We start from the raw sequence: 86,061 nt of genomic DNA on the forward strand, positions 1-86,061 counted from the left end.
TGCTCACGAATGTCAAATTCGCTCCGCGCCAGTACTCGTCCTTCCTAGACTGCAAAGGTTTTCTATCACGCTGAAATGAAGACAAAGGGCTAAAATCAAGATCATTTTATCCCTTTGTCAACAATCTGAGCCTGCTTAAAAGCAGGCTATTTTTTATTTTTGCAAAAAGGTAAAATTTAAAGAAAATTTGTATTGCTTTTCATTTGTGTCAGATATACATTAAGGGGAGAGTGTTAGATGATCAGACAATGGTAAGGAGATAAGCGGAAAATGGCATGGGAAGTGTTAAGTATTATTGGCATTGTGGCATTCGCCATTAGTGGTGCGATTGTCGCAATGGAAGAAGAGTACGATATTCTTGGTGTGTACATTTTAGGGATTGTCACAGCATTTGGCGGTGGAGCGATTCGGAATCTATTAATTGGTCTTCCGGTGTCTGCTTTATGGTCGCAGGGCAAAATGTTTACCATTGCCCTTGTATCCATTACGATCGTGTTTCTATTTCCAAAGCTTTTGCTCAAGCACTGGAGCACGTGGGGGAATTTCTCGGATGCGATCGGTTTAGCAGCCTTTGCGATTCAAGGTGCATTATTTGCTGTACAAAGAGAGCTCCCGCTCAGTGCGGTCATTGTGGCAGCCATTTTGACTGGAAGCGGCGGCGGCATTGTGCGAGATTTATTAGCAGGACGAAAGCCACTTGTGCTAAAAGCAGAGATTTACGCAGTATGGGCAGCCCTAGGCGGCTTACTCGTCGGACTCGGCTTAGCGCAAGGAGAGCTTGCTTTATATCTGCTGTTTGTCATCCTCGTCATATGCAGGGTTTGTTCCTACTTATTCAAATGGCGGCTTCCCGCTAGGTCTTATTTTTTAAATAAAGGGTAAAACGAAAAGAGGGCGATGTGTCGCTCTTTTTTTTATGTGTTATTCGAGCTTGATGTCAGCAGGTCAAGCTGTTTTCGTGTAAAATAAAAGTAGGTTCTTTATTCATCATTGGAACAATACATGAGATGAAAATGTTGTCATTTGACTGAATATGTAGATTCAGTCTTTTTTTGCCTAGATGGATTGTTATGTGTTGGTTTCGCTTTTTGCGGGATACTAAAGAAACGCTCATGACCGAACGGATGGATCAGAAAGAAATGAACACATCTTTGCATGTAAGCAAAACATGACGGAAAAAATGAAATGGGAGGGACATGTACTAGTGGAGATATTTTTGGCAGTGCTCGTACTACTAGCACTCATTGCATCATCTAATATTATCAATCGTTTTCTGCCCTTTATTCCAGTTCCATTAATCCAAGTGGGTTTAGGGATATTGGTCGCAGCTTTTCCTTCAGGTTTACATATTTCTTTAAATCCTGAGCTATTCTTCGTTTTATTCATTGCACCGCTGTTATTTAATGATGGGAAGCGTACCCCAAGGGACGAGCTGTGGAAATTAAGAGCACCCATTCTTCTATTAGCTTTAGGGCTCGTATTTGCGACAGTTATTGTCGCAGGATATACCATCCATTGGATGATTCCAAGCATACCACTTCCAGCTGCATTTGCGCTTGCAGCGATTTTATCACCGACAGATGTCGTTGCTGTAAGTGCCCTTTCCAGCCGTGTGAATATGCCGAAGGGGATCATGAGACTGCTGGAAGGCGAAGGCCTGATGAACGATGCGTCAGGACTTGTTGCCTTTAAATTTGCTATTGCTGCAACGGTTACAGGGGCATTTTCCATTGCAGAGGCATCCTTTAGTTTTGTTCTTATTGCTGCTGGCGGATTATTGACCGGATTTATTCTGTCGTTTTTTATCATTCGTTTCCGCTATTTTCTCCGCCGTTTAGGCATGGACGATGTCACAATGCACATCATCCTGCAAATCCTCACGCCGTTTGTGATTTATTTAGCAGCGGAAGAAATTGGCGTATCCGGCATTTTAGCCGTTGTTGCCGGTGGTGTGACACATGCCATCGAGCAAGACCGAATGGAAGCGAATTTAGCAAAACTGCAAATTGCTTCTTCAAACACTTGGAATATTATTTTATTTATTTTAAATGGCCTTGTTTTCGTTTTACTTGGGTTACAAATTCCTGATGTATCGACTGTCATTTTCCAAGATGAAGCCTTTAATAATATGCAGGTCATCAGTTACATTTTAATCATTACATTCTGTCTGATGATTCTCAGATTCCTATGGGTATGGCTGTTCTGGGCAGGGAACTGGAGTGTATCGAAAAAGAAGAACGCGAAAAAACCGAAGCTGCGTGCTTCTATGCTGATGACATTCTCTGGTGTTCGTGGTGCTGTTACATTAGCAGGTGCTTTCTCCATCCCATTTACGCTTGCAGACGGCTCACCATTCCCTGAGCGCCATTTAATTATTTTCCTCGCAGCAGGCGTCATTTTATGTACACTCATTTTAGCGAGTGTCTTGCTGCCTATTTTATCGGAGAAAAAAGATAAGCAAGTGGATGTGGACTTAGATACAAAGATTCAGCACGCAAAACGGAAGCTGCTGAGAAGTGCCATTAAAACCCTAAAAGAAGGAATGAATGAGGACAATCGAGAAGTCTCCCTTGCACTCATCAATGATTTCCGAATGAAGCTACGAAATATTCAGCGGGAACCGTACCAGTTTGGTATGAGAAAACAAGAGAGAAAAATTAGACTGCATGGTATTAAAGCAGAACAGATGAAACTTCAGCAGTTGATTGAGGAAGAAAAAATCGACAAAGAAGAAGCATATGAGCTGCAGGAGAGATTTCATGAGCTGGAAATGCTCTATTCCAACTCCTTTAAAATTCGTTTCTCAAAAGTGAAGTTTCTACGCTTACTACAATGGCTTCAATTGTGGCGTCCGCATCAGCGTATTTCAAGCGGCATATTAGAAAACGAGGAATCGTATAAACAAATCCGCAAGGAAACGGCTGAAGCGGCGGTGGATTCTATTAAGCACCATATGACCGAAGACAATCAACAAACGTGTCATCAAGTCATTGGGTTTTACAATCAAGTGATTTTCCGCTGTGAACATGGTCCTTCTTTCTTCCAGCAAAAGGATCGTACGTTTGACCGGAAGAAGAAAGAGCTTAACTTCCAAGCTGTACAGACGATTCGTAATGAAATCCAAACCTTATATGAAAATGGCGAAATCAATCGTGATATTGCCCATCATTTAAGGGAGTATATCAATGACATGGAAGCAGTCTTACTGACCAATACATGATGTTGTCATCTTCTCCCCTATGTTTTATGATGAAAAAAAGAGACGAGCAGGGGGAGATGCAGGATGACATATTACGGAGCGATTGAAGCTGGGGGGACAAAGTTCTGCTGTGCCATTGGCAATGAGCATGGGGATATCATAGAGGAATTAACCATTCCAACAGAGCACCCGGGAAAAACCATCCAATCACTTATTCCATTTTTTCAGCAACATGAAATTGCAGCATTAGGGGTCGGTTCCTTTGGACCGATTTGTGTCCAGAAAGACGATCCTTCTTACGGTTACATCATGAATACGCCGAAGGTTGAATGGAAGCATTACCCGTTGATACCTGAGCTGGAGAAACAATTAGGCGTACCGGTGTCCTTTACGACAGATGTCAATGCCGCAGCATTAGGTGAACTGACAAAAGGTGCCGCCAAAGGGCTAAGCAGCTGTCTCTATATCACGGTCGGTACGGGGATCGGTGCAGGGGCTGTTGTGAAACATGAGCTTCTCCACGGTCACTCACATCCAGAAATGGGACACATCCTGGTCAGGCAGCATGAATCAGATCAGTTTGCAGGTGTCTGCCCAGCGCATGGTACTTGCTTAGAAGGACTGGCGGCAGGACCAGCTATTGAGGCAAGGTGGGGAAAGCCGGCTAAAGAGCTTACCGAAGAAGAAGCAGTTTGGTCTCTTGAAGCAGATTATTTAGCACAGGCATTAATGCAATACACGCTGATATTAAGCCCAGAACGCATCATAATGGGTGGAGGCGTCATGAAGCAAAAACAGCTATTTCCGCTCATTCGAGAGAAGCTGGCTGCGTATGTCAATGATTATGTCGACATGCCGCCGCTTGATACATACATTGTCTCTCCTGGACTTGAGGACAAGGCAGGTATGACAGGTGCTTTGCTACTAGCGATTGAAGCGAAGAGAAACGCCTGATAATAGAGTTTTCAAACGCAACATGAGATAATGAAAAAGATGGAATCTATGAAAAGGTGGTTGTTAACATGGTCAAAAGCTTGAATGATACCGTAACACTAAATAACGGAGTAGAAATGCCATGGTTTGGTTTAGGTGTATTCAAAGTGGAGGACGGCAACCAAGTGGTTGATGCCGTCAAAGCAGCCATACGAAACGGTTATCGCAGCATTGATACGGCTGCCGTTTATAAAAACGAGACAGGCGTAGGGAAAGCCATTAAAGAATCTGGCGTCAAAAGAGAAGAATTGTTCATTACGTCAAAAGTATGGAACACAGATCAAGGATATGACAAAGCACTCGCTGCATTCGATGCAAGCTTAAACCGGCTCGGTCTTGATTACTTAGACCTCTATTTGATTCATTGGCCTGGACCAAATGCAGATACATTTAAAGAGACATGGCGTGCGCTTGAGAAGCTTTATAAAGATGGAAAAGTAAGAGCGATTGGTGTCAGCAACTTCTACGTGCAGCATTTAGAAGAGCTGTTAAAAGATGCAGAGGTTGTTCCAGCGGTGAACCAAGTAGAGTTTCATCCAAAACTGACACTTGTCGAATTACGACAATATGCGAAAGAAAAAGGCATTCAAATTGAAGCATGGTCTCCGCTGATGCAAGGAAAGCTTTTGGATCATGACGTATTAAAGGAAATTGCAGCACAATACAACAAATCTGTGGCTCAAGTGATCTTGCGTTGGGATCTGCAAAGCGGCGTTGTCACTATTCCAAAATCAATCAATGAAGAACGCATTAAACAAAATGCCGACATTTTTGACTTCGAGCTTTCACAAGAAGACATGGAAAAAATCAATGCACTTAATAATAACGAACGTGTCGGGTCTAATCCAGAAACGATGACGGTTGGGTTTGAATAAATATAAAATCCCCTTTGCGTGTAGACAAACCCTCGCATATTTTGTCAGTGAGTACTGGTGCTTCCTAGACTAGCAAAGGTTTTCTATCACGCTGAAAAAAGACAAAGGGCTAAAATCAAGTTCATTTTAGCCCTTTGTCAACAATCTGAATCCCCTTTCTCTCTTTGAGAAGGGGATTTTTTAATTCATGCTTCGGCGCACAGCCAACAGCATGAGAAAAGACAGGATCACAATACAAATGGTCCAAGCCCACGCAAGTTCCATTCGTCCAGAATCAATCGCCACATAGATGGCTGTTGGGAGGGTTTGCGTTTTCCCAGGAATGTTGCCAGCGAACATTAAAGTCGCTCCAAATTCTCCTAAGGCCCTTGCAAAACTTAGAACCGCACCAGAGAGAAGAGATGGCAGTGCGAGTGGGACGGTAATATAGGCAAAGACCTGGAAAGAATGCGCACCATCAACTTTTGCAGCACCTTCAATGTCTGACTCAATCGTAGAAAAACCAGCTTTCGCTGATTGATACATGAGTGGGAATGCGACAACCGTCGATGCAATGACCGCTGCCCAATAAGTGAAGATGACAGGCTGATGGAAGATCCATTCAATGGCTTGTCCAATCACACTGTGCTTCCCGAACACGACGAGCAGCAGAAATCCTACGACCGTTGGCGGCAGGACAAGCGGCATCATGAGGAGCGTTTCCACGATCATTTTCCCTTTGAAAGATGTACGCGCCATCCAAAAACCAATGGACGTTCCTAAAACGACAGCCAATAACCCGCTGAAAGCAGCCACTTGTACGGACAGCCAGATAGGTGAAAGAAAATCTTCGGTCAGCATCGGCATTATTTCACTTGAAAGCCGTACTTTTTAAAAATCGCTGCGGCTGGATCTGATTGGAGATATTGAAAAAATGCTTTCACTTCCTTCATATGTTCGGTCTGTTTGACAATGCCAACTGGATAAATGATGGGGGAATGCATGTCCTGATTTGCCTCATCTACTATATTTACTTTGCGAGAAACGAGCGCGTCCGTCTTATACACGACACCAGCTTCCACATTTCCTGTTTCGACATAGTTTAATACTTGACGAACATCCTTGCCATAGACAGCGTTTTGTTTCACTTGGTCCCATATATTCAGTTTTGTGAAAATCTCTTTTGCATATGTACCAGCAGGAACAGATTCAGGTGTGCCAAGCGCTATCTTTCCTTTTATGTGCTGAACATCGCGAAAGGTTTTGATAGAAGAGGAACCTTCTTTTGGCACGATGAGAACAAGCTCATTTTGTATGGCATCCTTTGTATGATCCTGATCGATGTCGCCAGATTGAACAAGGTCATCAAAAGGCTCTTCAGCTGCTGAGAAGAAGAGATCCGCTTTTGCTCCTTGAGCGATTTGCTGCTTCAATGCACCTGATGACCCGAAATTATTCGTGAGTTTCACGTTTGGATGATCATCTTCATAGGCAGATTCAATCTCTTTCAAAGCATCCTGCAGGCTTGCCGCCGCTGAAATCACAAGTTCTGTTTTTTTGCTTTGATCTGATGACGTCGACTCCGTTTGACACCCAGTCAGGAGCAAACAGATGGTGACGTAGGTTAAGAATAAATATTTCATGATCACACCTCTTTATCATTCAACATCATGTGTATCCTTTATTATAATCAAACTTATTTGACCATTCATAGGTTTTCAGGAAAAGAGAAAAGAAAAAGCCGCCAGAGGGCAGCTTTTAATGCTGATAAAAACGTAGTAAGTTCCCGTTGATCACTTTATCTGATAGAGACAGCTCTTTATTGGCTTTTTCTATATAAGGCTGGCATACTTCATCTTCTTCAACAGGTTGTTTTGTTTTTTGATCATAGCACGTGTTCTTTGTATAAAGATAATCATCCGTAATAAAGTTTCCATTTCTTAGCACAGCAAACGGTGTACGCTCATTGGAGAAAAGGTCATTTCCAAATTGAATGGCATCTTTTGATTCAATGCCGAGTAAATGAAGAAGTGTCGGTTTGACATCCATTTGACCGGCTGTTTCAGAAATGGTTTGAGGGGCCTCGTCTGTCACCCCAGGAATGTAAATCAAAAAAGGGACCCGCTGCAGTTTAACCGCATCAAACGGTGTGATTTCATCCTGCTTCAGTAGCTCTGCCATTGCCTCATGATGTGCTTCTGAAATGCCATAGTGGTCTCCCATCAGGACAAACATTGTATTTTCATATAGTCCTTCTTCTTTCATTCGTTCAAAGAACCTTTTGATGGCTTCATCTTGATAGCGGACGGTGGTCACATAGCGGTTTAAAATGGTGCTAGTCGAATCGTATTCATCAATGAACTGATCCTTTGGATCAATTTCAAATGGGAAGTGATTGGTTAAGGTAATAAACGTGCTGTAATAAGGCGCCTTCAGCTTTTTTAAATAATCAATGGATTGGTCAAAAAAGTCGATATCCTTTAAGCCCCAGCCAGTCGAATTCTGTTCATTGACATCAAATGAATCGACATCATAAAAGCGGTCAATCCCAAGAGATTCATACATCACATCACGATTCCAGAACGTTTTATTATTCGCATGAAATTGGACGGATTGATAATTCTCTTTTTTCAATTGCTTGTACAGTGTGTCATATTCGTTGTCACTCGCTGTGAAAAAGACAGCGCCACTGCTAGATGGATAAAGGGAGTTTGCGACGATAAACTCTGAGTCCGACGTTTTGCCTTGCTCTGTCTGCTGATAAAATTCATCAAAATAGAAGCTTTTTTTGGCAAGTTGATTTAAAAATGGTGTGATATATTGTCCATTCACCTTTTGATTCATGACAAATTGCTGCGTTGATTCAAGTGAAATGAACACGACATTTTTGCCTTTAGCAAGTCCAAAGTAGTCTTCATTCGGAGCACTGTAATCAGCTTTTGTGTAGTTTGCCACTGTTGAAAGTGTATCTTCGTCAGCAAAGGCTTTTTGACCAATACGTGCTGTTTGAGCGGCACCGTCATACAAATGGAATTGAAACAGCCCAAGGTTGCGTACAATGACTTCTCGATCATATGAGCTTGTCAAAAATCGAGGGTGATCCATCATGGCTGAGCTGACATGGAACAATAGAAAACTGCAGCAAACCACATAGTATGTTTTGATCGTCTTAAAAGACGCTTTTGGTGATAACGGTTTCCGTTTTAAGAGCCATGCCAGCACAACAAAATCAATCAGCATGAGTATAAATAGCGGATGAAACAATTCAGTCATACTGCTGCCCATATCTCCCATGTTCTTTGCTTGAAATAAGACAGGAATGGTAATGAAATCAATATAAAAACCGTAAAAGATCGTATTCGATATCAAAATGGCTGTCAAAATAAAATTTGTGGTCAATAAAAAGACCTTTTGTTTCGTTTCATTTAAGAAAAGAGCAATCCCAAACAAAGGGAGCAAAAAGCTAAGTGGATTGATCAAAAGCAGCCACTCGTGAAACAGATTGGCCGTTCGTATATGAAATCCGAATTGATAAATGATGTATGTTTTCATCCACATAAAGAGGATGGAGTACACTAAAAACCAGTGATTTTTGAAAAACGCTTTCATTTATGTAGCTCCTCACCATTCTGTATTCAGCTGCAAGGCAAAAACACTTATCTTAAAACTACTAAAAAAATGAGGAATGATCAATTCATATCCTGCTTTTTTGCAAAACTCTTTTTTCTTTTTCTAAAACGGCAATGGGATGGATATTCCGCAAATGACAGCCATGTAATAGCAGGTGACAATGGTCAGAGCAGCTAGTACGACTTGTTCTCCTGTGCTGCCTGTTTTGACATAAAAGGGGAGACGTACTTTTATGGTTGCGGGGAACAAAAACTTAATACCGTTCACTGTGCCTGCATCAAGGATGAGGTGGCTTGCCATCCCAACTAGTAACCCGGTACTGAGGCTGTCATTTGGAATGTATGTTGTCGCAATAAAATAAATGATCAGCAGAAATAATAAACTATGTGTAAAGGTGCGGTGCCCGAACACACTACTGATCAGTGTGGAAAGGAGCGGGAATTTCCTGCCGATTTTGCTTTTTGTATGACATAGATCTGGGATGAGGGCACCTACTGATCCTGCAGCAGCCATCGTCACTGGTTCGAATCCGTAATAATAGGCGACGGCTGTGGAGGCGGCAATTCCGCCCATAATATGTGTTTTTCCTGTCATGATGCGTACTCCTGTTCTGTTTTTTGTTCAAGTACTCACTATATCAAGGGTGAATCCATTCAGCAAGGCTTATTTCTAAAGAAAAATGGGATAAAATAGTTGGCTGTTTGGAAAAACATTCTATAATAAGAAGGAAGTCATGTTGACACTAACGATAAGGATGCGATTCGGATGAGTAATGCAGACATTTTAAAAGAAATTGTTCTTGTACATTATGAAGTCAGCCGTAAATTAAACCGCAAGTTACTTGAGTTAGAAAAAGACATCACGCCTCCACAGATATATGCTCTTTCTATATTGATACAAGGAAAAGTATCACATGCTGAAGAGCTCAAACAAAGACTCTCTCTCAACCCAGGTGCCGCTTCTATTGCCCTCAATAAATTATGTGAGCAAGGCTACATTCAGAGAGAAAGGGACAAGGACGATCATTCCCTTGTCCGGCTAGAAGCCACGGAAAAAGGGCTGGCTATTTACGAAAAGCATACACGTCTTTTTGGAAAGGTAATTCAGCATATGATGTCAGACTTCACAGAGGAAGACTTAAAAACCTTTCTAACATATTTGCAAAAAATGAGACAGACCTTTCACGATGAATGAACCGCTCCTCTTTGTATAATGCTGAGCGCTGTAGCACAAATTAAACAGGCAAAGGCATTTTAAGAAAAGGGGGTAAATAGCGATGTCATTTTTCCAAAAGGATAAAAAGGCGAAAAGCGAGAAAGACCATCAGCAGGTAGATCAGCTGTTAGAAGAAGCAAGTAAAGAACTAGCAGGCGATCCGCTTCAGGAAGCTGTCCAAAAGAAGAAAAACAACCATCAATAAGCTGACAGAAAGGCGGAGAATCATTTCTCTGCCTTTTTTCTATGTTTTTCCCTTTGACAGATATGAGAATGTTTGATAATCTTCGTGTAGTAAAAATGAATAGAAATCCTCACGCTATGTCTCAGTGAGGTAGAGGTTGCGCGGATGATGAGTCACTCATGGGAGAGATGGAATCGTTGATCATGAGAAAAAAGGCATCAGCGCCGAAGTGTAGAGAGAGCTCCAACTTTCTTTATGCTGGGTCTGCATTGAACAAATGCAGGACTGCCACGTCTTTGAAGCGTGGAGGGCTATCCGGAGATCAAGGTGTATGTTTTGAAAAGCATGGACTTTTGTTCAGGCTTTTTTTTATGTTCTGATTGCCTAAGAAAAGGGTATGCTGGTAAGAAAGTGACCCAACATGAACATAAAGAATGCAAGTCATTGCTTCACAAATATATCAATGAAGATACTGCCGGGTCTGGTCCAAAGTGAATATAACGGAGGTACGAAAATGGAACAGACAAAAAAATGGGGTTTTTGGTTATTGACGGCTTTTGTCGTCGGAAATATGGTAGGTTCAGGCATCTTTATGCTGCCTAGTACACTTGCCCAGCATGCAAGTCCTTTAGGTGTGACGATGGCATGGCTTGTCACAGGTGGCGGCGTACTGATGATTGCCTTTGTGTTTGGACATTTGTCCATTCATAAACCGCAGCTGACAGCTGGACCACAAAGCTATGCAAGAGCGCTTTTTAAGGATCCGAAAAAAGGAAAAGCAGCCGGTTTTACAATGGTTTGGGGATATTGGGTGGCAAGCTGGATTAGTAATGTCGCCATTATCACAAGCCTAGCCGGTTATTTAACAACCTTTTTCCCAATTTTAACCGTGAAAACGGAGGTCTTTACTTTTGGAAAAGAATCGATCACACTTGGTCAGCTCACAACGTTTATCGTATGTACAATCCTTCTATGGGGGACTCATACGATTTTAATTACAAGCTTAAGCGCAGCAAGTAAGCTGAATTTTATTACGACCTTTTCAAAGGTGCTTGGATTCGTCCTTTTTATTGTCGCAGGCTTATTTGCATTCCAAACAGCATTATTTGAACATTATTACTTCCCTGTTGAAGCAGCAAGTGGTGAAGGAGTGCTCGGACTTGGAGGCCAAATTCATCATGCGGCCATTTCCACACTATGGGCATTTATCGGCATTGAATCTGCTGTCATTTTATCAGGAAGAGCCTCCTCGCAACGTGATGTCAAACGTGCGACGATTACAGGACTTTTAATTGCACTGTCTATTTATATGATTATTACCTTGATTACAATGGGCGTTCTGCCGCATGATCAATTGCAAGGTTCTGATAAACCATTCGTAGACGTGCTTCAGCTGATTATCGGACCGGCTGGCGGAATTGTCATGGCACTTCTTGCGATCATTTGTTTATTTGGTTCGATGCTTGGCTGGATTTTGCTTGGTTCTGAAGTCCCTTATCAAGCAGCAAAAGCTGGCGATTTCCCAGCAGTGTTTGCGAAAACAAACAAAAAGGGGAGCCCTGTTTTTGCTTTGACTGTCACAAATATCATGTCTCAGCTGTTTATTTTCTCAGTCATGTCACGTACGATTAATGAAGCCTTTACTTTCTTAACAACATCAGCGACACTTGCGTATCTCATTCCGTATATCGTGTCGTCGATCTACAGCTTTAAGGTCATCATGCAAGGTGACACATATGAGCTCCAAAAAGGAAACCGGACAAGAGACGGGATCATTGCGCTTGTGGCTATGGGGTATTCTGCTTGGGTCATTATTTCAGGCACAGCTGATCTAAAAACATTTGGTCTTGGTATTGGATTGTTTTTAGTTGGCATTTTACTATACCCATTCATGTCCAAAAAATTTGCCAAAGGTACAGTATAAGAAATACGTTTCTCCAGCATTGGAGAAACGTATTTTTTTATGAGGCAGATGTTAATTGATCCACAATAAATTCGAGCTGACCTTCTAGTGACACAGGGTCATTAAAGAAGTAACCGACTGTATCTGTTTCAAATACGCGTTTGTTTTGGACAGCAGGAAGTGATGCCCAGATGCTGCTTTTATACACTTGATCGCCATTACTTTTTGAACCACTCCATGGGCTTGTGAAAATATAATCACCTGCAAATTCTGGAAGCTTTTCAAGAGAAATGTTTGCATAACCGACACCACTGTCAATGGCTTCTTTTTGGACGGCCTTCGGAGCTTTTAATTTCAGCTCGTCATAAATGATTTCACCACCGCGTGCAAAAGTGTTACCGAAAATGTAAATGCCCTTATCGAATGGTGATACGATCGAAACGGTTTTGTTTCCTACAGCTTTTGTTACTTTTGGTTTCACTTCAGCAATTTTGGCATCCCATTTTGTGATCCAATCCGTTGCTTTTTTTGATGTGCCTGTCATTTTACCGAATTCTTTTAGCTGGTCTTTAAAGGAATATTGATTGTATTGAATAGCAACTGTAGGTGCAATTTTTTTGTATTGATCAAATTTCTCATCTTCTCCCCAAGCAATGATCATATCTGGCTTCAAAGAGGCTACTTTCTCAACAGAGGGAGATTTTCCGAGATTTTTCACTCCATCTGTTTTCCCTTTATAGAAAGGGTTTTTAAAGATGGGCGCAGTGGCAGCAATTGGGGTTTTGCCGAGTGTGACGAGATCCCCGTAATAGCTTTCCGCCAGAAGCACAATTCGTTGTGGGTTTTGAGGCAGTTTCACTTCACCCTTTACATCTTGATAGGTGATCGTGTCATTTTTTTTGGCTCCCGATTCTTTATTGGAAGTGCTGCCGCAAGCAGCAGTAAAAATCATAAGGGTCATGAAGGAAATCAAAAGAAGTCCAGTTCGTTTTTTCACAAAAGTTCGCTCCTATTCAATTGTTTATGATAATGATTCTCATTCGCGATTATATCTTAACATGATAGAAGAAAAAATGCATCGGCTATTTTATGACCAAAATGAAAATGGTGAAATTCTCCCGGTTTTTTGATGAAAATAAAGAAATTTATCAGAACAAGGATTTCAAAACGTGAAGAAAGTGATATACTAGACTCCGAGATTGATAATCATTATCACTAATAACGAATAGATATGAACGGAAAGGAAGAGACTGGTTTTGGGCTCACAATCGAATAAACAGCTGTCAGCTAAAGATGATGCGATAGATATTGTGACAAAGCCTTTTGGTACAGCAGCTGTTGTCATCATAGGAATCATTGCTTTAGCATTCGGTCTTTTTTTATCAGTATCGCTAGGAGCGGCAAACATTCATTTACACACGGTATGGGAAGCCGTCTTTCATTTTGACTCACAACAAACCTCACATCAAATCATTAGGGAACTGAGGCTGCCGCGTACAGTTGGTGCCGCACTTGTCGGTGCCTTTTTAGCAGTATCGGGTGCCATTATGCAAGGCATGACAAGAAATGCGCTTGCGTCTCCTGAAATCATGGGTGTGACAAATGGCTCTGCATTTGCGATTGCCATTGCGTTTGCTTTTTTCCCAGGCCAATCTTCTTTTACATTAATTCTTTGGTCATTTTTGGGTGCAGCACTTGGCGCCTCTATTGTATTTGGGGTTGGAACCCTTTCAAAAGGGGGACTTACTCCTGTGAAGCTCGCATTAGCCGGTACGGCTGTTGGCGCACTTTTAAGCTCTATCTCCTCAGCGATTGCCATTCGATTTGATGTTGCGCAAGATATGAGTTTTTGGTACGCAGGCGGTGTGGCTGGTGTGAATTGGAGTAATATTAAGATCATCATTCCAGTTGCGGCTGTAGGACTGATCATCGCAATGATTCTTGCCCGCTCCATCACGGTTTTAAGCTTAGGTGATGAATTAGCAAAAGGGCTTGGACAATATACACGAACAGTCAAGGTACTTGGCATATTGGTCGTGATCCTTTTAACAGGTGCAGCCGTGTCAGTTGCAGGTTCTATTGGCTTTATCGGGCTTGTGATTCCTCATGTTACGCGTTTCTTGGTCGGCGTTGACTATCGCTGGATTATCCCTTGCTCAGCTATTTTAGGGGCTATTTTGCTCATTTATGCAGACATTGCGGCAAGGCTTGTCAATGCGCCGTTTGAAACGCCAGTTGGTGCCATTACAGCCATTATAGGCGTTCCTTTCTTCTTATATTTAGCGAGACGTGAAAGGAGCGGAATTTAAATGGAAATGGTGCAGCAGGCAAAGAAAAAGAAATACAAACGAACGATGGTCATGATCTTTTTAGCCATCGTGGCTGTGTTCCTGATTAGTTTAAATACCGGAGAGATAAGGATTTCTCCGATGGATACATTCAAAACATTTTTTGGACTCGGAAGTGAAATGGATGAGCTTGTATTATTCGAGTTCAGACTACCAAGGATGGTCATCGCTTTACTTGTTGGCGCTTCTATCGCTGTATCAGGTGCCATTTGGCAAGGTGTTTCTCAAAATGGTTTAGCTGATCCCGGCATTCTAGGTGTAAATGCGGGTGCAGGTTTTGCGGTTGTTTTGTTTATCTTTGCCTTTCAGGGTTCGATGTCGAACTTAGGTGATTTTACGATATTTGTACTGCCGCTTTTCGCTTTCGCAGGGGCAGCCTTTGCTGCATTTCTCATTTATGTGCTAGCGTGGAAAAAGGGCATTACGCCTGTTCGATTGATTTTAACTGGTATTGGGATCAATGCTGCATTTTCGGCAGCAATTGTGGTCATTCAATTAAAGATGAGCCCAAATGATTTTAACCAAGCCATTGTGTGGCTGTCAGGAAGTATTTGGGGCTCAAGCTGGACATATGTCTTATCAGTCGTGCCGTGGATGCTGATTTTTCTTGTATTAGCGATGGTGAGGGCACGCTACTTAAATATCATGAATTTGGGTGATCAGATATCTTATGGCTTAGGGATTTCAGTTCATAAAGAAAGAAGTTTTCTCATGCTGATTGCAGTTGCATTAGCCGGTGCAAGTGTCGCTGTTGCAGGGAGTATATCGTTCCTAGGGTTAGCGGCACCACACCTCGCAAGAAAGCTAGTTGGACCCAAACATCAAGGAATGATCCCGGCGTCCGCTATGATTGGTGCACTGCTGTTATTGCTTGCAGATACACTTGGGCGTGTCATACTTGCTCCATCAGAGGTGCCCGTTGGACTTGTCGTTTCTGCTTTAGGCGCACCTTACTTCATTTACTTATTGATGAAAACGAACTAATGAGGAAGGAGAGTATAACAGATGAAATCACTTGAAACAGAAAAGCTTTGTATCGGCTATCATGACCGTTTGATTGTAGACGATTTAAATATCAGCATCCCAAAAGGCAAGGTGACCACATTAATTGGGCCGAATGGGTGCGGGAAGTCAACGATTTTAAAAACAATGTCTCGTATTATGAAGTCCCATCAAGGTGCTGTTTATTTAAATGGCCAGGCGATCCATCAAACACCAACAAAAGAAATTTCAAAACAAATGGCCATCTTACCACAGACGCCTGAGGCACCAAGTGGTCTGACCGTTTATGAGCTTGTGTCATATGGACGTTTCCCGCATCAAAATGGATTTGGCCGTTTATCAAATGAGGACAAACGAATCATCAGATGGGCACTTGAGGAGACGGGAATGATTGCATTTCATGACCGGCCAATTGAAGCACTCTCCGGTGGACAGCGTCAGCGGGTATGGATTGCGATGGCACTCGCTCAGGAAACAGAGCTGCTTTTATTAGACGAACCAACGACGTATTTAGATCTTGCTCATCAGCTGGAGATCCTTCAGCTATTAGAACGCTTAAACAGAGAACAGGGCAGAACGGTGCTGATGGTAATTCATGACCTCAATCATGCTGCACGCTTTTCGCATTACATGATTGCCCTCAATCAAGGGAAAGTCATTAAAGAGGGTACACCTCATGAGGTCATGACAAAAGAGGTACTCAGTCAGGTGTTCCACATCGATGCAGAAATTGTGCTTGATCCGAGAACGAATAACCCGATCTGTTTAACATATGACTTAATGAATCATGAAAGAAAGCTTGAAGCTGTGAACGGATAATAGATGGACAAAAACTCGGTATATATGACCGAGTTTTTTTGCATCTTCTGGTATTACCTATTGATGCCATTTTCTCCAGTTGATCTTTTTTCGCTTTTATGCAGAAAAGAGGTACTTTTTTACTTTGGACAATGGTAATATACGGTTAGAGATCATAGCTAGAAAGGAAAGAGATGCGTGGAAACAGCAAAAATATTGATTGCAGATGACGAAGAAGCAATTGTAAAAATGGTTGAACGCGTATTAAAAAAAGAAGGGTTTCAACATATTTATAAAGCCTATCATGCAGATGAAGCATTAGATATTGTCAAAAACGAGGACATCCACCTCTTACTTCTAGATGTGATGATGCCCGGTAAGTCAGGCTTTGATGTTCTGCCTGACATCAGGAAAATGACGAAGGCACCGATTTTCTATTTAACAGCAAGAACGTCTGATGTAGACAAATTGACTGGATTTGCACAAGGTGCAGACGATTACATCACAAAGCCATTTAATCCGTTAGAGCTAGTAGCTAGAATTAAGGCGCACTTAAACCGAACTTATATCTCCTTACAGGAGGAGCAGGAAGAAGCGCACAGTCAATATGAATATGCTCATTTCTCGTACCATCCTCATGCAGCCGAGTTAAAAGTAAGGGGAAAGGTGACGGCTTGCTCAGCTCAGCTTTTGTCCTTGCTGAAGTATTTTTGTGACCATCCGAATGTGGTACTTTCAAAAGATCAAATCTATGAGAAAGTATGGGGTGTTCCGTCATATGGTGACAACAACACCGTCATGGTTCATATCCGAAAGCTGAGAGAAAAGATAGAGTTAGATCCAAGTCAGCCTGAATATATTGTGACGATCCGTGGTATGGGCTATAAGTTCATTCCCCAACCTGTGAAGGTTCTTCAATAGTTTATGAATTTACGAACAAAACTTTTCTTTCACTTTGTGGGACAAATGTTTATTGTCATCGTCATTCTAACGATCGGGCAAACATTCTCTGAAAATCTTTATTTTCAAAAGCGCTATGAGAATATGACTGAAACTGGTTTAACGAAGGCAGATGGAGATACACTCATGAGCTGGCTTTATTTTAACGAGGATGGAAAAATGGAAGCCGATGATCAGCTCAAACAAGCAGTGGAAAAACGTGATGGCTGGCTACAAGTGATTGATTCCAAAAAACGCAACGTCTATAGCTATCAACTCCCTAAAAACATTCCAACATCCTATCAAAAGGATGAAATGATCAAGATCTTTGAAAAAAGACAATTTAAAGATTACAAGATGTACTTCTGGCCAATTGAGATTGATCAAGAAAGCTTTATCGTCTTATATGGATTTAAAACGAACAGCACAAAGGTAGCCAATTATCTCAAGCAGCATGAAAAAAATCTGGCTGCATTGTCTCAATATTCAGTTGAAACAAAAGAATTTTTGAAAAGAATGAATGGATCGGTGCATCTGTTTAATGAAGAAGGAAAATACTTAAAAGGTATCCGAGCCAAAAATAATTTGAAAAATAACGTAACGGATGTTGAACTGCTCAAGTATCAATCAAAGCCTTGGGAGTTTAGAAGTGACTTGTCTTATATCAGAGTGAATAAAGATCTGTATATGATTGTTTCGGTGCCAAACAAAGTATACAGTCCAGACGAGCTTTATGATAAAGAGACAGAGGCTTTAAACCAATATACAACGCTTTTGATTGCAGGTCTTGCGCTTACGATTATTATCGTTATGACATTATGGTACTCGTATCGCTATGGGCTACCGATCTATCACATTATCCGCTGGCTGATTTTCTTATCAAGAAATAAATTGCAGGAGCCAACAAATAGAAAAGGTATCCCTGTAAGTAAAAATAAAAAGGGCCGTATTAAGCGGGAGTACCGGCTGTTTGAGGACATCCTTAAAACAATGGATCAGCTCACCAATACGTTAAAAGAGAATGAAGCAAACCGAAGAAAAATTCAAACCACAAGGGAAGAATGGATCGCAGGGCTGTCTCATGATCTAAAAACGCCTCTTAGCACGATTTACGGCTATGGATTAATGCTAGAATCAGATCAATACCAATGGTCCAAGGAAGAAGTCATGGAAATGGGACAAGTCATTCGTGAGAAATCAGAATACATGTCGACCTTGATTGAGGATTTAAACCTCACGTATCGATTGAAAAATGGTGCATTGCCTATTAATCGAAAACCTGTTGAGCTTGGTGAATTTTTAGCCTCCATTATGGACGAGTTTTCAAGAAGCACGCTTTCTGAAGATTATATGTCATCCTTTGAAGATCAAACAGAGGGTGTCATATTTGAGATCGATAAAGCCTGGTTTAGACGAGTCATTGAGAACCTGCTGGCAAACGCAGTGAAGCATAACCAGAAAGGTACTCTTATTCAAGCTGTTCTATCTGAAACAAATGATGAAGTTCGGATCGAAATGAAAGATAACGGACGCGGAATGGCGCAAGAAACGGTAGATCATTTATTTAATCGTTACTATAGAGGGACAAATACGAATGATCCAACAAATGGAACAGGATTAGGACTGGCGATTGCAAAAGAGCTTGTCTTGCTGCACGATGGCGATATTCAAGTAGAAAGTGAATTAGGTCAAGGAACAACTATTGCGATTATCCTAAAGAAAACACCATCTGTAAAATAGCCAAAAAACGATTTTCTTTTCTAAAGGAGATCGTTTTTTCTTGTTTTAGGATTGAAATCGATTTTGTAAACGATTACAATAAAATTGTTAACGTGAACAAATTGATTTTCATCATTATAAGAGATGGGGGAGTTTGATGAAAGCCTTTTTAGATGAGCAGTTTTTATTAAATAGTCAAACGGCGGAAAAGCTATACCATGAGTTTGCAAAGAACCTTCCGATTATTGATTACCATTGTCATTTAAGTCCAAAAGAAATCTATGAAAATAAAACGTTCCAAAATATAACCGAAGCATGGCTTTACGGGGATCATTACAAATGGCGCGCCATGAGAGCAAATGGGATACCTGAAACACATATCACAGGAGATGCCTCAGATTATGAGAAATTTTTAGCATGGGCGAAAACCGTTCCGATGACGATTGGAAATCCTCTCTATCACTGGACCCATCTAGAGCTAAGACGATATTTTGATGTCGAAGAACTGTTGAATGAAGAAAGCGCAGACATCATCTGGAAAAAAGTAAATGAAAGGTTGCAAGGAGACGGATTTGGTGCGAGAGATTTCATTGTGAAATCAAATGTTGAAACGGTTGTGACGACAGACGATCCGGTTGATTCGTTGATTTATCACCAACAACTGCGGGAAGAAGGCTTTTCTGTGCAAGTGCTGCCAGGGTTTCGGCCAGATAAGGCATTAGATATCACAAATGACTTGTTTATCGAGTATGTTCATCAGCTGGCGGAGGTTTCATCTATCCAGATCGAATCCTATCAAGACTTCATAAAAGCACTTCATATGCGAATCGATTTCTTTCATGAACAGGGCTGTTTGATTTCAGATCATGCCATCAACGAAATGACGTACGAAGACACGACGGAAGAAGAAGCTACGATCATTTTTCATAAAAGAATGTCTGGACATCCATTGACGGAAAAGGAGAAGGTTCAATTTAAAACGCACACATTCATTGAACTCGGTCAGGCTTATGCTCAGCGGGGATGGGCGATGCAGCTTCATATCAATGCGCTCAGAAACAACAATTCCAAAATGTTTGAGCGGCTTGGACCAGATACCGGATATGATGCAATGAATGATGAAGACATTGCAAAACCCCTTTGCCGCGTATTAGATCGGTTAGAACAAGCACATGCATTACCAAAAACCATCCTCTATTCCTTGAATCCAAGGGACAATGTGGTGATTTCAACAATAGCTGGAAGTTTTCAAGATGGAAAAACTCCTGGGAAAATGCAACATGGAACAGCCTGGTGGTTTAATGATACAAAGCAGGGAATGACAGAGCAGATGATGGCACTTTCCAGTATCGGACTGATCAGCCGATTTATTGGGATGCTGACAGATTCACGAAGCTTCCTGTCTTACACAAGACATGAATATTTCCGTAGACTGTTATGTGACATCATTGGAGATTGGGTGGAAAAAGGTGAAGCCCCTAATGATCTCAATTTGCTAGGGGGAATGGTAAAAGGAATCAGCTATGAAAATGCAAAGCAGTATTTTCAATTTGAACGGGCAAATGAGCTTCCGCATAAAAGCAAGATGATATGAACAAAAAGCAAGAATATGAAAGCGTTTTTATGATAAGATGATAAAAAATCATAAAAGGCGGAATAGCATGACAGTCACAATCAAAGATATAGCAAAATTGGCAAACGTTTCTCATACCACAGTATCAAGGGCTTTGAATAATAGTCCTTTTATTAAAGAGAAAACAAAACAAAACATCTTGTCGATTGCAAAACAGCTGAATTACTCACCGAATGTCCATGCCAGAGGCCTTGTCTCACAAAAATCATTTACAATTGGTCTGTTTTTTACGAGTTTAACAGAAGGCACATCCTCAAGTTTCTTTGTTGATGCATTAAAAGGCGTCAACAGTGTGATAACAGAAAACTATCATTTGGTTGTAAGAGGAATTGACGATTTTCACGATTACACAACCATTCATAAACAGCGGTATGATGGTATTTTGCTCATGAGCCAAAGCGAGCATGATGAAGCGTTTATCCATCATGTGAAAAAGCAGGGCATTCCCATTATTGTACTGAATCGCCGTGTAGAAAGTAATCAAGTGATGAATATATTAGCGGATGATGGTGAAGGGGCATATCAAGCTGCACACTATTTCATTCAGCAGGGGCATAAACAAATTGCCATTATTGAAGGGAAAGAAGGGTTTAAATCCACACAGGAAAGAAAAGCTGGTTTTCTGCAAGCACTCATTGACCATCATGTACCCATGAAGAAGGAATACATGATCACAGGCGACTATCATATGAAGAGCGGCTATGAATCAATGGAAGCCTTACTCACTCTTGATGATCCGCCAACTGCCCTTTTTTGCTCAAACGATGACATGGCGATTGGTGCGATGAATGCATTGTTTGCAAAAGGTAAAAGGTGTCCTGATGATCTCTCTATTATCGGTTTTGATGATATTTCATTTTCATCTTATACAACGCCTGCCCTCACAACAGTCAAAAAGCCAATTGAAAAAATGTGTGCGCTTGGAGCAGAAGCCATTCTTTCAGTCATCAACGGTGAAAAGCAAGAAGACGATCATCTGGAAAAAGTGTATGTCCACACAGAGCTGATGATTAGAGATTCAGTAAAAAAGGTGCAGTAATCAGCATCTTTTAAATGAAAATGTTCACGTGTGCAAAAAATGCGGGGAGGAAAAGCGTTTGAGACGATTATCCAAAGATGTGTACCCAGTGGCTGAATATCCTGAAACCATTCTACAAATTGGCGAAGGGAACTTTATGCGGGGATTTATGAATTGGCAGATCCAGAAGCTAAACGACTGTACAGATTTTAAAGGAAGAGCAGTGGTTGTTCCTCCTCGAAAAGGATCAGTGACCGCTCTAAATGAACAAGATGGTTTGTACACTTTATGTATTCAAGGATTTCATGACCAAAAAGAAATGAACGAACGGATCGTCATTCAATCCATCAGCAGGGGAATCAGCACATATACAGATTATGAAGCCTTTTTACATGTAGCGGAAAGTCCTGATGTGCGCTTTGTCTTTTCTAATACAACAGAGGCAGGACTTGTGTTAAGAAAAGAGGACCGATTAGAAGATCGGCCGCAAGCAAGTTTTCCAGGAAAGCTGACAGCCTTCTTGTATCACCGCTTCAAAGCTTTTTCTGGAGATGAGAAAAAGGGCTTGATCATTTTACCTTGTGAATTGATTGAACAAAACGGTGATCGATTAAGAGAATATGTGATCACAATGGCAGCTGAGTGGAATCTTCCGCCTGATTTTGTGGCTTGGGTGAAGGAAGCCAACACGTTCTGTAATACGTTAGTTGATCGGATTGTCCCAGGATTTTCTCAGAAAGCAGCGGAGACTGTTCAAAAAGAAGAGGGGTATATCGATGAATTGCTTGTCACGGCAGAATATTATCACCTGTTTGTCATTGAAGCACCTGCGTTTGTTCAAAAAGAGCTTCCTTTTCAAGAAGCAGGGTTAAACGTACTTTTTGTGGAAGATATCGATCCCTATCGTATGAGCAAGGTTCGCATTTTAAACGGTGCGCATACAGCGATGGTGCCGATTGCATATTCATGTGGCTTGGATACTGTCAAAAAAGCGGTGGATGATGAGCATGTTGGTGTGTTCATTCGCCGCATGCTTGAGGAGGAAGTGCTGCCAAGTTTGCCACTTCCTGAAGAAGAGCTTCTTCTTTATACACAATCCGTGTGGGATCGATTCTGCAACCCTTTTGTCAAACATCAATTACTCGATATTGCCTTAAACGGTGTATCGAAGTTTCGGGCGCGTATTCTCCCGTCTCTTCTAGATTATATAGAGCTAAAAAAACAGTTGCCTACGAAGCTTATGTTCTCACTGAGCAGTTTGATTTATTTTTATCAAGTCCATGCAGATCAAATAAAGGATGATGAGTCTGTGATGACATTCATGAAGGAAGCATGGGAGGAAGTGGACCATTCCTATGAATTAATGGTCGATCAACTTCTTTCAAACGAAGTTTTATGGGGGATGGATTTGACGAAGATCGCAGGGCTGAAGGATGCAGTAGCCGAGCAGCTCACCTTCATACATGAAAATGGCATGAGAGCTGCTGTTCACCAAATACTTCAATATGAAAGTCAGGGGGAGAAGGCATGAGGGACTTTGTTGTGATTCATCCTTCAGATAATGTTGGTATCGCTTTAAAAGTGCTTGAGCAAGGCGAAGAGCTTCAGCACCAAGGTCATACAATCATTTTAAAAGAAACCGTTGCTAAAGGTCATAAATTTGCATTGGCTGAGATCAAAGAAAAAGAGAATATCATCAAATATGGCTATCCCATTGGTCATACATCCACTGCGATTTCGACTGGAGAATGGGTGCATACGCACAATATCAAAACGAATCTATCAGGTAAGCTCGATTATGAATACCGCCCTTCTTTAACAGAAAACCCCTATGAAAAAACGAATCTGACATTTAAAGGGTATAAACGAAAAAATGGCGCAAGTGGTATACGAAATGAGCTTTGGATTGTCCCAACAGTTGGGTGTGTCAATGGCATTGCCGATCAAATCATTCAAATATTTACCGCTGAAATGGGGGGGAGCATCCATCCTTTTGAAACGGCTCTCGTATTAAAGCACAATTATGGGTGCTCACAGCTTGGGGATGATCATGAAAACACAAAAACCATTCTTCAAAATGCCGTAAAGCACCCAAATGCTGGAGGGGTTCTCGTTCTAGGTCTTGGCTGTGAAAACAATGACATTGAGGATTTTCAGGCAACATTAGGGGAGTATGACCAGACGAGGGTGAAATTTTTAAGAAGCCAAGAAGTAGGGGATGAGATTGAGACAGGTGTCGCTTTGCTCAAGGAAATTTATGACGCAGCGAAAGAAGATCAGCGAGAAGACATTCCGTTATCTGAGCTGAGTATTGGCTTGAAATGCGGAGGATCAGATGGGTTTTCAGGCATTACCGCAAATCCACTTTTAGGCAGACTGTCCGATTTTATTGTGGCTCAAGGAGGGACCACCGTCTTAACAGAAGTACCGGAAATGTTCGGGGCTGAAACGATCTTAATGGAGAGAGCGGAATCAAAAGCGACATTCGACAATATTGTGCAGATGATCAATGATTTTAAACAATACTTTATGGATCATCGACAGCCAGTATATGAAAATCCTTCCCCGGGAAATAAAGCAGGAGGAATTTCGACATTAGAAGATAAATCTCTCGGCTGCACACAAAAAGCGGGTACTTCCGTTATAAAGGATGTTTTAACATACGGGGAGCTGCTAAAACGAAAAGGATTGAATTTATTAAGTGCGCCTGGGAATGATTTGGTTGCTTCATCTGCTCTCGCAGCGTCTGGCTGTCAGCTCGTCCTCTTTACAACAGGCAGAGGCACACCGTTTGGCACATTTGTTCCAACGATGAAGGTATCGACCAATACCGCTTTATATGAAACAAAAAAACATTGGATCGACTTTAATGCGGGGGAATTGCTTGAAGATGTACCAGAAGATGTGGTGCTAGAGAAATTCATTGCCACGTTGATTGATGTGGCGAGTGGAAAGCTGTTAAATCATGAAAAAAACAATTTTAGAGAGCTGGCCATTTTTAAAACAGGTGTGACACTTTAAGGCGTCTGGGGGATGAGAAAATGTCTAAAAAACGGAATTTGATGTATGTGACAGCAGGAACAGTACTAACAGGAATTGGACTCGCACGTTTAGCAAAGCAAGGGAAAAAAGACAAGGAAACAAATGGCATAGATCAGGTGTTAAAGCAAATAAAAGCGCCAAAGTTCCCAGATCGTGAATTCAATGTCATTCATTATGGTGCAGATAACAAAGGGATAGAGCTTTCGACAAATGCTATTCAGTCTGCCATCGATGATGCACATCGTTTGAAAGGAGGGCGTGTGCTGATTCCTGAAGGGACATTTTTGACAGGCGCTCTAGAATTGAAAAGCAATGTAGAGCTTCATCTTCATGAAGACGCCTATGTGACCTTCAGCCAAGATACACGTGATTATCTCCCGCTTGTTCTAACAAGATATGAAGGAATTGAGCTTTATAATTATTCACCACTTATTTATGCCCATCATGCAGAAAACATCGCGATTACAGGAGCAGGCACGCTGGACGGGAGAGGGGATGAACACCACTGGTGGCCTTGGAAGTATGGAACAAATGGTCAACCCTCTCAGGACCGGGATCGTCAGCTTCTTTTTGAAATGGCTGAAAAAAGAATACCAGTGGAAGAAAGAGTGTTTGGTGAAGGACATTATTTAAGATCAAGCTTTATCCAGCCATACAATTGCCAAAACATTCTCATTGAAGGAGTAACCGTAAAGGATTCACCGATGTGGCAAGTCCATCCGGTGTTAAGTGAAAACGTCATCGTCCGCGGGGTGAATATCATCGGTCATGGCCCAAATACAGATGGTGTGAATCCAGAGTCGTGCCGACATGTGCTCATTGAAGATTGTTATTTTGATAATGGCGATGATTGTATTGCCATTAAATCGGGCAGAAATGAGGACGGCCGGAGAATCGGTGTTCCATCTGAAAACATCGTCATTCGTAGAAATACGATGCGTGATGGTCATGGCGGAGTAACGATCGGGAGTGAAATCTCTGGAGGCGTCAAGTATGTATATGCAGAGGATAATGTCATGGACAGTCCGAACCTCGACAGGGCATTGCGCATTAAGACCAACTCTGTCAGGGGCGGTACCATTGAACACATCTATTTTAAAAACAATCTAGTGAAAAGCTTAAAGCATGAGGTGGTCTGTATCGACATGATGTATGAGGAAGGGGATGCCGGTCCGCATAGGCCTGTAGTCCGTCATATTGAAGTAGAAGGGTTAAAAAGCAGCGGAGGGCGATATGGTGTCAAGATCGCCGCATACTCACATTCCCCGGTCACACACTTTAAAATGAAAGACTGTGTCATTGACGATGTCACGTACCCTCTTTCATTGGAACATGCAGTATCTCCTTCATTTCAGAAAGTTGTCATTAATGGTGAACATATCAACCAATAGCGAAGTGAAAACAGCCACGTCAAAGGCTGTTTTTCTTTTATAAGGGCAAAAAAACGTATTGGCCGTCACATATACAACCTATCTGCTCTGTAGTATAATATTCCCGAAATTAGAAAAGAATTGACGAAAGAGATGACGTCAAGCAGTACATAAAGCAGGGGGTTTATTGATGAAGAAGTTAACTGGTATTTGGCTATCATTGTTATTTGTGATCGGTGTTTTAGCAGGGTGTGCAGGTGCGGAAACGGACCAAAAAACAAACAGTTCAAAGCCTAAAGAGACAGCGGCTGCCGCATTTCCTGTATCCATCAAAGATGCAGCTGGTAAAACAGTTGAAATCAAAGAACAGCCTAAACGAATTGTTTCGTTAATTCCAAGTAATACAGAGGTTGCCTATGCCCTTGGCCTTGGAGATAAAATCGTGGGTAGATCAGATTTTGACAACTATCCAAAGGAAGTAGAAAAGGTCGAGAAGATTGGCGGTCTTGATTTCAATGTAGAGAAGGTTATTTCCTTAAAGCCTGATCTTGTCTTAGCACATGCATCACAAATGAGCTCAAAAGACGGATTTAAACAGCTTGAAGATGCAGGTATTCAAGTGCTGACTGTCAATGATGCGGCTTCCTTCAAAGATGTTTATAAGTCTATCCATATGATTGGTGAAGCAACCGGCGTAAAAGAGGCATCAACGAAGCTTGTAGATGAGATGAAATCAAAACTGAATGACATCAAAAAACAAGCAGAATCCATCTCCAAAGACAAACAAAAAACAGTTTTTGTCGAAGTATCAGGTGCGCCTGAAATTTATACAACAGGTAAACAAACGTTTATGGACGAAATGTTGTCTGTCATTCATGCAAAAAATGCTGCTGGCGACCAAACAGGCTGGGTGCAAATGACGGAAGAATCAATTATTAAACGAAATCCTGATGCTATTGTTACGATTGATGGCGCAAGCTTAGCTGATCTGAAAAAAAGAGACGGCTGGAAGGCGATCAAAGCAGTCAAAGAAAAACAAGTCTTTCAATTGAATACGGATCTGGCATCACGACCGGGACCGCGATTGGTTGAAGGAGTGGAGGCTCTTGCGAAAAGTATCTATCCTGACACGTTCAAATAAAATCATCATCGCATACACAGCAAGTGTTTTACTTCTTGTGGTGAGCATTGGAATGGGAATCTCATTTGGCAGTTTAGGGATTCCCATTCCTTCTATACTTCGGATCTTTGTTCATGAAGTATTTGGAATTCAGGCCGGAACCATTGATGCAATTGACCGCAATATTATGATGAATATCCGGCTGCCGAGAGTGATATTAGCGGCGTTAGTCGGAGCAGCTCTGGCGTTATCTGGTGCAGCCTTTCAAGGTTTATTAAAAAATCCTCTCGCTGACCCTTATACACTTGGGGTATCTCAAGGGGCATCTGTGGGGGCTGTAGCCACATTGTTTTTCAGTTTGCAGTTTCCTTTGCTCGGCAGTTTTACACTGCCTTTTTTGAGTATGACAACAGCGCTTGTCACACTATGTCTCGTCCTCTTTTTTGCCCGTCTGGTTCACCGAGGAATGAGCATTTCTTCTTTAATTTTGACGGGGGTCATCTTCAGCTCTTTTTTAGGAGCGCTCATTTCATTAATGATTGCGTTAACAGGTGATGATTTAAAAGAGATTATTCATTGGCTTCTAGGCAGTGTGTCTATGAGAGGCTGGCGATATATTGCTCTTTTCCTTCCTTTTTTCCTCATTGGTACATTTGCACTGATCTTGATGGGAAGAGATTTAAATGTGATGACATATGGCGAAGAAAAGGCAAAACTGTTAGGGGTTCATGTGAAACGGAGCAAATATGTGGTGTTGCTTGCTGGTTCGATTCTGACTGGAAGTGCGGTGGCTGTGTCAGGAACGATCGGATTTGTAGGACTGGTGATTCCGCATTTTATCCGTCTTTTATCCATTACGGATCATCGTCATTTGCTGCCTTTGTCGATGCTGAATGGTGCTTCCTTTCTCGTTTTAGCAGATGTGCTCTCTCGTACGATCATTGAACCGACTGAATTGCCTATTGGCATCATTACGGCGTTAATTGGTGCTCCTGTCTTTGGCATCATCCTCATCCGCAGATATAGAGGAGGGACGCATCTATGATTCAAGTGAAGGAAGTTAGAGGAGGATATGGTGAAAAAGAGGTCATTCATGGCGTGAGTTTTGAAGTGGAGCAAGGGGAATTCCTCGGCATCCTTGGTCCGAATGGGAGCGGTAAGACAACGCTACTTAAAATGATCGCAGGTATTTTAGCACCTGAGAGCGGCCAAGTAACACTAAGTGGTCATCCAGTTCAATCCTACCGGCCAAAGGCACTTGCGCAAAAATTGGCGGTTCTTCCCCAGAAGACCGATCAAGCCTTTTCATTTACAGTGGAAGAAACGGTCCAGTTTGGGCGTTATCCTTATCAGAAAGGGTGGCTGCAATCTGTTACGAAAGAAGATATCGAGATTGTCAGCAAGGTGATGGACCAAACAGATATTGCTCAATTTAAGGATCAATCCATCCATGAGTTAAGCGGTGGAGAACAGCAGCGGGTTTACTTAGCTCAAGCGCTGGCTCAGTGCCCTGACTATTTATTGCTGGATGAGCCAACCAGTTTTCTTGATTTAGCTTATCAAAAAGAGTTACTCGATTTGATTAAACAAGAGACGGTTTCCTCTAACTTAACGGTGATCGGTGTGTTTCATGATGTGAACATTGCCAGTTTGTATTGTGACCGTCTGCTTTTGCTGAATGAAGGAAAGACGGACATGCTGGGAGAACCGCATCATGTGTTGACCACCGAACGGGTGAACCGGGTGTATGAAACAGATGTAACACCTCTCCAACATCCACTGCGGGCAAACCCTCAGCTGGTAATTGAACCTGCGTCCATCTCTGAACATTCAAGACTGAACTTAGCGGATGGGTGGAAAACATATGGCGCAAACGGAATGACATTTTCTACTCATCAGCCATTGCGCATCCTTTCATCACATGAGAAAAGCGGGGGTTTCTTTTGGACACGGTCCCTTGGAACGGGAACTGAAGCACTCCAAGACATGCTGGATGATGAGGAAGGGTACTTATTTCTTGGTCAATCTGATGGGCCGAAGCAATACGCCGCTGAAGATGATGATGAAGATGTCCTTCTTTATGGGATGCATCAAGAAGGAGAGCTGTCCGTTTGGCTTGTGTTGAAAGGAACGATATCAGATGGTGCGTCTGTCCAGCTGATGGGCGAGCTGACGCACTTCATTAAACAAGAGACAAGTATCCAGGTACATCATCTTTGTATCGCTGCTGCCAATGCAGAAGAAAAGGAGCATACTGCTCATTTACATGAAAGAGTCAGACTGAAAGTGAAGCATCTTCTTCATACATTGAATGCTATGAAAAAGTGAACCGGCTGGTTCACTTTTTTTGTTGAAAACATCAACATCTACTTATGTCACCCACTGAATATTTGAAAAAAACGAAAAATATGTTGCTAAATAAATCATATTGCTTTTATAATAAGAATCATGAAAGCGTTTTAATAATTAGTTGTTTAAAAATGCAACAAACGGAAGGGGAGGATCATTTGAACATTCAGGGAATCATTCCAGCAATTTTGACACCGCTTACAGAAGAAGAGCATTTTCATCCAGAAGTGACAAAGCAACTCATTGATCATTTAATCGACTCAGGTGTGCACGGCATCTTTGCTTTAGGGACAAACGGCGAATTTCATTTGTTTTCAGAGGAAGAAAAGCTTCAAATTGCTGAAACTGTTGTAAAGGCTGCGGGCGGCAGGGTGCCTGTATACATGGGAGCAGGTGAGAATAGCACTGATGCAACCATTAAGCTGTCAAACAAGTTCGCAGATTTAGGCGTAGATGTCTTGTCGGTTATCACCCCTTATTTTGTTGCGCCATCACAAGAGGAGCTGTATGAGCATTTTCGTCATATTTCAGAGAATGTGACCATCCCCATCTTACTTTATAACATTCCATCAAGAACAGGTGTGTCACTTGCGCCAGAGACGGTTGCAAGGCTCAGCGTCCTACCGAATGTGTTAGGTATTAAAGACAGTAGTGGAGATATTGCCAATATCAAAGCGTATCTTGATGTCACAAAGGATGAAGAGTTTGTCGTGCTTGCAGGAACGGATTCCCTCATTTTAGAGACATTGAAGTTAGGCGGAACAGGTGCAGTGGCGGCAACGGCAAATGTGCTTCCCAAAACCGTCGTTGGCATTTATGAATCGTTTCAGCAAGGAAATCTTGACCAAAGTGAGCAATGTCAGCAGCAGCTGCAGCCGTTAAGAGCGACATTCACATTAGGAACGTTACCAGCACCTTTGAAAAAAGCAGCTGAACTTTCAGGGATTCCTGTAGGTCCGCCAAAAAGCCCGGTCAAAGCATTATCTGGCGAGGCTTTAGAAGCTGTGGTGAACATGATGGAGAATTATCGGATACAAGCAAAAGCAGCAAAGGAGTCGTGAAGAGATGACGATATCACATTATCACTTTCAAACGGCATCACACATTGTTTCTGGCGCCCACTCTCTAGAGCTCCTTGGGGAGAAACTAGAGCTATTAGGACTTAGCAAGTTGAGATCGATTTTTATTTTAACGCAGCCATCCATCGTATCTCTTGGTTACGCAGATCAAATCAAAACAGAACTTGCGAAAAAAGGGATTGCGAGTGAGATCAGCACAGAGATTAAGCCTGAACCAACGGAAGAAAATATCGAGGACGTATTCCAGACATTTTTAAAAGGGGAGCATGAAGCCATTATTGGGATTGGTGGCGGGAGTGTGCTGGATGCGGCCAAAATATTAGCTGTTCTAAAGACGAATGATCAGCCAATTTCTGATCTCGTTGGCACGAACCTTGTTAAAAAAAGAGGAGTTCCAACGTTTCTCATTCCAACAACCTCAGGTACGGGATCAGAAGTGACACCAAACGCGATTGTTACCTTTCCGGAAAAAGAATTAAAAATTGGCATGGTCAGCCCATACCTTTTGCCTGATCTTGTGATCTTAGATCCCGCACTGACACTCAAATTGCCAAAAGCCATTACCGCAGCTACAGGGATGGATGCGTTTACGCATGCGCTTGAATCGTATATTTCAAATAAAGCCAATCCATTTAGTGATATGTTTGCACTCGAATCGATGAGGCTCATTTCAGGAAGTATTCAGGAGGCCTATCATCACGGGGATAACATGACAGCAAGGGAAGATATGCTGGTTGGTGCCATGTATGGCGGGATGGCGCTCACAAGTGCTGGAACCGCTGCTGTTCATGCAATGGCTTATCCGTTAGGGGGGAAATACAAGATTTCACACGGTGTCGCTAATTCCATGCTGCTTCCTCATGTTACGGCGTTTAATGCAGACCATATCAAAGATCGTCTTGAAGATATTGCTAGAGTGATAGGGATCGAAGAGAAAGGCTCAAAGAATACGCTTGCAGAGCAAGTGATTCGTCAAATTGAAGAGTGGACAGCGGATTTACACATTCCTCAACAACTCAAAGCCTTCGGTGTGTCAAAAGAAGATGTGCCGGCACTTGCTGAAGCTGCTTCGGAGGTGAAGAGATTAATGGATAACAACCCGAAGCCGATGTCTGTCTCTGATATTGAACAGGTCTACATGAAACTGCTCCACGTTTAACACTTCATACGTCACTGGGATGGGACATGAGAAGTTGCTTCATACGGCTTGCACACAAAGGGGGATTTTAAGTGAATGTCTTAAGCAGTTCTGTCATCACATTTATTTTAATCGTCATTATTCTCTATATTCTGTTTACGACCTGGCTGACGATGCGTTTCCGTAGTAAGTCTAACTCAGAATTTAACAATGCCGCTAAGTCACTTCCAGCTATTGTGGTCGGTATTTTGTTAATGAGTGAATTCATTGGGACGAAGTCAACCGTCGGAACAGCTGAATCTGCTTTTACACACGGGCTTTCCGCTTCATGGTCTGTTATCACAGTTGCTATTGCCTTTTTTATTTTTTCCTTTTTCTTAGTGGGAAAGTTTTATCGAACAGGACAATACACGATTTCAGGTATTATTGATCAAAAATTTGGAAAATCAACAAAGCTTGTTGTCTCTGTCATTATGATTGCAGCCCTGCTCTTAGTGAATCTAGGAAACTATTTAAGTGGTTCAGCTGCCATTGCATCTATTCTTGGCCTTCCTTTAATGACCTGTGCCATCATCACGGCGGTTGTGAGTACATTTTATTTTACTTTCGGAGGAATGAAGGGGGTTGCATGGGTGACGATCCTTCATTCAATTGTGAAGTATGCGGGGATTTTAATTACACTAGGGGTAGCCCTTTATTTAACAAAAGGCTTTGAGCCAATGAAACAAACATTACCCGACCATTTCTTTACATGGGATGGGACCATCGGTTGGGGAACGATTGGAGCTTGGTTTATAGGAAACATGGGGGCCATTTTTGCGACGCAGTTTATCATTCAAGCGATCACCTCGTCGAAAAGTGAGCGAGAAGCGAAAAAATCGACCCTGTATGCAGCACTCCTTTGTTTGCCGCTTGCCATTGCGATCGGGATCATCGGTGTCTCAGCCCGTTATTTGTATCCAGACATTGACCCTATTTATGCTTTCCCTGTCTTTTTACAGCATATGAATCCGATTTTGAGCGCTATTGTGGCAACATCGCTTGTCGCATCCATTTTTGTTGGTGTCTCGACGGTTGCACTTGCTACAACCACGTTGATTATTGATGACTTTTATGTACCGAAAAAGAAACCATCACCAGAGCAGCGTATGAAGGTGACTCGGTATGTAGCTGTCATGGTTGGGATTGTGCCGCTTGTGGGGGTCGCACTTGCACCAGAGTTGCTGTCACTTTCCTTTTTTACACGAGCACTTCGAACATCGATTGCAGTTGTAGCAGCAATGGGCTTTTACTTGCCATACTTTAATTCAAATAGAGGAGCAACCATTGGTCTTGCCGCTTCAGGCATCGCCACGACGGTGTGGTATTTACTCGATAATCCATTTGGAATCGATAATATGTATGTGGCCATTATCATTCCTTTCCTAGTTCTGGTGATGGATCGATGGATCAGCCCGCCAGCTAAAAAGGATCAATCACTGAAAGGAGAATTATGATGACAAATGAAGACATCATGATCAAAATAGATGGAAAATTGCGACAAAATGAACAAGACGCAGCAAGAAAAGAAGCCTTTCTACCAACAGATTGCGTGCAAAACCATGCGGCTAATCTCATCGAGCTGGATAATGGAGATTTGCTGTGTGTATGGTTTGGCGGTACGCAAGAAGGAATTCCTGATATCTCTATCTATATGTCAAGGCTCAAGCAAGGAAGTAATCAATGGACGAAGGCTGTGAAGCTGTCTGATGATTCTACACGATCTGAACAAAATCCAGTTCTTTTTCAAGAGAAAGATGGCAGGCTGTGGCTGCTTTATACAGCACAACTTTCTGGCAATCAAGATACAGCTCTTGTGAGATATCGTTTATCGGAGGATAGAGGAGAGACTTGGGGAGAGATTGGTACTTTATTTGATCAGCCGGGGACGTTTATACGACAGCCTATTGTTGTATTGGATAATGATGATTGGCTCCTTCCGGTGTTCTATTGTAAAACGATTCCTGGCGTAAAATGGACAGGAAACCGTGATGTCAGTGCTGTGAAGATTTCCTCAGATCAAGGGAAGACCTGGGAAGAGGTCACTGTGCCAAACAGTACTGGCTGTGTTCATATGAATATCGGAAAATGTGCGGATGGTTCCCTGCTTGCCCTCTTTAGAAGCCGGTTTGCTGATTCGATTTATATGAGCCGTTCAGTGGATCATGGACGGACATGGTCTGAGCCAAGAGCAACAGAGCTGCCAAACAATAACTCATCCATTCAATTTACGGTGCTCCATAATGGTCATCTTGCCCTCGTTTATAACCATATCAATGCGGATGATCAAACAGAAAGAAGAGCGTCCTTGTATGATGAGATTGAGGATGAAGGCGATACACGAACGGCTGTTGATACAGAGGCGCGTCCAGCCTTTTGGGGAACACCGCGTGCGCCAATGACACTTGCCATCTCGACGGATGACGGTGCGACATGGCCCGTCAGACGTAACCTTGAAATTGGCGATGGATATGCCATGACAAACAACTCAAAGGACAAATTGAATCGAGAGTATTCCTATCCATCCATCACAGAAGGAAAAGATGGTAGTCTGCACATTGCGTTTACTTTTTACCGGCAGGCCATCAAGTATGTGTGTGTGAAAGAAGAATGGACTCATCACACGTCGTAACCGCAAGGGATCAGTGTTTCCGTGAATTGTAACCCTCATTTTCTTCATTTATAATTGATGTTTGGAGGGTTGTCTCAATTTGCTAACATTTGGACTCCCTCAACGCATGTCTCACGATGAAGAGATAAAAAATGGGGGGTCCTTTTCATGAATATAAAAGTATTAGGTATTGCGCCGTATAAAGGATTAGGCGATGTATTAATCGACCTTGCCAAAGACGAAAAAAGCATCACATTCCAGCTTGAAGTCGGAGATCTTAGGTCAGGTGTTGCACTGGCAGAACAGGCCGAGGCTCAAGGAATGGATATTATTATGAGCCGCGGGGGGACAGCTGCGCTTATTCAAAAACACGTCAACATTCCAGTGGTGGATATCCCTGTGTCAGGCTACGACTTGCTTCGTGCCCTCACGCTGATTAAAGATTACCAAGGGAAAAAAGCAGTAGTTGGATTTGAAAATATTACACAAGGTGTACGCACTATTGGAGAGTTATACGGGATCAAAATTGATATTTATACGATACAGCAAGAGGAAGAAGTGTGGGATCTATTACAGCAGTTACAGGAGCAAGGGACACAGGTTGTACTGGGTGATGTGATTACAGATAAAGCGGCCAAGGAGTTGGGGATGCAAAGCATGCTCATTACTTCAGGACGTGAATCTGTCAAAGAAGCGTTTCATCAAGCAAAACAAATGTACCGTTTATATAAAGAGGCGACAGCTGAGCAGCGCCTCTTTCGTGAAATGATTGACCAAGAGTCAAAAGGGATGCTGATCATTGATCAGCACAATCAGCTTTATTTTATCAATCAACAAATGAAAGAATGGACAGAAAAAGGGTTATTTGCACCGTTTACGTCTCATATTGATGTGATGGCTTGGTGCCCGGCGCTTGAACCAGCAGTAAAAGCGGTTCGAGAAGGAAAACAAAGTGGATATTCTCAAATCTCCTTTCAGCAGCAAGTGTGGCATGTCAAAGGAAGCTTATTATCTAAAGGTGAGCTGCTTTTGACGATTGAGAAGCCTTCTGCTGTGATTAATAGGGAGGGGCAGCGTATATGGACGCTGGCTGCACCTGTTCATTCAGCACATCCATTTGCTCTTTTTACTGAGCAGAGTTCAAATATGAAAGATGTGATTAAAAGGGCAAAGGCGTTCAGCCAAACAGATCGATCGATTTGTCTCTATGGTGAACAAGGAACTGGTAAATCCAGCCTTGCTTTTGCTATTCACCAAATGAGCGAGAGGAAAAATGAGAGCTTTATGACGGTGCATTGCAGCCGTTTGACTGAATTAGATGATGTAAACATAATTCCGGTGCATCAAAAAGGGACGATCTTTCTGAAGGATATTGATCGTGTCCCAATGGCTATGCAGCCCCTCATGGCCGAGCAGCTTATTCATCATCAGCAGAACATTCGCTGGATGGCTGCATCTACAGTTGATTTGTTCAAATTGATGCAATCTGGGGCGTTTCATGAAGAACTATATACGTGTTTGCAGGAGCTCGTCATTCATGTCCCGCCGTTATCTGAACGGGCAGAAGATATTGAGGATATGAGCCGGTTATTTATAGCTGAATTAAATTCTCTTTATGGGACGCAGGTTGTTGGGCTGTCAGCAGAAGTGATTGCCGCCTTTCAAAACGAGCGATTTAGAGAAAATGTCAGGCAGTTCAAGCGGATCATGGAGGAACTGGTGCTGACAACAAAAAGTGGATATATCACGTTGAGTAAAGCAAAGCCGGCAATTGAGCAACTTGCTTCTGAGAATGAAGAAAAACAGCTGTCCAGCTATTTACATGGCACGCTTGACGAGATTGAAAGACGAATCATTCGGACGGTGCTGGAAGAAGAAAATATGAATCAATCAAAAGCAGCAAAGCGGCTAAATATTAACCGCACGACGCTGTGGAGAAAGCTAAAGGAATAATATGCAATGAGACCGAGGTGTCTAAATGACAAACGATCTATTAAAAAAAGGAGCGAACTTAGAGCAAAAGGTGATCATTGTGGCTGATGATTTAACAGGCGCAAGTGATACAGGTGTTCAATTTGTGAAGGCCGGTTTAAAAGCCTCTGTGCTGTTCCAGCCGACATTTGAGGATATGAGCCGGTACAAGGAGGAAGATGTACTGATTGTCGATACAGATTCACGAAGTATGTCTTCTGAAAGAGCGTATAATGAGGTCAGTCAAGTGGTTCAGCCGTTTCTACAAGGGGATTCGCACCTTTTCTTTAAAAAAATAGATTCAACGTTAAGAGGAAATATAGGAGTAGAGCTTCAGGCACTAATGGATCTTGGCCGGTTTGATGCGGCAGTCATTGCCCCCGCTTACCCCGATGCGAATAGATCTACGGCCTATGGCATTCATTATGTGGAGGGTGTGCCTGTTCATCTATCAGAAGCAGCGAAGGACCCAAAAACGCCTGTCCTGACATCCAGTATTTCAGACTTAATTGACGAGCAGACAAACATCAAGCCAAAACATCTTTCGCAGCAAGCGGTCTATTCAGAGCTAAACGAAACGAGTCATGACGTTTCATCTTTATTAAAACATGGTCATCAATGGTTTGTGTGTGATGCAGAAACGAACCATGATTTAACACAGATCGTTGATTTGTTTATGAAGATCAATCAAAGAGTGCTTTGGGTCGGGTCAGCCGGACTCGCTGGCGCATTATCATCCTATGTCGCGAAACACCGCAATCTTTCTCATGCAAAAAAGCATGAATCTGTTCTCATCGTTTCAGGAAGTGCTTCTCAAAAAACAAATGAGCAGTTTGCTTTTTTAAGAGAAAAACACGATTGTCTCGAGGTGAAAGTGAACCCGTTGAATGTATTAAACGGTCGTGAAGCATGGGAAAGGAAATCAGTCATGGATCAGCTGCTCATGCGTCAGGATGAAGATATTCTCCTTTATACAGACGCAAGGCCAGAAATGGTTGAACAGATGTTGGCATACGGTGAAGCGAATGGTATGACAAGACAAGAAGTAGGAAGTACCTTATCTGTCTGTCTTGGTAAGATCACAAAAGACATTGTTGAATTAACAGGGGTGAAACGCCTTTTTTTAACTGGTGGAGATACGGCGCGTGCGATATGCCATGAGCTTGGAGCAGGCGGGATTCAGCTGTTGAAAGAAATTGAACCCGGCATCCCGCTTGGGCGGCTCGTTGATACGAGTGTATATGCGGTCACAAAAGCAGGGGCATATGGTCAAAAAGATTCTGTGCTCCATGCGGTTGAAGTGTTGAAAAACATAGAGGGGGTAGACGAATGGCAAAACCAATCATTGCTGTAACAATGGGAGATGCTTCTGGGGTTGGTCCTGAAATTATTTTAAAAGCCTTCCAGCAAAGCCGTTTACATGAAGAAGCCGTTCTATTTGTCATTGGAGACACCCATATATTAAATAGGGCGAAAGATTTTGTGAATACAGATGTGGAGATTGTCAGTATTAAAGAACCGGAAGAAGCGGAACAAGTAAAAGCTGGTGCCGTTCCTTGTCTCGATCTTCATCTATTAACAAGCGATATTCCAGTAGGAGAGATTTCAAAAGAAGCAGGGAATGCCGCTTTTCGATATCTTGAAAAAGCCATTACACTTGCGAATGACCGTAGAATTGACGGCATTTGTACAGCGCCGTTAAACAAGGAAGCACTTCATAAGGCTGGTCATATGTATCCAGGGCATACAGAAATTTTAGCTGACCTGACAGGTACGGACGATTATGCCATGATGCTGGCAGCTCCTAATTTAAAAGTGGTGCATGTGACGACACATATCGGATTAATGGATGCCATCTTAAAAATCAATCCTGAGCGTGTATACACAACGATTAAACTGGCTCATGATACCCTCGTTCGATCTGGTATCCCTGCACCTAGAATTGCTGTGTGCGGGATTAATCCGCATGCCGGGGAGAATGGTCTGTTTGGAAACGGAGAAGAAGAGGAGAAGATCATTCCAGCGGTAGAACGAGCACAGGATGAAGGGGTTCAAGTATTTGGCCCGCTACCAGCTGATACACTGTTCTTTAGGGCGACAAGAGGCGACTTTGATATCGTTGTGGCGATGTATCATGATCAAGGGCATGGACCAATCAAGGTGCTTGGCTTAGAATCAGGCGTGAACATTACAGTTGGATTGCCTATAATCCGTACAAGTGTCGATCATGGGACGGCATTTGATATTGCAGGAACAGGAAAGGCTGATTCTGCGAGTATGGAAGAAGCCATTCGGCAGGCAATCATGCTTTCTGGTACGAGAGAGAACCGATAGTAAAAGAGAAAGAGCCTTCCAATGGAGGCTCTTTCTTTAGTTCATATACGTTCCGCCATTCATATTGATGGTTTCTCCTGTGATGAAATCTGACTGATCAGAGGCTAAAAAGGTAACGGCGTTTGCGACTTGCTGCGGTGTTCCAATTGTTTTCAGAGGAATTCTTTCTAAAACAGATCTACGGTATTCATCACTCCACTGTTTGCTCATGTCTGTCTCAATTGGCCCAGGACAGACAGCATTTACATGAATGTGATGTGCTGCTAATTCTTTGGCAAGATGCATCGTTAAGTAATTGATACCTGCCTTTGAAACGCCGTAAGCGGGTGATGCATTGTGATGAGGGGTTTTGCCAGTAGTTGAACTCATGTTGACAATCTTCCCGCCTTGCTGTTTGATCATGTCAGGAATGACTGCTTGACACATGAGAAACGTACCCGTCAAATTAATATCAATTAGTCTTTTCCATTCATCAACAGATGTATCGACTGTTGATTTCCGCAAATTGATCCCAGCATTGTTGACCAATATATCAATCTGTCCGAAATGGTTTTTTGCCTTCTCAACGAGGGAGACAGCTGTCGCTGGTAAACTAGCATCACCAGCGACAGAAACAGCGCGTGTCTCTTCTTTATTCAGAGAGGAGCAAACGTCTTGCAATAGCACTTCATTCGTTCCGTTCAGCACCACTTTAGCTCCTTCAGAGACAAATGCCTCCGCAATGGCGCGGCCAATCCCTCTGCTTGCACCTGTAATGATTGCTACTTTGTTTTGTAAAGTCATCTATCATCCCACCCATCTGTCATAATTAAAAAGCGCTTTCATTTATTATAAAATGTGATGTTTCATCATTCAACATATAAATTGGGAATGAATAGGTTTTGAATAAAAGTGTTTCATAATAAAACAAATACATCTTTTCCACTTCAGGGTATACTAAAAGGAACAAGCAATGGATAAGGGGGAACCTCAATGAAACTTTATACAAAAACCGGAGATCAAGGTCAAACAGGCTTGATTGGCGGGCGGGCTGATAAAGATGACGCAAGAGTAGAAGCGTACGGTACATTAGATGAGGCGAATAGTTTGATTGGACTAGCCCATGCAAACTTAAGGCAGCATGGCGAATTGTTTCAAGATATTCTATCTGAGCTGATGGTCATTCAGCATGAACTGTTTGACTGCGGCGGTGATTTAGCAGCGGTGAAACCACCGAAAGAAGGCAAGTTAAAAGAAGAATCTGTCACAGTCCTTGAAAAGCGAATGGACGTGTATGTAGAAGAAGCCGCGCCACTGACTAAATTTATTTTACCTGGGGGCCAGGAAGGTGCTGCCCTCTTACATGTAGCGCGAACAGTCGTCAGGAGAGCCGAGCGGCATATTGTGACACTCGCAAAGCAGGAGGAAATTCCAGCAGTTACGCTCACATATGTGAACCGTCTATCCGACTATTTATTTGCTGCCGCCCGTATTGTGAATCATCGGCTTGGTGAAGCGGATGTTGAATATGAACGAAGTGCAGACGTGTTTCGTTCTAAATGAGGAAAAGCACTCTTCTAGTCGAAGAGTGCTTTTTCTATAGATTCAACCGCTCAGTCTGAGCCATGTTACGACTCTGGTCGCAATCAAAGATCAATCTACGACACGTTTTGCCGGCTTCCTTTTTTGACTATAGTTAAAGCAAGGAGCAAGAAAGGAGGCATGAAGATGAAAATCACAAGTAAAACCATCATCGGTTCAATCCTGATGTTTATCGGTTTATCCATCTTCTTTGGTGGTTCATTGGGCGGGCTGATCCCGACTTTGATTGGGGCTTGGCTCATTTATGTAGGTGTCAAAAAATATGATAAAGGCAGTAAAACAACAGGGGTCATACTCTCTATTATCGGTGTATTGCTCGTCGCACAGTCACTGCCGTTTTTACTCGGAATCGCATTTGCTGGAGTACTTCTCTACTTTGGCTGGAAGATGATCAATGGTGAATCTGCAAAGGAATCATCCGGCAGAACAATATATATGGAGCCAAACACGGCACCGAACATGGAAGAATCTATGCACACGTCATTTGATCAAGAATGGGAAGACTTTTTAAAGAAAAAATAAAGGGAGGAATATGAAATGGTATTAAGAAGAGTACGTGATATGTTTGTTGCAACAGTCAATGAAGGCTTAGATAAATTGGAGAATCCGCGTGTCATGCTGAATCAATATGTTCGTGATATGGAGGACGATATTGCCAAAGCGAAACATGCGATCATTAAACAGCAAACCATTCAGCAAGGTTTCTTGAGAAAAGCAGAAGAAACAGAAGAATTTGCTGATAAACGAAAGAAACAGGCGGAGCTGGCGTTTCAGGCAGGAGAAGAAGAACTTGCACGGAAAGCACTGACTGAAATGAAGTATTTTGAAGAAAAGCACAACGAATATCAAGAAGCCTATCAGCAATCTGTTAAACAGCTGAAAGAGCTGAAAGAACAGTTGCAGCATCTAGAAACAAAGCTGCGTGATGTTAAAGACAAGAAGCAAGCGCTGATTGCAAGAGCCAATGCCGCACAGGCAAAGCAGCATATGAATGAATCTATGAATAAGGTTGATAGTGAAAGTGCTTATAAAGAATTTCTACGCATGGAGAACCGTATAGAGGAAATGGAGACAAAAGCGGGCAGCTATGCACAATTTGCCGATCAGGGTGCATATGCTCATCTTGATTACGCTGATGAGGTTGAAAAGGAATGGCAAAAGCTTAAGCGATCAAAGCAGCTTGAGAAACAGCCGGCAAACTAATGGAAATGTGTCAAAACGGAAGAAAAACAGGATTTTTCTTCCGTTATTTGATTTCTTTCTGTTTCGCTTTTCCTTATAATAAAAAGGTCAAAGGATAAAGGGATGATATAAATGAAACGGTTCATTGGTCTAATTTGTATACTTGTTGGTGTTTTTTTGATGATTGGGATGCTTTTCAAAAATGGAGATCTCTTTCATTTGAGCTTTTCTCGTGATAAAGCGGTCACAACAGCTTCAGCGAAAAAGGATGAGGTTGAACAATTAGATATCTCTCTTTCTGGATTTCGCATCAAGGTGAAGCCGGAAGATCGTTCGGATATTTCTGTGATGGTTGTGAATGGAAAAGGGAAAATGTATGCGGAACAAACAGGCGGAACATTCAAAGTCCGTGCTGAAAATAAAGGATTTTTGTTTTTCTCTGCATTTGAAAAAGGAGAACTCTTAGTCAAAATTCCAACAGATTATCATAAAGATGTGAAAATAACAGGTGGAATCGGCGTGAGCGAAGTAAATGGCGAAGGAAAGCTGTCTCTTCAAGATGTGACGCTCAAATCAACGAGCGGAAACCTCACAGCTGAGAACTTCTCAGCAAATCGAGTGGAAATCAAGGCGACTTCTGGCAGACTCTCAGTGTCTCATATTGATGCGAAGGAAAGTGATATTGGTGCCACTTCTGGTCGTGCTGATATTCAAGATGTAAAAGGAAAGCTGCAATTAGGCATGACAAGCGGCAGGCTGACAGCAAGCTTTGATACAATTGATTCACCAGTCGACTTTCACATGACATCAGGCAGTGCGAAATTTAACTTGCCAGATGAGGGAGATTTCAAAGTCCAAGTGAAAAAAACGAGTGGACGTATTGATCATTCGTATGATTTTGACCAAGTGGATAGTGAAGGCCGAGGTTTTACAGGCACGCATGGGAAAGGGACACACTTAGTCGATATTGAGATGACAAGCGGAAACTTAAAATTGCGGTAAACAAACGTAAAAAGGAAGGAGGCGAGTCAACTGCGTTTTTCTAGAAATCAAATTTTAGGCATCATTGTGGTGATTTTTGGTATTAATCTTTTTCTCAAAATTATTGGGATTGGGGCAGACCTATTTTGGCCAGTGTTTTTTGCTCTAGCTGGTTATTGGCTGCACTCTCGATCTAAACGTTGGCTCGGTTCGGTTTCCTATATTTTTGCAGGCTTTCTCTTCTTGAAGTTTCTACTAAATATCACGTTTAGTTTGACTGGGTATTTATTTGCTGCCTTTTTGATCTATGCGGGCTATCGTTTATTGAAAAACAAACCTGTTTTTGATGTCGATAAAAAGGAATCATCAGACGATGGGAAGCCTTCACTGAAAGTCAATCTTGAAAAAGAGGGCGATCAGAAGAAAACAAAAAGCCAGGCAAAGCCGCGCAAAGAACATGATTTCTTTATCGGTGAAGTCAGGCTGATGAAAAAACCATTTCAATTAAGCGATTTGACCATTTCAGGTTTTATTGGCGATGTCAAAATCGATTTATCAAAGGCGATCATTGCTGAGGAAGAGAGCACGATCGTCATTAGTGGACTCATTGGAGATGTCGATATTTATGTACCTCAGGATATTGAAGTATGTGTGAGTGCTTCGGCTGCGATCGGTGATATGAAAATCATTGATGAAAAAAGAAGCGGGTTCGGCAGTAAAGTGTATGTCATGACAAATGATTATGACGAAAGCAAGCGAAAAGTGAAAATCTCCATCTCTCTATTGATTGGGGATGTGGATGTGAGGTACTTATGAGGAAACTGCATTTAGGCATCCAGTGGCAATCTGTTCGTCTGGCAGTCGGTATCTCGCTTGGTGTTGTCATCATGACGACATTCCCGATGTTTTTTTATTACCAGCTTGATCCCATGATTTTGCTGTCTACGCGGTGGTTCGGCATCCCGTTTTTTTGTATTTTACTCATTATTAGTCTCGCCATTGGTGTATCAGCGGGGCATGTGTTTGGCTATCAGCATAAGAAGCGGCTGGATCAGCTTGTAGAGTCGATTTTGAAGTTTGAAAATGGGAATTTTGCCTATAGACTGCCTTCTCTAGGTGATGATGAAATTGGTTTGGCGGCAGATCAATTAAATGAAATGGCGAAACGAGTGGAAGGGCAAGTAGCCTCCTTACAAAAGCTCTCAAATGAGCGAGCTGAATGGCAGGTTCAAATGAAAAAATCGGTTGTCTCTGAAGAGCGTCAGCGTCTAGCGCGTGAGCTGCATGATGCAGTCAGCCAGCAGCTATTCGCCATTTCGATGATGACGTCTGCGATTCTTGAAGGGATGAAGGAAAAGGATGAAAAGATTTTAAAGCAAATGCGACTTGTGGAACGAATGGCTGGCGATGCACAAAATGAGATGCGTGCACTCCTTCTGCATTTAAGACCGATCACCCTTGAAGGAAAAGACTTGAAAAAAGGCTTGATTGAGCTACTCAATGAATTTCAGGCAAAGCAGCCAATTGATATTGATTGGGAAATAGAAGATGATGCTCCGCTGTCTAAAGGGGTGGAGGACCATCTGTTCCGAATTGTGCAAGAAGCCCTTTCCAATGTGTTTAGGCATGCAAAGGCGACAAAGGTGACAGTACGTCTGCTTATTCGGAACCGTCAAGTTCAGTTGAAAATTATCGACAACGGGATTGGTTTTCAAACAGATCATGTGAAGACTGCTTCCTACGGACTTGAATCGATACGAGAAAGAACAAGTGAAGTAGGCGGTGTCGCAGAGATTATGTCATTTGAGGGAAAAGGCACACAAATTGATGTGAAGGTTCCCATTTTTGATGAAGGAAAAGGAGAGAACGTTCGATGATTCGAGTGCTTTTAATTGACGATCACGAAATGGTGAGAATGGGTCTTGCTGCTTTTTTAGAGGCACAGGCGGATATTGAAGTCATCGGTGAAGCGTCAGATGGACAAAAAGGTGTAGAACTAGCGGTTGAATTAAAGCCAGACGTGATTTTAATGGACCTTGTTATGGAAGGCATGGATGGCATCGAAGCAACGAAAAGAATTTGTCAAGAAATAGAGGATGCTCGGATTATTGTACTGACGAGCTTTATTGATGATGATAAAGTGTATCCGGTTATTGAGGCTGGTGCATTAAGCTATCTTTTAAAAACATCGAAAGCAGGAGAAATTGCTGATGCCATCAGGTCTGCGAGTATCGGCGAACCAAGACTTGAATCAAAAGTAGCTGGAAAGGTCATGAACAAACTCCGCCATTCATCAAACGGGTCCATTTTGCACGATTCGTTAACCGCAAGAGAAATGGAAATATTAAAGCTGATTGCCGATGGGAAATCGAATAAGGTCATTGCTGAGGAATTGTTTATTACCATCAAAACAGTCAAGACGCATATTACCAACATTCTTTCCAAGCTTGATGTAGAAGACCGCACACAAGCAGCCGTGTATGCACATCGCCATAAGCTGATTCAATAAAAAAACAGCTTTCAAATGAAAGCTGCTGGAACATGCGCAAAATTAGTCCTTCTGTCCTGTGATTGGACGTTCGGATAGTTGATGGAGCTCAGGAACTGGAAAAGCCTCCTGCTCCTCGGCCGATTTGTCTTCCAGGGTTTTCTTCATCTCGGAAAGCAGTTTGACGCTTTCCTTTGCCACTGCCGCTTTTTTCTCTTGCAAATCAATGATCTGTGAAAGTCCAACAAATAAACCGCCTCCAATCAGAAGGAGCGCAGGGGTTTGTCCATAATAAATCACGATCAAAAATGTGCTTGAAAAGCTGTCGGCTTCAATGAAGAAATCTTCTTTTGATTGCATGAATACCACGACTAACAGGAGTATTCCTAGAATCAAAAATAGAATGCCGGCCGAAAGTAAAGCTCGTTTCATGATTGACACCCTTTTTTTCTTACCATTTTAACATACTCTATAAGGATTGTGTTGCGCCCTTAGTCCCGAAGTCACGGATTTTCACATTTACCTTGTAACGAATATCCGATTCACTGAAAATGTCATCCCAATGTTTTGCTTCTTTTCGGAATTCCTTCGGATAGGCAATACTCGCTTTTTGATAAAATCCACAAATATCTGCTTTGATCTCATGCTGTAATTCCCCGATAAAATCTTTTACATTTTCCTCAAGTCGATGTGCCACGACTTTCTCAATTTCTTGGAGGTATTTTTCATTAAATGAATTTTCCCGTTCATTCCAATCCTCAGACAATCTTCCATCAAGCTCCACTGATACATCAAATTCATATTTGCCACTGGCAGTTTTATGGGTGTCAATGTTGTGTTTGATTTTAAAGATCTCAAAAGAATAAATGCTATGTTCATATTGGAATTCAATCACTCCGCCTGTTGCATCTCCAGTCAGCAGGTTGTAGGACTGCACCGCTAAAGGAGAGATGTTGGTGAGAAATCGTTTGTTCTGAATAATCGAGGCACCATCCAGCATTAATTTGCCCTGACTGACACTGACTTTCGGAATGGCAAAGGATACGTTGTTTTGCATAGCAGAAGAAATATCTCCTAAGGAAACGGGCTTGAACATACGAATGGTCGTTTTTGTATTCGAAGAAATATCGTATAAGGTGGAAGCGGCAGGCTGGCCGTCGTCATTGATTTTCAGCATATCTCCAGGCTTCTCAGAGGCCATAAAGACAAGGCTTCCTCTTCGTGTTTCATTGTCCCGAATGAATTGATTGATGACCAAATCGAAATTATTTTCATTGATAAGGTCTTGAGAAAACAAATAAACCCTCAGCTGCTGAGCAAAAATGCGGTGTGTTTTTAGGGCCGTTGTACGAAAAATTTGGTGTATGGAATCACCGCTTGTCTCAATAATCTTCGTCGGATCTTTCACGCTTGATTCTTGCTCAATTTTTTGCGGAACGAGCACCTGCATAGACAGCTTCAATTTATGTCCGTCATCTCCTTTATCTACAGCAAATCCAATTGCCATGTTGAGCTCCTCGATATTTGTACTATCCCAGCACCCGCATAATAGAATCAGTGAGAAGAGCGCAAGAACCGCTTTCTTTTTCATGCTGTTTTCCGCCTCCTTTTGAAAAATACGATGATAAATAAAAGAAACGGGAGTATACCAAATAGAAGAAAGAACAAGTTGTTTACGTAGGTTAAATAGTCTCGGACCGTATCAACATCTTTTGGGAAAAGAGCGGCAAAGAAGATCACAATGCCCATCAAGGCGAGCGCGATTTTTTTAGGGAATTTAGTCAATTTGATGACTCCTATCGTAGCAAAAAACGTATATCCTACAAAGCTCGTATAAAGCTGGACAAGCCAAACAATCAGCAAAAAGGATTCAATCCGTTCAATAAAAATCCCCTGAATATCAAATGATTGAAATAAGGCAATGGTCGGCCACGTCAGAGTCGCCGTTTCTTTCACCGTGAGCGCACCAACCACAAGAATATAGGTGAAAATATAGATGATCGCAGGAATCAAAAAGCCGATGGAGCCATATGCAAAAGTGTGTTTTTGCGTATTCATATAGGCAGGCATGAAAAGCATCATTTCAATGCCGACAAACGAAATGGCCGAAGCATTCAAGGAATTGAAAACAGGGGAAATGCCCTCTCCTAAAACTGGCCGTAGGTTATCGAGCTTAAACTCTTGTACACTAAGTCCGTAGGCTACAAATAAGATGATGAGTGTGACAATCAGAAAAAAAGGGCACAGTCGGGCAAAATCACCAATCCCCCCAATCACAAGGTAAAAACCAACCAAAATAAAGCTGATCATCGTCACCGCTACAGGTGTGTTTTGAAGTAGAAAGAATTTCACCATCTCAGACATAGCCCGTACTTCATAGCTGGCAACGCCGAGAAAGTAAATAATAATCAACAGGTTGGCAAGTGAGCCAATCCATTTCCCAAGCCCTTCTTTTGTATAGTCATAGTAGGAAGAAAAGGAAACCTTTTTCATCATGAGCACATTGACAAAAATGAACACAATGTATATCACACTCATGAGTAAGAGTGCAATCCAGCCGTCAGGTGTTTGCGCAGCTTGAGCCATTGATCTTGGCAGAATCATCATACTTGCGCCTAGCGTGGTATTGGCGATAATGGCACTTGCCTGATAGCTTGTGATCGACTCTTTATGATTGACCATGTCGTTCCCCTTTCTTTTGATTTTTCAAAGGCAATCTGATGATGGAATTGTCCTCATTTTTATAACTGAAAACAAAATCTGGTGAAAAATATGGGGTGCCAAAGCTTTTTTGTCTTGTCAAATGAGTGAGTAAGACGAGCATAAACAGGACAAGTCCATATAAACCGAATGCAGCTGCAGTAAACATGGATACAAATCGAAGGACACGAAATGATATCCCCATTCCATATTGAGGAAAGGTAAAGGATGCAAGTGCAATGACGCTAACAATAATGACCATAATGGAGCTAACGATATGGGCTTGTACGGCTGCCTGCCCAATGACAACACCGCCCACAAGTCCGATTGTTTGTCCAAGTGGATTAGGAAGCCTTAACCCAGCCTCTCGCAGCAGCTCAATGGTCATTTCCATGATGAGTGCTTCCACAATAGGAGGAAAGGGGACATTCTCTCGTGTGCTTGAGATGGAAATAGCTAAAGTTGTGGGCAAAAGACCTTGATGGAAGGACACAAGGGCAATATAAATGGCTGATAAAAACAATGTGAGAAAGATGGACGTAAAACGCAGCAAACGAATAAGAGAGGCGGCGATCCATCTTTCATAATAATCATCAGGTGACTGCATAATTATCGCAAGGGAAGCAGGCACAATTAAGATAAAAGGCGAATGATCAACAAAGATGGCGACGCGCCCATTGTTTAAAGCAGATGCCACTTTATCAGGCCGTTCTGTGTTTTGAATTTGCGGAAAAGGAGAATACACATTGTCTTCAATGAGCTCCTCAAGAATGCCAGAGTCTTGAATATCATCAATCGTGACTTGTTTGAGACGCTTTTTTACCTCTTTTAAAACAGAGGGCTCAACGATACCATCAATGTACATGATCGATACTTGGGTGTATTTCTTTTCACCGATTTTCATGTCTACTGTTTTGAGATCAGGGTTTTTCAAACGCTGTCTGACGAGAGCTAAGTTCGTGTTGATATCTTCAATGAAACCAATTTTTGGTCCTCTTACGACGGTTTCAGACGTAGCATCTCCTAAATTGCGTTTCTTCGTTCCGTGTGTTTCTAAAATATAAGCATGTTGAAATCCGTTAATCAGTACGACACAATGTCCTTGGAAAATAGCATCTACTAGTTCTTCAGAGGTTTTTACCGTACGGGTAGTCATCATCGATAAATTGGATTCTAGCTTCTCTTTTGTTAGAGAGGCATGATCTTGCAATAGCAGCTTTAAGAAGGATTGAATCTGCATCGCTTCGTTCATTTCTTTAATGTATAAATAGTAGACAACCTGTCCATGAGGCAATGTTTTTTTCTCATGGATCAAATCATCCATGTCCTTTAACTGAGGGAGAATGACAGAGAGATTATCGTATAAGTGCTCTTTCAATGGAGTTTGATTCAAAAGGATCACCCGCCTCAATTTCTTTTTCTTAGCATTACCTGCTTGAAAAAACAATATTCTGTGTTACATTATTTTGTGGTATATGAAAGAATCACGGTGTTGGAGGAAAGAAGATGGCGCAAATTCGTTTAGCAGGAACAAAAGAGGAGATCGACCGTATTCTACAGTCGTTTGACAAGCATTATGAGGTGACCTATACGTCAAAAGATTACGGAAAAACCAATCCGAAATACAAATATTCCAAAGATGTTCGTGTTTATATTGAACTAAAATTAAAATAAAGATAAAATTTTAATTGAAAACGCTTAAAGGATTTTCGTTTTTTGTATAGAATAGAGTTGAGTGATGAAGCTATGGAGGGATACATAATGACAGAATTTAGAATCGAAAAAGATACAATGGGCGAAATCAAGGTGCCAAAGGACAAGTTCTGGGGTGCACAAACACAACGAAGCAAAGAAAATTTCAAAATCGGTTCTGAGAAAATGCCAAAGGAAGTTGTGAATGCGTTTGCAATTTTGAAACGTAGCACAGCGATTGCCAACGAACGTCTTGGCAACTTAGAAAGTGAAAAAGCAGAAGCGATTGCTGCTGTATGTGATGACATCATCAGTGGAAAATATGACGAGCATTTCCCGCTTGTTGTATGGCAAACAGGAAGTGGAACACAAAGTAACATGAACATGAACGAAGTCGTTGCAAATAGAGCAACTGCTTACTTGAAAGATAAAAATAGTGAATTCAGCATTCACCCGAATGACGATGTCAACCGTAGCCAAAGCTCAAATGATACATTCCCAACGGCTATGCACGTGGCAGCTGTTTTAGCTGTGTACAAAAAGCTATTGCCTGCGATTGACCAGTTAAGAGCGACGCTTGATGAGAAAGCAAAAGCATACCAAGAAATCGTGAAAATTGGCCGTACGCATTTGCAAGATGCAACACCACTTACAGTTGGCCAAGAGATTAGCGGCTGGGTGTACATGCTTGACCGTTCAAAAGAAATGATTTTAGAATCTACTGAAAAAATGAGAGAACTTGCGATTGGCGGAACAGCTGTTGGGACAGGAATTAACGCACATCCTGAGTTTGGCAAATACGTGGCAGAAGAAATCAGCCAGTTAACAGGTCAAACGTTCAATTCTTCACCAAATAAATTCCATGCGCTCACAAGCCATGATGAAATCACATATGCACACGGTGCGCTTAAAGCTCTTGCAGCTGACTTAATGAAAATTGCCAATGATGTGAGATGGCTTGCAAGTGGTCCTCGCTGCGGAATTGGTGAATTGATCATTCCTGAAAATGAGCCAGGCAGCTCCATTATGCCAGGAAAAGTCAACCCAACTCAAAGTGAAGCTTTAACAATGGTTGCCGCACAAATCATGGGGAATGATGCAACGATCGGTTTTGCCGCAAGCCAAGGAAACTTCGAGCTGAACGTATTTAAGCCGGTCATCATCTATAACTTCTTGCAGTCAGTTGAATTGCTTGCTGACGGCATGAACTCATTCCATGACAAGTGTGCCGTTGGAATTGAACCAAACCTAGAAACAATCGAGAAAAACCTGAATAATTCATTGATGCTTGTGACGGCACTGAACCCGCACATCGGATATGAAAATGCAGCGAAAATTGCGAAGCTTGCGCACAAAGAAGGTTTAACGTTAAAAGAAGCTGCCCTTCAATTAGAGCTATTAACAGAAGAGCAGTTTGAAGAGTTTGTGAAACCAGAAGAAATGGTGACACCGAAAGCAAAATAAAAACCAGAGGCCTCTGTGCCTCTGGTTTTTTTAATGGAAACTCCCTGAAATCACAGAAAAGAAGTTTGATTGTTTGTTTTTGTCACAATCATAAACCCATGGCAAGCAAGCCCTGGGTTTTATAAATGATCTTCTTTTAGAATGCGTAATAAGGAGCCTGAGACCGACTGAAGCGGTGTGTATAATTTCAATTGATAAAGCATGCCTTTGACGATGACTTGTCTTGGTTTTTGTTTGTTTAACTCGTTTTCTAAAATGCCAAGCGCTTCAAATAAATCTGGCTCGTCTTTCACTTCATAATGTGCTTCTGCCAGTTCTCTTAATTCTTTTAATAGAGATTCTGTGAGTGGATCAAATGATCGTTCATAAATAGGGCCGAACCAGTCGCTTGCTTGGTCCACAGAAATGAGCGGATGGTCATTGCGCTTCATCATACCACCCATTAGATCATCGATACGGTGAATCATTGTTGAGGCAAGCTCCTCTGCTTCCAGCTGAAAATCATATAAAATGGCAAGCTCAAAGTAAACGTGACTCATGCCCTCGATCGTTAAACAAAGATCAGCCATATAAGGAATGGCTGCATCTCCATACATTTGCTTCATGTTATCAATGTGCAGCTGAATCGTCGCAAGCCGAATTTGCTTTGCAAGCTGCTGCGTTTCTTCGTTCAATGGGAGCGCCCTGTCGCTTAGCTGCATTTTAATAAAATCCTTTTGCTGCAAAATATTATCGTAATAGACAGTGAGCTGTTTCCGGTAGGCTTCTTTTGGTGTGCCGCCCTCTGTTTGAACCTCATGAATCCGGGTAAATACCTTATCGTAATAGTAATGCAAGATCGAAATAAGCAGTGCTTCCTTCGATTTGAAATAAAGGTAAAACGCACCCTTTGACATGTGGCATTCATCCGCAATTTCCTGAACAGACGTTGTATTATAGCCTTTGCTGGCAAATAACTTCATACCAGCCTCAATGATCATTTTTTCTTTCTTTTTCAATATGAATGTCATCCTTTCTTACCGAGAGACAAATGTCTTAGGAAACGTGCGCAAAGAGATGTGACTTATCGGTCATAAACGACAAAACTTTTCAAAAATTAATCAGATTGTAACTTGTTTTTTACAGTGTAATTCTTTATATTATAAAGTAAGGTGACCAACTGGTCAAAAAATGTGAAAGGATGATGTTCCATGAGAGAAATCGATGACATGATTAGACGCTTGAAAGCAAAAGGAATTCAAGTAGAAAAAGTCAAAATGCCGAAAGAGACAACCATTGAAAAGAAATGGATGTATCAAGCTGGCAAGAAAATCAAAGCCACATACCGTGATTTCAATGGGTATTCATTCATCTAAAAAAGACTGCGGTTTAAAACCTACAGCCTCTTCTTTGGAACAGTGATCGTATAGCGTACACCTAGTTCATCATTTTCAATTGATATGGACGCTTGATGCATTGAAAGAATTCGTTTGACAATGCTTAATCCAATGCCGAATTCGCCCTTTTTTCCCTTACTAAAAGGTTCGTATAGGCTGGATAGCATGTGTTCTTCAATTGGAGGACCATCATTACGAATAACGATGCGGATTTGATCCTCTTCCTGCTTCATATGAATGTCAATTTTATTTTTTGCGTAGCGAAGTTGATTTTCTAATACATTTTCAAATAATTTGCTCCATTGTTCTGGATCGCCTTCAAGTGCAGCCTCATCATCTAAGTCCACGTTCCACTGCAATTCATTTTTCGACCAGCGTAAACGGTCAACCACTTCCAGCATTGTATTACTAACAAGGAAGGGAGAATGCGCCGGATGTTGTTTTGATAAATAATCAAGCTTTGTTAAATACAGCAAATCTTTGATTTTCTTCTCAAGCTTTTCCGCTTCGCCTTCAATCACTTCCACCGTTTGTTCAAGATCTCCTTTAGGAAAAATTCCATCTTTAATAGACTGCGTATAACCGCGGATGACCATCACAGGTGTTTTTAAGTCGTGTGATATATTTTGCAAAAGTGTTCGTTCTGTTTCATCCTTTTGAATGAGCTTTTGTCTCATTTCTTCAATCGTATGCCCCAGCTTGCCGATTTCATCTTGCCGGTCAACAATCACAGGATCGTCCCAGTCTTCTTGTGCAATGCGCTTGACGTGCTTTTCAAACGCAACAATTGGACGTGATAAGTAGCGGGCGAGCCAAATCGATGGAATCCAGCTTAGTAAAATAACCGTTCCTAAGATGAATATCAGCTGTTTAAACAGCGTAAAAGACAAGTCATCTCGATAAGAATCGGGTGCATATGACAAGAGAATATATTGTGTATTGCCTGTTGAGACTTTTTTGATCACAAAAAAGATATGCTGGCCATTCACTTCTTCAGAATAGCGTTTTGTTGCGCTTTTTTGTTTTTTAACAAAGGACTGCACTTTTTCAATAAAGGCATGCGGGAAAAACTGAGCCATTTGATTTAATTCATCTGACGGAATCAGAATGTGCTGAACCGAGCGGTTTTCTGGTGTCGACTTTGGTGAGCCGTCTCGATTCAGAGGGTATTCTGTTAACACTTGCTGCTCGTTTTCGATGTTTTTATAAATTTCATTCGTAAAGAAGCTGCGTAATGTATTTGAAAATAAAATGATCAGGACAATCGAGATGGTGAGTAAAATGCCAGAGATGACAACCCAGATTTGAAAAGCGAGCGGTTTGTTCTTCATCCTTTTAGCATCCTATAGCCAAATCCATAAATGGTCTCGACTTTTAAGTCAGGCATTTTTTTGCGCAGCCGTCTGACAAGATCATCGACCACACGATCTGTCCCGAAGTAATCGTGCCCCCAGATCTTGACGAGGATATCTTCCCGGGAAAAGGCATGTCCTTGATGATGGGTAAATAAGAGCAGCAAATCAAATTCCTTAGACGTTAAGTTAATCAGCTGATCTCCTTCATACACCTCTCTTACGTCCTCATGAATGATATAGGAAGAAACGGGTGTGACGCTTTGCTGCGGTGTGTCACTGTTTTTATATACAAGCTCCAGCAGCTTTTGCACGCGGATGATCAGCTCGCGCGGGAGAAAGGGTTTCGCAATATAATCACTGCTCCCAAGTTCTAAGCCAAGCACACGATCAATATCTGCATCACGTGCCGAAATAAAAATAACCGGTACGTCAGGCGAGGCTGCTTTGATTTCTTTAATGAGTGTGTAGCCGTCTGTATCAGGCAGCATAATATCTAAAATCCATAGATGCGGGGGCTTGTTCATTGCTTTGCGTGCCGCTTCTCCGGTTAAAAAAGAGGAAACATTCCAATTTTCACTCTCTAAATATTTGGTCAACAGTTCATTTAAATTCTGCTCATCTTCAACTAAATAAATGGTGTACGACAAAGTCTTCCACATCCTCTCAACGTCATTATAACGGGATACAAAGGCGGCATGTCAACAATCACACGCTTTTTTCACAATTTCACATATTCTTCTCATCATTATCCCATAATGTTTGTTTATGATAAGCTCAAGGGAAAAAAGGGCATAGACAAAAGGCTAATGAATAGGTGCTTTTCACCAATGTGCGCACCTTGCTTTTTTTCTATGAATAAGTATTATATAATTTGACATATTGTCATAAAGAATTTTTCAATGATATTGCCATTAAGAGGACATGAGTCCTGTCTAGACATATGAATGAAGCATTTCATGAAAATGATGCAAAGGAGTGCAAGCGATGGATTTCCGAAGAGAAGATGAAGAGAAAAAGATGAATGATCAAGAACACGCACATCAAGAGAATGAGAAACAAATAGAAGAACCAGAAAAAGAGAAAGAACTCGTTTTTCACCACCATGAAAACGAAGCATCTGCCTCTCAGGAGAGGGTGTCAAACGGGTCTCCTCAAGTGATTGATGACCGTTCGTCTAAAAAGGAGAAAAAACGGAAGGCTGCATGGCTGAGTCCGATTCTTGGAGGGATTATTGGTGGCGGTCTTGTGCTTGGCATTACACCGCTTTTACCGCAGTCACAAGATACAGCGGCAAACACTCAAACCCAAACAGCATCAAGCGAACCGGCTTCATCTGAAAATTTCTCAACAAAACAAATCACCAATGCGACGAATGTTGCTGATATGGTAGAAGATTTAGAGCCGACGATTGTAGGGGTCTCAAACTATCAATCTACACAAAACTCGTTCGGTCTTAGCGGTGATTCAACTGAAGCAGAAGCTGGAACGGGTTCTGGTGTCATCTTCAAAAAAGATGGCAAAAAAGCATACATTATCACAAATAACCATGTAGTCGAGGGTGCCAATAAATTAAAGGTCACACTATACGATGGAAAAACAAAAGATGCGAAGCTTGTCGGCAGTGACGTAATGACAGATTTAGCTGTCGTGGAAATAAATGCTGACGGCATTGATAAAGTTGCAAGCTTTGGAGATTCTTCTAAGCTTCGTGCTGGAGACAAAGTCATTGCAATCGGGAACCCGCTCGGTGCGCAGTTCTCTGGTACAGTAACAGAAGGGATTATTAGTGGTCTCGATCGTACCGTTGAAGCCAATACATCATCTGGAACTGTTGAGATGAATGTGCTTCAAACAGATGCAGCCATTAACCCTGGAAACAGTGGCGGTCCGCTGATCAATACAGACGGTCAAGTCATCGGCATCAACAGCTTGAAAATTAGCGAAAGCGGAGTAGAATCACTCGGATTTGCGATCCCAAGTAACGATGTCAAACCGATCGTAGATCAGCTATTAAAAAATGGAAAAGTCGAACGTCCTTACCTTGGCGTACAAATGATTGACCTTGAGCAAGTGCCTGAAACGTATCAGGAAAATACACTTGGCCTATTTGATAAACAAATCGGTAAAGGCATCTATGTAAAAGATGTTTCAAAAGGATCTCCTGCACAAAAAGCAGGCTTGAAGTCTGGAGATGTCATCATCAAGTTCAAAGGAAAAGATGTGGCGAACAGCTCACAGCTGAAAGAAATCCTTTATAAAGAAACAAAAATTGGCGATAAAACGACAATGACTGTCATTCGTGATGGAAAGAACAAAAATCTTGATATTACCCTTGGGCAGTCTGATAACGAATAAAAGAAAACAGGTGGATAAACGATCCACCTGTTAGATTGTTGACAAAGGGCTAAAATGAACTTTATTTTAGCCCTTTGTCTTCTTTTTTTCAGCGTGATAGAAAGCCTTTGCAGTCTAGGAAGGACGAGTACTGGCGCGGAGCGAATTTGACATTCGTGAGCACCAGCGCGCAGGACTGACAACGAATGCGAGGGTTTGTCTACACGCTGACAGGTGGATAATCGATCCACCTGTTTTTTTGTGTCTATTTTTTTGAAGATAGTGTCCGTAAAATAATGTTTTCCCATACATTCCAAGGCAGGAGCTGCTTTGCTATGAATGAAAGCCGAACACCTTTCCCGACAAGATACCTTAGCTTCTTTAGCCGCTTCTTCTCTGCAAGCGAAACCACAAGCTCTGCAACTTCGCCTGGATCTCCATAGTTGTTTTTTTGCGCCTCTATATAGGACATCATGTTTTGATAAATAGCTGTGTATTTAGAACCTGCTGCGGGTGGTGTCATTTGCTCATTCATGGAGGTGTTCCAAATGTTCGTTTGGAAAGAACCCGGCTCAATCAAAGCGGCTTGAATGCCAAACGCAGCCAGCTCAATTCGCAAACTCTCTGTATAGCCCTCTAGCGCAAACTTTGACGATACATATGGAGAGAGTGCGGGCATTCCCATGAGTCCGCTAATACTGCTCATATTCAATATTTTTGCACCGCTCGTCATCAACGGAAGGACTGCTTGTGTCATTTCCATCACACCAAAGACATTCACTTCAAATTGCTCACGGTACTGATCAACAGGCACCTCTTCAGCAAAACCAGCATAGGCTGTTCCCGCATTGTTCACAAGCAGGTGAATGGGAGCATAGGCATTAAGCCTTTTTTGAAATGCTTGAATGGACTGTGTATCTGTCACATCTAATGCTTCAATATGTATCGATTCGGATAAAGCGGCGTTCTTTACTTCTTCGGCAAGCTTTTTCGCATTGGTTTCCTGTCTTACGCCAGCAATCACAGTGTACCCTTGCTGAGCGAGACGCAGTGTGATGAGCTTTCCAAAACCGCTGTTGGCACCAGTCACAATGGCTGTTTTATTCATCATCCGGTTCCCCTTTTTGTTTTAATCTATCATAGTCTGCTGTTTTATTGAATAACGAAAAGGGGCTTGGAGAAGAATAAAAAACGATGCTATGAAATAGGAGGAAATACATGATGTGCTGGAAGAAGGCGGGACTGCTAGGAGTGCTGTTCTTTATGCTGTCTGGCTGTCGTTCAATCGAACCAATACAACATCCACATGAAGCAGAAGCTGAAAGTCTGTCAGCTGTTCAAATGAAGGAACTGCCATTTCAGCATTTGCAATTGCATGTACAATATGGACAAAAAAGCGAATTATATGAAGCTACCTATCGTCAAGCTGGTGGAAGAGAAGAAGCACTCATTCGAGATCATATGAATGGTGTCCGCTATGAAGGGGAAGAAGCTTTACGTGAAATGAAGATGAAGCTCAATGATATGTCGATTCCTAGTGCAAAGCTGAATGAAACATATGTCAATGAATTATTATCTGCTTTTAATTTAGATGATGATTATCAGCGGATACGAGTCGATATCAAGCTCGAAGATGGGACAAAACGTGCATTCGAAAAGAAAAAGTAAACGAGACTTTCTCATTTTTTAATTGAAAATGATTTTCAAGATCACTTAAATCTGATACACTAAATTGAGATAAGTGATCTTTGACGTCTACATAGACGATATTCAATATAAAAAATTTGGATGAGAAAAGGAGCGTTTGAGCGGAATGAGTGCCATTTCTACTGAAGGTTTAAGCTTAGGCTACGGAGAAACAATGATCATAGACGAACTAAATGTGTCAATCCCTAAGGGTGAAATCACAGTATTTATTGGCAGCAATGGATGCGGTAAATCCACGCTACTTCGCTCTTTGGCCCGTCTCATGAAGCCAATGGGTGGTTCTGTCCTGCTTGAAGGTCATTCCATTGCCAAATTACCAACAAAGGAAGTGGCGAAACAGCTCGCCATTCTTCCGCAAGGACCGGAAGCGCCAGAAGGGTTAACGGTACATCAACTCGTCAAGCAAGGGCGATATCCTTATCAGAATTGGCTGAAGCAATGGTCAAAGCAAGATGAAGAAGCGGTAAATCGCGCACTGAAGTCAACGAAGATGGAAGACCTTGCTGATCGAACGGTTGATTCATTATCAGGTGGACAAAGGCAGCGTGCATGGATTGCGATGACATTGGCACAGGAGACGGATATTATTCTATTAGATGAGCCAACAACGTATTTAGACATGACGCACCAAATTGAAATCCTGGATCTTCTTTTTGATTTAAATGAAAAAGAGCAGCGCACGATTGTCATGGTTCTGCATGACCTCAATCTCGCTTGCAGATATGCGCATCACCTTGTGGCCATTAAAGACAAGTCAATTTATGCAGAAGGAAGACCGGAAACTGTCATTAACTGTGATCTTGTGAAAAATGTCTTTGATATGAACTGCCAAGTAACAACAGATCCTTTATTCGGAACACCGTTATGTATTCCGCACGGCAGAGGACGCTGTATTGTCCAACAGGCACAAGCTGAGACATTTCTTGCTGCAAGATAATCGTATGTGAAAAGCCTGACATCTGTTACACGCAGAGTCAGGCTTTTTTCTGAAAAAAGGAGCGGAATACAAATGGGAAATGAATTAGATGAAAAGCTCGAAGGCCTGCTTGATAAATATACAGAGCTGCTGCTTGGTGAAACGAATGAGGAACTGAAAAGAGATGTCTCGCAGTGGATCATCTATTCTCATATTGCCAAAAGCATGCCGCCTTTAGCCAAGCATTTTAATGACACGTATCCAGAGGCAAAAGAAGACATCAAAGAAACGATTCAGCGGATCAAGCAATTAAATGAAGCTCATCGTGCCAATAAAGACCGTTAAAAAACTGCCAGTATGAGCTGGCAGTTTTTCTTTATGACATGGGTGATGATCCGTACGGTGATTGATCTGTCAGTGTTTGCTGGAACTTTTGATGTGCCTGCTGTAGCTTCTGCTGGTCAGCGGCTTCGACAGAGTACCAGCCATATTTGAACATGACATCATATAAATGTCTTTGCGTTTTTTGTGTTTCTAGCGCAATTCGCTGAATATCTTGGTAAAGAGATTCATGGCTGAATTCATTGAGCGCTGTGTTATATCCGCTTGTCATATATTTTTCAGTCGACAAAAGGTCTGTGACAAAGTCGCGATCGTTCATGTTTGTCGTTGTTGGAACCGGCGTTTGTGGATTCCCGATTTTTTGTTGGTTTTGCTGTTCCATGTCTGTTACCTCCTATTGCATAAAGCCAGAAGACTGGCCTTGCCCTGAGCTGCCTAAATGTTGAAGTATTTGTGTGTAATGCTGATGGTGCATTTGACCAACTTGATTGAGTTCTTGTTTCAATGTTTGATCCTGACAATGCTCGGCCATAAAGTGGGCTTTTTTCATCGCGATCAAATTCCAGTTGAGCATATCCTCTAGGTACAAGGAATCCTTTACTGAAATTACCTGTGGGGGCATATTCATTTGCTGGTTGTTCAAGATGTGTTCCTCCTTACGATTTCTTTTTATATTGCTGATTTTGACTGGTCTTTTTACCGCCTAGGTCTGCTTCTTGTGATGGACCTGCGTTTCCTTTCACACTTGCAGCACTTACGCCTGCTTTTGATGGGTTCTTTTGCAAACGAGACATGTGGACATCACCTCCATTCTTACAATTCCCCCTCGTCTTTAATTCATACGCTGTAAAGAAAGACGCATGAGAATGTGTAAATTTTTGAAATCTGCTATTGAACTGTTTCGGAAAATCTTTTAAGATAAAGAAAGAGGCATTGCTTTTTTTTGGACAAAAAATGAATGACTGTTCATTCAAAATGTTTAGGGGGATATTTATGGGCAAACATATTCGCAAGGCGGCTGTCATTGGTTCAGGTGTCATGGGCTCAGGCATTGCTGCACATCTAGCCAATATCGGGATACCAGTAACATTGCTAGATATTGTGCCACATGAACTGACAAAGGAAGAAACGGCAAAAAAGCTAACGCTTGATCACCCTAGTGTTCGGAATAGATTAAGCCAAGACGCAATGAAAAAATTGTTAAAGCAAAAGCCAGCACCTCTTACTTCAGCCAAAAACCTATCATACATCACACCCGGAAATCTCACAGATCACCTTTCCTTATTACACGATGCTGACTGGATCATTGAAGTCGTCACTGAAAAGCTCAGCATTAAACAACACGTATTCTCTCTCATCGACGAACACCGCAAAGAAGGCAGCATCGTATCCAGCAATACATCCGGTATTTCTGTTGAAAAAATGGCAGAAGGCCGATCAGCTGATTTTAAACGCCACTTTTTAGGCACTCACTTTTTTAACCCAGCTCGTTATTTAAAGCTGTTAGAAGTAATTCCTATTCAAGAAACAGATCCAGAAGTACTCTCATATATGAAAACATTTGGTGAAGATGTACTTGGCAAGGGTGTGGTCGAAGCAAAAGATACACCGAACTTTATTGCCAACCGAATTGGCACTTATGGGCTTCTTGTCACAGTGCGTGAAATGCTTGAGAACAAATACACGATCGGAGAGGTCGATTCTGTTACAGGTCCACTCATTGGCAGACCGAAAAGTGCGACCTTCCGCACACTTGATGTGGTGGGACTCGACACATTTTCTCATGTAGCCCGCAATGTGTATGAACAGGTAGAAGGAAAGGAAAAAGATATTTTTCAGCTGCCTGAGTTTATGGAAAGAATGCTCGAAAAAGGGTGGATCGGCAGCAAAGCAGGGCAAGGATTTTATCAAAAAAACGGAAAGACCATTTTAGAGCTTGATCCTGTCACACTCACATACGGAGAACGGACAAAGCTGAAGGATCCGGGCATTGACATTGCCAAGCAGCAAAAGGGGACAAAAGCGAAATTGAAAGCGCTTATTTATCAAGATGGCCGTGCTGGGCAATTGCTTTGGAATATGACCGCACCTGTTCTTCTTTATTCAGCTCATCTAAAAGGCGACATTGCGGATGATATTCAGTCCATCGATAACGCCATGAAATGGGGATTTGGCTGGCAGCATGGTCCGTTCGAGCTGTGGGATGCGATTGGCGTGAAAAAAGCCGTCAGTCGAATGGAAGCGGAAGGGCACAGCATCCCGTCGTGGGTGCAAGATATGCTTTCAGAAGGACATGACACGTTCTATCAAGAAAATGCCGAAGGAGACCGTGCATTTTATCAGAATGGTGCTTATGAACAGGAAAAGGGAAACGACAAGAATATTTCGTTAGCTAGATTGAAAAAGAAACACGATGTCATTTTTAAAAATACGGGTGCAAGCTTGATCGATATCGGGGATGATGTTGCCTTGCTTGAATTTCATTCGAAAAGTAATGCCATTGGGCTTGATGTCATTGATATGATCAATCGTGCTGTAGATGAAACGGAAAAGAATTATAAAGGGCTGGTCATCGGTAACCAAGGAAAGAACTTCTGTGTTGGTGCGAATCTCGCCTTAATTTTAATGGAAGCACAGGACGACAACTTCTTTGAAATTGATTTTGTCATTCGCAGGTTCCAGCAGGCGATGATGAAGGTGAAGTATAGTGACCGTCCAGTTGTGGCTGCACCATTTGGTATGACACTTGGCGGAGGGACGGAGCTTTGTCTACCAGCAGCCGCTATCCAAGCGTCCAGTGAAACGTATATGGGGCTTGTCGAAGCGGGGGTCGGACTCATACCGGGCGGAGGCGGAAACAAGGAACTCTATATTCGCCATCTGCAAGGAGCGGAAAAGCCATCAGCAACTGCGATCCAAGATGCTACGCTACAAACCTTTGAAGCCATTGCGATGGCAAAGGTATCTACATCAGCAGAGGAAGCGCGTGATATGAAGATGCTCCGAGTGAATGACCGGATCAGCATGAATGGTGATCATTTAATCCATGATGCGAAACAACTCGTTCTTTCTCTTGATGAAGCGGGTTATCGTGCACCTCTGAAGCGAAAGGTGCCCGTGATGGGGGAAACAGGCTACGCAGCAATGGTGCTGGCTGCTGAAAACATGAGATTGTCTGGATACATTTCAGACCATGACATGACCATTGCGAAAAAACTAGCGCATGTCATTTCTGGCGGCAAATTGCCATTTGGTACAGAGGTGGATGAACAATACTTATTAGAGCTTGAAAGAGAAGCCTTTTTAAGTCTTGTAGGGGAAGTCAAATCTCAGGCACGCATGCAGCACATGCTCGTTAAAGGAAAACCTTTACGTAACTAGGGGGGAGTCAAAATGAGAGAAGCAGTGATTGTAGCTGGCGCAAGAACACCAGTAGGGAAAGCCAAAAAAGGATCATTAAAAGATGTCAGACCTGATGATATGGGCGCATTGTGTGTAAAAGAAACGCTAAAGCGTGCCGGTGATTATGATGGAACAATCGATGATTTAATCATCGGATGTGCGACACCAGAAGCAGAGCAAGGGCTGAATGTGGCCCGGAATATCGGGGCATTAGCAGGTTTGCCATATACAGTACCTGCTATCACCATTAACCGCTATTGCTCTTCTGGTCTGCAGTCAATTGCTTATGCAGGTGAACGAATTATGCTTGGGCAGGCAGAAACCATTTTAGCCGGAGGCGTCGAATCGATGTCGCAAGTCCCAATGATGGGTCACTCCATTCGTCCAAACGCTCTTTTGGCAGAGCAAGCGCCCGAATACTATATGAGCATGGGCCACACAGCGGAGCAAGTGGCGCAAAAGTATCAGGTCACAAGGCAAGATCAAGATGCTTTTGCGGTGAGGAGCCATCAAAAGGCAGCAAAGGCACTTCAAGAAGGGAAATTTTCAGATGAAATTGTTCCCGTTGATGTGACAGAAAGACGGGTAGGAGAGCAGTATCAACTAGAAGAACGCCAATTTACGTTCTCACAAGATGAAGGTGTCAGAGCGGGCACAACAGAGGAGGTTCTCTCAACGTTACGACCTGCCTTCTCAACAAAAGGCACAGTGACTGCAGGAAACTCTTCGCAGACGAGTGATGGAGCGGCATGTGTCATGATGATGGATCGCGAAAAAGCATCTTCTCTTTCTCTTCAGCCGCTTGCCAAGTTCAGGGCGTTTGCTGTTGGCGGTGTACCACCTGAAGTCATGGGAATTGGGCCGGTTGAAGCCATTCCGCGTGCACTGAAAATCGCTGGTCTAGAGCTGAAGGACATCGGGCTGTTTGAATTGAATGAAGCATTTGCTTCTCAGGCGATTCAAGTCATTCGTCATTTAGGGATCGATGAAGAGAAGGTAAATGTCAACGGCGGCGCCATTGCCTTAGGACATCCGCTAGGCTGTACAGGAACGAAACTCACGCTGTCACTCATACATGAAATGAAACGGCGAAATGAACAATTTGGTATTGTGACGATGTGTATCGGCGGGGGCATGGGAGCGGCAGGCATTTTTGAATTGATCTAAAGGGGGAAAACAGGATGAAAGCAATGGAAGATGTAAAAAAGGGTGGCAGTTTCTTAATTGATGAGACGAATTATGAGCATATCTTTACACCAGAGGATTTCTCTGATGAACATCAAATGATCGGGAAAACAACAGAAGATTACATTTTACAAGATGTCGTTCCGCACATCGATCAAATTGAAAATCATGAATTCGAGCATTCTGTTCGTCTCTTGAAAAAGGCTGGAGAGCTTGGCCTGCTTGGTGCGGATGTTCCTGAGGAATTTGGCGGGCTGGGGCTAGATAAAATCAGCTCAGCCATCATTACTGAAAAATTTGCAAGAGCAGGCAGCTTCTCTCTTTCTTACGGCGCCCATGTCGGGATCGGTTCTTTGCCGATCGTGCTGTTCGGCAATCAATCGCAAAAGGAAAAGTACCTGCCAGGACTCGCCTCTGGAGAAACAATTGCGGCATATGCCCTAACAGAGCCAGGGTCAGGTTCTGATGCGCTAGGTGCGAAAACAACGGCAGTCCTGAATGAAGCTGGAACACATTATGTCCTCAATGGGGAAAAACAATGGATCACAAACTCCGCATTTGCCGATGTGTTTGTCGTGTATGCGAAGATTGATGGTGAACACTTCTCTGCTTTCATCGTAGAAAAGGATTTTCCTGGAGTCAAAACAGGACCTGAAGAGAAAAAGATGGGCATTAAAGGCTCCTCGACGAGAACGTTAATCCTTGAAGATGCCGAAGTGCCAAAGGAGAATTTGCTTGGTGAAGCAGGCAGAGGTCATGTCATTGCCTTTAACATTTTAAACATTGGACGCTATAAGCTGGCTGTAGGGACAATCGGTGCATCAAAACGAGTCATTCAATTATCGGCAGAGTATGCCAATCAGCGTAAGCAGTTTAAAACACCAATTTCTCAATTTAGCTTAATTGGCGAAAAAGCAGCCAACATGTCGGCAAAGCTCTATGCCATGGAAAGTGCTGTATACCGCACAGTCGGGTTATTTGAACAAAGAATGGGTCTGTTAAGTGACGAGGAGCAAAAGGATGGGAAACAAATTGCGCAATCCATCGCAGAATATGCGATTGAATGCTCTCTTTGTAAAGTGCTTGGCTCTGAAACGCTCGATTACATTGTGGATGAAGGTGTGCAGATTCACGGCGGATATGGTTTCATGCAAGAATACGAAGTCGAAAGAGCCTATCGCGACTCACGAATTAACCGTATTTTTGAAGGAACGAACGAAATTAACCGATTGCTTGTGCCAGGCACATTCTTGAAGAAAGCGATGAAAGGAGAGCTTCCGCTTCTTCAAAAAGCGCAAACCCTGCAGGAAGAGCTGATGATGATGATGCCGGAAGAGCCGGGTGATCAGCCGCTTGATCAAGAGAAATACTTACTTTCCCATGCGAAAAAGATCGCCTTAATGGTATCTGGAATGGCGGCGATGAAGTATGGAAAAGCATTAGATAAAGAGCAAGAAATCCTTGTGAATATAGCAGATATCGTCAATGAACTCTTTGCTGCTGAGTCGGCGGTCTTGCGTACGGAAAAAGCAATTGCTGCATCAGGCGCAGAAAAAAATGCACAAAAGCTTGCGTATACACAAATTTTCACACAGGAAGCCTTTTTAAAGATTGAAGCTCATGCGAAAGAATCATTGATTGCCATGGAAGAAGGAGATTCACTCCGTATGAGTCTGTCAGCCCTTCGCAAGCTGACAAGATTCACACCAATGAATGTCATTGCGAAAAAGCGTGAGGTGGCGAAACGAATCTTTGAAGCAGAGAAATATATCGTATAAGACGGCTTAAAAGGTGCGGATATCATGTCGCACCTTTTTGTAAGCATACATTTAGGTTTTTAACATGTTTTGTGATAAAATGTTGTCACTATTTGCAGGAGGTGAAAATGGTGGCTTTAGATTTTTACGAATACCCATCTTGCGGTACATGCCGAAAAGCAAAGAAATGGCTGGAAGAACACAATAAAGACATCAACAGCATACATATCGTCGAAGAGACGCCTGATAAAGACACATTAAAAGCCCTTTACGAAAAAAGCGGTTTAGAGCTGAAGAAATTCTTTAATACGAGCGGTCAGAAATACAGAGAGCTGCAGCTGAAAGATAAACTTCCTGCAATGTCAGAGGACGAGCAGCTTGAATTACTTGCGTCTAATGGAATGCTGATCAAGCGTCCAATTACAACAGACGGCAAACGAGTGACAGTTGGATTTAATGAAGATACATTTAAAAGCGTCTGGAAATGATGTAACTTTCATTCAGATTGTGGTATCTTCAATATAGATTGTAAGAAAAGACTGGAGGGGTATGAAATGAGCACACCAAAAGATTTACGTTATTCAGAAGAACACGAATGGGTCAAAGTAGAAGGAGATAAGGTGCGTATCGGTATTACGCATTTTGCTCAATCTGAGCTAGGGGATATCGTGTTCGTTGAGCTTCCTGAAGTAGGAGACAAAATCACAGCGGACGAGCCTTTCGGAAGTGTAGAATCAGTCAAAACAGTTTCTGAACTATACGCACCGATTAACGGCACAATCGTTGAAGTAAACGACGAGCTTGATGACAGCCCAGAGTTCGTCAACGACTCTCCATACGAAAAAGCTTGGATGATCGTAGTAGAGCCAGCGGATGCATCTGAAATCGAGAACTTAATGACTGCTGAGCAATATGAAGAAATGACAAAAGAAGACTAATTCATGTGAAATTGGACACTCTACCTTTATGGGGGGTGTCCAATTTGTCTTTTCAAAAAGAACAGGTGGATATAACAGAGCATGTCACTGGACGATTCAAAGAGAGCGGCATGGTGCTTTACCATCAAAACGAAGAGATTGGCACGATGATTAGTGAAAATCAATATGAATTAAAATCAGGTTATTCCTATGATCAAAACCGTTTTTATCGTCTGTCAGATACGTTGACCCATGGGACTGAAAAATATGTAGACTGTGACGATGAAAATGGCTGGTGCTAATCACAGATAAGGCTGTAGTGAGTGAATGCTACAGCCTTTTTGTTGATCAAGTGCCCAATCTTTACAACCCGAATGAAAGATTGTAATCTAAGGAAGAAGTGAATCAACGTCAAAAGGGCCGGGTGATCGTGATGAATGTCGAGATAGAAAAGGTCATCATTGTAGAAGGTAAATCAGATAAACAGAAGCTAAAAGAAGTCATAAGTGAACCTGTTACCATCATTTGCACCAATGGCACGATCAGTACATCGAAGCTGGATCAGCTTGTGGACGATTTATTCGGGAAAGACGTTTACATATTAGCAGACAGTGACGATGCTGGCGACAAACTGCGGAAGCAATTCCGAAAAGAATTCCCTGAAGCACTGCATCTTTTTGTCGACAGAACGTACCGCGAAGTGGCCGCTTCACCGTCAGCCCACATTGCATCTATTCTATTAGCTGCAAACATTGATGTTCATTCGAAATATTTATAAGGGTGACGTATATGAAAGAGATTGAAGAGCATGAATTCAAGGAGATAGAGGGCGATTTATTTCTTTTGTACTTATATACACCATTTTGCGGAACATGCCAGCTGGCAAAGAAGATGCTGGCAGTGGTTGATGCCATGCAGCCGGAAGTTCCTTTTTATGAAAATAACTTAAATTACTCGCCAAGTTTTGCAAAAGCATTTGAGATCGAAAGTGTCCCTTGCTTTCTCCTGTTTAAAAAGGGTGAAATCGTGCAAAAAGGCTATGCCTTTCACTCCGTTCCATATCTTCACGAAATGATTGAAACCGCTAAATAAAGCGGTTTTTTGTCATATTTCAAGCAATTCATTTGAAAATTTGTCGAGCTATTTATAAAGGACAAGCCGATGTTTGTAGAGAAATGTTATGTATAACCAAATGACAGGGAGGTTATACATGTGGAAAATGTGAAAGCCCATGGAAGTGCAGGGCAGCGATTATTGTTAAAGCCGTTGCTCTCATCATCATCCTTGAAGATTACATTTGAGGCGGAAACGGACTCTTGTACATTGATTGTGGATGAACGTGGTGAAGTGAAGAAACTACCTGCAATTGAGTTATCGGATCTCATCTTTTATGGTGAGCGAAAAGAGATTTTGCAATTATTAGATGGAGACATGTCCTTACAGCAGCTGATCAGCAGAGGACAAGTGAAAGTGAAAGGCTCATTTCGAGCACTTCTTAGACTAGAAGCGGTACTTTGGCTGACGAACGGTTTTTTTCGAAAAATGATAACGTAGTCGTTTACTTGGAAATTAGCGATTTACAGCGTTGACATATCTCAGATAGCATGATATTCTACGTTAGTAAAAACATGAACATCACATAAAACAACATATTTTCTCTTATTAAGAGAGGTGGAGGGACGTGCCCTATGAAACCCGGCAACCGTCAGCATAGCTGAAATTGGTGCCAATTCACTCAAAGCCGCAACGCTTTGAAAGATGAGAGAAAGGCGTATTTGATATAAAAGGCCTTTCTGCTTGCGTTGCAGTTAGGTCTTTTTTACTGACCTTGCGTCAGGCTAGCGTCATAACAGTCAGAAGAATAATTGAACGTATGTGATGGCAACCTATAGATTCAGCAAGAAAGCAGGTGAACAGACTGTGATCCATTTACAGAATGTATCAAAAACGTATCATTCAAAAAGCGGAAATGTTGATGCCGTGAAAGACGTCAACTTGGATATCGATAAAGGTGAAATATTCGGAATTATCGGGTATAGCGGCGCAGGGAAAAGCTCCCTGATTCGCCTATTAAACGGTCTGGAGCTGCCAACAGAAGGAATCGTTGAAGTGGCAGGCAACCGAATCAATGAAGTATCGAATGCGAAACTTCGGAAAGCAAGACAAGAAATCAGCATGATTTTCCAGCACTTTAACTTGCTCTGGTCAAGAACAGTGAGACAAAATATTATGTTCCCGCTCGAGATCGCAGGTGTACCAACGTCAAAACGGAGAGCTCGTGCAAACGAACTGATTAAATTGGTCGGTTTAGAAGGAAAAGAAAATGCATATCCTTCTCAGCTCAGCGGCGGACAAAAGCAGCGTGTAGGGATTGCGAGAGCATTAGCGAATGACCCAAAAGTTCTGCTATGTGACGAAGCGACATCTGCGCTTGATCCACAAACAACGGATTCCATCCTTGAGCTTTTAGCCGATATTAATAAACGACTAGGACTCACCATTGTATTGATCACACACGAAATGCACGTCATTCGCAAAATTTGTCATCGTGTGGCGGTGATGGAAAATGGCCGTATTGTCGAAGAAGGCGAAGTATTACGTGTCTTCAGACAGCCGAAAGAAGAAATGACGAAACGATTCGTGAAACAGCTTGCTGAACCAGAAGAAGCAAAAGAAACAATCGAGCACGTCCTAGAGAGAGTAAAAGAAGGTCAGGTCGTCCGGTTGTCCTTTATCGGAGATTCTGCCGAACAGCCGTTGATCACGGAAATCATTCGATCCTTCAAGGTCGATGTGAACATCCTGCAAGGAAAGATTTCTCAAACGCAGGAAGGCGCGTTTGGAACACTCTTTATCCATATTAATGGAGACGAGAACGAAGTTGAAAAAGCCATCGCCTATATCCAAAGCAAACAGGTTGAAATCGAGGTGATGACACATGTTTGAGAAATGGTTTCCGAACGTTGATCTAGAGGTTATTTGGAACGCGACGGGTGAAACGGTCTATATGACACTCATTGCATTAGCGTTTGCTTTTGTGATCGGCATCATCCTTGGGCTGTTGCTCTTTTTGACAAGTAAAGGCGGTTTGTGGGAAAACAAACCAATTAATGCTGTCATCGGCGCAGTCGTCAACATTTTCAGATCGATTCCCTTTATCATATTAATCATTCTATTATTAGGATTTACTAAACTAATTATGGGCACGATATTAGGCCCAAATGCAGCATTACCAGCCCTTGTCATTGGCTCAGCTCCTTTCTACGCACGTCTTGTTGAAATTGCACTGCGTGAAGTAGACAAAGGAGTCATTGAAGCAGCACGATCTATGGGAGCAAAAACGTCGACCATTATTTTCAAAGTATTGCTGCCAGAATCACTGCCAGCCCTTATTTCAGGAATTACTGTAACAGCGATTGCTCTGATTGGCTCTACTGCGATTGCAGGTGCAATTGGAGCAGGCGGACTGGGTGACCTTGCTTATGTAGAAGGATACCAATCTGGTAATACAGATGTCACACTTGTAGCCACTGTGTTTATTCTAATCATCGTCTTTATCATTCAAATAATCGGTGATTTGATTACAAATAAAATTGATAAACGTTAAGGGAGGAATTATTCATGAAGAAATTGATTTTAAGTGCACTATTTCTAGCATTTGCAGGCATTTTAGCTGCTTGCGGTTCATCAAATAACGCAAGCGATAACAAAACCATCACGGTTGCCGCTTCAAAAACACCACATGCCGAGATTCTTGAAGAAGCAAAACCACTTCTAAAAGAAAAAGGCTACGATCTAAAAGTGAAAGTACTGAGCGATTATAAAATGTACAACAAAGCATTAGCTGAAAAAGAAGTGGATGCGAACTTTTTCCAACATATCCCTTACTTAAACGAAGAAAATAAATCAAACAAAGATTACAACTTAGTGAGTGCTGGTGCCGTTCACCTTGAGCCTTTCGGTATCTACTCTAAGAAATACAAATCAGTAAAAGATATTCCAAACGGCGGCACGATCATCATGACAAACAACGTAGCTGAGCAAGGACGTATGCTTGCCCTATTACAAAATGCTGGTGTGATCAAGCTTGATCCAAAAGTAGATACAATCAACGCAACAGTCAAAAACATCAAAGAAAACCCGAAGAACCTAAAATTCAAAAAAATCGCTCCTGAACTAACAGCGAAAGCTTATGAAAACAGTGAAGGCGATGCAGTATTTATTAACGTTAACTATGCGATCCAAAATAAATTGAATCCGAAAAAAGATTCAATTGAACTTGAGCAAACGAAAAACAACCCGTATGCAAACATCGTCGCTGTTCGCAAAGGTGACGAAAAATCAGAGAAGATCAAGGTATTAATGGAAGTTCTTCACTCTGATAAAATCAAAGAATTCATCGACAAAAAGTATGATGGTGCAGTATTGCCTGTATCTGAATAACAAAAAGAAGACAAAGGGGTAAAATAAAGATCATTTTAGCCCTTTGTCAATCATCTGCAACCTCGCTTTCATGAAAGCGAGGTTTTTTTGTGTATTTTTTCAAATCTCGCTCATAATAAAAACGAACAAATGACCTGAAGGGATGGAATGAAGATGAATGAACAACATATGAGCGGATCGATGCAGCAATCACTGACGGATTATAAAACGGCAATGGGTGAATTTCAGAAGAAAATGCCGGTGTTTGGCAAGAAATTCAATGAATTTACGGAGCAGTGCTTCCAGAGCGATTCATTAACACAAAAAGAAAAACAAATGATTGCCCTCGGCATCAGCATTCATGCACAGGATGAATATTGCATGATCTATCATACAAAGGGAGCGCTCGATCAAGGCGCAACAGAAGAGAATTTGCTAGAGGTCGTCAGTGTGGCGGCAGCGTTTGGCGGCGGTGCTGCGCTAAGTCAAGGCATCACAGTTGTTCAGCAATGTATTGACGAATTTGGAGGACAGACGCATTAAGGGAAGGATAAGATGGTATTTATCCATCTCAGGGAGTTGAGTCGTTCTCAGCCGATTGTGTGAGAAAATATGCCAGCATAGCGCGCTATATCCCTTTTGAGTGAAGCAGCGTGCCTTTGATACAATAAAGCTACACTCAAAGAAGGGAATGGTTTATTATTTGTTCGGACCATAGTACACTGGGATTGGATTATACCGCCGAGATGGAAAAGGCCATGCATAAAGCTCATGGCATGAGCTATGCAGAGTACGAAAGAGACCATGACTTAAGGATGAAAGTGGAATATAAACGAGAGCAGTCCTATCGAGATGAGAAAAGGCAGCTCGCAAAAATGAATATACAAGGCTATTAAATAGCTAAGGGACGGGGAGAATAGTTTCCCGTCCTTTCTTTATGAAAACAGTCTTTTCGACATAAATCCTTTTATCTACCTGTATTTTTTGTTAGAATTTTGAGAGCATCCTCTCACGCTTGTCGTGAATGTGTTGTATTCACTTTTAATTTGTTATAAAATTAGAATGAGAATAAATTGAGAATAATGATTATTTTGGAGGTATCGATATATGACTGCTTCGACATTAACAATTAAGGACTTGCACGTTGAGATTGAAGGGAAAGAAATCTTAAAAGGTGTAAACCTAGAAATAAAAGGTGGAGAATTCCACGCAGTAATGGGACCAAACGGAACAGGTAAATCTACTTTATCTGCTGCTATCATGGGCCACCCTAAGTATGAAGTGACAAAAGGCAGCATCTTGCTTGATGGCGAAGATGTTCTTGAAATGGAAGTAGATGAGCGCGCTCAAGCGGGTCTTTTCCTTGCAATGCAATATCCATCTGAAATTAGTGGTGTGACAAATGCAGACTTCCTTCGTTCGGCTATTAACGCACGCAGAGAAGAAGGCGATGAAATCTCTCTCATGAAATTCATCCGCAAAATGGACGAAAACATGGAATTCCTTGAAATGGACCCAGATATGGCACAACGCTACCTAAACGAAGGTTTCTCAGGCGGGGAGAAAAAACGCAACGAAATTCTTCAATTAATGATGATTGAACCAAAAATCGCCATTCTTGACGAAATCGATTCTGGTCTTGATATCGATGCGCTGAAAGTTGTTTCTAAAGGAATTAATAAAATGCGCGGCGAAAGCTTCGGCTGCTTAATGATCACTCACTATCAGCGTTTATTGAACTACATCACACCAGATCACGTTCATGTCATGATGCAAGGACGTATTGTGAAATCTGGCGGACCAGAACTCGCGCAGCGTCTAGAAGCAGAAGGTTATGACTGGATTAAAAAAGAGTTAGGAATTGAAGACGAAACTGTTGGTCAAGAAGCGTAAGCGTTAGGAGGATTATTGATGACATTAGAAACGAAATTATCAGTAGATCAAGATTATGTCAAAAGCTTCTCCGAGAAGCATCAGGAACCGGCATGGATGAGTTCCCTTCGCTTACAGGCTCTTGAAAAAGCAGAAGACCTTCCAATGCCAAAGCCTGACAAAACGAATATTTCTAAATGGAATTTAACCAATTTCAAACAGCATACAGTCGAAAGTGCGCCATTTGGATCTTTAGAAGAGCTTCCTGAAGAAGTGAAGTCTCTTATTGATTTAGAGGACACAGATAAGACAGTCTACATTCAGCGTGATCAAACGCCAGCATACTTGTCTCTTTCTACGGAAGCAAAAGACAAAGGCGTGATCTTCACTGATATCCATACAGCGATTCGCGAACATGGAGACCTAGTGAAGAAATATTTCATGACAGATGCAGTGAAAGTGGATGAGCACAAACTAACAGCTCTACATGCTGCTTTAGTGAATGGCGGAGCTTTCCTCTATGTACCGAAAAACGTAGAGCTTGAAGCACCAATTCAAGCCGTTTATCTTCATGAAAATGACGAAACAACGTTGTTCAACCATGTCATCGTTGTAGCAGACGATCATAGTGCTGTGACATATGTCGAAAACTACATCAGTACGGCAACACCAGAAGAAGCGATCTTCAATATCGTGTCTGAAGTCTTCACGGGTGCAAATGCCCGCGTCACTTACGGTGCAGTGGATAACCTTGCAGAAGGTGTGACAGTCTATGTGAATAGACGTGGTATGGCAAATGGTCGTGACAGTAAAATCGAATGGGCACTTGGCCTGATGAATGATGGAGATGTCGTGTCTGAAAACATCACGAAGCTTATGGGCGACGGTACATTCGGTGATACAAAATCAGTTGTTGTTGGCCGCGGGAATCAAACGGAAAACTTCACAACAAGCATCATCCACTTCGGTAAAAACTCTGAAGGGTATATCTTGAAGCATGGTGTCATGAAGGATCAAGCATCTTCTATCTTTAACGGGATTGGTAAAATCGAGCATGGCGCAACGAAGTCAAATGCAGAGCAAGAATCTCGTGTTCTCATGCTGAGTGAGAAAGCACGCGGTGACGCTAACCCAATTCTTTTAATCGATGAAGATGATGTAACAGCAGGACACGCTGCGTCTGTTGGGCGTGTGGATCCAATTCAACTCTATTACCTCATGAGCCGTGGGATTTCCAAAGAAGATGCAGAAAGACTTGTCATTTATGGCTTCTTAAATCCAGTCGTCAAAGAACTGCCGATTGAAGGAGTTAAAAAGCAGCTCGTTTCTGTGATTGAAAGGAAAGTAAAATAATGAATATCAAAGACGTTCGTGAGCAGTTTCCAATCCTTCATCAGCAAGTGAACGGACATGATTTGGTGTATTTGGACAGTGCAGCGACATCTCAAAAACCACGAGTTGTCATTGATGCAATGAATGAGTATTACCGGTCTTACAACTCGAACGTCCACCGGGGTGTTCATACCCTTGGCACAAAAGCAACGGACGCATACGAGGGTGCAAGAGAGAAAGTTCGAGCATTCATTGGTGCTTCTTCTGTCCAGGAGATTATTTTTACTAGAGGTACAACAACCGCACTAAACACTGTGGCAATCAGCTATGCTAGAGCAAACCTTAAAGAAGGCGATGAGATCGTTATTACGCATATGGAACATCATGCGAACATCATCCCTTGGCAGCAGGCAGCAAAAGCAACTGGCGCCACATTGAAATATATTCCGTTACAGGAAGACGGCACGCTGTCGCTTGAAGATGTGAAGCAAACCATCACACATCAAACGAAAATCGTTGCTGTCACACATGTCTCAAACGTATTAGGAACCATCAACCCAATTAAAGACATCGCAAAAATTGCTCACGATCACGGTGCAATTATCGTCGTCGATGGTGCCCAGAGCACCCCGCACATGCAAATTGATGTTCAGGACTTGGATTGCGACTTTTTCGCTTTCTCTGGGCATAAAATGTGTGGACCGACTGGCATTGGTGTTCTTTACGGGAAGAAGGACCTTTTGAATAATATGGAGCCTGCTGAGTTTGGCGGTGAAATGATCGACTTTGTGGATCTATATGATTCTACATGGAAAGAGCTGCCGTGGAAATTTGAAGCGGGAACACCGATTATTGCAGGAGCAATTGGGCTCGGAAAAGCGATTGATTTCTTAAATGACATCGGAATGGAAGAAGTCAGCCGTTACGAGCATCAGCTTGCGACTTATGCACTTGAGCGCTTTAAGGAGCTTGAAGGTGCCACGGTTTACGGACCGCAGCACCGAGCTGGACTTGTGACGTTTAACTTAGACGACGTCCATCCTCATGATGCCTCAACTGTTCTAGATACGGAAGGTGTCGCCATTCGTGCTGGACATCACTGTGCACAGCCGCTCATGAAATGGCTTGGTGTATCAGCGACTGCAAGAGCAAGCTTCTATCTGTACAATACAGAAGAGGAGATTGACGAGCTCATGGCAGCGCTCCGTAAGACAAAGGAGTATTTTACGAATGTCTTTTAATGTAAACTTAGACACACTGTACAGACAAGTGATTATGGATCATTATAAAAATCCGAGAAACAAAGGTGTGTTAAACGACAGCATTGTCGTCGATATGAACAACCCTACGTGTGGTGACCGCATTCGTCTCACGATGAAAATCGAAGACGAAAAAGTCATCGATGCGAAATTTGAAGGAGAAGGATGCTCGATTTCGATGGCATCTGCCTCTATGATGACGCAGGCGATTAAAGGGAAAGATATTGAAACAGCTTTGAAAATGTCTCAGATTTTCTCCGATATGATGCTAGGAAAAGAATACGACGATTCCATTGATCTTGGTGACATTGAGGCGCTGCAGGGAGTGGCAAAATTCCCAGCGCGCATCAAATGTGCAACATTATCCTGGAAGGCGCTTGAAAAAGGCGCATCTGCCGAAGATAACGGCAAATCATAAGATTGGAGTGAAAATGGATGGCTAAAAAAATGCCAGATGTTGGTGAATATAAATACGGCTTTTCTGATAAAGACGTTTCCATTTTCCGTTCAGAGCGCGGACTGACAAAAGAAATCGTTGAAGAAATTTCTCGTATGAAAGAAGAGCCTCAGTGGATGCTCGACTTCCGTTTGAAATCTCTTGAGCACTTTTACAACATGCCGATGCCACAATGGGGCGGAGATTTAAATGCATTAAACTTTGATGAAATTACGTACTACGTAAAACCATCAGAACGCTCTGAGCGTTCTTGGGATGAAGTACCAGAAGAAATCAAACAAACCTTTGATAAGCTTGGGATTCCAGAAGCAGAGCAAAAGTACTTAGCAGGTGTATCTGCTCAGTATGAATCTGAAGTTGTGTATCACAACATGAAGCAAGATCTTGAAGATCTAGGCATTGTGTTTAAAGATACAGACAGTGCATTAAAAGAGAACGAAGACATCTTCCGTGAGCACTGGGCAAAAGTCATTCCTCCGACTGACAACAAATTTGCTGCGCTTAACTCGGCTGTATGGTCTGGTGGTTCATTCATCTACGTACCAAAAGGCGTAAAAGTAGATACACCACTTCAAGCATACTTCCGAATCAACTCTGAGAACATGGGTCAGTTCGAACGTACACTGATCATCGTTGATGAAGGCGCACACGTGCATTACGTAGAAGGTTGTACAGCTCCAGTTTACACAACAAACTCACTTCACAGTGCGGTTGTTGAAATCATCGTCAAAAAAGGCGGCTACTGCCGTTATACGACGATTCAGAACTGGGCAAACAACGTTTTCAACCTTGTGACGAAACGTACAGTATGTGAAGAAAATGCAACAATGGAATGGATTGATGGAAACATCGGTTCTAAGCTGACAATGAAATACCCAGCGGTTATCCTAAAAGGTGAAGGCGCTCGTGGTATGACATTAAGTATTGCCCTAGCAGGTAAAGGTCAGCACCAAGATGCAGGTGCAAAAATGATTCACCTTGCACCAAACACATCTTCAACGATCGTATCGAAATCGATTTCCAAACAAGGCGGTAAAGTCACATACCGCGGAATCGTTCACTTCGGACGCAAAGCAGAGGGTGCACGCTCAAACATCGAGTGTGATACACTCATCATGGATAACAAATCAACATCTGATACGATTCCTTATAATGAAATCTTAAACGACAACATTTCATTAGAGCACGAAGCGAAGGTATCAAAAGTATCAGAAGAGCAGCTATTCTACTTGATGAGCCGCGGAATTTCTGAAGAAGAAGCAACAGAAATGATCGTCATGGGCTTCATCGAGCCATTCACAAAAGAACTGCCAATGGAATACGCCGTTGAAATGAACCGTTTGATTAAGTTTGAGATGGAAGGTTCGATTGGTTAATACAGAGGATTGAAAATGATTGATATAAGAGGTTGATGAAGCGTGCCGAATTTGTGCCGGTCAAGAGACCTTTTAGTGTAGGAGACGAACTTTTTAAGTTCGTCTTTTTCTATTTCATTGGTTACATCTAAGTTGACTAAAAAATGTAAAAATCTTTATTGAATGATACTGGATTAAGATTTCTCTTTTCACTAAGAAGGTTAAAGGTAGACAAAAGTGGAAAGATCCTACATCTGGTTGGACCATTACAAGAGATTTTGGGAAAGGGGATTCTCATGGAGGAAGTTACTACAAATTAATGAATAAATTCGGAGAGCGTATAGCTACACTAAATAAAAGTGGTCGAGTAATTATAAAATAAGAATTGTACATAAAAGAATGAATGGAGAATGAGATATGGTTCACCTAGATTATTTACAAAGTGAATTCAATATTGATTTAATTAATGATTCCTTTGACGAGTTACCTCTAAGCCTTCATATTCAACTCGAAAAAGACATGTATCAGTTTAATGATCAAGGCAATTTAAATCCTCAATATTTTAATAAGGTTTATAATGTTGCAATAAGTATATTTGATGAACTTTTTGGGGAGAACGATTTATTGTTTGTCGTCACAATTGTTCGAAGCGAGCATTCATTACAGAGGCCGATAGGAGTATATAGTAAGTATTCAAAAAAAATTAATAAATATAGACTCAATGTAAAAAATTATAAAGATGAGAATGGAAAAGTCATTCAATATTCTTTAGAAACAAAAAAACAGCATATAGAGTACAAGAAAATAATCAAGGCAATATGTAATCAAGATTTTAAAAGTATGGCTCCGAGGTTCAATGACAAATATAGTAGTTATCCTGAAATATTCTTTATAAATAAAGATTTTTTTTATCATATTTATGATGACAGAGGGGCATTCTTATTATTTAAGGATGAGAGAAAGTATGAGAAATTTAAAACAAAGTATAGTACTTTAATGGTAGAAGAAGATTATAATTAAAAGAAACTCTCTTATTGATAGTTTCCTCATTTGCGTTTGACCGCATTGAGAAAACTTTTTCATCAAACTCTTTTCTAAATGATCATAAATACTTGCAACATATAATTTAGTACTGTATAGTTCTAGTCATGACAAAGTTAAAATTAATGAATCAAAAACGTGTGCTTGAAGTAGCTGCAACATTATTTTTGGAAAAAGGGTTTGCTTATACAAGTATGGATGAATTGGTACGTGTAAGCAAAGTATCAAAGTCTAATGTGTATTATCACTTTTCTAATAAGGAAGAATTATTAGAAGGGGTCGTTGATTATTGGATTGACATGTATCAATCCGCAATAGACGACATAATTTCTCAGACCCAATTTTCAGTTGAAGATCGTACCCAAATGTTTTTAAAGCAATTATCACAAGGCGTTCAGTCGAGAGAGTATAAGGGTGGCTGTCCATTTATTACTCTTTATATTCAAAGTCCTGCACAGGCCACACATATAAAAGAAAAAATAGGTCTTTTTTTCACAGGATTACAAGAGAAAGTTTCTCTATTACTGAAACAAGGTGTAGAGAACGGGGAATTCAGAGATTCGATTCAGATTGATGAGGTGGCATCACTTTTTATGACAAATCTTGAAGGAGCGTTATTTATTTCAGAAACATTGAAGGATGCAACTGTCATCACAAAAACAGCAGATCATTTATTTAACTTGCTTCGATAAAGAAGCATTTTTTTTACATCAAATTAGTACTGATTAGTACTAAAAAGGAGATTTCACATGAAAACAGTATTTTTAACGGGTGGAACGGGCTTTATTGGGAAGCAATTAGTCGAGGAATTAGCGAAAGAGGATGTGAACATTCTTCTTTTAGTAAGGTCAAAAAGTAAAGCAACACGCATTTTTCAAGAAAGAGGTATTTTAAAAGAGTCAGTGATGCACTTTGTTGAAGGTGATTTGACGAAAATAGATTTAGGTCTAAGTCCTGAAGATAAAGAGAGGGTATTGAAGACGGATGTGATCATTCATGCAGGAGGCCCGATGGATATTCAAGCAACCAGTAAAGAGGCAGCTTCTGTCTTTTTAAATGGCGCCAAACACATTAGTGAGTTAGCTAAAAGTATTCATCAATTGAAGGGCTTGCAGCAATTGATTCATGTTGTCGGTTATATGAGCCCCTTTGATGATCAAAATAGCAAGATTGCCATCGACGTGTTTGAAGAAGGAAACGAGTACTTGAAAATAAAAAATCCTTATGAGAAAACAAAGTTTTTAGCAGATCTTTATATTCGTCAACAGGCATCAGCAGTAGGTTATCCGCTTTCTGTCATTAATCCGCCAACTGTCGTTGGTAGTAGTCAAACAGGGAGTACAGAGCAAATTGCAGGATTGGGTTTGCTTGTAAAGAGTATGCGAAGAGGGCTCATGCCGGTGATTCCTGGAGGTAAGGACTATCGGTTACCACTTATTTCAAACGATGAGTTTGCGAAGTTTATTGTACAGGTTTTCAAGTTGGAGCAGCCGGCTATTCAAACATATACACTTGTTGAAGACAAAGAGCACGATCGGAACGTTGCTGGACTATTAAGTATGATGTCAGAAAGTATGAATATGAGGACGCCAAACATCTCTGTCCCAATGCCACTGATGAAAGCTATCATGAATAGTGGTGTAAGTAAACTCACAAACATTCCTTCTGACGGATTGAATTTTATGACAAAACGAACGTTCTCAAATGTTTCAGTGAAAAAAATAATGGGAGAAGATTGGTTTAAGAAGACGAGTGTCATGACATTTTTCCCTGCTGTAGTAGCTGATCTAGATTATCGAATGATGGCTCAAAATAGTGAACACCAACATTTATTTAAACGAACATTATGCGATAATAACACCCTTTACCAATTACAAGGAGCAGGGAAGCCGTTTATTTTATTACATGGTTTATTGAGTGATGGAGAAGATTTATTTCCTTTAGCACAAGAGCTTCATGAGAAAACAGGTCAACCTGTATGGATTTTGGACCTTCCTGGTTTGGGGCGTTCTCCATTTAAACGAGAGAAACATCTTCTAGATATCTATTTGAATGTAGTGAAAAAAGTAATAGAAAAAGCGACGAATGGTGCACATCTAATCGGCCATTCATTCGGTGCGTATATTCTTCTAGAAGCTTTGGGGCAAGGGTACATAGATAAGAAGTATTCCATCACTTTACTTCAGCCGCCTGTTGCTAAACAAAAGGCAAAATCACTTCATGTTCCTCAATTTCTGAACAAATGGACATTAAGATTGGCAACGACTCATTTGATAGAGCGTTATGTATTAAGAAATGGTTTGTTTGAAAGCACGGAGAGCATCCCTAAACATTATATTGAAAAAATCAGAAACAGCTTTACTTCTCCTAGAATTTTAAATACGACGGTTCAGCTTAACCATTTATTACTGGAAACCGATCAAGGTGACTTTAAAGAAGTCACAAAGGATAACTTACACATAATTTGGGGGGAGTATGACAGAGGCTATTCTGCGCCATCGCATCTTGGGAAGGTTGATTTTGTTCCGTATGGCCACCATTTCCCTCTTAGCCATCCGAGTGAAACGGCAGCATTAGTCATCAATAATATTTGTACTAGCAGATAGGAGTCACCCCAAAACGAAAAAATGAGAATGATGACAAGTGAGCAAAATTTTTCGTTCTGGGTCTTGAAAAAATAAAGGTTAACGAGGTGCATAAAACGCATCTAAGGTTTTCGTCATATCATCAGATGCAGATTGTAAGATAGTCCTTTGATCTAAAATCGCTGTTCCTTGTGCCCGGACAATATGAAATTGTTGAAAGCCCATCAAGTTTTGGAATATTTCCTTTAGATAATAATATGAAAATTCCAGTGGTGTGTACCGATCGTTATTTGTGAAAATTGAGCCACTTGCTTGAAGCAAAAGTACACGATAATCGTCAGTCATCAGACCAACTGAACCATTTTCTGTATATTTGAACGTTTCTCTAGCAATGAAGATATTATCTATATAATCTTTCATACGTGACGTCACATTGAAATTATGAACAGGTGATACAATCACAATTCGATGATGTGCTTTGAATTGAGCCAATAGAGCAGATGAAGCAGCGGCGATTTTTTCTTCAGCAGCTGTTAATGATTGTTCAGATGCTTGCTTATCCCAAAGTCCTAGCAGCTGGTCTTTTTCGATACGAGGAATTTCAGTTCCATATAAATGTAAAATGGTAGGCTCCTCATGAGGAAATCTTTCTTTAAACTGCTTTAAAAATAGTGTTTGCAGTTTGTTTGAATAACTTTCTCGATGAGTGAAATCAGGGTGCGCGTTAATGATTAGTGTTTGCATATACATGCTCCTTTTCTTTTGATAAACTGAGTATAAAATATAAAGGTGACAAAACATGTCACCTTTTTCAGAAGGAAAATCAAATGAAAAAATCAGAACGCTTAAACCAAGAGCTTATTTTTTTAAGTGATAAATATTCATTTCAATTAAAAGATTTAGAAACTGAATTTGGCATTTCTAAACGTACGGCTTTAAGAGATATGGAAGAGCTAGAGTCCATGGGCTTAGCTTTTTATGTTGAAAATGGCAGACATGGAGGATATCGGCTCGTGAATCAATCTCCATTGGTTCCGATCTATTTTCAAATAGATGAAGTTCAAGCCATTTTTTTCGCTCTTAAAGCCTTAGATCTGTTGTCAGCAACACCGTTTAAAAAGTCTTACTCACAAATTCGCCAAAAACTGTTTGCTACAATGTCTGATGAGAGAAAACATCGGATCACGGAGATTTTGGATGTGATTCATTACTACCATGTTGCGCCAATGAGTGAACAACATCATTTGGATTTGATATTGCAGGCAATGATGGAAGATCAAATCGTGAAGATGACATACTCTCAATATGAACATAAAAGGATCAGGCTACAATTTCTTGAGTTGTTTTATCGAAATGGGATTTGGTTCACCGAAGCATATGATGTTCAGAATAAAAAGTGGGGCATCTACAGATGTGATTGTATGACGGACTTGATGATCGAAGAAGAAACGAAAGACACTTTTACGAAGGAAGAATTAAAAGCACTGCAGCTCGAATACGAAAAAACCTATCATGATATCTCTTTTAAATGTCGATTAACGGAACAAGGAAAAGAAAAGTTTTTGAAGAATCATTATCCGAATATGAGATTGGAGACCATTGATGATACGCCTTATATAGTGGGTGGGTACAACCAAGAAGAATTATCGTATATGACTCACTATTTGATCTCATTTGGGAAACATGTGAAAATTGAATACCCCGATGAATTAAAAGAGAGTTATTTGACTCAATTGCAAGAAATGATGGATCAATATTAAAAATGAACGGATTGTATCTCAATCACAAAAAACTTAACACATTAAAAAAAGGCGAACTGTCGTAATTCGCCTTTTTTCATTATTTCGCCGCCTGAAATGTATTTGTTTTCGATTGGTCATTGACCTTTCCATACGTCAGCTGACGCCAGATAAATTCCATCGGTCCAGACTTAAATCGCTTTAACCATAACGTACTGAAAAGGACAAGGAAGGCATACACGCCAATAGCCATGAAGAACGTGCCAGCCGGTGAAAGATGATCGGCAAGTCCAGCTCCGTACTTGAGAAATAGCATTGTGCCAATAATGGAGTGTAGCAAATAACAGGTCAGGGACATTCGTCCGACTTTGGTGAACACCATTAAAGCACCTCGCAGCTGAGGAATGTGCAGAAACAGCATCGCAAGTGAACTCATATAAAACATACTGCCAGTCAATCCCCCATTTTGCTCAAGTGCAGAGACAATGTTCATCCATGGCGTATTTCCAAAAGAGTTGACCGCCGTCATAATCGTACTGGCTAGTGTGATAAGAAAAGCGATTGTACAAATCATCCAAATACGATTCCAAATCGCTTTTTTCGTCTCCATGTTTTTGAAAAACGACATTTTCACAAAATACACACCAAGTAAAAACATGAAGAACATGGAATAGACGGTGGAAAATGAGCTCGAAGCCATCGTGACCATATCGGCCCACCGGTCACCAATAGATGCTAAATAAGTCAGACTGTTGTGGCTAGTCAGCTCGAAATCAGCAAAATCCGGCTTGCCTGATGATCCTGTACTGATGGTGTTGAGCAGCATTGAGAAAAGAGGCGTGAGCAATTGAATCACAAAGAGTGTGATCAGCCAGTACAGGATGGTTCTGGCTGTGCGTTTGTAAAAGAAAAGCAATAAAAAGCCCGCGACAGCATAATAGGTCAAAATATCACCAATCCATACAAACGTGACATGCAGAAGACCAATCCCTAAGAGAATCGTTAATCTGCGAGCAAACAACTTGTTCGGGCTGTCCACCTTTTGAGCGGCTCGATCCATAAATATCATAAAACCAACCCCGAATAGAAAAGAAAATAACGTAATGAATTTCCCCGAGGCAAACCAATTCACAATGTGGTGAAATACATCATTAGACTCCATCTCAAATCCCTTGACCGAATCCACAATCAAAAAATAGTTGACCAAAATAATCCCCATTAAGGCGAATCCTCGTACGATGTCCAAGAAATGCACCCGTTCTTTAAGACTCATTGGTTGTCCGTGTTCTACCTTGCTTACATTCATATTAATGCTCCTTTTCATGTATTGGATCTAAAGATAGATCCTTCAATGAATCAATATACAGGCCAATTCTTAATCATTTATGAAGATCCAATTTTTTGAAAATAAATGTGACAACTTGATGGCAATTGATCATATTCATAAACACTTAAGATTTATGGTGTATCTTTTCACATAGCTAGATGATATATAGTAATAATATATAAGAATGAAGTCATGGAGGATGAGGTGAGAGAGATATGACCCATCGAATATTAGTTGTAGAGGATGATCAGGATATTGGTGACCTGTTGCAGGAATCTCTGACACGTACAGGGTATGAGGTGTTGAGAGCCATGAATGGCAAGCAGGCATTGCATGTTATAGATGATTCGCTGGATTTGGTGATTTTGGATGTCATGATGCCAGGTATCTCCGGTATAGAAACGTGCCAGCAAATAAGAGCCACCTCAAATGTGCCGATTTTATTTTTGACCGCCAGATCTAGTACATGGGATAAAACCGAAGGATTACTCGCTGGCGGAGATGATTATATGACAAAACCTTTTTCAGAAGAGGAGCTTCACGCTAGGGTCATGGCGCAATTGCGCAGATATACCATCTATCAGGAAAAAAAGGAACAGGAAGAAACCTATTTAGTTGGTGGTAGCCTGAAGGTGAGTGAAGAATTTAATGAAGTGTGGAAAAGTGGGCAGGAAATCAAGTTATCTGATTTAGAATATCGGATATTAAAACTGCTCATGAACAAACGAAACAAAATATTTTCTGCTCAAAATATTTATGAAAGCGTGTGGGGCCAGCCTTATTTTTATTGTTCAAACAATACGGTTATGGTGCATATCCGAAAGCTGCGTGCCAAAATTGAAGATGACCCGGCTCGTCCCGTGTATATCAAAACAGAATGGGGGAGAGGATACCGGTTTGGCACATCGTAAATATACGCTGACCAAAAAGCTGTCACTGCTCATTTTGGTCGCTGCTATCGTAAGTGGTGTTGTCTTTTTGACACTGCAAAAGATCACTGATCACCTGATTGAAGGATATTTAAGTTCGGATGAGTACTATAAGGAAGAATCTGCTAGATACATTCAAACATTCAGCCGCTATGTTTCAGAACATGAGCTGACTTCAACGGATCGAAAAGCATTCGGTGAGTGGGTGAAAAAAGAAGATTATATTAATCTCACTGTTTACAAGGATGAAGTGCTTCAATATGACTCGATTTACTCTGTCGCTGACGAATCGGCCTATGGGAAAGAAAAGGTGACCGACTACGCAAAGCGTCATTCTTACCCGGTTCAATTTAGCGACGGAGAAGGTAGGGTTATGGTAGACGGATTTTACTCCTCTCGATATCACGATCTCGCCTTTACACTAGAACTGCTTGGTGCAACACTCATTTTTCTCATGATTGTGCTTGTTGGCATTCGCCGAAGTCTGCGGTACTTGCAAACGATCCGTGAAGAGATTCATATTCTTGAAGGCGGTGAGCTCGATTATGAGATGACAGTGAAGGGGCATGATGAATTGGCCATGATTGCAAAGAGTATTGAGGATTTAAGAACAGCCTTTTTGGACAAGCTTCAGGCTATTGATGATCTGCAGGAAGAGAGCCGCAGCTTGGTGACCGAAATGTCGCATGATATGAGGACCCCGCTGACATCACTCATCATGAATCTGGAATTTGCGAAAAAAGAGGAGGCTCTAGCGGATACCCGCAAGGAGAAGTATATAGCGAGTGCGTATGGAAAAGCCCTGCAATTAAAGAATCTGTCTGACAATCTATTTGCCTATTTCCTGCTAGATAAAGAGCACGAGTCAGAGCTTGAAACCGTTGCAGTGAAAGAAGTGATTTATGATCTTCTATCAGATCAGGTCGCCCTGCTGCATCAGGAGAATTTCACGGTCCATATTGTAGGCGAAATGCCGGATAGCTATATTAATGTGAATGTCGAGGAGCTTGGCAGAGTATTTGATAATGTGATGTCTAACTTACGTAAATACGCAGATCCTGAAAAGGACATTCAGATCACTTTTTTATCCGACCAAGATGTCTTTGAAATCCATGTGAGCAATGCGATAAAAAAGACAGACATCATACCGGAAAGCAATGGACTCGGGGAACGAAGCATCAAGCGGATGATGTCCCGAATGCATGGACAGTTTGAAAGTGTAGAAAAGAACGATACCTACTACATCGTGCTGCGATTTTGGAATACCAAAATGTAGAGAGCAAAAACAACATCATGGAATGGGGAAACAATCTGATGAAACGATTCAACAATTTCCAAAAGGTACCTGATCTCTTGCAAGGCCTTCTGAATATCTGCCTGTTCTTTCTAGCGATTGCGCTAAGCGTACTCTTAATTAGTGAAACATGGTACATCGTACAATTCGTCTATAAAACATTGTTTAACAAAGGAGAAAGCTATTATGGAATGCTTGGCGAGCTGCTGATCTTCTTTATGTATTTTGAATTTATCGCCTTAATTATTAAATACTTTAAATCTAACTTTCATTTTCCGCTTCGCTATTTTATTTATATAGGGATCACAGCGGTCATCCGTTTGATTATCATTGATCATGAAGAGGCGGTATCGACGTTCTGGTGGGCGCTGGCCATACTTGCAATGACCTGTGCACTTTTTATTGCGAGCAAAAGAGATGCTGCTCAAGAGCATGAGGAAGTGAAGTAAGGAAGAAGAAGGACGAGTGGTCAACACTCGTCTCAGCATGTAGACAAACCCTCGCACTCGGTGTCAGTCCTGCGCTTCGGTGCTCACGAATGTCAAATTCGCTCCGCGCCGATGCTCGTCCTTCCTAGGGCTG

General features: G+C 41.7%; 86 protein-coding genes and 2 riboswitches. Of the genes, 67 read left to right on the top strand and 19 right to left on the bottom strand.

Annotated elements, in window-relative coordinates; all coding sequences use genetic code 11:
* Window positions 1–270: 270 nt before the first annotated feature.
* The 4 genes from ACTJJD_RS09365 to ACTJJD_RS09380 all read left to right on the top strand — a co-directional run bounded on the left by ACTJJD_RS09365 (window position 271) and on the right by ACTJJD_RS09380 (window position 5,067).
* Complete coding sequence (locus ACTJJD_RS09365) at window positions 271–882, top strand: trimeric intracellular cation channel family protein (RefSeq protein WP_007500242.1); 612 nt, start codon at window positions 271–273, stop codon at window positions 880–882.
* A gap of 322 nt (window positions 883–1,204) precedes the next feature.
* Window positions 1,205–3,220, top strand: coding sequence for a Na+/H+ antiporter (locus ACTJJD_RS09370; RefSeq protein ID WP_156061042.1), 2,016 nt, complete (start codon window positions 1,205–1,207; stop codon window positions 3,218–3,220).
* Between the two features lie 63 nt (window positions 3,221–3,283).
* Complete coding sequence (locus tag ACTJJD_RS09375; RefSeq protein ID WP_440608332.1) at window positions 3,284–4,153, top strand: ROK family protein; 870 nt, start codon at window positions 3,284–3,286, stop codon at window positions 4,151–4,153.
* A 68-nt stretch (window positions 4,154–4,221) separates the two neighbouring features.
* On the top strand, window positions 4,222–5,067 hold the full coding sequence (locus ACTJJD_RS09380; protein ID WP_017359243.1) for an aldo/keto reductase: 846 nt from the start codon (window positions 4,222–4,224) through the stop codon (window positions 5,065–5,067).
* Window positions 5,068–5,247: 180 nt separating this feature from the next.
* Here ACTJJD_RS09380 and modB read toward each other — a convergent pair whose 3' ends face one another.
* The 4 genes from modB to ACTJJD_RS09400 all read right to left on the bottom strand — a co-directional run bounded on the left by modB (window position 5,248) and on the right by ACTJJD_RS09400 (window position 9,270).
* Window positions 5,248–5,913 (bottom strand): molybdate ABC transporter permease subunit, encoded by a 666-nt coding sequence (gene modB / locus ACTJJD_RS09385; RefSeq protein WP_242731065.1) that lies wholly within the window; start codon window positions 5,911–5,913, stop codon window positions 5,248–5,250.
* The gene (gene modA / locus ACTJJD_RS09390) at window positions 5,913–6,689 is read right to left on the bottom strand and encodes a molybdate ABC transporter substrate-binding protein (RefSeq protein ID WP_242731063.1); all 777 of its coding nucleotides are present in this window, start codon (window positions 6,687–6,689) and stop codon (window positions 5,913–5,915) included. The genes modB and modA overlap by 1 nt, the downstream gene beginning before the upstream one ends.
* 115 nt (window positions 6,690–6,804) lie before the next feature.
* The gene (locus tag ACTJJD_RS09395) at window positions 6,805–8,655 is read right to left on the bottom strand and encodes an LTA synthase family protein (protein WP_025207970.1); all 1,851 of its coding nucleotides are present in this window, start codon (window positions 8,653–8,655) and stop codon (window positions 6,805–6,807) included.
* A 123-nt stretch (window positions 8,656–8,778) separates the two neighbouring features.
* Window positions 8,779–9,270, bottom strand: a complete 492-nt coding sequence (locus ACTJJD_RS09400) for a metal-dependent hydrolase (RefSeq protein ID WP_007500253.1) — start codon at window positions 9,268–9,270, stop codon at window positions 8,779–8,781.
* A gap of 171 nt (window positions 9,271–9,441) precedes the next feature.
* On the opposite strand from ACTJJD_RS09400, the gene ACTJJD_RS09405 reads away from it, so the two are divergent.
* The 3 genes from ACTJJD_RS09405 (at window position 9,442) to ACTJJD_RS09415 (ending at window position 11,999) form a co-directional block, all read left to right on the top strand.
* Complete coding sequence (locus tag ACTJJD_RS09405) at window positions 9,442–9,870, top strand: MarR family winged helix-turn-helix transcriptional regulator (RefSeq protein ID WP_007500254.1); 429 nt, start codon at window positions 9,442–9,444, stop codon at window positions 9,868–9,870.
* A gap of 82 nt (window positions 9,871–9,952) precedes the next feature.
* A complete protein-coding gene (sspJ, locus tag ACTJJD_RS09410; RefSeq protein WP_008347117.1) occupies window positions 9,953–10,096 on the top strand; it encodes a small acid-soluble spore protein SspJ in 144 nt (47 codons plus the stop codon).
* A 122-nt stretch (window positions 10,097–10,218) separates the two neighbouring features.
* Window positions 10,219–10,397: riboswitch (Lysine riboswitch) on the top strand.
* Between the two features lie 192 nt (window positions 10,398–10,589).
* Window positions 10,590–11,999: an amino acid permease gene (locus ACTJJD_RS09415; RefSeq protein WP_241511470.1), complete on the top strand. Its 1,410-nt coding sequence runs from the start codon at window positions 10,590–10,592 to the stop codon at window positions 11,997–11,999.
* A 37-nt stretch (window positions 12,000–12,036) separates the two neighbouring features.
* Here the strand turns inward: ACTJJD_RS09415 and ACTJJD_RS09420 are convergent, their stop codons facing one another.
* Window positions 12,037–12,975, bottom strand: coding sequence for an ABC transporter substrate-binding protein (locus tag ACTJJD_RS09420; RefSeq protein ID WP_242731061.1), 939 nt, complete (start codon window positions 12,973–12,975; stop codon window positions 12,037–12,039).
* A 259-nt stretch (window positions 12,976–13,234) separates the two neighbouring features.
* Here ACTJJD_RS09420 and ACTJJD_RS09425 point away from each other — a divergent pair, with 259 nt between their 5' ends.
* The 20 genes from ACTJJD_RS09425 to pdxA all read left to right on the top strand — a co-directional run bounded on the left by ACTJJD_RS09425 (window position 13,235) and on the right by pdxA (window position 38,488).
* Entirely contained in the window at window positions 13,235–14,287 is a 1,053-nt protein-coding gene (locus ACTJJD_RS09425) for a FecCD family ABC transporter permease (RefSeq protein ID WP_008347113.1), read from the top strand.
* Window positions 14,288–15,310: a FecCD family ABC transporter permease gene (locus ACTJJD_RS09430; protein ID WP_007500263.1), complete on the top strand. Its 1,023-nt coding sequence runs from the start codon at window positions 14,288–14,290 to the stop codon at window positions 15,308–15,310.
* A 21-nt stretch (window positions 15,311–15,331) separates the two neighbouring features.
* On the top strand, window positions 15,332–16,147 hold the full coding sequence (locus ACTJJD_RS09435; protein WP_440608333.1) for an ABC transporter ATP-binding protein: 816 nt from the start codon (window positions 15,332–15,334) through the stop codon (window positions 16,145–16,147).
* A gap of 177 nt (window positions 16,148–16,324) precedes the next feature.
* Window positions 16,325–17,047, top strand: a complete 723-nt coding sequence (locus ACTJJD_RS09440; RefSeq protein WP_017359250.1) for a response regulator transcription factor — start codon at window positions 16,325–16,327, stop codon at window positions 17,045–17,047.
* Between the two features lie 3 nt (window positions 17,048–17,050).
* Window positions 17,051–18,805, top strand: a complete 1,755-nt coding sequence (locus tag ACTJJD_RS09445) for a HAMP domain-containing sensor histidine kinase (RefSeq protein ID WP_045034584.1) — start codon at window positions 17,051–17,053, stop codon at window positions 18,803–18,805.
* A gap of 136 nt (window positions 18,806–18,941) precedes the next feature.
* Window positions 18,942–20,378, top strand: a complete 1,437-nt coding sequence (gene uxaC / locus ACTJJD_RS09450) for a glucuronate isomerase (protein WP_242731059.1) — start codon at window positions 18,942–18,944, stop codon at window positions 20,376–20,378.
* Between the two features lie 67 nt (window positions 20,379–20,445).
* Window positions 20,446–21,456, top strand: a complete 1,011-nt coding sequence (locus ACTJJD_RS09455; RefSeq protein ID WP_017359253.1) for a LacI family DNA-binding transcriptional regulator — start codon at window positions 20,446–20,448, stop codon at window positions 21,454–21,456.
* Window positions 21,457–21,514: 58 nt separating this feature from the next.
* Window positions 21,515–22,966 (top strand): tagaturonate reductase, encoded by a 1,452-nt coding sequence (locus tag ACTJJD_RS09460; protein WP_440608334.1) that lies wholly within the window; start codon window positions 21,515–21,517, stop codon window positions 22,964–22,966.
* On the top strand, window positions 22,963–24,456 hold the full coding sequence (locus ACTJJD_RS09465; protein WP_440608335.1) for a UxaA family hydrolase: 1,494 nt from the start codon (window positions 22,963–22,965) through the stop codon (window positions 24,454–24,456). Before ACTJJD_RS09460 ends, ACTJJD_RS09465 begins: the two co-directional genes overlap by 4 nt.
* Before the next feature lie 20 nt (window positions 24,457–24,476).
* Window positions 24,477–25,868: a glycoside hydrolase family 28 protein gene (locus ACTJJD_RS09470; protein WP_041091894.1), complete on the top strand. Its 1,392-nt coding sequence runs from the start codon at window positions 24,477–24,479 to the stop codon at window positions 25,866–25,868.
* Between the two features lie 169 nt (window positions 25,869–26,037).
* Window positions 26,038–26,988 (top strand): ABC transporter substrate-binding protein, encoded by a 951-nt coding sequence (locus tag ACTJJD_RS09475; RefSeq protein WP_217967840.1) that lies wholly within the window; start codon window positions 26,038–26,040, stop codon window positions 26,986–26,988.
* Window positions 26,954–28,012 carry a FecCD family ABC transporter permease gene (locus ACTJJD_RS09480; RefSeq protein ID WP_046527683.1) on the top strand — a complete coding sequence of 353 codons (1,059 nt, stop codon included), beginning with the start codon at window positions 26,954–26,956 and terminating at the stop codon, window positions 28,010–28,012. Before ACTJJD_RS09475 ends, ACTJJD_RS09480 begins: the two co-directional genes overlap by 35 nt.
* A complete protein-coding gene (locus ACTJJD_RS09485; protein ID WP_440608336.1) occupies window positions 28,009–29,295 on the top strand; it encodes a heme ABC transporter ATP-binding protein in 1,287 nt (428 codons plus the stop codon). Before ACTJJD_RS09480 ends, ACTJJD_RS09485 begins: the two co-directional genes overlap by 4 nt.
* A gap of 179 nt (window positions 29,296–29,474) precedes the next feature.
* Window positions 29,475–30,377, top strand: coding sequence for a 4-hydroxy-tetrahydrodipicolinate synthase (gene dapA, locus ACTJJD_RS09490; RefSeq protein ID WP_082136006.1), 903 nt, complete (start codon window positions 29,475–29,477; stop codon window positions 30,375–30,377).
* 4 nt (window positions 30,378–30,381) lie between these two features.
* Window positions 30,382–31,554 (top strand): iron-containing alcohol dehydrogenase, encoded by a 1,173-nt coding sequence (locus ACTJJD_RS09495; protein WP_440608337.1) that lies wholly within the window; start codon window positions 30,382–30,384, stop codon window positions 31,552–31,554.
* A gap of 71 nt (window positions 31,555–31,625) precedes the next feature.
* Window positions 31,626–33,029, top strand: coding sequence for a sodium:solute symporter family protein (locus tag ACTJJD_RS09500; RefSeq protein WP_008347100.1), 1,404 nt, complete (start codon window positions 31,626–31,628; stop codon window positions 33,027–33,029).
* Complete coding sequence (locus ACTJJD_RS09505) at window positions 33,029–34,204, top strand: sialidase family protein (RefSeq protein WP_008347099.1); 1,176 nt, start codon at window positions 33,029–33,031, stop codon at window positions 34,202–34,204. The genes ACTJJD_RS09500 and ACTJJD_RS09505 overlap by 1 nt, the downstream gene beginning before the upstream one ends.
* Window positions 34,205–34,351: 147 nt before the next feature.
* Window positions 34,352–36,136: a PrpR N-terminal domain-containing protein gene (locus ACTJJD_RS09510; RefSeq protein WP_440608338.1), complete on the top strand. Its 1,785-nt coding sequence runs from the start codon at window positions 34,352–34,354 to the stop codon at window positions 36,134–36,136.
* A 25-nt stretch (window positions 36,137–36,161) separates the two neighbouring features.
* Window positions 36,162–37,508, top strand: coding sequence for a four-carbon acid sugar kinase family protein (locus ACTJJD_RS09515; protein WP_268418506.1), 1,347 nt, complete (start codon window positions 36,162–36,164; stop codon window positions 37,506–37,508).
* Window positions 37,484–38,488 (top strand): 4-hydroxythreonine-4-phosphate dehydrogenase PdxA, encoded by a 1,005-nt coding sequence (gene pdxA / locus ACTJJD_RS09520; RefSeq protein ID WP_019743886.1) that lies wholly within the window; start codon window positions 37,484–37,486, stop codon window positions 38,486–38,488. Before ACTJJD_RS09515 ends, pdxA begins: the two co-directional genes overlap by 25 nt.
* Before the next feature lie 36 nt (window positions 38,489–38,524).
* Here the strand turns inward: pdxA and ACTJJD_RS09525 are convergent, their stop codons facing one another.
* Entirely contained in the window at window positions 38,525–39,271 is a 747-nt protein-coding gene (locus tag ACTJJD_RS09525) for an SDR family NAD(P)-dependent oxidoreductase (protein WP_035701338.1), read from the bottom strand.
* Between the two features lie 189 nt (window positions 39,272–39,460).
* On the opposite strand from ACTJJD_RS09525, the gene ACTJJD_RS09530 reads away from it, so the two are divergent.
* The 7 genes from ACTJJD_RS09530 (at window position 39,461) to ACTJJD_RS09560 (ending at window position 44,741) form a co-directional block, all read left to right on the top strand.
* Window positions 39,461–40,030, top strand: a complete 570-nt coding sequence (locus ACTJJD_RS09530; protein WP_025207953.1) for a cob(I)yrinic acid a,c-diamide adenosyltransferase — start codon at window positions 39,461–39,463, stop codon at window positions 40,028–40,030.
* A 165-nt stretch (window positions 40,031–40,195) separates the two neighbouring features.
* Window positions 40,196–40,591: a hypothetical protein gene (locus ACTJJD_RS09535; RefSeq protein WP_242731043.1), complete on the top strand. Its 396-nt coding sequence runs from the start codon at window positions 40,196–40,198 to the stop codon at window positions 40,589–40,591.
* 15 nt (window positions 40,592–40,606) lie between these two features.
* Window positions 40,607–41,272: a stress responsive protein LiaH gene (liaH, locus tag ACTJJD_RS09540; protein WP_341042074.1), complete on the top strand. Its 666-nt coding sequence runs from the start codon at window positions 40,607–40,609 to the stop codon at window positions 41,270–41,272.
* 111 nt (window positions 41,273–41,383) lie between these two features.
* Window positions 41,384–42,253 carry a LiaG family protein gene (gene liaG / locus ACTJJD_RS09545; protein ID WP_342494289.1) on the top strand — a complete coding sequence of 290 codons (870 nt, stop codon included), beginning with the start codon at window positions 41,384–41,386 and terminating at the stop codon, window positions 42,251–42,253.
* A gap of 30 nt (window positions 42,254–42,283) precedes the next feature.
* A complete protein-coding gene (gene liaF, locus ACTJJD_RS09550; RefSeq protein ID WP_034647740.1) occupies window positions 42,284–43,048 on the top strand; it encodes a cell wall-active antibiotics response protein LiaF in 765 nt (254 codons plus the stop codon).
* Window positions 43,045–44,109, top strand: coding sequence for a two-component system sensor histidine kinase LiaS (liaS, locus tag ACTJJD_RS09555; RefSeq protein ID WP_008347087.1), 1,065 nt, complete (start codon window positions 43,045–43,047; stop codon window positions 44,107–44,109). The genes liaF and liaS overlap by 4 nt, the downstream gene beginning before the upstream one ends.
* The gene (locus tag ACTJJD_RS09560; protein WP_007500305.1) at window positions 44,106–44,741 is read left to right on the top strand and encodes a response regulator; all 636 of its coding nucleotides are present in this window, start codon (window positions 44,106–44,108) and stop codon (window positions 44,739–44,741) included. Before liaS ends, ACTJJD_RS09560 begins: the two co-directional genes overlap by 4 nt.
* Window positions 44,742–44,783: 42 nt before the next feature.
* Here the strand turns inward: ACTJJD_RS09560 and ACTJJD_RS09565 are convergent, their stop codons facing one another.
* The 4 genes from ACTJJD_RS09565 to ACTJJD_RS09580 are packed head-to-tail and all read right to left on the bottom strand — an operon-like array spanning window position 44,784 to window position 48,813.
* Window positions 44,784–45,152 (bottom strand): hypothetical protein, encoded by a 369-nt coding sequence (locus ACTJJD_RS09565; protein ID WP_007500307.1) that lies wholly within the window; start codon window positions 45,150–45,152, stop codon window positions 44,784–44,786.
* A 37-nt stretch (window positions 45,153–45,189) separates the two neighbouring features.
* On the bottom strand, window positions 45,190–46,311 hold the full coding sequence (locus ACTJJD_RS09570) for a Ger(x)C family spore germination protein (protein WP_041507750.1): 1,122 nt from the start codon (window positions 46,309–46,311) through the stop codon (window positions 45,190–45,192).
* Window positions 46,308–47,402 (bottom strand): GerAB/ArcD/ProY family transporter, encoded by a 1,095-nt coding sequence (locus ACTJJD_RS09575; RefSeq protein ID WP_249670067.1) that lies wholly within the window; start codon window positions 47,400–47,402, stop codon window positions 46,308–46,310. Before ACTJJD_RS09575 ends, ACTJJD_RS09570 begins: the two co-directional genes overlap by 4 nt.
* Window positions 47,389–48,813 (bottom strand): spore germination protein, encoded by a 1,425-nt coding sequence (locus tag ACTJJD_RS09580; protein ID WP_284565182.1) that lies wholly within the window; start codon window positions 48,811–48,813, stop codon window positions 47,389–47,391. Before ACTJJD_RS09580 ends, ACTJJD_RS09575 begins: the two co-directional genes overlap by 14 nt.
* A 113-nt stretch (window positions 48,814–48,926) precedes the next feature.
* Here ACTJJD_RS09580 and ACTJJD_RS09585 point away from each other — a divergent pair, with 113 nt between their 5' ends.
* Entirely contained in the window at window positions 48,927–49,094 is a 168-nt protein-coding gene (locus tag ACTJJD_RS09585; RefSeq protein WP_003213147.1) for a YvzF family protein, read from the top strand.
* A gap of 87 nt (window positions 49,095–49,181) precedes the next feature.
* A complete protein-coding gene (gene fumC / locus ACTJJD_RS09590) occupies window positions 49,182–50,576 on the top strand; it encodes a class II fumarate hydratase (protein ID WP_050826600.1) in 1,395 nt (464 codons plus the stop codon).
* A 119-nt stretch (window positions 50,577–50,695) separates the two neighbouring features.
* Here fumC and ACTJJD_RS09595 read toward each other — a convergent pair whose 3' ends face one another.
* A complete protein-coding gene (locus tag ACTJJD_RS09595) occupies window positions 50,696–51,574 on the bottom strand; it encodes a TetR/AcrR family transcriptional regulator (RefSeq protein WP_113747005.1) in 879 nt (292 codons plus the stop codon).
* 192 nt (window positions 51,575–51,766) lie between these two features.
* On the opposite strand from ACTJJD_RS09595, the gene spxO reads away from it, so the two are divergent.
* On the top strand, window positions 51,767–51,931 hold the full coding sequence (gene spxO / locus ACTJJD_RS09600) for an anti-adapter protein SpxO (RefSeq protein WP_008347070.1): 165 nt from the start codon (window positions 51,767–51,769) through the stop codon (window positions 51,929–51,931).
* A 20-nt stretch (window positions 51,932–51,951) separates the two neighbouring features.
* Here spxO and ACTJJD_RS09605 read toward each other — a convergent pair whose 3' ends face one another.
* Both ACTJJD_RS09605 and ACTJJD_RS09610 read right to left on the bottom strand, forming a co-directional pair.
* Window positions 51,952–53,283 (bottom strand): HAMP domain-containing sensor histidine kinase, encoded by a 1,332-nt coding sequence (locus ACTJJD_RS09605; protein WP_065461027.1) that lies wholly within the window; start codon window positions 53,281–53,283, stop codon window positions 51,952–51,954.
* On the bottom strand, window positions 53,280–53,954 hold the full coding sequence (locus ACTJJD_RS09610; RefSeq protein ID WP_058213630.1) for a response regulator transcription factor: 675 nt from the start codon (window positions 53,952–53,954) through the stop codon (window positions 53,280–53,282). Before ACTJJD_RS09610 ends, ACTJJD_RS09605 begins: the two co-directional genes overlap by 4 nt.
* A gap of 337 nt (window positions 53,955–54,291) precedes the next feature.
* On the opposite strand from ACTJJD_RS09610, the gene ACTJJD_RS09615 reads away from it, so the two are divergent.
* Window positions 54,292–55,662: a S1C family serine protease gene (locus ACTJJD_RS09615; RefSeq protein ID WP_017359279.1), complete on the top strand. Its 1,371-nt coding sequence runs from the start codon at window positions 54,292–54,294 to the stop codon at window positions 55,660–55,662.
* A 244-nt stretch (window positions 55,663–55,906) separates the two neighbouring features.
* Here the strand turns inward: ACTJJD_RS09615 and ACTJJD_RS09620 are convergent, their stop codons facing one another.
* A complete protein-coding gene (locus ACTJJD_RS09620) occupies window positions 55,907–56,749 on the bottom strand; it encodes an oxidoreductase (RefSeq protein WP_242732095.1) in 843 nt (280 codons plus the stop codon).
* 113 nt (window positions 56,750–56,862) lie between these two features.
* Here ACTJJD_RS09620 and ACTJJD_RS09625 point away from each other — a divergent pair, with 113 nt between their 5' ends.
* The 3 genes from ACTJJD_RS09625 (at window position 56,863) to ACTJJD_RS09635 (ending at window position 58,609) form a co-directional block, all read left to right on the top strand.
* Window positions 56,863–57,309 (top strand): YusW family protein, encoded by a 447-nt coding sequence (locus ACTJJD_RS09625; protein ID WP_171465740.1) that lies wholly within the window; start codon window positions 56,863–56,865, stop codon window positions 57,307–57,309.
* Between the two features lie 145 nt (window positions 57,310–57,454).
* Window positions 57,455–58,285 (top strand): ABC transporter ATP-binding protein, encoded by an 831-nt coding sequence (locus tag ACTJJD_RS09630; protein ID WP_008347057.1) that lies wholly within the window; start codon window positions 57,455–57,457, stop codon window positions 58,283–58,285.
* Between the two features lie 72 nt (window positions 58,286–58,357).
* Entirely contained in the window at window positions 58,358–58,609 is a 252-nt protein-coding gene (locus tag ACTJJD_RS09635; protein ID WP_017359282.1) for a YusU family protein, read from the top strand.
* A gap of 31 nt (window positions 58,610–58,640) precedes the next feature.
* Here the strand turns inward: ACTJJD_RS09635 and ACTJJD_RS09640 are convergent, their stop codons facing one another.
* The 3 genes from ACTJJD_RS09640 to ACTJJD_RS09650 are packed head-to-tail and all read right to left on the bottom strand — an operon-like array spanning window position 58,641 to window position 59,400.
* The gene (locus ACTJJD_RS09640) at window positions 58,641–58,988 is read right to left on the bottom strand and encodes a spore coat protein (RefSeq protein WP_007500333.1); all 348 of its coding nucleotides are present in this window, start codon (window positions 58,986–58,988) and stop codon (window positions 58,641–58,643) included.
* A gap of 12 nt (window positions 58,989–59,000) precedes the next feature.
* A complete protein-coding gene (locus ACTJJD_RS09645; protein ID WP_060698253.1) occupies window positions 59,001–59,252 on the bottom strand; it encodes a hypothetical protein in 252 nt (83 codons plus the stop codon).
* Between the two features lie 10 nt (window positions 59,253–59,262).
* Window positions 59,263–59,400 carry a YuzL family protein gene (locus tag ACTJJD_RS09650; protein WP_008347049.1) on the bottom strand — a complete coding sequence of 46 codons (138 nt, stop codon included), beginning with the start codon at window positions 59,398–59,400 and terminating at the stop codon, window positions 59,263–59,265.
* Between the two features lie 199 nt (window positions 59,401–59,599).
* Here ACTJJD_RS09650 and ACTJJD_RS09655 point away from each other — a divergent pair, with 199 nt between their 5' ends.
* The 22 genes from ACTJJD_RS09655 to ACTJJD_RS09760 all read left to right on the top strand — a co-directional run bounded on the left by ACTJJD_RS09655 (window position 59,600) and on the right by ACTJJD_RS09760 (window position 80,211).
* Entirely contained in the window at window positions 59,600–61,987 is a 2,388-nt protein-coding gene (locus tag ACTJJD_RS09655) for a 3-hydroxyacyl-CoA dehydrogenase/enoyl-CoA hydratase family protein (protein ID WP_178929905.1), read from the top strand.
* Window positions 61,988–61,999: 12 nt separating this feature from the next.
* Window positions 62,000–63,175 carry an acetyl-CoA C-acetyltransferase gene (locus ACTJJD_RS09660; RefSeq protein WP_242731029.1) on the top strand — a complete coding sequence of 392 codons (1,176 nt, stop codon included), beginning with the start codon at window positions 62,000–62,002 and terminating at the stop codon, window positions 63,173–63,175.
* A gap of 14 nt (window positions 63,176–63,189) precedes the next feature.
* Entirely contained in the window at window positions 63,190–64,971 is a 1,782-nt protein-coding gene (locus ACTJJD_RS09665) for an acyl-CoA dehydrogenase family protein (protein WP_052320613.1), read from the top strand.
* 110 nt (window positions 64,972–65,081) lie between these two features.
* Window positions 65,082–65,438, top strand: a complete 357-nt coding sequence (locus ACTJJD_RS09670) for an arsenate reductase family protein (protein WP_029575395.1) — start codon at window positions 65,082–65,084, stop codon at window positions 65,436–65,438.
* A 66-nt stretch (window positions 65,439–65,504) separates the two neighbouring features.
* Window positions 65,505–65,888 carry a glycine cleavage system protein GcvH gene (gene gcvH / locus ACTJJD_RS09675; protein WP_008347039.1) on the top strand — a complete coding sequence of 128 codons (384 nt, stop codon included), beginning with the start codon at window positions 65,505–65,507 and terminating at the stop codon, window positions 65,886–65,888.
* A 44-nt stretch (window positions 65,889–65,932) separates the two neighbouring features.
* Entirely contained in the window at window positions 65,933–66,169 is a 237-nt protein-coding gene (locus ACTJJD_RS09680; protein ID WP_008347037.1) for a YusG family protein, read from the top strand.
* 131 nt (window positions 66,170–66,300) lie between these two features.
* Window positions 66,301–66,645 (top strand): toprim domain-containing protein, encoded by a 345-nt coding sequence (locus tag ACTJJD_RS09685; RefSeq protein WP_008347035.1) that lies wholly within the window; start codon window positions 66,301–66,303, stop codon window positions 66,643–66,645.
* 11 nt (window positions 66,646–66,656) lie between these two features.
* Window positions 66,657–66,959 (top strand): thioredoxin family protein, encoded by a 303-nt coding sequence (locus ACTJJD_RS09690; RefSeq protein WP_242731027.1) that lies wholly within the window; start codon window positions 66,657–66,659, stop codon window positions 66,957–66,959.
* A 120-nt stretch (window positions 66,960–67,079) separates the two neighbouring features.
* Window positions 67,080–67,421 (top strand): SCP2 sterol-binding domain-containing protein, encoded by a 342-nt coding sequence (locus ACTJJD_RS09695; RefSeq protein ID WP_008347033.1) that lies wholly within the window; start codon window positions 67,080–67,082, stop codon window positions 67,419–67,421.
* A 102-nt stretch (window positions 67,422–67,523) separates the two neighbouring features.
* A riboswitch (SAM riboswitch) is annotated at window positions 67,524–67,632 on the top strand.
* A 155-nt stretch (window positions 67,633–67,787) separates the two neighbouring features.
* A complete protein-coding gene (locus ACTJJD_RS09700) occupies window positions 67,788–68,813 on the top strand; it encodes a methionine ABC transporter ATP-binding protein (RefSeq protein ID WP_024719778.1) in 1,026 nt (341 codons plus the stop codon).
* The gene (locus ACTJJD_RS09705; protein ID WP_056408307.1) at window positions 68,806–69,474 is read left to right on the top strand and encodes a methionine ABC transporter permease; all 669 of its coding nucleotides are present in this window, start codon (window positions 68,806–68,808) and stop codon (window positions 69,472–69,474) included. Before ACTJJD_RS09700 ends, ACTJJD_RS09705 begins: the two co-directional genes overlap by 8 nt.
* A 14-nt stretch (window positions 69,475–69,488) precedes the next feature.
* A complete protein-coding gene (gene metQ, locus ACTJJD_RS09710; protein WP_007500351.1) occupies window positions 69,489–70,310 on the top strand; it encodes a methionine ABC transporter substrate-binding lipoprotein MetQ in 822 nt (273 codons plus the stop codon).
* Between the two features lie 153 nt (window positions 70,311–70,463).
* Window positions 70,464–70,832, top strand: a complete 369-nt coding sequence (locus ACTJJD_RS09715) for a carboxymuconolactone decarboxylase family protein (protein ID WP_003212803.1) — start codon at window positions 70,464–70,466, stop codon at window positions 70,830–70,832.
* Between the two features lie 215 nt (window positions 70,833–71,047).
* Entirely contained in the window at window positions 71,048–71,185 is a 138-nt protein-coding gene (locus tag ACTJJD_RS09720; protein ID WP_162835676.1) for a hypothetical protein, read from the top strand.
* A 211-nt stretch (window positions 71,186–71,396) separates the two neighbouring features.
* Window positions 71,397–72,182, top strand: a complete 786-nt coding sequence (gene sufC, locus ACTJJD_RS09725; RefSeq protein ID WP_007500355.1) for a Fe-S cluster assembly ATPase SufC — start codon at window positions 71,397–71,399, stop codon at window positions 72,180–72,182.
* An 18-nt stretch (window positions 72,183–72,200) separates the two neighbouring features.
* On the top strand, window positions 72,201–73,514 hold the full coding sequence (gene sufD, locus ACTJJD_RS09730; RefSeq protein WP_008347022.1) for a Fe-S cluster assembly protein SufD: 1,314 nt from the start codon (window positions 72,201–72,203) through the stop codon (window positions 73,512–73,514).
* Window positions 73,514–74,734, top strand: a complete 1,221-nt coding sequence (locus tag ACTJJD_RS09735) for a cysteine desulfurase (protein WP_008347019.1) — start codon at window positions 73,514–73,516, stop codon at window positions 74,732–74,734. Before sufD ends, ACTJJD_RS09735 begins: the two co-directional genes overlap by 1 nt.
* Window positions 74,724–75,170, top strand: a complete 447-nt coding sequence (sufU, locus tag ACTJJD_RS09740) for a Fe-S cluster assembly sulfur transfer protein SufU (RefSeq protein ID WP_008347017.1) — start codon at window positions 74,724–74,726, stop codon at window positions 75,168–75,170. The genes ACTJJD_RS09735 and sufU overlap by 11 nt, the downstream gene beginning before the upstream one ends.
* A gap of 17 nt (window positions 75,171–75,187) precedes the next feature.
* Entirely contained in the window at window positions 75,188–76,585 is a 1,398-nt protein-coding gene (sufB, locus tag ACTJJD_RS09745; protein WP_007500362.1) for a Fe-S cluster assembly protein SufB, read from the top strand.
* 396 nt (window positions 76,586–76,981) lie between these two features.
* Window positions 76,982–77,584, top strand: coding sequence for a DUF3885 domain-containing protein (locus tag ACTJJD_RS09750; protein WP_440608339.1), 603 nt, complete (start codon window positions 76,982–76,984; stop codon window positions 77,582–77,584).
* Window positions 77,585–77,730: 146 nt separating this feature from the next.
* The gene (locus ACTJJD_RS09755) at window positions 77,731–78,297 is read left to right on the top strand and encodes a TetR/AcrR family transcriptional regulator (protein WP_440608345.1); all 567 of its coding nucleotides are present in this window, start codon (window positions 77,731–77,733) and stop codon (window positions 78,295–78,297) included.
* Window positions 78,298–78,354: 57 nt separating this feature from the next.
* Window positions 78,355–80,211, top strand: coding sequence for an alpha/beta fold hydrolase (locus ACTJJD_RS09760; protein ID WP_242731023.1), 1,857 nt, complete (start codon window positions 78,355–78,357; stop codon window positions 80,209–80,211).
* A 78-nt stretch (window positions 80,212–80,289) separates the two neighbouring features.
* Here the strand turns inward: ACTJJD_RS09760 and ACTJJD_RS09765 are convergent, their stop codons facing one another.
* A complete protein-coding gene (locus ACTJJD_RS09765) occupies window positions 80,290–80,934 on the bottom strand; it encodes an FMN-dependent NADH-azoreductase (protein ID WP_242731021.1) in 645 nt (214 codons plus the stop codon).
* An 83-nt stretch (window positions 80,935–81,017) separates the two neighbouring features.
* Here ACTJJD_RS09765 and ACTJJD_RS09770 point away from each other — a divergent pair, with 83 nt between their 5' ends.
* The gene (locus ACTJJD_RS09770; protein ID WP_440608340.1) at window positions 81,018–81,950 is read left to right on the top strand and encodes a helix-turn-helix transcriptional regulator; all 933 of its coding nucleotides are present in this window, start codon (window positions 81,018–81,020) and stop codon (window positions 81,948–81,950) included.
* A 79-nt stretch (window positions 81,951–82,029) separates the two neighbouring features.
* On the opposite strand, the gene ACTJJD_RS09775 is transcribed toward ACTJJD_RS09770, so the two are convergent.
* A complete protein-coding gene (locus tag ACTJJD_RS09775; protein ID WP_440608341.1) occupies window positions 82,030–83,235 on the bottom strand; it encodes a DUF418 domain-containing protein in 1,206 nt (401 codons plus the stop codon).
* Window positions 83,236–83,471: 236 nt separating this feature from the next.
* On the opposite strand from ACTJJD_RS09775, the gene ACTJJD_RS09780 reads away from it, so the two are divergent.
* Genes ACTJJD_RS09780 through psiE form a run of 3 tightly spaced genes read left to right on the top strand, consistent with a single transcriptional unit; the run spans window position 83,472 to window position 85,928 of the window.
* Window positions 83,472–84,167, top strand: coding sequence for a response regulator transcription factor (locus ACTJJD_RS09780; protein ID WP_281215670.1), 696 nt, complete (start codon window positions 83,472–83,474; stop codon window positions 84,165–84,167).
* Window positions 84,154–85,461, top strand: a complete 1,308-nt coding sequence (locus tag ACTJJD_RS09785) for a HAMP domain-containing sensor histidine kinase (RefSeq protein WP_440608342.1) — start codon at window positions 84,154–84,156, stop codon at window positions 85,459–85,461. The genes ACTJJD_RS09780 and ACTJJD_RS09785 overlap by 14 nt, the downstream gene beginning before the upstream one ends.
* A 38-nt stretch (window positions 85,462–85,499) precedes the next feature.
* Window positions 85,500–85,928, top strand: coding sequence for a phosphate-starvation-inducible protein PsiE (gene psiE / locus ACTJJD_RS09790; protein WP_116306167.1), 429 nt, complete (start codon window positions 85,500–85,502; stop codon window positions 85,926–85,928).
* The last annotated feature ends 133 nt before the right edge of the window (window positions 85,929–86,061 follow it).

This window comes from Bacillus sp. 22446 (assembly GCF_052044955.1).
Taxonomy (GTDB): Bacteria; Bacillota; Bacilli; order Bacillales; family Bacillaceae; genus Bacillus; species Bacillus altitudinis.

Coding starts and splice junctions, on each gene's coding strand:
- ACTJJD_RS09365 (WP_007500242.1), top strand. CDS start 271: ATGGCATGGGAAGTGTTAAGTATTATTGGCATTGTGGCATTCGCCATT.
- ACTJJD_RS09375 (WP_440608332.1), top strand. CDS start 3,284: ATGACATATTACGGAGCGATTGAAGCTGGGGGGACAAAGTTCTGCTGT.
- ACTJJD_RS09380 (WP_017359243.1), top strand. CDS start 4,222: ATGGTCAAAAGCTTGAATGATACCGTAACACTAAATAACGGAGTAGAA.
- modB (WP_242731065.1), bottom strand. CDS start 5,913: ATGCCGATGCTGACCGAAGATTTTCTTTCACCTATCTGGCTGTCCGTA.
- modA (WP_242731063.1), bottom strand. CDS start 6,689: ATGAAATATTTATTCTTAACCTACGTCACCATCTGTTTGCTCCTGACT.
- ACTJJD_RS09395 (WP_025207970.1), bottom strand. CDS start 8,655: ATGAAAGCGTTTTTCAAAAATCACTGGTTTTTAGTGTACTCCATCCTC.
- ACTJJD_RS09400 (WP_007500253.1), bottom strand. CDS start 9,270: ATGACAGGAAAAACACATATTATGGGCGGAATTGCCGCCTCCACAGCC.
- ACTJJD_RS09405 (WP_007500254.1), top strand. CDS start 9,442: ATGAGTAATGCAGACATTTTAAAAGAAATTGTTCTTGTACATTATGAA.
- sspJ (WP_008347117.1), top strand. CDS start 9,953: ATGTCATTTTTCCAAAAGGATAAAAAGGCGAAAAGCGAGAAAGACCAT.
- ACTJJD_RS09415 (WP_241511470.1), top strand. CDS start 10,590: ATGGAACAGACAAAAAAATGGGGTTTTTGGTTATTGACGGCTTTTGTC.
- ACTJJD_RS09430 (WP_007500263.1), top strand. CDS start 14,288: ATGGAAATGGTGCAGCAGGCAAAGAAAAAGAAATACAAACGAACGATG.
- ACTJJD_RS09435 (WP_440608333.1), top strand. CDS start 15,332: ATGAAATCACTTGAAACAGAAAAGCTTTGTATCGGCTATCATGACCGT.
- ACTJJD_RS09445 (WP_045034584.1), top strand. CDS start 17,051: ATGAATTTACGAACAAAACTTTTCTTTCACTTTGTGGGACAAATGTTT.
- uxaC (WP_242731059.1), top strand. CDS start 18,942: ATGAAAGCCTTTTTAGATGAGCAGTTTTTATTAAATAGTCAAACGGCG.
- ACTJJD_RS09455 (WP_017359253.1), top strand. CDS start 20,446: ATGACAGTCACAATCAAAGATATAGCAAAATTGGCAAACGTTTCTCAT.
- ACTJJD_RS09465 (WP_440608335.1), top strand. CDS start 22,963: ATGAGGGACTTTGTTGTGATTCATCCTTCAGATAATGTTGGTATCGCT.
- ACTJJD_RS09470 (WP_041091894.1), top strand. CDS start 24,477: ATGTCTAAAAAACGGAATTTGATGTATGTGACAGCAGGAACAGTACTA.
- ACTJJD_RS09475 (WP_217967840.1), top strand. CDS start 26,038: ATGAAGAAGTTAACTGGTATTTGGCTATCATTGTTATTTGTGATCGGT.
- ACTJJD_RS09485 (WP_440608336.1), top strand. CDS start 28,009: ATGATTCAAGTGAAGGAAGTTAGAGGAGGATATGGTGAAAAAGAGGTC.
- ACTJJD_RS09495 (WP_440608337.1), top strand. CDS start 30,382: ATGACGATATCACATTATCACTTTCAAACGGCATCACACATTGTTTCT.
- ACTJJD_RS09505 (WP_008347099.1), top strand. CDS start 33,029: ATGACAAATGAAGACATCATGATCAAAATAGATGGAAAATTGCGACAA.
- ACTJJD_RS09510 (WP_440608338.1), top strand. CDS start 34,352: ATGAATATAAAAGTATTAGGTATTGCGCCGTATAAAGGATTAGGCGAT.
- ACTJJD_RS09515 (WP_268418506.1), top strand. CDS start 36,162: ATGACAAACGATCTATTAAAAAAAGGAGCGAACTTAGAGCAAAAGGTG.
- pdxA (WP_019743886.1), top strand. CDS start 37,484: ATGGCAAAACCAATCATTGCTGTAACAATGGGAGATGCTTCTGGGGTT.
- ACTJJD_RS09525 (WP_035701338.1), bottom strand. CDS start 39,271: ATGACTTTACAAAACAAAGTAGCAATCATTACAGGTGCAAGCAGAGGG.
- ACTJJD_RS09530 (WP_025207953.1), top strand. CDS start 39,461: ATGAAACTTTATACAAAAACCGGAGATCAAGGTCAAACAGGCTTGATT.
- ACTJJD_RS09535 (WP_242731043.1), top strand. CDS start 40,196: ATGAAAATCACAAGTAAAACCATCATCGGTTCAATCCTGATGTTTATC.
- liaH (WP_341042074.1), top strand. CDS start 40,607: ATGGTATTAAGAAGAGTACGTGATATGTTTGTTGCAACAGTCAATGAA.
- liaG (WP_342494289.1), top strand. CDS start 41,384: ATGAAACGGTTCATTGGTCTAATTTGTATACTTGTTGGTGTTTTTTTG.
- liaS (WP_008347087.1), top strand. CDS start 43,045: ATGAGGAAACTGCATTTAGGCATCCAGTGGCAATCTGTTCGTCTGGCA.
- ACTJJD_RS09560 (WP_007500305.1), top strand. CDS start 44,106: ATGATTCGAGTGCTTTTAATTGACGATCACGAAATGGTGAGAATGGGT.
- ACTJJD_RS09565 (WP_007500307.1), bottom strand. CDS start 45,152: ATGAAACGAGCTTTACTTTCGGCCGGCATTCTATTTTTGATTCTAGGA.
- ACTJJD_RS09570 (WP_041507750.1), bottom strand. CDS start 46,311: ATGAAAAAGAAAGCGGTTCTTGCGCTCTTCTCACTGATTCTATTATGC.
- ACTJJD_RS09575 (WP_249670067.1), bottom strand. CDS start 47,402: ATGGTCAATCATAAAGAGTCGATCACAAGCTATCAGGCAAGTGCCATT.
- ACTJJD_RS09585 (WP_003213147.1), top strand. CDS start 48,927: ATGGCGCAAATTCGTTTAGCAGGAACAAAAGAGGAGATCGACCGTATT.
- fumC (WP_050826600.1), top strand. CDS start 49,182: ATGACAGAATTTAGAATCGAAAAAGATACAATGGGCGAAATCAAGGTG.
- spxO (WP_008347070.1), top strand. CDS start 51,767: ATGAGAGAAATCGATGACATGATTAGACGCTTGAAAGCAAAAGGAATT.
- ACTJJD_RS09605 (WP_065461027.1), bottom strand. CDS start 53,283: ATGAAGAACAAACCGCTCGCTTTTCAAATCTGGGTTGTCATCTCTGGC.
- ACTJJD_RS09615 (WP_017359279.1), top strand. CDS start 54,292: ATGGATTTCCGAAGAGAAGATGAAGAGAAAAAGATGAATGATCAAGAA.
- ACTJJD_RS09620 (WP_242732095.1), bottom strand. CDS start 56,749: ATGAATAAAACAGCCATTGTGACTGGTGCCAACAGCGGTTTTGGAAAG.
- ACTJJD_RS09625 (WP_171465740.1), top strand. CDS start 56,863: ATGTGCTGGAAGAAGGCGGGACTGCTAGGAGTGCTGTTCTTTATGCTG.
- ACTJJD_RS09630 (WP_008347057.1), top strand. CDS start 57,455: ATGAGTGCCATTTCTACTGAAGGTTTAAGCTTAGGCTACGGAGAAACA.
- ACTJJD_RS09635 (WP_017359282.1), top strand. CDS start 58,358: ATGGGAAATGAATTAGATGAAAAGCTCGAAGGCCTGCTTGATAAATAT.
- ACTJJD_RS09640 (WP_007500333.1), bottom strand. CDS start 58,988: ATGGAACAGCAAAACCAACAAAAAATCGGGAATCCACAAACGCCGGTT.
- ACTJJD_RS09650 (WP_008347049.1), bottom strand. CDS start 59,400: ATGTCTCGTTTGCAAAAGAACCCATCAAAAGCAGGCGTAAGTGCTGCA.
- ACTJJD_RS09655 (WP_178929905.1), top strand. CDS start 59,600: ATGGGCAAACATATTCGCAAGGCGGCTGTCATTGGTTCAGGTGTCATG.
- ACTJJD_RS09660 (WP_242731029.1), top strand. CDS start 62,000: ATGAGAGAAGCAGTGATTGTAGCTGGCGCAAGAACACCAGTAGGGAAA.
- ACTJJD_RS09665 (WP_052320613.1), top strand. CDS start 63,190: ATGAAAGCAATGGAAGATGTAAAAAAGGGTGGCAGTTTCTTAATTGAT.
- gcvH (WP_008347039.1), top strand. CDS start 65,505: ATGAGCACACCAAAAGATTTACGTTATTCAGAAGAACACGAATGGGTC.
- ACTJJD_RS09685 (WP_008347035.1), top strand. CDS start 66,301: ATGAATGTCGAGATAGAAAAGGTCATCATTGTAGAAGGTAAATCAGAT.
- ACTJJD_RS09690 (WP_242731027.1), top strand. CDS start 66,657: ATGAAAGAGATTGAAGAGCATGAATTCAAGGAGATAGAGGGCGATTTA.
- ACTJJD_RS09705 (WP_056408307.1), top strand. CDS start 68,806: ATGTTTGAGAAATGGTTTCCGAACGTTGATCTAGAGGTTATTTGGAAC.
- metQ (WP_007500351.1), top strand. CDS start 69,489: ATGAAGAAATTGATTTTAAGTGCACTATTTCTAGCATTTGCAGGCATT.
- ACTJJD_RS09715 (WP_003212803.1), top strand. CDS start 70,464: ATGAATGAACAACATATGAGCGGATCGATGCAGCAATCACTGACGGAT.
- ACTJJD_RS09720 (WP_162835676.1), top strand. CDS start 71,048: ATGCATAAAGCTCATGGCATGAGCTATGCAGAGTACGAAAGAGACCAT.
- sufC (WP_007500355.1), top strand. CDS start 71,397: ATGACTGCTTCGACATTAACAATTAAGGACTTGCACGTTGAGATTGAA.
- sufD (WP_008347022.1), top strand. CDS start 72,201: ATGACATTAGAAACGAAATTATCAGTAGATCAAGATTATGTCAAAAGC.
- ACTJJD_RS09735 (WP_008347019.1), top strand. CDS start 73,514: ATGAATATCAAAGACGTTCGTGAGCAGTTTCCAATCCTTCATCAGCAA.
- sufU (WP_008347017.1), top strand. CDS start 74,724: ATGTCTTTTAATGTAAACTTAGACACACTGTACAGACAAGTGATTATG.
- sufB (WP_007500362.1), top strand. CDS start 75,188: ATGGCTAAAAAAATGCCAGATGTTGGTGAATATAAATACGGCTTTTCT.
- ACTJJD_RS09750 (WP_440608339.1), top strand. CDS start 76,982: ATGGTTCACCTAGATTATTTACAAAGTGAATTCAATATTGATTTAATT.
- ACTJJD_RS09755 (WP_440608345.1), top strand. CDS start 77,731: ATGAATCAAAAACGTGTGCTTGAAGTAGCTGCAACATTATTTTTGGAA.
- ACTJJD_RS09760 (WP_242731023.1), top strand. CDS start 78,355: ATGAAAACAGTATTTTTAACGGGTGGAACGGGCTTTATTGGGAAGCAA.
- ACTJJD_RS09765 (WP_242731021.1), bottom strand. CDS start 80,934: ATGCAAACACTAATCATTAACGCGCACCCTGATTTCACTCATCGAGAA.
- ACTJJD_RS09770 (WP_440608340.1), top strand. CDS start 81,018: ATGAAAAAATCAGAACGCTTAAACCAAGAGCTTATTTTTTTAAGTGAT.
- ACTJJD_RS09775 (WP_440608341.1), bottom strand. CDS start 83,235: ATGAATGTAAGCAAGGTAGAACACGGACAACCAATGAGTCTTAAAGAA.
- ACTJJD_RS09780 (WP_281215670.1), top strand. CDS start 83,472: ATGACCCATCGAATATTAGTTGTAGAGGATGATCAGGATATTGGTGAC.
- psiE (WP_116306167.1), top strand. CDS start 85,500: ATGAAACGATTCAACAATTTCCAAAAGGTACCTGATCTCTTGCAAGGC.